Source organism: Comamonas sp. 23 (assembly GCF_049601575.1).
Classification (GTDB): domain Bacteria; phylum Pseudomonadota; class Gammaproteobacteria; order Burkholderiales; family Burkholderiaceae_C; genus Comamonas; species Comamonas squillarum.
Map to the genome: position 1 here is coordinate 4,777,991 of NZ_CP187127.1, position 113,469 is coordinate 4,891,459.

Annotated in this window: 103 protein-coding genes (2 of these 103 only partly in view); 35 read left to right on the forward strand and 68 right to left on the reverse strand. The window is 64.6% G+C overall.

Annotation, left to right across the window (positions count from 1 at the left end):
• The 7 genes from ACPEE1_RS21570 to ACPEE1_RS21600 form a co-directional block, all read right to left on the reverse strand.
• On the reverse strand, positions 1-1,632 hold the 5' portion of the coding sequence (locus ACPEE1_RS21570) for an AMP-binding protein (protein WP_260718717.1). Its footprint begins 57 nt before the window's first position; only the first 1,632 of its 1,689 coding nucleotides appear in the window; it begins with the start codon at positions 1,630-1,632; its stop codon lies off the left edge, out of view.
• Between the two features lie 188 nt (positions 1,633-1,820).
• Positions 1,821-2,693, reverse strand: coding sequence for a hypothetical protein (locus ACPEE1_RS21575; RefSeq protein WP_133248144.1), 873 nt, complete (start codon positions 2,691-2,693; stop codon positions 1,821-1,823).
• Between the two features lie 153 nt (positions 2,694-2,846).
• Positions 2,847-4,079, reverse strand: coding sequence for a M48 family metallopeptidase (locus ACPEE1_RS21580; RefSeq protein ID WP_116926113.1), 1,233 nt, complete (start codon positions 4,077-4,079; stop codon positions 2,847-2,849).
• Positions 4,080-4,197: 118 nt separating this feature from the next.
• Positions 4,198-5,583: a glutathione-disulfide reductase gene (gene gorA / locus ACPEE1_RS21585; RefSeq protein WP_116926112.1), complete on the reverse strand. Its 1,386-nt coding sequence runs from the start codon at positions 5,581-5,583 to the stop codon at positions 4,198-4,200.
• A gap of 172 nt (positions 5,584-5,755) precedes the next feature.
• Complete coding sequence (fba, locus tag ACPEE1_RS21590; RefSeq protein WP_116926111.1) at positions 5,756-6,820, reverse strand: class II fructose-bisphosphate aldolase; 1,065 nt, start codon at positions 6,818-6,820, stop codon at positions 5,756-5,758.
• 112 nt (positions 6,821-6,932) lie between these two features.
• Positions 6,933-8,282 (reverse strand): histidine kinase dimerization/phospho-acceptor domain-containing protein, encoded by a 1,350-nt coding sequence (locus ACPEE1_RS21595; RefSeq protein ID WP_423936484.1) that lies wholly within the window; start codon positions 8,280-8,282, stop codon positions 6,933-6,935.
• Positions 8,283-8,284: 2 nt separating this feature from the next.
• Entirely contained in the window at positions 8,285-8,986 is a 702-nt protein-coding gene (locus tag ACPEE1_RS21600; protein ID WP_182344707.1) for a response regulator transcription factor, read from the reverse strand.
• Positions 8,987-9,085: 99 nt separating this feature from the next.
• Between ACPEE1_RS21600 and ACPEE1_RS21605 the strand changes: the two genes are divergently transcribed.
• Complete coding sequence (locus tag ACPEE1_RS21605) at positions 9,086-9,793, forward strand: phosphatase PAP2 family protein (protein ID WP_182344705.1); 708 nt, start codon at positions 9,086-9,088, stop codon at positions 9,791-9,793.
• Positions 9,794-9,814: 21 nt separating this feature from the next.
• Here ACPEE1_RS21605 and ACPEE1_RS21610 read toward each other — a convergent pair whose 3' ends face one another.
• The 6 genes from ACPEE1_RS21610 to ACPEE1_RS21635 all read right to left on the reverse strand — a co-directional run bounded on the left by ACPEE1_RS21610 (position 9,815) and on the right by ACPEE1_RS21635 (position 18,447).
• Positions 9,815-11,035 (reverse strand): DUF1513 domain-containing protein, encoded by a 1,221-nt coding sequence (locus ACPEE1_RS21610; RefSeq protein ID WP_423934845.1) that lies wholly within the window; start codon positions 11,033-11,035, stop codon positions 9,815-9,817.
• 10 nt (positions 11,036-11,045) lie between these two features.
• Positions 11,046-12,131 carry an imelysin family protein gene (locus ACPEE1_RS21615; RefSeq protein WP_423934847.1) on the reverse strand — a complete coding sequence of 362 codons (1,086 nt, stop codon included), beginning with the start codon at positions 12,129-12,131 and terminating at the stop codon, positions 11,046-11,048.
• A gap of 80 nt (positions 12,132-12,211) precedes the next feature.
• Positions 12,212-13,771, reverse strand: coding sequence for a di-heme oxidoredictase family protein (locus ACPEE1_RS21620; RefSeq protein ID WP_423934849.1), 1,560 nt, complete (start codon positions 13,769-13,771; stop codon positions 12,212-12,214).
• 20 nt (positions 13,772-13,791) lie between these two features.
• Positions 13,792-14,994 (reverse strand): imelysin family protein, encoded by a 1,203-nt coding sequence (locus tag ACPEE1_RS21625; RefSeq protein WP_423934850.1) that lies wholly within the window; start codon positions 14,992-14,994, stop codon positions 13,792-13,794.
• Between the two features lie 353 nt (positions 14,995-15,347).
• Positions 15,348-16,793, reverse strand: coding sequence for a pyruvate kinase (gene pyk, locus ACPEE1_RS21630; protein WP_116926105.1), 1,446 nt, complete (start codon positions 16,791-16,793; stop codon positions 15,348-15,350).
• A gap of 211 nt (positions 16,794-17,004) precedes the next feature.
• Positions 17,005-18,447, reverse strand: coding sequence for an aminopeptidase P N-terminal domain-containing protein (locus ACPEE1_RS21635; RefSeq protein ID WP_116926104.1), 1,443 nt, complete (start codon positions 18,445-18,447; stop codon positions 17,005-17,007).
• 104 nt (positions 18,448-18,551) lie between these two features.
• Between ACPEE1_RS21635 and ACPEE1_RS21640 the strand changes: the two genes are divergently transcribed.
• From ACPEE1_RS21640 to mnmA, 3 genes are all read left to right on the forward strand, one after another.
• Positions 18,552-19,055 (forward strand): NUDIX hydrolase, encoded by a 504-nt coding sequence (locus tag ACPEE1_RS21640; protein ID WP_116926103.1) that lies wholly within the window; start codon positions 18,552-18,554, stop codon positions 19,053-19,055.
• A 151-nt stretch (positions 19,056-19,206) separates the two neighbouring features.
• Positions 19,207-21,675: a penicillin acylase family protein gene (locus ACPEE1_RS21645; protein ID WP_423934852.1), complete on the forward strand. Its 2,469-nt coding sequence runs from the start codon at positions 19,207-19,209 to the stop codon at positions 21,673-21,675.
• Between the two features lie 125 nt (positions 21,676-21,800).
• Positions 21,801-22,928 (forward strand): tRNA 2-thiouridine(34) synthase MnmA, encoded by a 1,128-nt coding sequence (mnmA, locus tag ACPEE1_RS21650; protein ID WP_021027022.1) that lies wholly within the window; start codon positions 21,801-21,803, stop codon positions 22,926-22,928.
• A gap of 4 nt (positions 22,929-22,932) precedes the next feature.
• Here mnmA and ACPEE1_RS21655 read toward each other — a convergent pair whose 3' ends face one another.
• The 4 genes from ACPEE1_RS21655 to ACPEE1_RS21670 all read right to left on the reverse strand — a co-directional run bounded on the left by ACPEE1_RS21655 (position 22,933) and on the right by ACPEE1_RS21670 (position 27,206).
• On the reverse strand, positions 22,933-24,219 hold the full coding sequence (locus tag ACPEE1_RS21655) for a hypothetical protein (protein ID WP_423934853.1): 1,287 nt from the start codon (positions 24,217-24,219) through the stop codon (positions 22,933-22,935).
• Positions 24,220-24,402: 183 nt separating this feature from the next.
• Complete coding sequence (locus ACPEE1_RS21660; RefSeq protein WP_423934854.1) at positions 24,403-25,917, reverse strand: rhomboid family intramembrane serine protease; 1,515 nt, start codon at positions 25,915-25,917, stop codon at positions 24,403-24,405.
• 48 nt (positions 25,918-25,965) lie between these two features.
• A complete protein-coding gene (locus ACPEE1_RS21665) occupies positions 25,966-26,445 on the reverse strand; it encodes a YbaK/prolyl-tRNA synthetase associated domain-containing protein (protein WP_182344692.1) in 480 nt (159 codons plus the stop codon).
• The gene (locus ACPEE1_RS21670) at positions 26,442-27,206 is read right to left on the reverse strand and encodes a transporter substrate-binding domain-containing protein (RefSeq protein WP_423934855.1); all 765 of its coding nucleotides are present in this window, start codon (positions 27,204-27,206) and stop codon (positions 26,442-26,444) included. The genes ACPEE1_RS21665 and ACPEE1_RS21670 overlap by 4 nt, the downstream gene beginning before the upstream one ends.
• Positions 27,207-27,535: 329 nt before the next feature.
• On the opposite strand from ACPEE1_RS21670, the gene ACPEE1_RS21675 reads away from it, so the two are divergent.
• Positions 27,536-28,096, forward strand: a complete 561-nt coding sequence (locus ACPEE1_RS21675) for a TetR/AcrR family transcriptional regulator (RefSeq protein ID WP_116926099.1) — start codon at positions 27,536-27,538, stop codon at positions 28,094-28,096.
• A 39-nt stretch (positions 28,097-28,135) separates the two neighbouring features.
• Positions 28,136-28,606 carry a DUF417 family protein gene (locus ACPEE1_RS21680; RefSeq protein WP_423934856.1) on the forward strand — a complete coding sequence of 157 codons (471 nt, stop codon included), beginning with the start codon at positions 28,136-28,138 and terminating at the stop codon, positions 28,604-28,606.
• A gap of 442 nt (positions 28,607-29,048) precedes the next feature.
• On the opposite strand, the gene ssb is transcribed toward ACPEE1_RS21680, so the two are convergent.
• On the reverse strand, positions 29,049-29,639 hold the full coding sequence (ssb, locus tag ACPEE1_RS21685) for a single-stranded DNA-binding protein (RefSeq protein ID WP_182344686.1): 591 nt from the start codon (positions 29,637-29,639) through the stop codon (positions 29,049-29,051).
• Positions 29,640-29,829: 190 nt separating this feature from the next.
• The gene (locus ACPEE1_RS21690) at positions 29,830-31,029 is read right to left on the reverse strand and encodes an MFS transporter (protein WP_423936486.1); all 1,200 of its coding nucleotides are present in this window, start codon (positions 31,027-31,029) and stop codon (positions 29,830-29,832) included.
• Between the two features lie 315 nt (positions 31,030-31,344).
• On the opposite strand from ACPEE1_RS21690, the gene uvrA reads away from it, so the two are divergent.
• Both uvrA and ACPEE1_RS21700 read left to right on the forward strand, forming a co-directional pair.
• Entirely contained in the window at positions 31,345-34,503 is a 3,159-nt protein-coding gene (gene uvrA, locus ACPEE1_RS21695) for an excinuclease ABC subunit UvrA (protein WP_423934857.1), read from the forward strand.
• Positions 34,504-34,548: 45 nt separating this feature from the next.
• Positions 34,549-35,010 carry an N-acetyltransferase family protein gene (locus ACPEE1_RS21700; RefSeq protein WP_423934858.1) on the forward strand — a complete coding sequence of 154 codons (462 nt, stop codon included), beginning with the start codon at positions 34,549-34,551 and terminating at the stop codon, positions 35,008-35,010.
• Here ACPEE1_RS21700 and ACPEE1_RS21705 read toward each other — a convergent pair.
• On the reverse strand, positions 35,007-36,164 hold the full coding sequence (locus ACPEE1_RS21705) for a PQQ-dependent sugar dehydrogenase (protein ID WP_423934859.1): 1,158 nt from the start codon (positions 36,162-36,164) through the stop codon (positions 35,007-35,009). The two genes, ACPEE1_RS21700 and ACPEE1_RS21705, sit on opposite strands and share 4 nt — an antisense overlap.
• A gap of 42 nt (positions 36,165-36,206) precedes the next feature.
• On the opposite strand from ACPEE1_RS21705, the gene ACPEE1_RS21710 reads away from it, so the two are divergent.
• Together ACPEE1_RS21710 and ACPEE1_RS21715 are read left to right on the forward strand one after the other, a co-directional pair.
• Positions 36,207-37,406 (forward strand): NAD(P)/FAD-dependent oxidoreductase, encoded by a 1,200-nt coding sequence (locus ACPEE1_RS21710; RefSeq protein WP_423934860.1) that lies wholly within the window; start codon positions 36,207-36,209, stop codon positions 37,404-37,406.
• 230 nt (positions 37,407-37,636) lie between these two features.
• A complete protein-coding gene (locus tag ACPEE1_RS21715; protein WP_116926092.1) occupies positions 37,637-38,578 on the forward strand; it encodes an EamA family transporter in 942 nt (313 codons plus the stop codon).
• Between the two features lie 22 nt (positions 38,579-38,600).
• Here ACPEE1_RS21715 and ACPEE1_RS21720 read toward each other — a convergent pair whose 3' ends face one another.
• Both ACPEE1_RS21720 and pyrF read right to left on the reverse strand, forming a co-directional pair.
• On the reverse strand, positions 38,601-39,596 hold the full coding sequence (locus ACPEE1_RS21720; protein WP_409935125.1) for a Bug family tripartite tricarboxylate transporter substrate binding protein: 996 nt from the start codon (positions 39,594-39,596) through the stop codon (positions 38,601-38,603).
• Positions 39,597-39,748: 152 nt separating this feature from the next.
• Entirely contained in the window at positions 39,749-40,570 is an 822-nt protein-coding gene (pyrF, locus tag ACPEE1_RS21725; protein ID WP_116926090.1) for an orotidine-5'-phosphate decarboxylase, read from the reverse strand.
• 84 nt (positions 40,571-40,654) lie between these two features.
• On the opposite strand from pyrF, the gene ACPEE1_RS21730 reads away from it, so the two are divergent.
• Positions 40,655-41,539: a DMT family transporter gene (locus ACPEE1_RS21730; RefSeq protein ID WP_116926089.1), complete on the forward strand. Its 885-nt coding sequence runs from the start codon at positions 40,655-40,657 to the stop codon at positions 41,537-41,539.
• Between the two features lie 30 nt (positions 41,540-41,569).
• Here ACPEE1_RS21730 and ACPEE1_RS21735 read toward each other — a convergent pair whose 3' ends face one another.
• The 9 genes from ACPEE1_RS21735 to def all read right to left on the reverse strand — a co-directional run bounded on the left by ACPEE1_RS21735 (position 41,570) and on the right by def (position 48,396).
• Complete coding sequence (locus ACPEE1_RS21735; RefSeq protein ID WP_423934861.1) at positions 41,570-42,088, reverse strand: DUF2165 family protein; 519 nt, start codon at positions 42,086-42,088, stop codon at positions 41,570-41,572.
• Positions 42,089-42,441: 353 nt separating this feature from the next.
• Entirely contained in the window at positions 42,442-43,020 is a 579-nt protein-coding gene (locus ACPEE1_RS21740) for a FlgO family outer membrane protein (RefSeq protein WP_243419331.1), read from the reverse strand.
• Positions 43,017-43,655 carry a hypothetical protein gene (locus ACPEE1_RS21745; RefSeq protein WP_133248143.1) on the reverse strand — a complete coding sequence of 213 codons (639 nt, stop codon included), beginning with the start codon at positions 43,653-43,655 and terminating at the stop codon, positions 43,017-43,019. Before ACPEE1_RS21745 ends, ACPEE1_RS21740 begins: the two co-directional genes overlap by 4 nt.
• A gap of 173 nt (positions 43,656-43,828) precedes the next feature.
• A complete protein-coding gene (locus ACPEE1_RS21750; RefSeq protein ID WP_260718698.1) occupies positions 43,829-45,022 on the reverse strand; it encodes a phosphoglycerate kinase in 1,194 nt (397 codons plus the stop codon).
• 129 nt (positions 45,023-45,151) lie between these two features.
• Positions 45,152-45,496 carry an AzlD domain-containing protein gene (locus tag ACPEE1_RS21755; RefSeq protein WP_021026998.1) on the reverse strand — a complete coding sequence of 115 codons (345 nt, stop codon included), beginning with the start codon at positions 45,494-45,496 and terminating at the stop codon, positions 45,152-45,154.
• Complete coding sequence (locus ACPEE1_RS21760) at positions 45,493-46,317, reverse strand: AzlC family ABC transporter permease (RefSeq protein WP_021026997.1); 825 nt, start codon at positions 46,315-46,317, stop codon at positions 45,493-45,495. The genes ACPEE1_RS21755 and ACPEE1_RS21760 overlap by 4 nt, the downstream gene beginning before the upstream one ends.
• Positions 46,314-47,297, reverse strand: coding sequence for a methionyl-tRNA formyltransferase (gene fmt, locus ACPEE1_RS21765; protein WP_423934862.1), 984 nt, complete (start codon positions 47,295-47,297; stop codon positions 46,314-46,316). The genes ACPEE1_RS21760 and fmt overlap by 4 nt, the downstream gene beginning before the upstream one ends.
• A gap of 51 nt (positions 47,298-47,348) precedes the next feature.
• Entirely contained in the window at positions 47,349-47,819 is a 471-nt protein-coding gene (locus tag ACPEE1_RS21770) for a hypothetical protein (protein ID WP_260718696.1), read from the reverse strand.
• 55 nt (positions 47,820-47,874) lie between these two features.
• Positions 47,875-48,396: a peptide deformylase gene (gene def / locus ACPEE1_RS21775; protein ID WP_116926081.1), complete on the reverse strand. Its 522-nt coding sequence runs from the start codon at positions 48,394-48,396 to the stop codon at positions 47,875-47,877.
• A 171-nt stretch (positions 48,397-48,567) separates the two neighbouring features.
• On the opposite strand from def, the gene ACPEE1_RS21780 reads away from it, so the two are divergent.
• Together ACPEE1_RS21780 and dprA are read left to right on the forward strand one after the other, a co-directional pair.
• Entirely contained in the window at positions 48,568-49,791 is a 1,224-nt protein-coding gene (locus ACPEE1_RS21780; RefSeq protein WP_423934863.1) for a LysM peptidoglycan-binding domain-containing protein, read from the forward strand.
• 30 nt (positions 49,792-49,821) lie between these two features.
• A complete protein-coding gene (dprA, locus tag ACPEE1_RS21785; protein ID WP_260718694.1) occupies positions 49,822-50,997 on the forward strand; it encodes a DNA-processing protein DprA in 1,176 nt (391 codons plus the stop codon).
• 11 nt (positions 50,998-51,008) lie between these two features.
• Here dprA and ACPEE1_RS21790 read toward each other — a convergent pair whose 3' ends face one another.
• From ACPEE1_RS21790 to ACPEE1_RS21820, 7 genes are all read right to left on the reverse strand, one after another.
• Positions 51,009-53,384: a DUF1631 domain-containing protein gene (locus ACPEE1_RS21790; RefSeq protein WP_260718693.1), complete on the reverse strand. Its 2,376-nt coding sequence runs from the start codon at positions 53,382-53,384 to the stop codon at positions 51,009-51,011.
• A 27-nt stretch (positions 53,385-53,411) separates the two neighbouring features.
• A complete protein-coding gene (gene secF, locus ACPEE1_RS21795; RefSeq protein WP_021026467.1) occupies positions 53,412-54,362 on the reverse strand; it encodes a protein translocase subunit SecF in 951 nt (316 codons plus the stop codon).
• 11 nt (positions 54,363-54,373) lie between these two features.
• Positions 54,374-56,266, reverse strand: a complete 1,893-nt coding sequence (secD, locus tag ACPEE1_RS21800; RefSeq protein ID WP_116926077.1) for a protein translocase subunit SecD — start codon at positions 56,264-56,266, stop codon at positions 54,374-54,376.
• A gap of 70 nt (positions 56,267-56,336) precedes the next feature.
• Positions 56,337-56,669 carry a preprotein translocase subunit YajC gene (gene yajC, locus ACPEE1_RS21805; protein ID WP_021026469.1) on the reverse strand — a complete coding sequence of 111 codons (333 nt, stop codon included), beginning with the start codon at positions 56,667-56,669 and terminating at the stop codon, positions 56,337-56,339.
• Between the two features lie 363 nt (positions 56,670-57,032).
• Positions 57,033-60,629 (reverse strand): indolepyruvate ferredoxin oxidoreductase family protein, encoded by a 3,597-nt coding sequence (locus ACPEE1_RS21810; RefSeq protein WP_182344663.1) that lies wholly within the window; start codon positions 60,627-60,629, stop codon positions 57,033-57,035.
• Positions 60,629-60,784, reverse strand: a complete 156-nt coding sequence (locus tag ACPEE1_RS21815) for a hypothetical protein (protein WP_165841186.1) — start codon at positions 60,782-60,784, stop codon at positions 60,629-60,631. Before ACPEE1_RS21815 ends, ACPEE1_RS21810 begins: the two co-directional genes overlap by 1 nt.
• Entirely contained in the window at positions 60,784-60,939 is a 156-nt protein-coding gene (locus tag ACPEE1_RS21820; protein WP_165841185.1) for a hypothetical protein, read from the reverse strand. The genes ACPEE1_RS21815 and ACPEE1_RS21820 overlap by 1 nt, the downstream gene beginning before the upstream one ends.
• Before the next feature lie 236 nt (positions 60,940-61,175).
• On the opposite strand from ACPEE1_RS21820, the gene ACPEE1_RS21825 reads away from it, so the two are divergent.
• Positions 61,176-61,673, forward strand: a complete 498-nt coding sequence (locus tag ACPEE1_RS21825) for an Lrp/AsnC family transcriptional regulator (protein WP_116926075.1) — start codon at positions 61,176-61,178, stop codon at positions 61,671-61,673.
• 75 nt (positions 61,674-61,748) lie between these two features.
• On the opposite strand, the gene ACPEE1_RS21830 is transcribed toward ACPEE1_RS21825, so the two are convergent.
• Positions 61,749-62,963, reverse strand: coding sequence for a murein transglycosylase A (locus ACPEE1_RS21830; RefSeq protein ID WP_116926201.1), 1,215 nt, complete (start codon positions 62,961-62,963; stop codon positions 61,749-61,751).
• On the opposite strand from ACPEE1_RS21830, the gene ACPEE1_RS21835 reads away from it, so the two are divergent.
• Together ACPEE1_RS21835 and ACPEE1_RS21840 are read left to right on the forward strand one after the other, a co-directional pair.
• Complete coding sequence (locus tag ACPEE1_RS21835) at positions 62,923-63,051, forward strand: hypothetical protein (RefSeq protein ID WP_021026473.1); 129 nt, start codon at positions 62,923-62,925, stop codon at positions 63,049-63,051. The genes ACPEE1_RS21830 and ACPEE1_RS21835 overlap by 41 nt on opposite strands.
• Positions 63,052-63,202: 151 nt before the next feature.
• Positions 63,203-63,853, forward strand: coding sequence for an OmpA family protein (locus ACPEE1_RS21840; RefSeq protein ID WP_021026474.1), 651 nt, complete (start codon positions 63,203-63,205; stop codon positions 63,851-63,853).
• 80 nt (positions 63,854-63,933) lie between these two features.
• Here ACPEE1_RS21840 and ACPEE1_RS21845 read toward each other — a convergent pair whose 3' ends face one another.
• The 4 genes from ACPEE1_RS21845 to ACPEE1_RS21860 form a co-directional block, all read right to left on the reverse strand.
• Positions 63,934-64,563, reverse strand: a complete 630-nt coding sequence (locus ACPEE1_RS21845) for a response regulator transcription factor (RefSeq protein WP_116926074.1) — start codon at positions 64,561-64,563, stop codon at positions 63,934-63,936.
• A gap of 10 nt (positions 64,564-64,573) precedes the next feature.
• Positions 64,574-66,604, reverse strand: a complete 2,031-nt coding sequence (locus tag ACPEE1_RS21850; protein ID WP_116926200.1) for a sensor histidine kinase — start codon at positions 66,602-66,604, stop codon at positions 64,574-64,576.
• Positions 66,604-67,419, reverse strand: a complete 816-nt coding sequence (locus ACPEE1_RS21855; protein ID WP_182344659.1) for a carbon-nitrogen hydrolase family protein — start codon at positions 67,417-67,419, stop codon at positions 66,604-66,606. The genes ACPEE1_RS21850 and ACPEE1_RS21855 overlap by 1 nt, the downstream gene beginning before the upstream one ends.
• Positions 67,420-67,520: 101 nt before the next feature.
• Positions 67,521-71,693, reverse strand: coding sequence for a YhdP family protein (locus ACPEE1_RS21860; RefSeq protein ID WP_423934864.1), 4,173 nt, complete (start codon positions 71,691-71,693; stop codon positions 67,521-67,523).
• Between the two features lie 121 nt (positions 71,694-71,814).
• Here ACPEE1_RS21860 and glnE point away from each other — a divergent pair, with 121 nt between their 5' ends.
• Positions 71,815-74,550 (forward strand): bifunctional [glutamate--ammonia ligase]-adenylyl-L-tyrosine phosphorylase/[glutamate--ammonia-ligase] adenylyltransferase, encoded by a 2,736-nt coding sequence (gene glnE, locus ACPEE1_RS21865; protein WP_423934865.1) that lies wholly within the window; start codon positions 71,815-71,817, stop codon positions 74,548-74,550.
• Between the two features lie 484 nt (positions 74,551-75,034).
• On the opposite strand, the gene ACPEE1_RS21870 is transcribed toward glnE, so the two are convergent.
• Positions 75,035-75,658, reverse strand: coding sequence for a glutathione S-transferase family protein (locus tag ACPEE1_RS21870; RefSeq protein ID WP_423934866.1), 624 nt, complete (start codon positions 75,656-75,658; stop codon positions 75,035-75,037).
• Between the two features lie 158 nt (positions 75,659-75,816).
• Between ACPEE1_RS21870 and purB the strand changes: the two genes are divergently transcribed.
• Positions 75,817-77,196 carry an adenylosuccinate lyase gene (purB, locus tag ACPEE1_RS21875; RefSeq protein ID WP_423934867.1) on the forward strand — a complete coding sequence of 460 codons (1,380 nt, stop codon included), beginning with the start codon at positions 75,817-75,819 and terminating at the stop codon, positions 77,194-77,196.
• A gap of 136 nt (positions 77,197-77,332) precedes the next feature.
• The gene (locus ACPEE1_RS21880; protein ID WP_021026607.1) at positions 77,333-77,893 is read left to right on the forward strand and encodes a YaeQ family protein; all 561 of its coding nucleotides are present in this window, start codon (positions 77,333-77,335) and stop codon (positions 77,891-77,893) included.
• Here the strand turns inward: ACPEE1_RS21880 and ACPEE1_RS21885 are convergent.
• Positions 77,877-78,305, reverse strand: coding sequence for a DUF3717 domain-containing protein (locus ACPEE1_RS21885; protein WP_423934868.1), 429 nt, complete (start codon positions 78,303-78,305; stop codon positions 77,877-77,879). The genes ACPEE1_RS21880 and ACPEE1_RS21885 overlap by 17 nt on opposite strands.
• A gap of 469 nt (positions 78,306-78,774) precedes the next feature.
• On the opposite strand from ACPEE1_RS21885, the gene ACPEE1_RS21890 reads away from it, so the two are divergent.
• The 3 genes from ACPEE1_RS21890 (at position 78,775) to ACPEE1_RS21900 (ending at position 80,513) form a co-directional block, all read left to right on the forward strand.
• On the forward strand, positions 78,775-79,518 hold the full coding sequence (locus ACPEE1_RS21890; RefSeq protein WP_021026609.1) for a TerC family protein: 744 nt from the start codon (positions 78,775-78,777) through the stop codon (positions 79,516-79,518).
• 67 nt (positions 79,519-79,585) lie between these two features.
• Positions 79,586-80,026, forward strand: a complete 441-nt coding sequence (locus ACPEE1_RS21895; protein WP_182344647.1) for a hypothetical protein — start codon at positions 79,586-79,588, stop codon at positions 80,024-80,026.
• Positions 80,027-80,156: 130 nt separating this feature from the next.
• Complete coding sequence (locus ACPEE1_RS21900; RefSeq protein ID WP_230779770.1) at positions 80,157-80,513, forward strand: phage holin family protein; 357 nt, start codon at positions 80,157-80,159, stop codon at positions 80,511-80,513.
• On the opposite strand, the gene ACPEE1_RS21905 is transcribed toward ACPEE1_RS21900, so the two are convergent.
• Positions 80,481-82,163: a M48 family metalloprotease gene (locus ACPEE1_RS21905; RefSeq protein ID WP_423934869.1), complete on the reverse strand. Its 1,683-nt coding sequence runs from the start codon at positions 82,161-82,163 to the stop codon at positions 80,481-80,483. The genes ACPEE1_RS21900 and ACPEE1_RS21905 overlap by 33 nt on opposite strands.
• A gap of 215 nt (positions 82,164-82,378) precedes the next feature.
• Between ACPEE1_RS21905 and moaC the strand changes: the two genes are divergently transcribed.
• A complete protein-coding gene (gene moaC / locus ACPEE1_RS21910) occupies positions 82,379-82,870 on the forward strand; it encodes a cyclic pyranopterin monophosphate synthase MoaC (RefSeq protein ID WP_423934870.1) in 492 nt (163 codons plus the stop codon).
• Between the two features lie 114 nt (positions 82,871-82,984).
• Here moaC and ACPEE1_RS21915 read toward each other — a convergent pair whose 3' ends face one another.
• The 7 genes from ACPEE1_RS21915 to sucC form a co-directional block, all read right to left on the reverse strand.
• Positions 82,985-83,758: a hypothetical protein gene (locus ACPEE1_RS21915; protein ID WP_423934871.1), complete on the reverse strand. Its 774-nt coding sequence runs from the start codon at positions 83,756-83,758 to the stop codon at positions 82,985-82,987.
• Between the two features lie 40 nt (positions 83,759-83,798).
• Complete coding sequence (locus tag ACPEE1_RS21920; protein ID WP_423934872.1) at positions 83,799-84,302, reverse strand: pilin; 504 nt, start codon at positions 84,300-84,302, stop codon at positions 83,799-83,801.
• A gap of 97 nt (positions 84,303-84,399) precedes the next feature.
• Positions 84,400-84,918: a pilin gene (locus ACPEE1_RS21925; RefSeq protein WP_182344641.1), complete on the reverse strand. Its 519-nt coding sequence runs from the start codon at positions 84,916-84,918 to the stop codon at positions 84,400-84,402.
• Positions 84,919-85,230: 312 nt separating this feature from the next.
• Entirely contained in the window at positions 85,231-85,911 is a 681-nt protein-coding gene (locus ACPEE1_RS21930; protein WP_182344639.1) for an FHA domain-containing protein, read from the reverse strand.
• A gap of 266 nt (positions 85,912-86,177) precedes the next feature.
• Complete coding sequence (locus tag ACPEE1_RS21935; RefSeq protein ID WP_116926062.1) at positions 86,178-86,861, reverse strand: TerC family protein; 684 nt, start codon at positions 86,859-86,861, stop codon at positions 86,178-86,180.
• Positions 86,862-86,973: 112 nt separating this feature from the next.
• On the reverse strand, positions 86,974-87,870 hold the full coding sequence (gene sucD / locus ACPEE1_RS21940; RefSeq protein ID WP_021026616.1) for a succinate--CoA ligase subunit alpha: 897 nt from the start codon (positions 87,868-87,870) through the stop codon (positions 86,974-86,976).
• A gap of 16 nt (positions 87,871-87,886) precedes the next feature.
• Entirely contained in the window at positions 87,887-89,047 is a 1,161-nt protein-coding gene (sucC, locus tag ACPEE1_RS21945; protein WP_021026617.1) for an ADP-forming succinate--CoA ligase subunit beta, read from the reverse strand.
• Between the two features lie 562 nt (positions 89,048-89,609).
• On the opposite strand from sucC, the gene argC reads away from it, so the two are divergent.
• From argC to ACPEE1_RS21960, 3 genes are all read left to right on the forward strand, one after another.
• Entirely contained in the window at positions 89,610-90,542 is a 933-nt protein-coding gene (gene argC / locus ACPEE1_RS21950) for an N-acetyl-gamma-glutamyl-phosphate reductase (RefSeq protein WP_182344637.1), read from the forward strand.
• 142 nt (positions 90,543-90,684) lie between these two features.
• Positions 90,685-91,353 (forward strand): c-type cytochrome, encoded by a 669-nt coding sequence (locus ACPEE1_RS21955; protein WP_232539498.1) that lies wholly within the window; start codon positions 90,685-90,687, stop codon positions 91,351-91,353.
• 12 nt (positions 91,354-91,365) lie between these two features.
• Positions 91,366-92,487, forward strand: coding sequence for a c-type cytochrome (locus tag ACPEE1_RS21960; protein WP_232539497.1), 1,122 nt, complete (start codon positions 91,366-91,368; stop codon positions 92,485-92,487).
• A gap of 100 nt (positions 92,488-92,587) precedes the next feature.
• Here ACPEE1_RS21960 and ACPEE1_RS21965 read toward each other — a convergent pair whose 3' ends face one another.
• From ACPEE1_RS21965 to ACPEE1_RS21995, 7 genes are read right to left on the reverse strand one after another with little or no spacing between them, the layout of a single operon-like run.
• Positions 92,588-93,649, reverse strand: a complete 1,062-nt coding sequence (locus tag ACPEE1_RS21965) for an ABC transporter substrate-binding protein (protein ID WP_027010839.1) — start codon at positions 93,647-93,649, stop codon at positions 92,588-92,590.
• 11 nt (positions 93,650-93,660) lie between these two features.
• The gene (locus tag ACPEE1_RS21970; RefSeq protein WP_182344633.1) at positions 93,661-94,785 is read right to left on the reverse strand and encodes an NAD(P)/FAD-dependent oxidoreductase; all 1,125 of its coding nucleotides are present in this window, start codon (positions 94,783-94,785) and stop codon (positions 93,661-93,663) included.
• On the reverse strand, positions 94,778-96,211 hold the full coding sequence (locus ACPEE1_RS21975; protein WP_116926058.1) for an NAD(P)/FAD-dependent oxidoreductase: 1,434 nt from the start codon (positions 96,209-96,211) through the stop codon (positions 94,778-94,780). The genes ACPEE1_RS21970 and ACPEE1_RS21975 overlap by 8 nt, the downstream gene beginning before the upstream one ends.
• Positions 96,208-96,570 carry a (2Fe-2S)-binding protein gene (locus ACPEE1_RS21980; RefSeq protein ID WP_423934873.1) on the reverse strand — a complete coding sequence of 121 codons (363 nt, stop codon included), beginning with the start codon at positions 96,568-96,570 and terminating at the stop codon, positions 96,208-96,210. The genes ACPEE1_RS21975 and ACPEE1_RS21980 overlap by 4 nt, the downstream gene beginning before the upstream one ends.
• Complete coding sequence (locus tag ACPEE1_RS21985) at positions 96,570-97,364, reverse strand: ABC transporter permease (RefSeq protein WP_116926056.1); 795 nt, start codon at positions 97,362-97,364, stop codon at positions 96,570-96,572. The genes ACPEE1_RS21980 and ACPEE1_RS21985 overlap by 1 nt, the downstream gene beginning before the upstream one ends.
• A 17-nt stretch (positions 97,365-97,381) precedes the next feature.
• Positions 97,382-98,239 carry an ABC transporter permease gene (locus ACPEE1_RS21990; RefSeq protein ID WP_423934874.1) on the reverse strand — a complete coding sequence of 286 codons (858 nt, stop codon included), beginning with the start codon at positions 98,237-98,239 and terminating at the stop codon, positions 97,382-97,384.
• A complete protein-coding gene (locus ACPEE1_RS21995; RefSeq protein ID WP_423934875.1) occupies positions 98,236-99,309 on the reverse strand; it encodes an ABC transporter ATP-binding protein in 1,074 nt (357 codons plus the stop codon). The genes ACPEE1_RS21990 and ACPEE1_RS21995 overlap by 4 nt, the downstream gene beginning before the upstream one ends.
• A 200-nt stretch (positions 99,310-99,509) precedes the next feature.
• On the opposite strand from ACPEE1_RS21995, the gene ACPEE1_RS22000 reads away from it, so the two are divergent.
• From ACPEE1_RS22000 to yddG (ACPEE1_RS22020), 5 genes are all read left to right on the forward strand, one after another.
• On the forward strand, positions 99,510-100,355 hold the full coding sequence (locus ACPEE1_RS22000) for an IclR family transcriptional regulator (RefSeq protein ID WP_021026627.1): 846 nt from the start codon (positions 99,510-99,512) through the stop codon (positions 100,353-100,355).
• A 65-nt stretch (positions 100,356-100,420) separates the two neighbouring features.
• Positions 100,421-101,377, forward strand: coding sequence for a 2-hydroxyacid dehydrogenase (locus ACPEE1_RS22005; protein ID WP_423934876.1), 957 nt, complete (start codon positions 100,421-100,423; stop codon positions 101,375-101,377).
• 166 nt (positions 101,378-101,543) lie between these two features.
• The gene (gene yddG / locus ACPEE1_RS22010; RefSeq protein ID WP_182344625.1) at positions 101,544-102,482 is read left to right on the forward strand and encodes an aromatic amino acid DMT transporter YddG; all 939 of its coding nucleotides are present in this window, start codon (positions 101,544-101,546) and stop codon (positions 102,480-102,482) included.
• A gap of 124 nt (positions 102,483-102,606) precedes the next feature.
• Positions 102,607-102,756, forward strand: coding sequence for a hypothetical protein (locus ACPEE1_RS22015; protein WP_182344623.1), 150 nt, complete (start codon positions 102,607-102,609; stop codon positions 102,754-102,756).
• Between the two features lie 161 nt (positions 102,757-102,917).
• Complete coding sequence (gene yddG / locus ACPEE1_RS22020) at positions 102,918-103,838, forward strand: aromatic amino acid DMT transporter YddG (protein ID WP_423934877.1); 921 nt, start codon at positions 102,918-102,920, stop codon at positions 103,836-103,838.
• Between the two features lie 19 nt (positions 103,839-103,857).
• Here the strand turns inward: yddG (ACPEE1_RS22020) and ACPEE1_RS22025 are convergent, their stop codons facing one another.
• The 4 genes from ACPEE1_RS22025 to recA form a co-directional block, all read right to left on the reverse strand.
• Positions 103,858-104,337 (reverse strand): VOC family protein, encoded by a 480-nt coding sequence (locus tag ACPEE1_RS22025; RefSeq protein ID WP_116926051.1) that lies wholly within the window; start codon positions 104,335-104,337, stop codon positions 103,858-103,860.
• A gap of 108 nt (positions 104,338-104,445) precedes the next feature.
• Positions 104,446-104,697: a VF530 family DNA-binding protein gene (locus ACPEE1_RS22030; RefSeq protein ID WP_116926050.1), complete on the reverse strand. Its 252-nt coding sequence runs from the start codon at positions 104,695-104,697 to the stop codon at positions 104,446-104,448.
• 84 nt (positions 104,698-104,781) lie between these two features.
• Entirely contained in the window at positions 104,782-105,231 is a 450-nt protein-coding gene (recX, locus tag ACPEE1_RS22035) for a recombination regulator RecX (RefSeq protein WP_182344619.1), read from the reverse strand.
• An 87-nt stretch (positions 105,232-105,318) separates the two neighbouring features.
• Complete coding sequence (gene recA, locus ACPEE1_RS22040) at positions 105,319-106,395, reverse strand: recombinase RecA (RefSeq protein ID WP_116926195.1); 1,077 nt, start codon at positions 106,393-106,395, stop codon at positions 105,319-105,321.
• Between the two features lie 189 nt (positions 106,396-106,584).
• On the opposite strand from recA, the gene ACPEE1_RS22045 reads away from it, so the two are divergent.
• Positions 106,585-107,073, forward strand: a complete 489-nt coding sequence (locus ACPEE1_RS22045) for a MarR family winged helix-turn-helix transcriptional regulator (protein WP_182344617.1) — start codon at positions 106,585-106,587, stop codon at positions 107,071-107,073.
• A 20-nt stretch (positions 107,074-107,093) separates the two neighbouring features.
• On the opposite strand, the gene ACPEE1_RS22050 is transcribed toward ACPEE1_RS22045, so the two are convergent.
• The gene (locus ACPEE1_RS22050; RefSeq protein WP_182344614.1) at positions 107,094-108,035 is read right to left on the reverse strand and encodes an SdiA-regulated domain-containing protein; all 942 of its coding nucleotides are present in this window, start codon (positions 108,033-108,035) and stop codon (positions 107,094-107,096) included.
• A 276-nt stretch (positions 108,036-108,311) separates the two neighbouring features.
• On the opposite strand from ACPEE1_RS22050, the gene ACPEE1_RS22055 reads away from it, so the two are divergent.
• Together ACPEE1_RS22055 and ACPEE1_RS22060 are read left to right on the forward strand one after the other, a co-directional pair.
• Complete coding sequence (locus ACPEE1_RS22055; RefSeq protein ID WP_021026639.1) at positions 108,312-108,998, forward strand: response regulator; 687 nt, start codon at positions 108,312-108,314, stop codon at positions 108,996-108,998.
• A gap of 63 nt (positions 108,999-109,061) precedes the next feature.
• Entirely contained in the window at positions 109,062-110,516 is a 1,455-nt protein-coding gene (locus ACPEE1_RS22060; protein WP_116926046.1) for a sensor histidine kinase, read from the forward strand.
• Between the two features lie 12 nt (positions 110,517-110,528).
• On the opposite strand, the gene ACPEE1_RS22065 is transcribed toward ACPEE1_RS22060, so the two are convergent.
• Genes ACPEE1_RS22065 through ACPEE1_RS22075 form a run of 3 tightly spaced genes read right to left on the reverse strand, consistent with a single transcriptional unit; the run spans position 110,529 to position 112,898 of the window.
• Positions 110,529-111,371, reverse strand: coding sequence for an SPOR domain-containing protein (locus tag ACPEE1_RS22065; protein WP_116926045.1), 843 nt, complete (start codon positions 111,369-111,371; stop codon positions 110,529-110,531).
• Between the two features lie 40 nt (positions 111,372-111,411).
• Positions 111,412-112,263, reverse strand: a complete 852-nt coding sequence (locus ACPEE1_RS22070; protein WP_116926044.1) for a biotin--[acetyl-CoA-carboxylase] ligase — start codon at positions 112,261-112,263, stop codon at positions 111,412-111,414.
• Positions 112,260-112,898: an SET domain-containing protein gene (locus ACPEE1_RS22075; RefSeq protein WP_423934878.1), complete on the reverse strand. Its 639-nt coding sequence runs from the start codon at positions 112,896-112,898 to the stop codon at positions 112,260-112,262. The genes ACPEE1_RS22070 and ACPEE1_RS22075 overlap by 4 nt, the downstream gene beginning before the upstream one ends.
• Positions 112,899-113,144: 246 nt before the next feature.
• Between ACPEE1_RS22075 and ACPEE1_RS22080 the strand changes: the two genes are divergently transcribed.
• Positions 113,145-113,469: the 5' portion of a DNA topoisomerase III gene (locus ACPEE1_RS22080; protein ID WP_423934879.1), read on the forward strand. Its footprint extends 2,612 nt past the window's final position; 325 of the gene's 2,937 nt are visible here — the first part of the coding sequence; the start codon lies at positions 113,145-113,147; the stop codon falls past the right edge of the window.

Consider the following 113,469-nt stretch of genomic DNA (forward strand, 5'->3'; position numbering starts at 1 on the left):
CTTGGGCAGGTTGTCGCGGAACTCGATGTACTTGGGCCGCTTGTAGCCGGTCAGGTGCTCGGCGCAATGGGCGCGCAGCTGCGCCTCGGTCACATCGGCCGACTTGCGCACGACCACCAGCTTGATCGCCTCGCCGGTCTTCTCATCGGGCACGCCCACCACCGCGCATTCGGCGACGCCGGGGAAGGATGCGGCCACGTCTTCGACCTCATTGGGGTAGACGTTGAAGCCGCTCACCAGCACCATGTCCTTCTTGCGGTCAACGATGCGGAACATGCCATCGGGCTCCATGATGCCGATGTCGCCGGAGCGGAAGAACTGGTCCTCGGTCATGGACTTGGCGGTCTCGTCCGGGCGCTGCCAGTAGCCGGCCATCACCTGCGGCCCGCGTATGCAGACCTCGCCGCGCTCGCCCTGCGCCACCGGCTCGCCGGCATCGTCGAGGATGGCCATATCGGTGCCCGGCATCGGGTAGCCGATCGAGCCCGAGGCCTTCTGGCCCGTGCCGACAAAGTTGCAGCTGGCCACCGGGCTGGTCTCGGACAGGCCATAGCCCTCGACGATGGGCTGGCCGGTGCGCTGCAGCCAGCGCTCAGCCACCGAGGACTGCACGGCCGCGCCGCCGCCCACCACCACGCGCAGGTTCTTCCAGTTCACCTTGTCGAAATCGGGGTGGCTCATCAGGCCGTTGAACAAGGTGTTGACCGCTGGCAAGGTGTGGAACTCGTACTTGCCCAGCTCGCCCAGCACCGCCTTCATGTCGCGCGGGTTGGGGATCAGCAGCACCTGGTGGCCCAGGCGCATGGACAGCAGAAAACAGACCGTGAACGCGAAGATATGGTAGAGCGGCAGCGCGCAGACGCACAGCGGCTGCTCGCCTTGTGGAATGGTCTTGAGCGCCGGCCCATACCAGGCCTGCACCTGCATCACATTGGCGCCCAGGTTGCGGTGTAGCAGCACGGCGCCCTTGGCCACGCCGGTGGTACCGCCGGTGTACTGCAGCGCGGCCATGTCGTCAGGCCCGATGTCCACCGGCGAGAACGTGTGGCGCTCGCCCTGGCTGATCGCATCGGGGTAGCGGATGCTGCGCTCCAGGGTGAACGGCGCGACCAGCTTCTTGCTGTGGCGCACCACATAGTTGACGATGCTGCCCTTGATCAGGCCCAGGCAATCGCCCATGCTGCAGACGATGATCTGGTCGAGCTGGCGGTGCGCTGCGCAGTTCTGCACGGTGGCACCAAAGTTCTCCAGCACGATCATCACCTTGGCGCCGCTGTCCTTGAGCTGGTGGTCCAGCTCGGAGGCGGTGTAGAGCGGGTTGACGTTGACCACGACCAGCCCGGCGCGCAGCACGGCTGCGACGGCCACCGCGTACTGCGGCACATTGGGCATCATCAGCGCCACGCGGTCGCCCTTGGCGAGCGGCAGGGTCTGCAGGTAGGCGGCCAGCGCCACGCTGTAGTCGTCGAGCTGGCGGTAGCTGAAGCGCGCGCCCATGAAGTGCAGCGCCGTGCGGTCGGCATACTGGATAAAGGCCTGGTTGAGCAGCTGCACCAAGGTCGGAATGCGCTCAGGGTCAATGTCCTCGGGGATCTCGGGTGGGTAAGCGGCCAGCCATGGGCGTTCGGTCATGCACAAGTCTCCTGTCGGTCATACAGCGGGGTGCCGGCGCCCTGTGCGCACGGCCCGCTGCTGAGCCATGTTGTTCGATCTCGCCCTATTGTGCAAATTCTGCGCTCATTCCAAGTCTGGATATACCCGTAAAAAAGCAAAAAAAAGCCATGACCGGGGTCATGGCGGTTGCTGAGCGAGCGAAGCGTTCAGCGCTTGGCGGGTGCGACCGCAGCAGGTGCTGCCCCTGCCGGCGCTACCACCGAAGCTGCTTTCTCTTCGGCGGCCTGGGGGTTGGGCTTTTCCTTGCCAAACAGCACATCGGAGTCGTCCTGCTTGGTCTCGTAGTAGGGCTGCTGGTCGATCTCGTAGGGGAACGGTGGCACGGTCAGCACGCCGTTGAAGTAGCCGGTGCTCTCACGCATGGAACGCGCCAGGTCCTGGGCCCAGTGGTCCAGCGAACGGCCGGCGGCCAGAAAGTCGACACTGCTGCGGATCGGCGGGCGCACCAGGCGCTGGTCCACCAGCACCTGCGCTTCGACATAGCCGCCATTGCTGGTGGTGAACTGGTAGGACACATAGGCCACCGGGCGCGCAAAGTAGACACCGGCCGCCTCCAGCCGGCCCGCCATGGCCGCATCGTTCTGGGCCAGCCAGTCGCTGCTGTTGGCGGTGCGCTTGATGCGCAGGCAGTCCACCCGGCCAATGTTCAGGCCCTGGGTGCGCTCGACCAGCACGCCCTTTTGCTTGGGGCAGTTCTGGGTCCAGACGGTGTTTTGGTTGTTCAGGTCATCGACGCTGGAGCGCAGCGACATCACGCCCACCAGCTCGCCCAGCTTGGTGCGCATCTGCCAGAGCCTGGCCTGTAGGGGCTTGTCCTTGGCCAGGTCTTCGGGCAGTACATCGAGCACCTCGCTGTCCGTGCCCCAGTACGTCCATCGCAGGTCGGTGTTTTGGTCCATGGACACCAAGGTGCGGCCCACCGGCTCCACACTCGACGGCAGCGGCGCGCAGGCGCTCAGCACCACGGCTGCGGCAGCGCACCCCAGCCAGGACAGAGAACGGGCAGCGGAAAAAGACATAGACGGATCCTGAAAACAGTAGCGGCGGCCAACAGACAGTGCGTGGCCTGTGCCACACCGCCAAGCCCTGCATCATAGCAAGGCCGTTGCGGATTCTGTCTGAGGCCGCCGGGCTGAATCAGGAGACTTTGGTAGTGAATGTATCCAAATGCATCACTTGCTCTGGCAACTGGCCGGCAGATACTGTTGCGCCGCACCATCGGCGCTGCAATGCCAGATCACCTTGCCGCCCTCTCCCTGCATGGGCTGCATCTGCAACTGGCCATGGAGGGTCAGCGCAGTCAGCGACATATCGTCGCTGTCATACATCAGCCGGCCTTCCTGCTGCGGCGGCACACCTGCATCGGCCAGCGAATCCGGCACTTCTTCATAGGTCTGGTAGTAGCGCGACAGCGCCTGGCGTACCGGCTCGGCCTGGCTCCATTCCTTCTCGAAGGCTTCCTTGCCCTTTTGCGACTGCATGCCTTGCATCAGCATCTGGCTGAAGGCACCGCCCCCGGCTCCACCCTTGAGCGCCGGGATCGCGACGGCGGCCGCGATACCGATGATCGCGATCACCATCAACAAGCCCACGGCCCCGCCGCCTGCCCGGCCGCCGTAGGGCACAAACAGCGCAAACAGGTAAGAGAAGGGATTGCGGCCCGGCATCTTGATGCCGGGGCTGATCATGCGCGCCACGCGCTTGGTCAGCCAGGGGTAGCCGCCCAGCAGCTCATGCAGATCGGGGAAGAAGCCCCGGTTCGTCATGGTCTGACGCGCATACTGCACCAGGTTGATGGTCTTCCACTTCTGCGCGCCAGCGGCCAGCACCGACAGCGCGCGGCCGGCCGATTCCGAGCCTTCGCAGCAGGCGCGGCCATGCAGGTCGCAGGTGTACTCCTGAGCGCGCGCATAGGCCGCACCAATCAGCGGCAGCCACAGCACCGGCATGCGCCAGAAATGGCCGGTCAAATGGCCTTGCTTGATATGGCCCAGCTCATGGCCAAAGTAGAAGTTGATGCCATCGGGCAGCGCGCGCATCGCATCCACCGTGTCGCTCAGCACAATGACAAAGTTGCGGCCCAGAAAGCGGGTGGCAAAGGCATTCATCAGGCCGTCGCCTTGCAGCAGATAGGCCTCGGGCGGGTCGACCAGCTCGAGCTTTTTGCAGCACTGCAGGTACTGCAGGTAGAGCTCGGGAAACTGCTCGTCCGACAGCCGCACGGCAGTGCCGCGCAGCCAGGCAATCAAGGCAGACTGGGCAAAGAGATAAAAAATGAAAGCGATGAGCAGGTAGATCAGTACCGTGCCCACGGTCATCAGCAAGATGGCCAACCATGCCAGCAAGCCCAAAACCAGCGTGATGGCGCCCAGGGTCCGCTCCCGCGGATACACCCACTCCTTCATATGTATCTCCTCTGTAAAGAGCGCGTATCATGCCCGAGACACGCGGCCTTTATAGAGAGAATTTATAAGATGTTGCAAAGCAGCAACTACCGCGTTCTGATGCTTACATGCGGCTTACTTAGCGCAAGGTGACCAGCTCTTCGGCCATCGTCGGATGGATGCCAATCGTCTGGTCAAACAGCGCCTTGGTGGCACCAGCTTTGATCGCCACCGCAAAGCCCTGGGTGATCTCGGCCGCATCGGCGCCCACGACATGCAGGCCCAGCACCTTGTCGCTGGCGTCATCCACGACCAGCTTGACCAGGCAGCGCTCGCTGCGGCCCGACAAGGTGTGGCGCAGCGGTTTGAAATCACTGCGGTAGATGCGCACCGCCCCATGGCGCTCACGGGCCTGGGCCTCGGTCAGGCCCACGGTGCCGATCTGTGGATGGGTGAACACCGCCGTGGGGATGTTGTCGTAGTCCATCACGCGCGCGGCCTTGCCGGCCTCGGGGCCCCAGAGGTGGTCTACCCAGGCCATCGCTTCGGCCAGGGCCACTGGCGTCAGCTCCATGCGCCCCACTACATCGCCCAGCGCATGCACGCTGGGCTGGGCAGTGGCCAGCTGCGCATCGACGACGATGGCGCCGCTTTTGTCCAGCGCAATGCCCAGCGCCTCCAGCCCCAGGCCGCTGACGTTGGCCTTGCGGCCCGTGGCATACAGCACCTGATCGGCCTTCAGCTCCGACCCATCGGCCAGGGTCAATGTGCGCTCGCCGCTGGCTGCATCGCAGGTGATCTCTTTCACTTCGGTCTTCAGGCGCAGGTCCACGCCGCTCTTGCGAAGCTCTTCGGCGACAAAGCTGCGCACCTCGTCGTCAAAGCCGCGCAGGATCTGGTCACCCCGGTGCAGCAGGCTCACCTGCACGCCCAGGCCATGGAAGATGCTGGCCATCTCGCAGCCGATATAGCCGCCGCCCACGACCACCAGCCGGCGCGGCAGCTCGGCCAGGTCAAACATCTCGTCCGAGACGATCACATGCGCGCTGCCCGGCAGATCGGGGCGCACCGGCGTGCCGCCGGTGGCGATCAGGATATGGGCCGCGGTCAAGGTGCGCACATCGGCGCCATCGGCAGAGACCACCACGGTGTGGGCATCGGCGAGCCGCCCCTGGCCGGCAATGCGCTCCACATTCGCGTTGCGCATCAGGCCCTCGTAGATGCCATTGAGCCGGGAGATCTCCTGCGCGCGCGCTGCTTTGAGCGCCTGCCAGTCCAGCGCAATCGCCTGGGGCATTTGCCAGCCGTAACCGCGCGCCTCTGCAAAGGCCTCGGCATAGCCAGCGGCATAGCTGTAGAGTTTTTTGGGGATGCAGCCGACGTTGACGCAAGTGCCACCCATGGCCTTGAACTCCACCACCGCCACCTTGGCGCCCCGTGCTGCCGCCATGCGGGCTGCCCGCACCCCCCCCGATCCGCCGCCAATCACCACCAGATCCAGATCCCAGGAATGGCTTGTCTGCATGCTTTGCGCTCCTTTGTTTGCTATGCAAAGCATTGTGCAAAAAACACCGGGCGCAGTGCGCGTGTGCGGTTATCGCCGCATCGCTTAGGCCAAAAGCAAAAGCCTGCAACGCGCAAGCGATTGCAGGCTTTGGGGCCATCCAGCGCCCAAGGCACTGGCAGGGCAGGCAGATTTACTTGACCAGTTGGGCCAGGTCGCCAGCGCTGTACTTCTTGGCCATTTGCTCCAGGCTGTAGCCCTTGATCTTGCCGCCCTGGCCTTCGCAGCCAAACTCGATGTAGCGGGCCTTGCACACTTGCTTGGCGGCTTCACGGGCGGGCTTGAGCCATTCGCGGGCGTCGAACTTGTCGGGGTTCTCGGCCAGGAACTTGCGCACCGCGCCGGTCATCGCCAGGCGGATGTCGGTGTCGATATTGATCTTGCGCACGCCGTACTTGATGGCTTCCTGGATCTCTTCGACGGGCACGCCGTAGGTTTCCTTCATCTTGCCGCCGTACTGGTTGATGATGGCCAGCAGTTCCTGGGGCACGGACGAGGAGCCATGCATCACCAGGTGGGTGTTGGGGATGCGGGCATGGATTTCCTTGACACGAGAGATCGCCAGGATGTCGCCCGTGGGCTTGCGGCTGAACTTGTAGGCGCCATGGCTGGTGCCGATGGCGATCGCCAGCGCGTCCAGTTGCGTGGCCTTGACGAACACGGCTGCTTCTTCGGGGTCGGTCAGCATCTGACTGTGGTCCAGCTTGCCTTCGGCGCCAATGCCGTCTTCTTCGCCAGCTTCACCGGTTTCCAGGTTGCCCAGGCAGCCCAGTTCGCCTTCGACGGTGGCACCGATCTGGTGGGCCATCGCAACGACCTTCTGGGTCACATCGACGTTGTAGTCAAAGGACGAGGGGGTCTTGCCGTCGCTCATCAGCGAGCCGTCCATCATCACCGAGCCAAAGCCCAGGTTCAGCGCGCCCTGGCAGATCTCGGGCGTGGTGCCGTGGTCCTGGTGCATCACCAGCGGGATGTGCGGGTACATCTCGGCGGCGGCCTGGATCAGGTGCTTGATGAAGGGCTCACCGGCGTACTTGCGCGCGCCGGCGCTGGCCTGCAGGATCACGGGCGCGCCGACTTCGTCTGCCGCCGACATCACGGCCTGGACTTGTTCCAGGTTGTTGACGTTAAAGGCAGGGATGCCGTAGCCATTTTCGGCAGCATGGTCGAGCATTTCGCGCATCGAGATCAAAGGCATGGTGGTCGGGTCCGTTCTAATGCAAAGAAAGAGTGCTGCAACCGCTGCTGCAACACCCTGGATTCATGTCTGCGGCATGGTAACCGCTTGGTAACTGCCTATTTTAGCAAGCTCAGGCCATCTGGGCGAGAGGCATACTGAGGCGGTAGCAAGTGGTATAGGGTGCCAGCGCCTCTAGCTGCTCGAAAGTGCCCCCGTGCAAAGCCATGATGCGCTGCACAATCTGGTGGCCCAGCTGCAGGCTGTCCACTGGCTCGGGCACGGCCTTCTCCTGCAGGCGGCCGCCATCATCACAGACCTGCAGCCAGCACTGCCCACCATCGCTGCCGCCCTGCACCTCGATCTGCGTGCCCTCGGGGGTGTGGCGCAGCGCGTTCTCGACCAAATTGCGCACGGCCACCTCCAGCAGCACGGCGTGGCCTTTCACCCACAGTTGCTCGGGCAGCTCCACCGCCACACTGCCCCCGCGCCGCCAGGCCGCCTGGGCGTATTCGGCCCCCACCGTGCGCGCCAGCTGCGCCAGGTCCACCGGCGCGGCCTGCTGGGTCAGCGCCACACGGCTGCTGCGGGCCAAGGCCAGAATCTGGTTGAGCACATGGCCAGCGCGCAGCGCGTCGGCATGCAGGCGCTGCACCGCCTGGGCCTGCTGGGCGGGGTCGAGCCCGCCTTGCAGCGACTGCGCATGCAAGCTGATCGAGGCCAGCGGCGTGCGCAGCTCATGCGCCACCTGGTTGGCCAAGGTGCGCTCGCGCTCCATCGCCTCATCATTGCGGTCCAGCAGGCGGTTGAACGCCAGGGTCACCGCCCGGAACTCCTGCCAGTTGTGGCCGGTAGACAGGCGCTGGCCCTGCTCGGGCTCGAGCTGCTCGACATCGCGCGAGAGCTGGGTCAGGGGTTTGAGGCCGGCGCGGATTGTCAGCCCCAGCACCAGGGTGACCACCGGCAAAAGCCACAGCCCGGGCAGAATCATCTGCCCGGCAATGTCATCGGCCAGGTCATCGCGCTCTTGCAGGTTGACCAGCACAGCGACCTTGCGCGTGTGCTCGGTGTTCCACTGCGTGAAGGTGCGCCAGACCTCGTGCTTGGGGCCTAGCTGTGCATCAAAAAAGCCACTGCGCCCATCGGCAAAATGCAGGCGCGGCGCGCTGCCGACATTGAGCACCAGATCGCCCTCGGCGCTCCAGACCTGCAGGCTCATCGACTGCTGGTAGTCATGCGCATGCAGCCCCGGCAGCGGCACGCGCTCGGTCGGCAGGCCCGGCGGGGTCTGCGCGTTGGAGGGGATATTGAGCACCAGCGCAGCAACGCCGGCCAGGTGCCCGTCGGTCAGCTCATCGGCCTCTTCAATACCGGTCTGGTAGGCCCAGTAGACAAAACTGGCCCAGACGACGACCAGCGCCGCCAGAATCCAGACCAGCAGCCGGGTACGCAGCTGGGGCAGGCGCTGGGGCTTGGCCGCCAGGTTCACGATGCCTGGTCCTGGGGCATGAAGTAGCCCACGCCGCGCATGGTCAGGATGTAGTCGGCGCCGAGCTTTTTGCGCAGGTGGTGGATATGCACCTCCACCGCATTGCTCTCGACCGAGGCATCAAAGCTGTAGAGCTTTTCCTCCAACTGCTGACGCGACAGCACCCGGCCATGGGCCTGCAGCAGGATCAGCAAGATGGTGTAGGCCCGGGGTGAGAGCTCGACCCCTTCGCCCCCCAGGCGCACCTGGTGCAAGGCCGGGTCCAGCACCAGGTCGCGGTAGTGGATCAGCGGATTGGCGCGGCCCGCCGCGCGGCGCAGCAGCGCACGCAGCCGGGCCTGCAGCTCTTCGGCATCAAAGGGCTTGGAGAGGTAGTCGTCGGCGCCCAGGTCCAGGTTTTCAATGCGGTCATGCACGCCGTCGCGGGCGGTCAGCACGATGACCGGCGTGGCCGGATCGGGCAGGGTCTTGCGCAGGCCGGTGGGGGGCGGGGCATTGCGCAGCTGCTGCAACAGGCGCGAGCCATCGCCATCGGGCAGGCCCAGGTCCAGCAGCACCACATCAAAGCCCTCGGCCGTCAGCGCGCGCCAGGCCTCGGCCAGGCTGGGGCACCAGTCCACCGCATGGCCGCGCTGCTGCAGATTGGCTTTGAGGCCCTCTGCAATGCCGGCATCGTCTTCCACCATCAGTATGCGCATGGCTGGCATTGTGCATGACTTGGGTCGTTGCGCCTATGGCCTGCGCCCTGCACCCGGGACATTAAGAAGCCCTTAAGCCAGCCGCCGCAGCATCGCCAGATGCCTTCCTGCCTCCCTGCCTCGTTAGCCGATACACGCGCCCCCTTGTACAACCGCCGCTGGCTGCTGGCCACGGTACTCAGTTTTGTGCTGATCGCCCTGTGGGATGCCGGAGGCCAGGACCTGGCGCTGGCCCACCTCTGGGGCACGGCCCAGGGCTTTGCGCTGCGCGACGACCATTTTCTGGTCACCTATATGCACCAGGGCATGCGCAACCTGGGCTGGGTGGTCGTGCTGGCCTTGAGCCTGGGCGTCTGGATGCCCTTTGGCCTGCTGCGCAAGCTGCCTACCGCCAGGCGGGTTCAGCTGCTCGTCAGCATTCTGGCGGCTCTTGCGGTAGTGGCCATCCTCAAGCGCAGCAGCGCCACCAGCTGCCCCTGGGACCTGTCGGTCTTTGGCGGCGTGGCCGAGTATGTGTCGCACTGGCGCTGGGGGGTGCATGATGGCGGCGCTGGTCGCTGCTTTCCGGCCGGCCATGCGGCGGCCGGTTTTTCCTTTGTCGGCGGCTATTTTGCGCTGGCGCGCGACACACCGCGCGCCGCGCGCTGGTGGCTGGCGGTGGCGCTGGTGATGGGCCTGCTGCTGGGCCTGGGCCAGCAGATGCGCGGCGCCCACTATATGAGCCACACCTTGTGGACCGCCTGGCTGTGCTGGACGGCCGGCCTGGCCATCGACATGGGCATGGCGCGCCGGCAGCGCAGCGCCTAAACCGCAGCTGGGCTCAGTCCCTTAGCCCACTAGGCGCCAGTGGTTGTCAAACATCAGTCCGGTCACCGTATCCAGCGCTGCTACCGCTTGCTCGCGGCTGCGGCTGCTGCGCTCGGTCACCCCATGGCCGCCGCCGGCCCATAGCCGCGCGCCATCGAGTGCCACAGGGCAGACATCGCCCTGAGGGCTGCTGCCCAGGTAGCGCGCCTGGGCATCAAACCAGGCCATGCAATCGGACTTGGGGCAGCTCACCACAAAGCCGCCTTGCGCCAGCGGCGCGCATTCCACGCTGCCGCCGTAGCCGGCCAGCGGCGGCTGGTCTTGCGCCAGCTGCAGGCGCTGGCCATCCCAGACGGCGAAGATGGGGGCGCTTTGGCGCCGTGCATCCTCATGCTCGGCCTGCAGCGCAATGCCCAGACGCTGGCGCGCGGCATCCCAGGCCAGGTGGCGGATCGACAGGCGCGGGTCGGGCAGCTTCCACTGGCCCAGCAGGCGACCGTCAAAGGGGTGCAGCGCGACCAGCGACGGGTCCATGCTGTCCAGCCATTTCTTGCTGCGGCCCGTCTCGCTTTGCGTGGGGATGCCGCCATTGGCAACGACCAGGGTCCCGGCCGGCAGCTTGCCCAGCGGGGCGGGCAGCACCAGCAGCTCATGCGGGTCCATGCCATGGCTGCGCCATTCGGCCAGCTTCTCCAGGCTCGTGGCATCGCGCAGGCCTATGCAGCCCTGGCTGTCTTCCAGATCGGTTTCGGTGGTGAACAGCATCCCGCTACCGCCTGCGCCCGCTTGGGCCTGCCAGGCCTGCGCCGTCGCGGGGCCCGCCAGTGCCACATGGCCGTTAAAGCAGCGGTCCTCCTGCATCCAGGCCCATTGCAGCGCTCCTGTTTTGGGCTGCCAGCGCAGCAGCCAATCCCCGGGCCGGCGGGCGGCAAAGACCAGCTGACCACCGGGCAGTGTTTGCACGCCATGGCCACGGGTGGGCAGCTCGGTGCGCGCAGCAATGCGCCAGGCATGGCCGCCGCCGCTTTGCGGCAGCACTTCGAGCACACCGGCCCAGTCCTGCGCCATCGCACTGGCGCCATCGCGCCAGACTGCCGCCAGCCGGGTGACGCCCGGCGTGCTGCCCGCGTCTTTGGCAAAAGACAGTTCGGCCAGGCCCAGCGCGCCCATCGCCGAGGCACCCAGCCCGCGCAGCAGCGCGCGCCGGGGCATGGGTGTGGACAACAGCGCAGCGTCGGTCATGGCGGGTCGCTCAGTCGCCATCGCTGTCGCTAAAGCCCAGCGGAATATCGAGCGCCGGCGCCACCTCGGCCTGGTAGAGCGCCGTGATGCCCTTGAGCTTGGTGGCGAGCGCGAGGATCTCGGTGTTGGCCTGTGGCCCTTCCTTGGCAGGCGCCTTGCCAGGGGCCGGCATGGCGGCATCGACCACGCCAATGGCCTCACGCCAGCGCTGGGCCAGGGCGATATGGCCCTTGCTGAGCAGCAGCGCTTCGATGGAGATCAGGTCCTTGCCGGGCACCGGGGGCTGCTGGCGCTGCGCGGGGGTGAGCAAGGCCTGGGCATGCAGCGCCTGCCACTGGGTCTGCCACTCGCGCCAGTTGTCGGCCATCGCGATGCGGGCAAAGGCGGGCGCCTTGTTGCTGCCCTCGACCACCTTGACCGGCTTTTCCATCTGCGCCCAGCGCAGGCGCTCCAGCCCGCCCAGCCACTGGTTGACCCATTCCTCGATCGCCGCGCCCGTCTCCTTGGCCCCGGGGCTGGCTGCATCGTCGGGCTCGCTCTCCGAGCCTTCGACGCTCCAGGTCTTGCTGCGCAGGGGCTCGAACGCGGCCTGCAGGCTTTGGGCCTCGGCGCTGATCGCTTTGGCCACCTGCAGCGCAAAGGCGCATTCCGGACTGGCTGGCTGCAGGCCCTGGCTCAGCAGCCAGTCCAGCGCACCAAAGCCCTTGGCGGGCGTGCCCACCAGCTCCATATCGGCAGCGCTTTGCGGGCCTTTTTTGACGGCGCGGGTGATCAGCGCCGTGCGGATCGGCGTGAAATCAATCTGCCGCAGCGAGCGGCGCTCCACCAAGGGCCCCACGCTGGGTGTGGACAGCTGCAGCCAGGCGGTATGGCTGCGCTGCCACTGGCTGCGCAACTCCGCCGGTGCGATTTTGGCAGCCGCCGCCGGCCCGGCGCAGAAGCTGGCCAGCGCCTGGTCCTGCGCATTGGCGGCCTGGGTAAACGCCGCCGCACGGGCAGGCAGGTGCTGGCCATACAGGCTTTGCAGCGCCTGGGCGGCCGTGTAGTACGGCATGGGGGTGTCGGCCGCCTGCGCCAACGGGGCAGAACTGCCCATGGCGGCCAGGGCAACCAGAGCGCAAGCCCTGCCCCAGGATTGCGCGGCCTGGACGGGCCCCGTTTTCAAACCAACTTGCGTCATAGCGACTCCACAAACTTGACCAGGGCTTCACGCTCGGCGGCATCCATGTTCAGCACCTGCTGCTTGGCCTGCTCGGCCTCGCCGCCATGCCAGAGGATCGCTTCGAGCACGCCGCGCGCACGGCCGTCGTGCAGCAGGCGCTGGTGGCCGTTCACATCCTGAATCAGGCCAATGCCCCACAGCGGCGGCGTGCGCCACTGCTGGCCACTGGCCAGAAAGTCCGGCCGGCCATCGGCCAGCGCCGGGCCCATGTCATGCAGCAGCAGATCGGTATAGGGCCAGATCTTCTGGCCGGCAATGTTCTTGGCCGTCAGGCGTGGGAAGGGGCTGGGGCCGGTCACATAGCTGGGCTTGTGGCAGACGGCGCACTGCGCCTGGGCAAACAGGCGCTGGCCCAGCTTGACGGCCGAGTCATTGATATTGCGGCGGGCCGCAGGCGCCAAGGTGGCCTGGTAGAAGATCACATCGTCGAGCGTCTTGTCATCGATCTCGGGCGCATCGGCGCGCGCCTGCGCCGCCGTGCGGCCGGCGGTGGACTTGTCCAGACCGCCGCCATGCGGCGCGGCCAGGCAGTCTTTTTGCGCCGGGGTGCAGTTCTCGTTCGGGAAAATGCGTGAGGTGATGCCCATGTCGCCCGAGAAGGCGTTGGCCGTCTGGTGCGCCACGCTGGGCGAGTTGGCCTTCCAGCCAAAGCGGCCAATCGCCTCGCGCTGGCCATAGGCATCCCAGACGCGGTTGGCCTGGCCCTTGATGGGGCCGGCCAGCGCCGCCTGCTCCCGCACATTGGCGAGGATGTCGGCCTCGGCAATCGCCTCAATCAGGCCCACACCCACCACCTGGGGCGCAATGCGCGGGCCGATCATCACATCCTTGGCCATGGGCCCATAGCCCAGGTCGGTCAGCTCGTAGCGGGGTTGGATCAATTCGTAGGGCGTGCCATCGGCAAAGCGGCCCTGGATGGGCGTGCCATGGATGCGCACGATGCCCTCGGGCTTGACGCCCTGCACCGCCGCATTGTTGAACTGGTCACCATAGGTCGGCTCGGGCACCACGCCGGCATGCGGATCGGCCTTGCCGGGCACCGACAGGCGGATCAGCAGCGCCACCGTGGGATCGGGATCGGGACCCAAGGTGCGGTGGAACTCTGGCGGCTCACCGCGCCCGTCCATGATGTGGCAACCGCCGCAGCTGCGTGCAATGAAATGCGGGCCCAGGCCATCGCGCAGCCGGGTCGAGGCCGGTGCCTCCACCCAGTTGCGCTTGAAAAAGGAATTGCCGATGACAAAGCGCGTGCGCTCTTCATCGGCGAGAGAGGCAAAAGGAAACGAGAACGCGTTCTTGCCGGTGGCAAACACCGTGGTGTCGCCGCCGGTCATCTCACTGGGGTCTTGCGCGGGCGCCGCTGCGGCGGGCTTTGCAGCCGCGCTGGTCTGCGCCGCGCTGGCCTCCGGCCGCAGGGCCACCGCCAAGGCGGTGGCCGCGCACAGACCCGCTGCTGCCCATGCCAGCCGCTGCACGCGGCCACCGGGCTTCTTGTCATTCATCTTCACAGACATAGTGCAGCAACGGTCCTTCGTCAGGGCTGGACCAGGGTCAGCTTGGTAATGCCGATGGCATTGGCCGCCTGCACCAGCAGCTTGGACTGCTCGGTGGCGCTGTCCACCGCCGCCTGGATGCGCTTGCGGCCAGGGGCGTCGGCGCCGCCAATGATTTCGCGGTCAAACGGTGCCTGGATGCCTTCGGTCGCCTTGACCGTGCTGGCAATCTGCGCACTGGTCTTGCCCGAGAGCTCAGCGTTCTTGGCCGCCACCAGCTCGGCCAGCGAGGCCACCTTCAAGGTCGTGCCATCGCGGCGCTTGTACTGGCCCAGCCAGACGTTCTGGATGCCAGTGGCATTGGCGACCATGTCGCGGTGGGTGTTGTCGGAGAAGCAGGAATGCTCGTCTTCCTGGTCCTGCGAGTTCAGCGGCACTTCCATGCGCTCGCCGGCCAGCTCGCCGCGCGAGAGCGAACCCAGGCCGACGATGATCTTGCGCACCGATTCCACACCACCCTTGTCGAACTGGGCGCGGTAGTTCTTCTGGCCCGGTGCCCAGGCCTTGGTGACGCCTGCCAGGTCGTCGATCAGCAGCTCGGTCACGACCTTCAGGTAGAGCCGGCGGCGGTCGGCGTTGGCGCGCTTGCCATCCACATAGTCTTCAAACGAGCGCTCGCCAGGGCCGGTGTCGGACAGGTCCTGGCCCCAGAGCAGGAACTCGATCGCATGCCAGCCAGTGGCAATGTTTTCCTCGCCACCGCGCTCGTTTTGCTTGGCCAGGTTGGCCTTGGTGATCTTGAACTTGGGGTCGTTGATAAAGCCGGAATTGGACTTGCCCTCGACATAGTCCACATAGGACTCGTCCATCGGCCAGGCATTGATCTGGCCTTCGGGGCCGTTCTCGTCGTCGATCGGGCCGCCATAGAAGCGGAAGGCTTCCGTCTGGCCGTAGAACTCACGCGCGTCGAGCCAGCTTTTGCGCGCGGCTTCCAGCGTCTCCTTGGAGGGGGCCGCGAGCAAGGCGGCGATGGCCTTTTGCATGTCGCGTGCCGATGCGAGGCTGTCGCTGTAGTTGGCGTAGACCAATTCGCTATAGCCCACCGCCACCGCACGGGCGTCCAGCTTGCTGGCCTTGGCGGCCGCCGTCTGTGCAAATGCCGGTGCAGCCACACCCGCGACTGCGCCCAAACCCAGGCCCAAGGCCATCCCCAACACCGAACGGCGTACTAGTCGTTGCGACATAGATTCCCTCTTCCAAAAAAACAGGCAGGCACAGCGGCGCTGTGCTGCTCAACAACAAGGGCTTGGCTGGGCTGCTCGGTGCGTGCGTGTTGTGAATTCTTATCGCAGCAGCTTGGCTAGGTGATCGAAGGCCAGGATTGTAAAGGCCGGTAAGCCCCTGTCTCGGGAGCAAAACCGCCTGGCTTCGAATGGATTCAGCGCAGTCCTTTGATCCGCACGGACGTGCAGGCAGGCTCGCTGAGCGCCATAGTATCGCTGCAGTCGAAAATCCGCACAAAATTGGACGGATCTACAGCTGCAAAAAAGGGGCGCTCACGAGCGCCCCTGGTGTGTCGGTGCAAGAGCGTTGTGCGTTACACCACGCGGCTGATCTTCATCATATTGGTGCCGCCGGGCGAGCCCATCGGCTCGCCGCAGGTGATCGCATAGATATCGCCGCTTTGCACAATGTCGCGCGCCTTCAGGTGCACCTCAGCCTGGGCCAGCGCGGTGTCGCGGTCGGCGCTGGTGTCCATCAGCAAGGGGCGCACATTGCGGTACAGCGCCATCTTGCGCTGCGTGGCCACCTTGGGCGTCAGCGCGTAGATGGGGATCTGGGTGCGGTGGCGGCTCATCCACAGCGCCGTCGAGCCGCTGTCCGTCATCGCCACCAGGGCCTTGGCGCCCAGGTGGGTGGCGGTGAACAGCGCGCCCAGCGCAATGCTCTGGTCGATGCGCTGGAAGGTCTTGCCGACAAAGTCGGTGTCCACATCCCAGTCGGCCGAAGCCTCGGCCTGCGCGCAGATGTCGACCATCTCCAGCACGGTCTCGAGCGGGAACTTGCCAGCGGCGGTCTCGGCGCTCAGCATCACCGCATCGGTGCCGTCGAGCACCGCATTGGCTACGTCGCTCACCTCGGCGCGGGTGGGCACCGGGTTGGTGATCATGCTCTCCATCATCTGCGTGGCAGTAATGACGACCTTGTCCATCTCGCGCGCCATGCGGATCATCTTCTTTTGCAGTGCCGGCACGGCCGCATGGCCCACTTCGACGGCCAGGTCACCGCGCGCGACCATGATGCCGTCAGACACGCGCAGGATGTCTTCGAGGTGCGGAATGGCTTCGGCGCGCTCGATCTTGGCAATCAGGCCGGGGCGGTGGCGGTACTCGGCCGCCGCCACCATGCACAGCTGGCGCGCCATTTCCATGTCGGTGGCGGTCTTGGGAAAGCTGACGGCCACATAGTCGGCCTGGAAGCTCATCGCGGTCTTGATGTCATCCATATCCTTGGCCGTCAGCGCCGGCGCGGTGAGGCCGCCGCCCTTTTTGTTGATGCCCTTGTTGTTGGACAGCTCGCCGCCCAGCTTGACGGTGGTGTGCACGGCATCGCCCCGAACCGCGTCCACCGTCAGCACGATCAGGCCGTCGTTGAGCAGCAGCACATCGCCGGGCTTCACATCGCGCGGCAGCTCCTTGTAGTCCAGGCCCACGCCCTGCAGGTCACCGGGCTCCTGGCGCGAGGCATCAAGCACAAACCGGGCACCGGGCTCGAGCATCACCTTGCCTTCGGCAAACTTGCCAACGCGGATCTTGGGGCCTTGCAGGTCGGCCATGATCGCCACCTCGCGGCCGGCGCGCTGCGCGGCCTCACGCACCATGCGGGCGCGGTCCACATGGTCCTGCGCCTTGCCGTGGCTGAAGTTCAGCCGCACCACGTTGACCCCCGCGCGGATCATCTCTTCGAGCAGGGCCGGCTCGCTGGAGGCTGGCCCCAGCGTGGCAACAATCTTGGTGGCGCGGCGGATCTTGGGCGAAATCATGGGCAGGTCCCCTGTGTCTTTGTCTCAAAAGTGGGGCCGGCTCCGTCACCAGATGCCGACCCGATGTAATTCAGTTCCATTCTGACATGAGAAACGTGCACAGGGAGTTACATCGCGGTTTCATTCGATGTGCGCTTGCACAATCGCGCGGCCCATAAAAAACACCTGCAAGGCGCTTGGCTGGGCAGGTGTTGGATGAGCACAGGTCGGATCAGGCCAGATCAGCGGGCCGGGGCGCGCCCTCGCGCATCAGCGCCTCGATCTCGTCGGCCTTCACCGGCACACCGCGCGTGAGCAGCTCGCAGCCTTCGTCGGTGATCAGCGCGTCGTCTTCGATGCGGATGCCGATGTTGTGGAAGGCTTCGGGAACGCCGTCGGCCGGGCGCACATAGATGCCCGGCTCGATCGTGGTCAGCATGCCGGGGCGCAGGATGCGGCTGGGGCGGTTGAGGATCAGCTCGCCCGAGAGCGGATCGCGCCGCTCACTGGTGTGGCCGAGCTCGCTGGGCTCGATGTAGCTGCCGCAGTCATGCACGTCCATGCCCATCCAGTGGCCGGTGCGGTGCATGTAGAACTGGAAGTAGCTGCGGTTGTCGATGACATCCTGCACGCTGCCGACCTTGTTCTTGTCGAGCAGGCCCAGATCGAGCATGCCCTGGGCCAGCACGGCGACGGTGGCGTCATGCATGTCGTTGAAGCGCTTGCCGGGCCGGGCCAGCGCAATGGCGGCATCCTGGCTGGCGAGCACCAGGTCGTACAGATCGCGCTGCGGACCGGTGAACTGGCCGTTGGCCGGGAAGGTGCGGGTGATGTCGCTGGCATAGCCATCGAGCTCGCAACCGGCATCGATCAGCACCAGCTCGCCGCTGCGGATGGGCGCGGCATCGGCGCGGTAGTGCAGCACACAGGCATTGGCGCCGGCGGCCACGATCGAGCCATAGGCCGGGCACTGCGAGCCGTATTCGCGGAAGGCCTGCAGCAGCTCGGCATCGAGGTGGTATTCGCGCACGTCCTGCCCGGCGCGAACCATGCGCGCTGAGCGCTGCATCGCCAGGATATGGGCGCGGGCGCTGATGTCTCCTGCGCGGCGCAGAATCGGCACCTCGTGCGCATCCTTGAACAAACGCATCTCATCGAGCACGGTGCACAGGTCGCGCTGCTGCTCGGGCACCAGCGCGCCATAGCGGGTGCGGGCGCGCACGCCGTTGAGCCATTGGGCCACCGTGCTCTCGAGCCCCTGGTGGATCGCAAACGGGTACCAGACCACGCTGCGGTTTTCCAGCATCTTGGGCATGCGGGCCGCCTGCTCGGCCACCGAATAGGCCTCGCTCACGCCCAGCGCCGCGACTGCGGCCTCGGGCCCCAGCCGGTAGCCGTCCCAGATCTCGCGCGCCAGGTCCTTGGGTGCGCAAAACAAGGTGGTCTTGCCATCAGCGGTGATCACCAGGCTGGCGTTGGGCTCGCTGAAACCGGTCAGGTAGTAGAAATAGCTGTCGTGGCGGTACAGAAAGTCACTGTCGCGGTTGCGCGCGCGCTCGGGCGCGGTGGGGATGATGGCGATCCCGCCCTCGCCCAGCTGGCGCGCGACCTGGGCGCGGCGCTCGGCATAGACGGACTGTGCGGGAATGGCTGGGGTGGGGGCGGGTGCTTGCATGCTGCTATCGTACTGCAGAGCTTTGCCTGTGGTGGTGATTGCAACAGCATGACAAGCCCTTGACGCTCTTTTTATGATTTCAGCGACTTGGCACATAATGCCGCATGCCCCACCGCTGGAAACCCAACGTCACCGTGGCCGCCGTCATTGAGCGCGATGGCCGATTTTTGCTGGTAGAGGAAGACACCTCGGACGGCATCCGCCTGAACAACCCGGCGGGCCATCTGGACCCTGGCGAATCCCCCATCCAGGCCTGTGTGCGCGAAGTGCTCGAAGAGACGGCCTTTGACTTCAAGCCCTCGGCCCTGCTGGGCATCTACATGAACCGCTTTGTGCGCAGCAAAAGCGGCGCGGACACCACCTATATGCGTTTTGCCTTTACCGGCACCGTCGGCGCGTTCTACGAAAACCAGCCGCTCGACGAAGGCATACGCCGCACCGTCTGGATGACCGCCGAAGAAATGCGCGCCGAGGCCCACCAGATGCGCAGCCCGCTGGTGCTGCAGTCGCTGGACGACTACCTGGCCGGCCAGCGCTTTGCGCTGAACCTGATCTACACCGATGTTTCCGTGCTGGTGCAGCCAGACGGTGTGAGACCGCTCGAATAGGCGCGCATCCACGACAAGCCCATGGCTCACCACCATGGGCTTTGTTTTTGGGCGGCGCGCAGTCTCCCTGTGCACCGCTTGGCGCTAACGCGATTGCGCGCAGCGGGCAAGCATGGCAATGTGCATCCACACCATAACGAGGAGACACACCATGCCACACCGCGACGCCTGTCGTTTTGCCAACCGTCTGGCCTTGCCGCTGGCCGCTACGCTGCTTGCAGCCGGCTGCAGCTCGCTGGGCACGCCGCCCACCCGCCAGCACAGCGCCAGGATTGCCGGGCTGGAAAAGCCCGCCGAGGTGCTGGTCGACCAGTGGGGCGTGCCGCATATCTACGCGGGCACCACCTATGACGCCTTTGTGGTGCAAGGCTATATGGCCGCACGCGACCGGCTCTGGCAGATGGACCTGTGGCGCAAGCGCGGCCTGGGCCAGATGGCCCAGGACTTTGGCCCGGCCTGGGTCGAGAGCGACAAGGCGGCGCGCGCGGTGCTGTTTCGTGGCGACATGTACCGCGAATGGCTGGCTTATGGCTCGGACTCCAAGCGCGTGGCCGAGGCCTTTGTGGCCGGGGTGAATGCCTTTGTCGCCCAGACGAAGGCCGACCCCGGCCTGCTGCCCGAAGAGTTCAAGCTGCTGGGCTACCAGCCCGCGCAGTGGGCCGCAGAAGACACGGTGCGCATCCGCCACCATGGCCTGACCCTGAACTTTACTGGCGAGGTGGACCGCGCCCAGGCCTTTTGCGAAGGCAAGCACAACGGCGCCCGCGTGGACTGGCTGCGCCGCGAGCTGGTGCCCGATGTGAAGCCGCAGGTCCCGCCAGGGCTGGAGGTCTGTGGCCTACCTGGCAAGGAGCTCAAGCGCGCCTATGCGCTGGCCACCGCCAGCCCACGCTTTACCAAGGAGAACGTCAAGGTGTCGGTGCAGGACATGGCACCCGAGCAGCTGCTGGCGCTGTCCGAATCGACACTGAACCAGCCCGATGCCAACACCTTGGCCAGCTACGGCAGCAACAACTGGACGATTGCGCCGGGCATGACCACCACCGGCCGGCCGATTCTGGCCAATGACCCGCACCGCGCCCATGGCGCGCCCAGCCTGCGCTATATCTCGCACATCTCGGCCCCTGGCATGGATGTGATCGGCGCCGGTGAGCCGTTTCTGCCCGGCATCTCCATCGGCCACAACGGCCGCATCGCCTTTGGCCTGACGCGCTTTTACATGGACCAGGAAGACCTGTATGTGTACGAAACCAACCCGCAAAACAGCAAGGAGTACAAGTACCAGGGCCGCTGGGAGCCGATGACCCGCGTCACGGAAAACATTGCCGTCAAGGGCGCGGCCCAGCCGGTCATCGTCGAGAACTGGTACACCCGCCACGGCCCGGTGCTGGCCGCCGAAGGCAACAAGGCCTATGCGCTGCGCGCCGCCTGGCTGGACCTGGGCATGGCGCCCTATTTCGGCTCGATGGACTACATGCGCGCGCAGGACTTTGACCAGTTCCGCGCAGCGATGAACCGCTGGGGTGCACCGGGCGAGAACCAGGTCTATGCCGACAGCAGCGGCAATATCGGCTGGATCCCGGGCGGGCTCACCCCCATTCGCCCCAACTGGGACGGGCTGATGCCGGTGCCCGGCGATGGCCGCTTTGAATGGACCGGCTACCGCAATGGCGACGAGCTGCCCTGGGAGTTCAACCCCCAGCGCGGCTATGTGGTGACCGCCAACGAAAACAATGTGCCACCCACGCACCCGCTCTACCAAAAAGGCATTGGCTACGAATGGTCCGACTCGGCCCGCGCGCAGCGCCTGCATGGCCTGTTTGAAAAGGCTGCCAAGGACGGCAAGAAGCTCAGCGTCGCCGACTCCGAAGCCTGGCAGACCGACATCGTGGCCGTACCGGCCCAGCGCCTGCTCAAGCTGCTGGCACCGCTGCAAAGCAACGATGCCCAGACCGCCCAGGGACTGGCACTGCTGCAGGGCTGGGACGGCACCATGGCCAAGGACAGCGCCGCCGCTGCGCTCTATGAGGTGTGGAGCAATGCCAGCTTGAAAAAAGCGCTGACCGACCAGGTGCTGGCCGCCAGCGAGCGCAGCTTTGCCAAGGAGACCAGTGCCACCCGCATGATCGCGGTGCTGGAGCAGCCCCAAGGCTGGATGAGCGAGACCGAGCGCGACCAGGTGCTGCTCTCGTCCATCGCCCCGGCGATGCAATGGCTGCAGGCCAAGCTGGGGGCCGATGCCAAGAGCTGGACCTGGGGCAGCCTGCACCAGGCGATCTTTGTGCACCCGCTCGCCGGTGTGGTGGACAGCGCGACCAAGCAAAAGCTGAATGTCGGCGTGGGCGGCATCGGCGGCTCCTGGGCCACGCCCATGGCCACCAGCTACAACGTGGACACCTACCAGCTGACCTCGGGCGCGTCCTTCCGCATGGTGGTCGATGTGGGCAACTGGGATGCCTCGCGCGTGGTCAACACGCCCGGCCAATCGGGCAACCCGGCCAGCCCCCACTACCGCGACCTGGCCAACACCTGGGCGGCAGGCCAGTACTTTCCGCTGACCTACTCGCGCAGCGCGGTGGAGAAAGCCACCCGCGAGCGCATTGCGCTGACGCCTCAATAAGCCCGGCGGGCAGCGCCTGCTGGGGACCTTGGGCGCTTATCGGCGCTGTTGGTCGCCGTTGGGCGACAAAACGCCACATAGCCCTAGCGAAGCAGGCGCCTGCCGCCAGGCGGATAATTGCGCCCATGGTTAAACAGCGCATCGTAGTGGGGCTGAGTGGCGGCGTGGATTCGGCCGTCACCGCGTATTTGCTCAAAAAACAGGGGCACGAGGTCGTCGGCATCTTCATGAAGAACTGGGAAGATGACGACGACAGCGAGTATTGCTCGTCGAACATCGACTTTGTCGATGCCGCAGCCGTGGCCGACGTGGTGGGCATCGAGATCGAACACGTCAACTTTGCCGCCGACTACAAGGACCGGGTGTTTGCCGAGTTTCTGCGCGAATACCAGGCCGGCCGCACGCCCAACCCCGATGTGCTGTGCAATGCCGAGATCAAGTTCAAGGCCTTTTTGGACCATGCCATGCGCCTGGGTGCCGAAAAGATCGCCACCGGCCACTACGCCCGCGTGCGCCAGAACCCCGATACCCAGCTGTTCGAGCTGCTCAAGGGCCTGGACCCGGCCAAGGACCAGAGCTATTTTCTGCACCGTCTGAACCAGGCGCAGCTGTCCAAGGCGCTGTTCCCGGTCGGTGAGCTGAAAAAGACCGAGGTGCGCCGCATTGCCGAAGAGATCGGCCTGCCCAATGCCAAGAAAAAGGACTCGACCGGTATCTGCTTTATCGGCGAGCGCCCTTTCCGCGATTTTCTCAACCGCTACATCAGCAAGGAACCGGGCCTGATCCTGGACGACCGCAACCGCAAGCTGGGCAAGCATGTGGGCCTGTCGTTCTACACCTTGGGCCAGCGCTCGGGCCTGGGCATTGGCGGCGTGAAGGAAAAAGGCGCAGCGCGTGGCGCGGGCGAGCATGCGCCGTGGTTTGTGGCGCGCAAGGAGCTGGACAAGAACATCCTGCGCGTGGTTCAAGGCCATGACCACCCCTGGCTGCTGTCGCAGGCGCTGGACGCCGACAACACGAGCTGGGTGGCTGGCCACCCGCCCGCTGCTGGCACCTATGGCTCCAAAACCCGCTACCGCCAGCCCGACTCGCCCGCGATCATCGGCGCCGATGCGACGCCCGCGCATTTCCACCTCGATTTTCCCGAGGCGCAATGGGCGGTGACGCCAGGCCAATCGGCCGTGCTGTATGACGGCGAGGTCTGCCTGGGCGGCGGCATCATCGCCAGCGTGGCGCCCTCGGCGGCCGCTTAAATAGTCAAGCAGGTGCGCCAGGCGCCTGCGCTGCCCCCGGCAACTCATCGCGCAAGATCCAGGCCGCCTCCTGCGTGCAGGCATGCGCGGGGTAGCGGATCTTCATGCGCATGAACACGCGCACCGCCTGGTCCGGCTTGTTGGCGCCTTGCTTGAGCACGCGCACCGTCAGCTCCAGCGCCTGGGGCACCAGATCGCTGCCGGCATAGGCTTTCTCAAAACCATGGAGCAGGGCCAGCGTATGGGGCAGCTGCATGCGCTTCCAGGCCGTCTGCGCCAGCGCCAGCGTGTGGCGGGCCTCCTTCAGCCGAAAGCCCTTGTCGCGCTTGTAGCAACTACCCCAGACCTCCAGCGCATCGCTGCTGCGCTGCTTTTGCAGCAGCAGTGCGATATAGCTTTGCGCATGGCGCGCCAGCTCACCCGCCTTGTCGCTGAGCTTGAGCACGCGGTGGTAGCGGCGCTGGTCGGCCAGGCTATCGGGCTCGCTGCGCTGCCACTCGCGCGCTTCGGCCAGGGCGGCGTTCATGTCGCCGTTCTGCACCAGCTGGGCCACCTGGGCATCGCGGCGCTGGGCCAGCGCGGTCTGCGGGTCCAGCACCGGCGCACCGGCTTCGGCCTGCGGCGCCTTGTCCGGCGTGATGCCCAGCGCCGCATGGTTCTGGTACATCACATAGCCGATCATCGCGGCGATCACGCCGTTGAAATAGATCACGACAAAGGCCAGCAAAGGCGCGAGCAGCGCCTGGGGCATCACCGTGACCAGGAGCGCAAAGGCCATCGGCACGCCCTGCATCAGCAAAAACAGAAACAGGCACAGCAGGCCATAGGGCAGACCGATGGCACCCGTGGTGCCCAGCAGCATGAAGGGGTTGATGGCAGCGCGCAGGCTGCCGCTGGTGATCAGCACCATCAAGGTGGCGGGGATCAGAAAGGACGAGAGCAGATCGCCCAGCGCCGCCAGTCCCGGGCTGACCCGGGCGAGCATGCCGATCAGAAAGCCATGCACCAGCAGCACGCCAAAGAACTTCCAGGGCAGCACCTTGAGGTCGGCATCGCAAGGGTAGTCATCGTAGTCATTGCTGTCGAGCACGCCGTGCGAGGCATAGGCCGCTATCTTGAACGCATGCCGGCTGATCGCCAGCAGCAGGCCCACCGCAACGACCAGACCGATCAATAGGCCCCACATCAGCATATAGGCGCACAGCGACAGCACCAGCGCATACAGCAGCGGCTTGCGCTGCAGCGGAAACAGGAAAAAGCTGTTGAGCTTGCGCCAGAAAGGCTCGATCACCCATTGGGCTCTGTCAACGTCGTCTTGCTGTGGTGAACGCAGTGGGCCCATGGCCAGCCTTTCTGTCTGCCGCCCTCACTGGCGCAGCTTGGCAGCGATCATAAGGCATGGCTTCACGAAAACTTTACATGGAGCTGACGCGCCAGGGTGTTGGCCACTGCCGCCCAGGCACTCGACCCGCGTTCAGGTGCTGGCCTGGCTCAGCCAGCGCGTGACCGGCTCTTGCGGTGCGGCGCGCTGCAGCGCCGGCAGCCAGCGCCGGGCCTCGTCCAGCCGGCCGGCCTTGGCCAGACCATTGGCCACCAGCGCCAAGGTGGCAGGCCAGTGCGGGTGGTCGGCAGCGCTTTCCAGCTGCTGGCAGATTTTTTGGGCGTCGTCCCATGCACCCAGCCGCACAAAGCTGCGCGCCAGTGCGTGCAGGCTGTTGTCGCTGATGCGCGGGGCGGGCCGGGCGCGGTCCATATAGGTTTGCCAGCTGTGGTGCTGCAGTTGGCGCAGCGCTTCTGTGTTGGCCGGCAGCTTGAAGATGGCGCGAGCGGCGCGGTGAAAATCCTCGCTCGCCGGCGCATGGCGGGCACTCTCGAACCAGGCGCGCAAGATGGCGGCATCGGTCGGTGCCAGCTTGGCGGCCTGGCGCCAAGCGGGTGCGGCCAGCTCAAAGGCCAGCGCATCGGTGTGCTTTTGCGCGCGCTGCACGGCGGCGGCCAGCGCGGCGCTCTGGGCCTGGGCCTGCTGCTTGTCACGGGCGGCCACCTCCACCACCGACTCCTTGCGCCGCAGCTGCAGGTACAGGGCCATCAGCAGGCCGCCGGCCAGCAAGCCGCCAAAGTGCGCCATATAGGCCACGCCCTGCTGCCCTAAAAAGTGCTGTGCCAGTTCAAAACCCATCCACACCGGCAGCACTACCAGCGCAGGCCAGGTGGCGTAGTTGAAGTAGAAGGCCAGCATGTAGAAAAAGCGGATGCGCCGCATGCGGTAGAGCACCACATACATGGCCATCAGCCCGGCAATCGCGCCCGACGCGCCCAGCCCATAGCTGCCCGAGCCCGCATAGAACAGGCCCGCAAACAGCGAGGCGCTGACACCGGCGACGAGATAAAAGCACAGGTAGAGCCCGGCGCCCAGCGCCATCTCCAGCGTGAACCCGAAGAGAAACAGGAACACCATATTGCCCAGCAGGTGGCCGGTGCTGCCGTGCAAGAAGGTGGAGGTCAGCGCCTGCAGCGGCTGCAGCCCGGCGCCGGCCTCATAGCTCATCGCCCAGCGCGACGTAAAAGGCTTGGGCTCCAGCGGCGCAAAGCGGGCGCGGGCGGCCTGCCAGTCGGCATACAGCGGATCGGCCGCCGTGATCACCTCACCGGCCAGCAGCTGGCGGCGAAAACGCCCCTCCTGCTGCATCAGCATATAGATTTGGCCGTAGTCCTGGTTTTTTTGCAGGCCCTGCACCATGCGCACCATCTGGGGCTGGATGCGGCTGTCCGGCTTGCGGCTTTGTGCGTCGAGGTACTTCACAAAGGCCGGCACCTCAATCGCCGGTAGTGCCGTATGCGCATAGGTTTTGGATGCGCGCTCTGCCGCCCGCTCCTCACCCCCTTGCCAGACCCAGAACACCAGGCAGTTGATCGCGATCAGCAGCACCGTCATCCACGGCGGTGACTGCCAGGAGGGCTTGTTTTCCAGAGGGATGGCGATAAACATGGCGACTATTGTGCAGTCGCCATGCCTGCGCGGTGTTGGATTTTTGCCTTAGCCAGCAGGGGCGCAGATGCGGTGCAGCGCCGGCTGTGCAATACGCACATAGTCCTGCGCGTTGAGCACCATCGAGCGGTCCAGCCGCCCGGCATTGAAGGCGATCTCGGCATGGCGCTCCACCAGGTCCGGATCCACCACCAAGGCCACCTGCGGGCCAGGGCTGAAGGGTGGAATGGCGCCAATCACGCAACCGGTCCGCTCCGTCGCCTCCTCCGCGCTGGCCATCGTCATCTTGGGCAGGCCGAGCGCGGTAGCCAGCAGGCGAAAGTCCAGCTTCTGATCACCCGGCAGCACGGCCAGCACCCAGTGCCCGGCATTGCGGGTCTTGCACAGCATGGCCTTGGCACCCTGGCCCGGCGTCGTGCCCCGGATGCGCGCCACCTCGTCGGATTTACCCTCGGCCGGGTGCTCCAGCACCCGAAAGCGGGCACCCTCGCCGTCCAGCAGCTGCTGCAGATGGTCAAACACGCTCATGGCTGCACTCCGGGCGCGACCACCGCGCCTGGCACCTGGTGCTGCGCCAGCGCCTGGGCGACAAAACCGCTGGCCTTGGCGTCTTCCACAAAGGCGGCCAGCCACTGGATAGCAGCATCGCCCCGGCTCTTGGGCAGGCCCATGGCCTGCTGGATCAGCATGAAATGCCCGGGCAGCAGCCGCAGACCGGCATGGCTGGCCACCGCCGCCTCCAGCTGCACCTTGACGCCTGCGGCCACGTCGCCGCTAGGCTGCAAAAAGACATCGACCACCGCCGGCGAGGTGGGCGCCCGCAGGATGCGGGCGTGTTTCAGCGCACGCGTGAGGTAGAGGTCATAAGCGCTGCCCTGGCCGACCACGACCTCGTGCGCGGCGACATCCACCTGCGTGTTGTCGCTCAGCGCCGAATCGCTGCGCACCATGTAGGCGCCTTCGATCAGCACATAGGGGGCGGAAAAACCGATGCCCGCGCCCCGCACCGGGTCCACGGCGAAAAAGCCGACATCGGCCTGGCCCTGGGTGACAGCATCGACCGAATGGGCGGCCGCCTCAAACAGCTGCAGGTCCAGCGGCAGACCCAGTTGGGCCGCCATGCGCGCTGCCAGATCGACGGAGACGCCTGCGGCCGAGCCATCGGCCCTTTTGTGCGCCAGCACCGGGTTGCCGACATTGATGGCGGCACGCAGGCGGCCGCTGGGCGCGATGAGGGATGCGATCTTGGTGCTATCCAAGGTATTGGCGGTATCGGTGCTCGGAGTCATGGCCGCATTCATGCAAGGTGGTACAAAGGGCATGCCGTCAGCTGCGCCCTTATCCAGGGCGGCACGGCCGCCATCACAGGTCTGCCGGGCCGGCATTGCGCGCGGCGCGTTCTGCGCCCATGCCGCATTCTCTACCGGCGGCAAAGCCGCAGTGGGCACTGGCCTTTTGCGCCAAAACGGCTGGCCCCGCCGATCCTGCAGCGCACCCGGCACGCATGCCGCGGGTCATGCCGGCTGCTGGATTTACGCTTTGAATCATATGGCAACTTGGCAACCTACCTTCTAGTAGGTATAGTCAAAAACCATCACTCAATACAGAATCATTGACGATGTCTACCCGCGAAAAAATCATCCTTCTCAGCAACCACTTGATCCAGCAGCGTGGCTTCCAGGGCTTCAGCTATGCCGATCTGGAGGCGGGTATTGGCATTCGCAAAGCCAGTATTCACCATCATTTCCCTAGCAAAACAGACCTGGGCATTGCCTACTGTGACTACAAGCGGGCCGATTTCAAAGCCCTGGAGGCAGCGCTGCAAAAGCTGCCCGCCGGTGTGCCGCAACTCCAGGCCTATCTGAATGCCTTTGCAGATTGCGCGGCGCAGGGGCAAATGTGCGGTGTCTACGCAATGCTGTCGGACAGCCACCTGTTTTCGCCCGCACTGCAAACGGCGGTCTACCAGCTGGCACAGACCGAGCAACAGCTGCTGCAAGACATTCTGGTCGCGGGCCAGCACCAGGCAGCCCTGCATTTTGCACAGCCCCCGGCAGAGCTGGCCATGGTGGTGAGCTCTGCGATCAAGGGCGCGCTACTGCTCAACCGCATCCCGCCCCATGGGGCCTATGACCGTGCCGCCAAAGCCATTGTCGACTGGCTGAGCACCGCCCCATGACATCCGCATCCCAGCCATTTTTTTAACCAGGAGACCCCCATGAAAAATACCATCCATCGCTTTATTCACTCCGATACCGATATCGCTGTGCTGCGCGTCTCGGTGATCTTTATTTTTGCGCTGTTCGGCACCTTCAAATGGTTTGATTTTGAGGTCGCCGAGTTGGAGCCCCTGATCTCGAGCACCTGGCTCAGCTTTCTCTACACGCTCTTCGGCGTGCACGGGGGCAGCTACTTTCTGGGTGTAGTGGAGACCTTGGCGTTTCTGGCACTGATGGTCGGCTTCAAAAAACCCGCTTTGGGTGTCGTGGGCGCCCTGATCGTCATCGTCACCGGCATCACCACCTTGAGCCTGCTGCCCCAGCTGTCCACGCTGGACGGTTTCATCGTCAAGGACGTGCTGCTGATTGGCGCCGGCGTTGTGCTGCTCAAGTTCGATCTGCGGCGCCAGCTGAACACGCCAGAAGCGAGCGCAAACGGCAGCGCTGCACCGATGGCGACGGTCCGCTGAGAACCTGTTCAATGTCTCCTCGCGCCGCGACAGTGTCTTTGCGGGATGGGACGCGAGGGGGGCGCCCAGCCGCGCAACACCGCAGCAATAGCCCATCTATTGCGAGGATTTGCAACAACGCAGACCGCCCCTGCCCGGGCGGCCCTAGCCGGGCGCCCCTTCCCGGGCAGCGCAAAGCCACTGTCCCGAAGGGTTGGAGTGAAATCGGGCGATTTCTGCGCGCTGGCCCTTGCTTGCACCCCGGTGCAAGCTGCGCTCCATCCCTTCGAACTCATCCCGATTGCACTCCAACGCGGCTGCGTAGAGACTTTGAACAGGTTCTAGGAACCGGTTCAAAGGCGGTGCGCCGCCAGCCGTGCCAGCCTTGCGCGGCCATTAAAAAAAGCCCCTGGCTCTCGGGAGCCAGGGGCTTTCGCAATACAAAAAATGCGTTGATGGCGAATTAGAACGGAATATCGTCGTCCATATCGTCAAAGCCCGAAGCGGCGCGTGGGGCTGGCGCAGGCATAGGTGCCGGTGCTGGACGGGGAGGCGGCGCCTGGCGGGGCGCAGCGGCCGGAGCCATGGCCGGTGCCGGTGCACGGCGCTGGTAGTTGCCAGCGGGGGCGCCGCCGCCACCGCCCTGGTCGCCGTAGCCGCTGTCGCCATAGCCGTAGTCATCGCCACCGCCTTGGCCGCCTGGGCTGCCCTGGCCTTGGCGGCTGCCCAGCATCTGCATCGAGTCAGCGCGGATTTCCGTCGCATAGCGCTCCTGGCCGGTGGCTTGGTCGGTCCACTTGCGGGTGCGCAGGCTGCCTTCCACATAGACTTGGCTGCCCTTGCGCAGGTACTGGCCGACGATTTCAGCCAGACGGCCATTGAACACCACACGGTGCCACTCGGTGGCTTCCTTGTTCTCACCGCTGTTCTTGTCGCGCCAGCGGTCGGTGGTGGCGATAGTGACGTTGGCCACCTGGTCGCCTGAGGGGAAGGTGCGGATTTCAGGGTCGCGGCCGAGGTTGCCGACGATGATGACTTTGTTGACGGATGCCATGGTAGAGGTAGTTCCTTTGAAAAATGGGCGCCTACTATGCGTTGGCAGTGTTGCAGGCATTGCAGCCTTCAAAGCGCCCATCACTGAGATTCAGGGGCGTATCCTACCCCAAAGCGGCCGGTCCTTCTCTGCGGGTGGCCGCAGATCCTGCAACAGGGCCTGCCAGGCCTGCCCCATTCCCAGCCAGTGCTTACTTTTGTGCAGCGCCAGCACCAGCCACGGCGCGGCCCAGCGGCTGCAGCGGCCAGGTCAGCACCAGCCACAGCAGCGCCAGCGCGCTGGTGGCGATGAACAGATCCGTCACGCTGCCCCAGCGGGTCATCGCCCCACCCAGCGCACCGCCGGCAAACAGGCCCAGTGATTGCAAGGTGTTGTAACTGCCCAGCGCCGCGCCGCGCAGCGATGCCGGCGCCATGCGCGAGACCAGGCTGGGCTGCGTGGCCTCCAGCGCATTGAAGCCGCAGAAAAACACGAACAGCAGCACGCCCATCAGCCACAGCGCAGGCGCATGGCCCGAGGTCGCCACCAGGCCCAGGGCCATCTGCACCAGGGCCACCAGCGCGATCGAGCCCAGCAAGGCGCCGCGCAGGTAACCGCGCCGCTCCAGCGCAAACAGCCCGCCCATCAGCACAAAGGACAGCAGCACGGCCGGCAGGTAGACCTGCCAGTGCTCGGCCTTGGGCAGGCCTGCGGCCACCAGCATCGCGGGCACGGCTACCCACATCGACATCTGCACCGTGTGCAGCACAAACACACCGGCGTTGAGGCGCACCAGGTCGGCATGGCGGAACACCTCGCGCAGTCCGCCGCGTGCGCCGCCCCGGTGCTCCAGCGGCTCAGGCGGCACGACCCACAGCACCACCGCAATACCGCCCAGCGCCAGGCCGCAGGTCATCAAAAACAGGCCGCTCAGGCCGATGTGCACCACCAGCAGCGGGCTGAGCACCAGCGCCAGCGCAAACATCAGGCCGATGCTGGCGCCCACCAGGGCCATGGCCTTGGTGCGCACTTCGTCGCGGGTCTGGTCGGCCAAGAGCGCCGTGACGGCGGCGGACACCGCGCCTGCGCCTTGCAGCGCCCGACCCAGCAGCAGGGTATGCAGGTTGCCCGCCATGCCGGCGATCAGGCTGCCGGCGGCAAACACCAAGAGGCCCAGCACAATGACCTTTTTGCGCCCGAAGCGGTCCGACGCCATGCCCAGCGGCAGCTGGCAGACGGCCTGTGTCAGGCCATAGACGCCCATGGCCAGCCCGACCAGCGCCGGGTCATCACCGCCGGGGTATTTGTGGGCTTCCAGCGCAAACACCGGCAGCACCAGAAACAGGCCCAGCATGCGCAATGCAAAGATCAGCGCCAGGCTGAAACTGGCGCGCCGCTCGGCCGGCAGCATGGCCGTGGAAGAAGAAACAGAAGTGAGAGACAAGGGCGATACGCAGGCAAACAAGGGACGGATGGCGACGATCGCCAGCGGCAAGTGTAGAGCGCAGCCGCAAGCCCTGCTGGCAGACGGAATCTCTGCGCCCAGCAGCGCATCAGAAACCATAGCTAGGCGCAAAGCTGCCGCAAGCCCTCACCTCGGTTTTGGCGCCAGACAGCGGGCCACGCCCCTGGGTTTATCCGCAACGCATGTGCAGCGATACCCGGCAGATTGCACAACAAACGGGCAGGCTGGCTATCATGAGGGGTTTTGGATCTTGAAGCCCACATGCCACCACGCACCCCCACCGACCCTTCCGCTGCCATCGACTTGCACCATGAACTCGGCCTGTCCGAGGCGCAGCAGGACGACAGCCGCTACCTGGGCGCGCGGCTGGCACACAGTCGCATCGCCATCCGTGGCGCGCGCACGCACAACCTCAAGAACATCGATCTGGACATTCCGCGCCACCAGCTGGTGGTGATCACCGGCTTGTCGGGCTCGGGCAAATCCAGCCTGGCCTTTGACACCTTGTATGCCGAAGGCCAGCGCCGCTATGTCGAGAGCCTCTCGGCCTATGCGCGCCAGTTTCTGGGCCGGCTGGACAAACCCGATGTCGACCTGATCGAGGGCCTGTCACCGGCCATCTCGATCGAGCAGAAGGCGACCAGCCACAACCCGCGCTCGACCGTGGGCACGGTCACCGAAATCCATGACTACCTGCGCCTGTTGTATGCCCGCGCAGGCACGCCGTTCTGCCCCGACCACAACCTGCCACTGGCGGCCCAGACCGTCAGCCAGATGGTCGACGCCGTGCTGGCCCTGCCCGAGGACACCAAGCTGATGATCCTGGCGCCGGTGGCGCGCGGCAAGAAGGGCGAGTTCGTCGAGCTGTTTGCGCAGATGCAGGCGCTGGGCTATGTGCGCTTTCGGGTCGATGGCCAGATGTACGAGCACGAGACCCTGCCCGCGCTGGCCAAGAACGAGAAGCACGATGTCGATGTGGTCATCGACCGGGTCAAGGTACGCGCCGGGCTGCAGCAGCGCCTGGCCGAAAGCATTGAGGCGGCACTGCGCGTGGGCGGCAACGAAGGCAATGGCCGCGTACTGGCGCTGGAGATGGACACCGGCGAAGAGCATCTGTTCAGCAGCAAGTTCTCCTGCCCGGTCTGCAGCTATGCGCTGGCCGAGCTGGAGCCGCGCCTGTTCTCCTTCAACTCGCCCCAGGGCGCCTGCCCATCCTGCGATGGCCTGGGCCTGCACGAGGTGTTCGACGTCGAGCGCGTGGTGGCTTTCCCCACGCTCAGCCTGGCCAGCGGCGCCATCAAGGGCTGGGACCGGCGCAATGGCTACTACTTTGCGATGCTCGAGAGCCTGGGCCGCCACTACAAGTTCGATATTGAGCAGCCTTATGAGAGCCTGCCCGAGGCGGTGCGCCAGGTGGTGCTGTATGGCTCGGGCGACGAAGAGATCGCCTTCAAGTACGAGCTGGCCAGCGGCGAGAACGCCGGCAAGATGGTCACCAAGAAGCACCCCTTCGAAGGCATCCTGCCGAACATGACGCGGCGCTACCGCGAGACCGATTCGAGCATCGTGCGCGATGAGCTGGCCCGCTACCAAAGCGTGCAGCCCTGCCCCGACTGCCACGGCGCGCGCCTGCGCCGCGAGGCGCGCTTTGTGCGCGTGGGCGATGGTGACCAGGCCCGTGCGATCCAGGACATCAGCCAGGTCACCCTGAGCGAGGCCCACGCCTGGTTCAGCACCGTGCAGCTGACGGGCGCCAAGGCCGATATTGCCGCGCGGGTGATCCAGGAAATCAGCACGCGGCTGCAGTTCCTCAACGATGTGGGCCTGACCTACCTGAGCCTGGCGCGCAGCGCCGAGACGCTCTCGGGCGGTGAGGCGCAGCGCATTCGCCTGGCCTCGCAGATCGGCTCGGGCCTGACGGGCGTGATGTATGTGCTCGACGAGCCCTCGATCGGGCTGCACCAGCGCGACAACGACCGCCTGATCGCCACCTTGCAGCACCTGCGTGACATCGGCAACAGCGTGATCGTCGTCGAGCATGACGAGGACATGATGCGCGCGGCCGACCAGATCATCGACATGGGCCCGGGCGCCGGTGTGCACGGCGGCCAGATCATGGCCCAGGGCCGCTACGCCGACATCTGCGCCCACCCGCAGTCGCTCACCGGCCAGTACCTGAGCGGCCAGAAATCGATTGCCGTGCCCGCGCGCCGCACGCCCTGGCTGCCGGTGCTGGCCAGCACCGTGGGCGCGCCGGTGGGCAAGGCCGCCGCGGACAAGAGCGGCTCGCAGTTCCCTACCGTGCGCACCTCGCTGGAGAAAAAGCCCAGCGGCAAAGCCAGCAGTACCAGCAGCACCAGCAGTACCAAGGGCCGCAGCGTGCAGGAAGCGGCCGCCTCCGCCGCAGTGGACCCGCATGCGGTGCAAAGCCTGCGTCTCATCGGCGCCAGCGGCCACAACCTGCGCGATGTGACGGTGGATTTCCCGGTCGGCCTGTTCACCTGCGTTACCGGCGTCTCGGGCTCGGGCAAATCGACCCTGGTCAACGACACCTTGTATGCGGCCGCGGCCCACAAGATCAACCGCGCCCAGGGCGATGTCGCGCCCTACCAGGAGATCGAAGGCCTGGACTATTTCGACAAGGTCATCAATGTGGACCAAAGCCCGATTGGCCGCACGCCGCGCAGCAACCCGGCCACCTACACCGGCCTGTTCACGCCCATTCGCGAGCTGATGGCCGAGACCAACACCGCCAAGGAGCGCGGCTATGGCCCGGGCCGTTTCAGCTTCAATGTGGCCGGCGGCCGCTGCGAAGCCTGCCAGGGCGATGGCATGGTCAAGGTGGAGATGCATTTTCTGCCCGACGTCTATGTACCCTGCGACATCTGCCAGGGCCAGCGCTACAACCGCGAAACCCTGCAGGTGCAGTGGAAGGGCCGCAATATTGCGCAGATCCTGGAGATGACGGTGGAAGACGCGCACGACTTCTTCCGCGATGTGCCCACCATTGCCCGCAAGCTGCAAACGCTGCTGGATGTGGGCCTGAGCTATATCCGCCTGGGCCAGAGCGCCACCACCCTATCGGGCGGCGAGGCCCAGCGGGTCAAGCTTGCGCAGGAGCTCTCCAAGCGCGACACGGGCCGCACGCTCTACATCCTCGATGAGCCGACCACTGGCCTGCACTTTGCCGATATCGACCTGCTGCTCAAGGTGCTGCACCAGCTGCGCGATGCGGGCAACACGATTGTCGTCATCGAGCACAACCTGGACGTCATCAAGACGGCCGACTGGGTCATCGACATGGGCCCCGAAGGCGGCGCCGGCGGCGGGCAGCTGGTGGCCCAGGGCACGCCCGAGCAGGTCGCGGCCAACCCGGCCAGCCATACCGGGCGCTACTTGGCGCCTTACCTCAAGCGCTGAGGCAGCTTGCCGCGCGTCAACGAACCAGTCCATCCCACTGCGCCTATGCCAGCAAACCTGATTTTCCGCACCGCAACCCTGGCCGACCTGCCCGCGATCATCGCGCTGCTCGCCGATGATGCGCTGGGCCGTGAGCGCGAGGTGCTGGCCGACCCGCCCGATGCGCGCTATATCGCGGCCTTTGACGCGATCTGCGCCGATGCCAACCAGCGCCTGGTGGTGGCCGAGCTGGACGGGCAGGTGGTGGGCACCCTGCAGCTGTCCTTTGTGCCCGGCCTGTCACACACGGGGGCCTGGCGCGGCCAGATCGAATCGGTGCGCATTGCAGCGCAGCTGCGCGGCGCCGGTGCAGGCCAGCAGATGCTGGAATGGGCGGTGGCGCAGTGCCGGGAGCGGGGCTGCACGGTGGTGCAGCTGACCACCGACAAAAGCCGGGCCGATGCCCACCGCTTTTACGAAAAGCTGGGCTTTGCGCCCAGTCACCTGGGTTTCAAGCGCAAGCTTTAACTGCCCGAGGGCACCAGGCGAATCAGCTTGCCATCGGGCCCATCGGTGAGCAGGTAGACCAGGCCATCGGCGCCTTGGCGCACGTCACGGATGCGCTCGCCCAGCGATTCATAGAGGCGCTTCTCGCCGGTCACCTTGCCGTCCTTGACCGCCAGCTGGGCAACGCTGCGCGACTTGAGGCCGCCCACCAACAGGCTGCCCTTCCAGGCCGGGCCATAGCGGTCGCTGGTGACAAAGGCCATGCCCGAAGGCGCAATGCTTGGCACCCAGTAGTGCAAGGGCTGCTCCATGCCGGCCTTTTGCGTGCCTTCGCCGATCTTGCCGCCGCCGTATTCCTCGCCATAGGTGATCACCGGCCAGCCATAGTTCTTGCCAGGCTGGGGCCGGTTGATCTCGTCGCCGCCCTGCGGGCCGTGCTCGTGCTGCCACAGGCTGCCATCGGCGGCGACGGCCAGGCCCTGGCTGTTGCGGTGGCCGTAGCTGTAGATCTCCGGCAGCGCATCCTGGCGGCCCGCATAAGGGTTGTCCTTGGGCACGCTGCCATCCTTGGCAATGCGCACCAGCTTGCCGTGGTGGTTGTTCAGGGTCTGCGCATCGTCGCGCTGCGAGTAGCGGTCACCCAGGCTGAGGAACAGGTTGCCATCGGGCGTCTCGGCGATGCGGCAGCCAAAGTGGGCATTGCTCCTGGCCTTGGGGCGCTGGCTGAACAGCAGCTTGACGTCTTCCAGCAGGCGCTCATTGGCCGCAATGCGCGCCGAAGCCAACGCCGTGCTGTTGGTGCCCGCCTGGGGGCCCGCTTCGCTGAAGCAAAAATAGATGCGCCGGTTGCTGGCGAACTGGCTGTCGGCCACGACATCGAGCAGGCCGCCCTGGCCGGCATCGACCACCTTGGGCACGCCTTGCAGCTCGGACTGTTTACGCCCATCGGCATCGAGCAGCCAGAGCTTGCCGCCGCGCTCGGTCAGCAAAAAGCGTTTGTCCGGCAAGGGCGCAATGGCCCAGGGGTTGAGGTAGCCGCTGCCCACAACCGTGGGCTTGGGCAGCGCGGGAGCCGCCGTCTGCGCTTGCACAGTGCTGGCGGCGCAGATGGCCAGCAGCCCGCTGGCGCCCAGTGCCCATGAATAAAAACCCTTGCGTGCTTGTTTCTGTCTCATGTTTGCCCTTTGCGAAGTGCCTCTGACCTTACCATGCTGACCATGGAAACCCCCAACAGTTCCCCTTCGGCCTCCCCTAGCGCATCCGCTTCTGCCACCGCCAGCCCGGCAGTCTGGGATTTTGTCGTCATCGGCGCCGGCATGGCCGGCAGCGCCACCGCCTGGCACCTGGCTACCAGCGCCCAGGTGCTGGTGCTGGAGCAGGAATCCCAGCCCGGCTACCACACCACCGGCCGCTCGGCCGCGCTGTTTGAAGAGCACTATGGCCCACCCCAGGTGCAAGCGCTCACCCGAGCCAGCCGCCAGTTTTACGAGCAGCCGCCGGCCGACTTTGCCGAGCATGCGCTGGTCAGCCCCCGCGGCGTGCTGTATGTGGCAACGCCCGCGCAGTTGCCCGCGCTGCAAGCCGCCTACGACGAGGCACGCCAGCATTCGCCCGGCGCGCGCTGGCTGGACAAGGCCGCGCTGAAAGCCTTTTTGCCGGCGCTCAACACCGAGGTGCTGGAAGCCGGCTTTAGCGACGATGGCGCCCGCGATATCGATGTGCATGCGCTGCACCAGGGCTTTTTGAAGGGCATGCGCCGGCGCGGCGGCCAGCTGTGGAACGATGCCCCGGTGCACAGCCTACACTGGGATGCCAGCGCCGGCCACTGGCAGATCACGCTGGCTGATGGCCGCCAGCTGCAGGCCCGCCATGTCGTCAACGCCGCCGGCGCCTGGGCCGATGAGCTGGGCCAGATGGCTGGAGCGGCTGCCATTGGCCTCACGCCCAAGCGCCGCAGCGCCTTCACCTTTGCGATGCCCGCCGGCATGGACGGCCAGCACTGGCCGGCCGTCATCGATATCGGCGAGCAGTGGTACTTCAAGCCCGATGCCGGCCAGCTGCTGGGCTCGCCCGCCAATGCCGATGCCACCCACCCGCATGATGTGCAGCCCGAGATGCTGGACATTGCCGAGGGCATTGACCGCATCATGCAGGCCAGCCATTTCGACATCCGCCGCCCCAGCCACAGCTGGGCAGGCCTGCGCTCCTTTGTCGCCGATGGCGAGATGGTGATTGGCTGGGATGGCCAGGTGCCGCAGTTTCTGTGGGTGGCCGCGCAGGGCGGCTATGGCATCCAGAGCGCCTATGGCTACGGCCTGCTGGCGCGCAACCTGGCCTTGCAGGAGCCTCTGGACCCGGCGCTGGTCAGCCAGGGTGTGCAGCCTGAGGCTCTGTCGCCCACGCGCCATTTGCGCTGAGAGCCACCAACACAACCCTTGATACGTCGTTACCTGGCCGGCCGCACCCTGCCTTGTCACACGTTGTACTGCCTGCGGCAGGGTGCCTCGTCTCAACCGCAAACCTGCGGTTTGCTGGGCCGTGCTAGCGGCGCTGAATAGCGCAGCGCCAGCACGCAGCTGCGCTTGCTGGCACACTGCTGGAAAACCTTGAATAACATCCGGCGCTGCGCACACCAGTGCCTCCAGCCATGTCCGCTTCCAGCTCCCCCGTCCCCTTTCGCCCTACGGACCTCGCCTTGGCGCTGGTCGTGGTGGTGGTCTGGGGCATCAACTTTGTCATCATGAAATGGGGCCTGCAGAGCCTGACCCCGTTCGAGCTGGGCGCCCTGCGCTACCTCTGCGCGGCCTTTCCGCTGGTGCTGTTCATCAAGCCGCCGCGCGTGCACTGGCGCTGGGTGGTGCTGTTTGGCCTGCTGCAGGGCGTGGGCCAGTTTGGCTTCTTGTTCACCGCGCTCAAGGTGGGCATGACGGCGTCGCTCGCCAGCGTGGTGCTGCAGACCCAGGTGTTTCTCACCGCCGTGTGGACCTGGGTGCTGCTGCGCGAGCGCCCCGGCCGCCCACTGGTGGCCGGCATGGGCATTGCCGCGCTCGGCCTGGCCTGCCTGCTGATCAATGAGCTGCGCAGCAATGGCGCTGGTGGCACCACCTTGGCAGGCCTGCTGCTGGTGCTGTGCGCGGCCACATCCTGGGCCTGCTCCAACGTGGTGGTGCGCCTGGCGCAAAAGGAAAACGCCCGCTACGACCCGGTGGGCTTTATCGCCTGGAGCAGCCTGATGCCGATTCTGCCCTTTATCGGGCTGAGCGCCGCACTGGACGAGGGCAGCGTGGGCAAGTGGCTGCAGGCAGAGACCTGGCAGCAGATTCCCGGGCTGGCCTGGATGTCGATCGCCTACCTGGGCTGGGTGGCCACCATCGTCGGCTACGGGCTGTGGACCAAGCTGATCCAGCGCTACTCGGCCAACCGGGTGGCGCCCTTCAGCCTCTGCGTGCCGGTCATTGGCCTGACCACCGGCATGCTGGTGCTGGGCGAGACGGTGACGGCCTGGCAATGGGCTGGCGCGGTGTTTGTCGTGCTGGCGCTGGTGGTCGTGGTCTGGGGCGGCCGCTGGCTGCAGGCGGCGCGGCGGTAAGCTGCGCCGAAGGAGACCGCGCTCAGCGGTCTTCGATCTTCGCGGTCTCGACGATCTGCTGGTACTTGGACACCTGGGCCTTCAAGAAGGCGCCCATGTCCTGGCCGGGCGCAGCCACCACATTGCCACTGGCTTCGAGCTTGGCGCGAAAGCTGGGGGACTGCAGCATGTCATCAATGGCCGCACGCAAGGCCTTTTGCACCTGCGGGGGCAACTTGGCCGGGCCCATCAGCGCAAACCAGCTGTTGATATCGACCCTCGCAAACGCCGAGGTCTCGGCCAAGGCCGGGATATCGGGTGTGACGCTGGAGCGCTTGGCCTCGGTCGTGCCCAGCGCCACCACCTTGCCGGCGCGGATATGCGGCAGGCCCGAGGACAGCACAAACACGCCAAAATCCAGGCTGCCGCCCAGCAGGTCATTGGTCAGCGGTGCCACGCCCTTGTAGGGCACATGGGTCATCGCCACATTGCCGGCCTGCTGCACCATCTCGCCAGCAATGTGCAGCGCCGTGCCCACGCCCGAGCTGCCATAGCTGTACTTGCCGGGGTTCTGGCGCAGCAGGCTGAGGAACTCCTGCGTGTTCTTGACGCCGCTGGACTGCGAGGCAACCAGCACCATGGGCTGGGTCGCCACCAGGCTGATCGGCGTGAAATCCTTGAACACCCGGTACTTGATGGCCTTGTTGATCAGCGGCGCAATCGCCATCTCGTTGTTGGCCGACAGCAGCAGGGTATAGCCATCGGCCGGCGCCCGGGCCACCTTTTGCGCACCGATGGCGCCACCGGCACCGCCCAGGTTCTCGATGACCACCGGCTGCTTGAGCCGCTGCGCCAGTTCGGTGCCGACCATGCGGCCCACCGCATCGGTGCTGCCGCCAGGCGGGTAGGCAATCACCAAGGTGATGGCCTTGGTGGGGTAGTGCGCAGCCGCCTGTGCGCCTGCCGCCATGCTGGCCGCCAGCGCCAGCAGACCCAGGCAGGCCTTTCGGCGCGGGCGAGAAAAAAGCATAGGGAGCATCGGAAGTCCTTGTGGCGGTGGAAAAGGCGTCAGAAGAAAAGCGGCAGGCGCATTGTGTCTTGGCCCAAGAAGCCTCCGCACTATTCCGGAAAAAGAAGCAGGGTCCGTGCCAGCGTGCAGCACGGACCCTGTCGTTCTGGCGCTGGAGCCGCTCAATCGACCGCGTTGAGCAGGTCGCGGGTCTGGATCGCAGCGGCGCGCGCCGCGCTGGCAAAGTCGTCGCCGCTGCTCGCATACAAAATGGCGCGCGAAGAGTTGATGATGATCGGGCCGCCGCCAATGCGGGCCGCCTTGACGGTGGCCACCGCATCACCACCCTGCGCACCGACGCCGGGAATCAGCAGCGGCAGGTGGGGGGCGACGGCGCGCACACGCTCGATCTCTTGCGGGCGGGTGGCACCGACGACCAGGCCGAGCTGGCCATTGGTGTTCCAGGGGCCCTGGGCCAGGCGCGCCACATGCTCGAACATCTGCGGCTGGCCGGGCACATCGGCCAGGGTCTGGGCCTGCAGGTCGTCCCCACCGGGGTTGGAGGTGCGGCACAGCAAGAAGGCGCCCTTGCCCTCGTACTTCAGGTAGGGCGTGATGGAGTCAAAGCCCATGAAGGGCGACAAGGTCACCGCGTCCGCCCCATAGCGCTCAAAGGCTTCCTTGGCGTACTGCTCGGCGGTCGAGCCGATGTCGCCGCGCTTGGCATCGAGAATCACCGGCACCTGGGGAGCCACGCGGCGCATATGGGCCATCAGCTTTTCCAGCTGGTCCTCGGCGCGGTGCGCTGCAAAGTAGGCGATCTGCGGCTTGAAGCTGTTGACCAGGTCATGGGTGGCATCGACGATGGCTGCGCAAAAATCATAGATCTTGCTGGCATCGCCGCGCATCGCGGCGGGAAAACGGCTGGGCTCCGGATCCAGGCCCACGCACAGCATGGAGTTGTTTTGGGTGGCTGCGGCGCGCAGCTGGTCGATAAAAGGCATGGGCGCTATTGTAAAAGCTGGCCGTGCCAGGGCCTTCGCAGAGCTGACTGCGTCGCACGGGGATTGCAGGCACAATCGCGCCCCATGCCTACCCTGTCGCGACAACAACTGGTGATCCTGTGCCTGCTGACCCTGGTCTGGGGGCTGAACTGGCCGGTGATGAAGACGGGGGTGCAGCACTTCCCGCCACTGAGCTTTCGCGCGCTGTCGATGCTGATCGGCCTGCCGCTGCTGGCGTTGGGCCTGCTGGTGCTCAAGGTGCCCTTCCGGCTGGAGCGGCGCTACTGGGGGCCGCTCGTGGTGCTGGGCTTTTTCAACATGGTGATGTGGCACACGCTGATCATTGTGGCGATTCCGCTGCTGCCCAGCGGCCGGGCGGCGATCCTGGGCTACACCATGCCTATTTTTTCAGCAGCGCTGGGCGCACTGTTCTTCAGTGACCGGCTGCCGCCGCGCGCCTGGCTGGGCGTAGCCGCTGCCGCCGGCGGCGTGTTTCTGCTGCTGTGGAACGAGATGGACAAGCTGGGCGGCAAGCCCACGGGCGTGGCGCTGATGCTGCTGGCAGCGGCCAGCTGGGCGTTGGGCACCCAGCTGCTGCGCCGCACCCACATCCCCGCGCCCACCTTGACCCTGGCCTTCTGGATGACCGTGATGACCACCGGCTGCCTGTGCCTGCTGGCCACGCTGCTGGAGCGCCCGCGCTGGCATGCGCCTGACCCCATCGCCTGGGGCACCATCCTGTTCAATGCGGTGCTGGTGATCGGCTTTGCCCAGGTGGCCTGGTTCTTTCTGGTGCGCACCCTGCCGCCGCTGGCGTCCACTTTGAGTGTGATGCTGATCCCCGTGCTGGGCGTCTTCAGCGGCGCCTGGTGGCTGGGCGAGATCCTGCACTGGCAGGACTGGACGGCGGTGGCCTTGATGGTGCTGGCCATCGCCTCGGTGCTCTGGCCCAGCCGGGCGCGCCGCTGAGCCAGCACAAAGCGATCCTACGTCGCTGAATCAGCGGCCTGCGGACTGCGCAGGCGGGGCCAGGCTGTCGTTGTCCATCGTCAGGTAGACCAGCACCAGCAGCAAGGTGATAAAGAAGCGGAAGGCATCGGGCACGCCATTCCACTCTTTGGACATCCACATGCCAAACCACTCACCGCCCACCGACATAAAGCCCACCTGCCAGGTGAGAAAGCCCAGGGTCAGCCCGGCAATCGCCCATTTTTTGGCAGCGCGAAAACCGGCCGCATCGGCATGGCGGGCGCGCAAGAGCTGGCTGCCGCCAACCCAGCACAGCAGCGCTGTCAGTGTCTCCAGCGCAATGATGCCGGCATAGCCCAGGTGGTGGATCCATTCCGCATCGATGGCGCGGTAGAGGATGCCGTTACCGGGGAAGGTGGTGTCCATCAGGAACACATGGTGCACAAAGGCAAAGTTGGTGGCGTAGTCGGTGATATTGCCAAAAGCCACCAAGGTGGCGAAGAAAGCCATGGCCAGCACCAGGGCGGACTTGGACAGACGAATCATCATTCGAAGCTCCAGACGTGAGAGTGTGAGAGAGGGATAGGAAAGGGCAGACGGATGCCGTGGCGCCGAACAGCAAGGCTCGGCACCTGATCCATCAAAAGTGTGCCAACGCGGAGTTGGCGGGGAGGTGTGCAAAAAGCACGCAGGCGCGCAGATCGGGACTGGAAAACCTGAAGCCGGCCGCGGGTCTGGGAAACACGCAGGCCAACCGGATCGAATGTCGCGCCAGGAGGGAGGCTGGATTCTGCCAGCCCGCTGTGGAGGCTGTCAACGCTGGCCGATCCGGCCATAAAAAAACGCACTGCCCCGAGGAGAGTGCGTTCTTTGTTCCAACCGGGCGGTGGCCCGGTGGTGGATCAGCGAGGCGCGTTCAGCAAACGGGTCACATCGCGGTCATTGGGCAAGGCATAGTCATAGCCCGACAGGATGCGGCTGTCTTCGGTACGCACCAGCTTGAGGCTGACGTAGGTGAAGTTGGCAGCGGGCGAGAAGGTGCCGACCAGCACCATCGAGGCGTTCTGGCTGCGGGCAATGTCGCGCATCTCGCGCGACAGCAGCAGCTCGCCGGTGCCTTCGCGCACATACAGATCGGTGCGCAGCTTGACTTCCTTGACGTGGAAGCCACGGGCGGCCATCTGGTTGGCGTAGATCTCGGACAAGGTGCGGCCCAGTGGCGACGAGGCGCCCATGTTGTTCACATTGACCACGGTGGCCACCAGCACGGGGCCGGTACCGGTCGACTGGGGCGCGACCGAGGCGGTCAGCTTGTTGATCGCATCCTGGCTGTTGGCCAGGAAGACGCTGGCGTCCGCAGCCTGGTAGGTCGGCTCGCTGCGCACCGTGCTCACGGGCTGGGCAGGATCGGTCCAGCTGGCGCAACCGGCCAGCACAGCGGCAGAGGCCACAGCGGCCAGGGTGGTCAGACGCCGCATCATTTGTTCACCACCTTCATGTTGACGGCGCGGTAGGCTTCGGTCTTGGCGAACTGGCCGACGGTGGCATTGTCAACATAGTAGACATTGGACTTGCGCGCGACATACTGGCCCTGGCGCAGCACCGTGGTGGTCAGCAGCACTTCGGAGTATGCCGGGGCGCCTGCGATGGTGGCGGCCTGGTAGTCGGTGCCGATGGTCGGGCTCACGCCAGCGACGACCTGGCCGTTGTCGCCTTCATAGGCCCAGTTGCCCGCTTGCTGCAGGTTGTGGTGCACGACCTTGGCGTCATAGCTCACTTCGAGCTGCTGGCCGGGGGTGGTGTAGACCGATGCGCCATGCTGCACCAGCTTGGTCACGACCAGGTCGTGGAACACGCTGTCAAAGGCGCTGGCGTTCTGCGGCAGGGCCACATACAAAGGCGTCTTGGCGTTCAGACCATTGCGCTCCAGCGTCGCCAGCGTGTCGGCCACCACTTCGCTGGCCATCAGGTCCCAGTGGCCCGCTGCGCGGACCTTCATCTGGGTTGGTTGCGCATAGTTGGCGCCGTATGGAACGGGCGCCTCTACCGCGCAACCCGTCAACGCAAGCACGGCGCTTGCCAGCGCCGCCGCTCCGATGGTCTTTTTCAAAGCCATGTTTCCCTCCTCGGAATTAGATAGCCGACGGGCCAACACCCGCCCAGGCTTGCATCCATTGTTGTAGATGTGGTGCTACCAAGACAAGTGAAACGATCCAAAGTGCGAGCAGAGCCACGCATTTTGTTGTTTTTGCTCACACTTTAGAAACGCCATTTGTCCACTGAATAAGCTCAGCCTGCCGCGCGTTTTTGCAGAATCTCGAAAGCTGGCAAGGTCTTGCCTTCCAATACTTCCAAAAAGGCACCGCCGCCAGTGGAGATATAACCAATCTTGTCCTCGATGCCGTACTTGGCAATGGCGGCCAAGGTATCACCGCCACCGGCAATGCTGAAGGCGGGCGACTGGGCAATGGCCTGGGCCAGGGTTTCGGTGCCATGCGCAAACGCATCGAACTCGAACACGCCCACCGGGCCGTTCCAGACGATGGTGCCGGCCTTCTTGAGCTGCTCGGCCAGGCGGGCGGCCGTCTCGGGGCCGATATCGAGGATCAGGTCGTCATCGGCCACGTCGGTGGCGCGCTTGATGGTCGCCTCTGCGTCGGCCGCAAAGGTCTTGGCCACCACCACATCGGTCGGAATCGGCACATCGGCGCCGCGTGCGGCCATGGCATCGATCACGGCCTTGGCGTCACCCACCAGGTCGGCCTCGGCCAGCGACTTGCCGATGTTCAGGCCTGCCGCCAGCATGAAGGTGTTGGCAATGCCGCCGCCGACGATCAGCTGGTCTACCTTGCTGGACAGCGCCTGCAGGATGGTCAGCTTGGTCGAGACCTTGGAGCCCGCGACGATGGCGACCAGCGGACGCGCCGGCGCGGCCAGTGCCTTGGTGATGGCATCGATCTCGGCCGACAGCAGCGGGCCGGCGCAGGCGATCTTGGCGTACTCGGCAATGCCGTAGGTCGTGCCTTCGGCGCGGTGGGCCGTGCCAAAGGCGTCGTTCACATAGATGTCGCACAGCTGGGCGAGCTTTTGCGCCAGCGCCGGCAGGTTCTTCTTCTCGCCGACATTGCTGCGGCAGTTCTCCAGCATCACGACCTGGCCGGGGGCCACGGTGACACCGTCAACCCAGTCCGCGATCAGCGGCACCTCGCGGCCCAGCAGCTGCGCCAGACGTTGCGCCACCGGGGCGAGCGAGTCCTCGGGCTTGAACGCGCCCTCGGTGGGGCGGCCCAGATGGCTGGTCACCATCACGGCGGCGCCAGCCTTGAGCGCCATCTCGATCGCAGGCACCGACGCACGCACGCGCGTGTCTTCGGTGATCTCGCCGGCATCGTTGAGCGGCACATTCAGATCGGAGCGGATAAAAACGCGTTGGCCTTGCACCTTGCCTTGGGCACACAGGTCGGAGAAACGAAGGATGTTCATGGGAATGGCTACCAAAGAGTCTAGAAACTGGGGCGCGCGCCATGCAAGGGCCTGCGCATGGCCGCCATTGTAGAGGCCTGCCCAGCCCGCCCCAAGCAGCGGGTCGCGCTCGCGTCTCTCCGCCCCGGCTTACCAGCCCAGGCCGATATGCAGCGGCAGGTAGACCGCCATGCCCACCACAATCGTGCCCAGGATGCCGCGCTTTTTGAAGTAATAGATGGTCGCGCAGATCACCGCCGGAATGCGGGCATCGAGCAAGGTGTCGGTCAGCTCGCCCTTGACCATCAACAGCTCGGGGGCAATGACGGCCATCAACGCGGCCAGCGGCGCGTATTTGAGGCCGCGCTTGAGCCAGTCGGGCAAGGGCAGTTCGTTCTTCGGGATCATGAAGAACGCGCGGGTGACCACGGTGATGACGGTCAGGCCCACGATGGCGGTGAGCTGGTAGAGCAGATCCCAGTCGTCCTGGCTCATCGCACATGCTCCTCACGCACGGGCACCGCCGTGGTGCCATCGTCGGGCTGCTCGGGCCCGGGCGATGGCAGCGGCTTGTTCTTCGCCACCACCACGATCTTGGGCTTGCGGCCGCGCTGGTCCACCGCCTCGACCAGGAGGCCGATCGTGACCGCGCAGGCAATCGCCACCAGGATATTGAGCTTGAGCGGAATGCCATAAGCCGCAATCGCCGCCGTGGCGGCCACCAGCGCCGCGACCTTGGTGGCGCGGTCGATCAGCATCGAATAGAGCACGCCCAGCAGCGCCAGCACGCCGGCAAAACCCAGGCCCCATTCCAGCGGCACCACGTTGGCCAGCAAGATGCCGGCAATCGAGAAGCCCTGCCAGGTCACAAAGTTCAGCGACGAGGCGCCCCAGAAGTAGTAGACCTGCTGGGGCTTGGCCACCGGCGCGGTGTAGCGGCGCATGAAGGCCACAAAGATCACATCACCGCTGAAGTAACCAATGCAGAGCCGGTGCCACAGCGGCAGGTGCGCAAAATAGCTGCGCCACATGCTCGACAGAATGACAAAGCGCAGGTTCACGCAGGCGGCGGTGAACCAGACCACCCACATCGGCGAGCCCATCGCCATCAGCGGCAGCACCGCCAGTTGGGCGCTGCCGGCATAGACCACCAGCGACATGAAGATGGCCATGGGGGCGGAGATTCCCGCCTTGACCATGGCCACACCGGTGACCAGCGCCCAGGCGGCAATGCCCACGGCCGTGCCCGACATGTCGACCACGCCGGCACGGAAACTGGGGTGGTCGATGGCGCGGCGCCGGTGGTGCAGGCTCATGGAGCCGCCACGGAGAGCCTGTCGTCACCCAGCACCTGGCCGGGCTGCAGCGCATGGCCGCGCAGAAAATCGGCCGCCTGCAGCCGCTTGCCACCGGGCCGCTGCAGCGCGCTGATGCGCAAGGCACCCTCGCCGCAGGCCACCACAATGCCCTGGCCGTCGGCCGCCAGCACCTGGCCGGGAACGGCACCGGCGGGCGAATGCCGCTCGGGCTGCGCTGCCCAAATCTTGACCACCTCCTCGCCCATGCGGGTCGAGGCGGCCGGGAAGGGATTGAAGGCGCGCACGCGCCGATCGATCTGCACAGCGCTCTGCGCCCAGTCGATGGTGCTTTCGGCCTTCTCGATCTTGTGCGCGTAGGTGATGCCTTCTGCCGGCTGCGGCGCGCGCTGCAAACGGCCCTCGGCGCTCAAGGCCAGCGCCTGCACCAGCATGCGCCCGCCCATCTCGGCCAGCTTGTCGTGCAGGCTGGCGGTGGTGTCATCGGCGGCAATGTCCAGCGCTTCGACCAGGCACATATCACCGGTATCGAGGCCCGCGTCCATCTGCATGATGGTCACGCCGGTCTGGGCATCGCCCGCCTCGATCGCGCGGTGGATGGGGGCGGCGCCGCGCCAGCGCGGCAGCAGGCTGGCGTGGATGTTGAGGCAGCCCTTGGCAGGCAAGTCCAGCACCCATTGCGGCAGGATCAGGCCGTAGGCGGCGACGACCATCACATCGGGCTGGGCCGCCAGCAGCGCCGCGCTTGCGGCAGCCGCTTCTTGCGGGTATTTGCCATCGAGCCGCAGGCTGAGCGGCTGGCTGACGGCAATGCCGTGCGCCAGCGCGCATTGCTTGACCGGGGAGGCCTGCAGCTTCATGCCCCGGCCGGCGGGCCGGTCCGGCTGGGTCAGCACCAGCGGCACTTCGTGACCGGCGGCCAGCAACTGCTCGAGAGCCACACGGGCAAATTCCGGCGTGCCGGCAAAAACTACTTTCATGTCTTTTTTTAGGTAAGAGGCCAGTTGCGATCGGGCCACGCAGACCGGCCGTCAATCGCGCTGGCGGGGCTCGGGCAAAGGCTCATCCATGAACATCAGCTTTTGCACCACACCTTGCGGATCGATGTGCACATGCGCGAATCGCTTGATGCCATTGTCCCAGAATCGGTAGGTCCAGACCTGTCCCTTGAAGCTCCAGACCCGGGTGATTTCCATCGGCGGGCCAAAATCCTGCATCAGCTGCTGCTCGCTGAACTGGCCCAGCGGGATGGCGCCGAAGTTCTCGGCCGTCAGCACCTGGGTAGTGGTCTGCAATTGGCCATCGGCGCCAAAGCGCAGCTGGTAGGCCTCGCGCCCCATCGGCTGGGTGGTGTAGAGCCAGCGCTCCGCTCCGCCCTCGAGCTTTGTGACGGTCGTAGCAGGGCCGAGCTTGCTCAGCACTTCCTGCTGCGGGGTGCCGGGCTTGAACTGGGTGGGGTAGGCGCAGCCCGCCAGGGCGGCGCACAGGATGAGCAGCACCATCGCGCCCCACGCGCTGCCAGGCAGCCAGCTCCGTGAAGATCGCGCCGTGCCCATGTCAGCCCTTGGCGTCGGCCAGCTCGCGCTTTTGCTGCTTGACCAGCTTGGACTTGATGCGGTTGCGCTTGAGGGGCGAGAGGTACTCGACAAACACCTTGCCCAGCAGGTGGTCCATCTCATGCTGGATGCAGATGGCCAGCAGGCCTTCGGCGTCGATCTCGCGGCTGTTGCCATTCTCGTCGAGTGCCCGGATCTTGACCGCCACCGAGCGCTCGACACCGTCGTAAATGCCGGGCACAGACAGGCAGCCTTCGTCACCCACCTGCTTTTCATCGCTGGCCCAAAGGATTTCCGGGTTGATGATGGCCATGGGCTCGTTGCGCTCTTCAGAGACGTCGATCACCACCACGCGCTCGTGCACGTCGATCTGCGTGGCTGCCAGGCCGATACCGCTGGCGTCGTACATGGTGGCCAGCATGTCCTGGACCAAGGTACGGATGCGGTCATCGACCACGGCCACGGGCTTGGCGACCTTGTGCAGACGGGGATCGGGGTAGCAGAGAATCGGGAGGATTGACATAGTTTTCGCTCTTGAATGTCGTTATTTTCGCCACTTTTGCGCTTCAATGCCCAGATGGCTTGCAATAATCATTGATCGATCAAGGGCTTGGCCCGAGAATCAGAGGCAATTACAAACATTGACAGCAGGCCCACTGTGGCCTGCCAGCGACTGAGAGGGAGTCACCCGGCCATGCGAGCATCCACCACGCCCCTGTTCCACCAGCTGCGCAGCAGCGCCGTTGCAGTCGCCTGCATGGCCTGCGCCGGCATGAGTGCCTGGGCCGCCACCCCGGCCGCGCAGTTGCCGGTGACCGCGCAGCAACGCAGCACCGCCCAGCAAGTGGCGGCGCAGGGCATCCCCGAGGCCGACCTGGTCGCCAATGCACCCGAGAGCTACGTGGTCAAGCGGGGCGATACGCTCTGGGATATTTCGCGCATCTACCTGCAGCAGCCCTGGCGCTGGCCGGCGCTGTGGGGCATGAACCTGCAGTCCATCGCCAACCCGCACCTGATCTACCCCGGCCAGACCCTGTACCTGGAGCGCCGCAATGGCATAGCGCGCCTGGTCACCTCGCGCTCGGGTGAGGACGAGGTCATCCGCATCTCGCCGCGCGTGCGCAGCGAGAGCCTCTCGGGCACCGCGCTGCCCGCCGTCAACCAGCGCCTCATCGAGGCTTTCCTGGTCGAGCCCGAAGTGCTGGCCGCTGGCGAGAGCGAAAAAGCCCCGCGCCTGGTCGGTGCCGCGCAAGAGCGCGCCCTGCTGTCGCCCGGCGACCGCGTCTATGGCCGCTCGGCCGACCAGTCGCTGGAAACGGGCCAGGAGCGCCAGTACTACCGTGTGTTCCGCAATGCCGTGCCGATGGTCGACCCTGAAACCAACGCCGTGCTGGGCTACGAAGCCCAGTACCTGGGCAAGGTGCAGGTGATGGCCGGTGAGCGCAAGGAGACGACGCTCGATGCCAAGGGCCATGCCCACACCGATCCGGTGCCCGCATCGCTGGACATCACGTCGGTGAAGGAAGAAATCCGCATCGGCGACAAGCTGCTGCCGATGCCGCGCGCCACCGTCACCAGCTATGTGCCGCATGCGCCCGATGAGCACCTGCAAGGCAGCGTCGTGTCCATCTACGGCAGCAACAGCGTGGCCTATGCATCGCGCAACAACGTGATCGCCATCAACCGGGGCCAGGCCGACGGTGTCGAGCTCGGCCATGTCTTCCGCCTGATGACGCGCGGCGCGCGCATCAAGGACAAGACCGACAGCGACCAGACCGTCATCAAGCTGCCCAACGAGGCCAATGGCCTGGCCATGGTGTTCCGCACGTTCGATAAGGTGTCCTACGCGCTGATTCTGGAAGCCAAGGAAGGCGTGAAGGTAGGCGACTCGCTGATCTCGCCCGACTACCGCCCCTGATACGGGTAACGGGGAAAGTGGCTCTTGCCCATGACCGAACAAGAGCTGCATGACTGGTTGCGCTTGAGCGCCACGCCCGGCCTGGGCAATACCACCATCCGGCGGCTGCTGGCGCGCTTTGGGCTGCCCGCTGACGTGCTGGCCCAGACCAGCGCCGCGTTGGAGAGTTGCATCACGCCCGCGCAAGCCCGGGCGCTGCACCACCCCAGCCCCGAGCTGCAAGCGCTGCAGGCGGCCACCTGGGCCTGGCTGACCAGCGCGCCCACCCCTTTGCAGCGCCATGTGCTGACCCTGGGCGACGCCGATTACCCGGCGTCCTTGCTCGAAACCGCAGACCCGCCAGTGCTGCTCTACATCACCGGCCATGCCCGCTGGTTTGGCGCCCAAGGCCTGGCCTGGCCGCACCGGGCGCTGGCCGTGGTCGGCAGCCGCAATCCCACGCCCCAGGGTGCGCTCCATGCCCGCGCTTTTGCGCAGACCCTCGCGCGCCAGGGCGTGACCGTCGTCTCCGGCCTGGCGCTGGGCATCGATGCCGCCGCCCATGCCGGCGCGCTGGAGGCCGCAACAGATACGCAGCCCGCCACCATCGCCGTGATCGGCACCGGCATCGACCGGGTCTACCCCCGGGCCAACCACCCGCTGGCCGCGCAGATTTCCGAGCAGGGCTGGATCGTCAGCGAATACCACCTGGGCACGCCCCCGCTGGCGCAGAACTTTCCCAAACGCAACCGGCTGATCGCCGGCCTGGCCAGTGGCACCTTGGTGGTCGAGGCGGCGACCGCCTCCGGCTCCCTGGTCACCGCCCGGCTGGCCAGCGAGCAGGGGCGCGAGGTCTTCGCCATCCCCGGCTCCATCCATGCGCCGCAAAGCAAAGGCTGCCATGCGCTGATCCGCCAGGGCGCCAAGCTGGTGGAATCGGTGGAAGATATACTGGAAGAGCTGCCGGCGCTGGGCGGTGCAGCCGCGCGGGCGCCAGCTGCAGAGCCCGCTCCAGCGGCTGCGCCTGGCGCAGCGGCCAGCAACGATCAGCATGAAGACCAGGGTTTGCTGCAGGCGCTGGGCTTTGACCCGGTCGATCTGGACAGTCTGTGCAGCCGCACCGGCATCGATATCGCCAGCCTGCAGATCCAGCTGCTGGAGCTCGAACTCCAAGGCCAGGTGGCGCGCCTGCCCGGCGGCTTGTTCCAGCGCCTGGCGGCAGGCTAGATCCAGCAGCCTTACTGCAGCAGCCGCTCGGGGTTGGCCTCAATCTTGGCCAGCGCATCGCGCGCGGCGCGCGCCGTGATGCCTTCGGCATCGCGCGGCAGCAGCAGGCCCGCCTGCAGGTAGTGGCCCATGCGCCGCATCTGAAAGAGAAAGCACGAGCCACTCAGCGCCGCAAATAGATGCAGCTGCTTGTGCTGGCTATGCCAAACATACTGCACCTGCAGCGGGCTGGCATTGTGGTCCAGCAGGAACCAGTTGCCCAGCGACAGGTTCTTCGCCCACTCCAGCACCTCGGGCTGCACCAGCGCACCATCATCGGCAATCACCTGGATGCTGCTGGTGTCGATGCCCAGCATCAGCTCGATGCTCTCGGCGCTGAGCGGGTACTCCTCGGTCACCACCTCGTCGAGGGCATCTTCCAGATGCGCCAGGCGCTCTGCCAGCGCAATGATGCGCTCCTGCGGGATCTCATTGGTCTTGGCCAGAAAGGCCTCGGCCACGATGTCCATCAGGCTCTTGATCATCTCGTCCTGGCGCTCGCCAACGATATTGGACAGCGTCAAACCCTGGCGCAGCACGGTTTGCAACAGCGGCAGCTGGCGGATCACCTTGGCACGCTCTTCCTTGCTGGGCTTGGCCGACGCCGACCAGACCAGGTCCAGCGCGGCCTTCTTGAATTTTTGCGTGTTCTCGTGCTCGGCGCCGAAGCGGATGGCCGACATGGCCAGCACATCGGACCACTGCTTGAACAGGAACTCGCGCACATCGCTGTCCACCGGCATCTCCAGCAGCATGTCGCGCAGCTGGATCGTGTACTGGATGGCCAGCGTTTCCTTTTGCTCGATCTGCTGGGCCAGGCTCACCAGCTCGCGCGCGGTGGCGGTCTGGCCGGTCAGGTTCTTTTCGAGGAATTTCTGGAATTCCTTGAGCACCAGCTGGAACACGCGGCTGCCGGTGTCGGGGTACTGCTCAATGACCTGCACCACCCGCTTGACCTCGGCTTCCAAGCTGGTGCCATTGAGCGCAGCGGCCTCAAAGCCCAGCACGCAGGCCCCCATGCGGTCGATCAGCTGGCGCGCGGGGTGCTCGGTGTCATTGAAGAAGGCCGGCTCGGCCAGCGCCACGCGCAGCACCGGCACCTGCAGCCGCGCAAACCAGATGCGGATACCGGCCGGAATGCGGTCTTCGTTCAGGATGCTCTGGAACATCAAGGCGATGATCTCGATGATCGCCTTTTCCTCGTCGGACGAGGCCACGCTCTTGAGCGCCGAGGATTGCTGGCGCACCGCCAGTGCCACCGGCGCCACCACCTGTCCGGGGTCAAAATCGTCATCAGCAGGCGCGGTATGGAACCAAGCCGACTGGATCGCCGTGGGCGGCGAGACCAGCGCATGCTGCAGCGCCGGCGAGATCACATAGCCGCCCGCGTCTCCCAGCGAGGCGCGCACCGAGGTCGGCCCGCCATTGGAGCGGCCACCGGCGACGTTGTGCAAAAAGCCCCGCAGCTGCGCCAGCACACCCTGGCTCTTCTGGCGGGCTGCGCCCATCGCCACCCATCCGGGGGCAGCGGCGCCGCCAGCAGGCATCAGGCCCGAAGGCATGCTGGCCGCGCCTGCGGTCCCTTGCGCTGCGGCCATGCCGCCCGCCTGGTGGGTGGCAGCAGCCACAGCAGCGGCTGCTGCAGAGGCGGTGGCGGCCGGCGCATGGCGCTCGCTTTCAGTGCGTTTGATGCGGTAGCTGCGCAGTTCATCTTCGGTGGCCGCGCCTTGCTCGTCAAAAAAGCGCCGCACGGCCGTGTAGCCGCTGATGCCCAGCGGCGCCAGCGCTTCGAGCATCGGCGTCCAGAGCAGGTCCAGCGTCTTGCGGCTGAGGCCAGCCGCTTCCCAGGCTTCGATCAGCCGCAGGCACCAGGTCTCGGGGCGCAGCGCATCGGCCGGGCCCAGCTCCTGGTCTTCCAGAAACTGGGTCACGCGGCGCACGCTGTCCAGCTCCATTGCGACCAGCTCCAGCAGCTGGGCTGCCAGGCGCGATGCGATGATGCGGCCTTCGATGGCCTCGTTGCTGACCAGCTCGAAGCTGGTGATGGTGGGAGGCGCTGCCACCGGCTCGGGGGCCGGCTCGCCCGCCAGCAGGCTTTGGCGCAGCAGCTTGTTGGCGCTGTCCAGCCAGGCTTGCTGGCGGCTGTCAAACTCGGTAATGGCGGCCGACAGCGCGACATGCGAGCGGGCGGGATCGGTACTGGGCCGCGCCATGATCTGGAGCAGCTCGGCGCGCAGGCGCGCTGCCACCCCGGGCAGACCCGCGCACAAGCCCCCGACAAATCTCAGCCGCGCTTCACGGGCGAGCTTTTTTTGCCAGGTGCGATGGTGCGAAGGTGCAACAGCCACAGAAATCCCATCCCTTATCGGTCTGCTTTATACCGTAGCCCCGGCATTGGGGTCGTTCGGGTCCAGGTCCTTTTGGCTGACCTTGACCAGGTCTTCGCGCTTGACGCCCAGCCACATGGCGATGGCCGCAGCAACGAACACCGACGAGTAGATACCAAAAAGAATACCAATGGTCAGCGCCAACGCAAAGTAATGCAAGCTGGCACCGCCAAAAAGAAACATCGACAGCACCATCGCTTCGGTGGAAGCGTGGGTGATGATGGTCCTGCTCATCGTCGAGGTGATGGCGTGGTCGATCACTTCGGGCGTGCTGAGCTTGCGGAACTTGCGGAATGCCTCGCGGATCCGGTCAAAGATCACCACCGACTCATTGACCGAGTAGCCCAGCACCGCCAGCACACCGGCGAGCACGGCCAGCGAGAACTCCCACTGGAAGAAGGCGAAAAAGCCCAGGATGATCACCACGTCATGCAAGTTGGCGATGGCTGCGGCCACACCGAACTTCCACTCAAAGCGCATCGCCAGGTAGATCACGATGCCCAGCACCACGGCGCCCAGCGCCATCAGGCCGCCGTGCACCAGCTCCTCACCGACCGAGGGGCCGACGAACTCGCTGCGCAGCAAGGTCACCCCTGGGTCTGCGGCCTTGAGCGCGCCCATGACCTTCTCGCCTTGCTGGGCAGTGGTCACGCCTTTCTCGATCGGCAGGCGGATCATCACGCGGTCGGCGCTGCCCACGTTCTGCACCAGGATATCCTGGTAGCCGAGCGAGGCGACCTGTTCGCGGATCTTGCCCACGTCGGCAGGCTGCTCGTAGGCCACCTGCATGACAGTACCGCCGGTGAACTCCACCGACAGGTGCAGGCCACGGGTGGTCAGGAAGAACACCGCCAGCACAAAGGTGATCACCGAAATCGCGTTGAGCACCAACGCGTATTTCATGAAAGGGATGTCTTTTTTGATACGGAAGAATTCCATGGTCTTCCTCCTTAACGTTTAGCAGATGCCACGGAGCGGTGGTCTTCGCCCTCGGGCTTCCAGACCTGACCGATCGACACGCTCTTGAGTTTCTTGCGGCGGCCATACCAGAGGTTGACCAGGCCACGCGAGAAGAACACGGCCGAGAACATGCTGGTCAGAATGCCGATGCAGTGCACCACGGCAAAACCGCGCACCGGGCCCGAGCCAAAGGCCAGCAGCGCCAGGCCCACGATCAAGGTGGTGACGTTGGAGTCCAAGATGGTGTGCCAGGCATGTTCATAACCGGCATGGATCGCCGCCTGCGGCGACGCACCGGCGCGCAATTCCTCGCGCACCCGCTCATTGATCAGCACGTTCGAGTCAATGGCCACACCAATGGCCAGCGCCATGGCGGCAATGCCCGGCAGGGTCAGGGTGGCCTGCAGCATCGACAGGATGGCCAGCAGCAGCAAGACGTTCACGCCCAGCGCAATGGTCGAGACCACGCCAAAGATCATGTAGTAGATGCACATGAAAACGGCGATCGCGATGAAGCCGCCCACAATGCTCTTGATACCGGCTTCCACGTTCTCTTTGCCCATGCTAGGGCCGATCGTGTATTCCTCGATGATTTCCATCGGCGCGGCCAGCGAGCCGGCGCGCAGCAGCAGCGAGGTATCGCTGGCTTCCTTGGTGCTCATGCTGCCCGAGATCTGCACGCGGCCGCCACCGATTTCGGAGCGGATCACAGGGGCAGTCACCACTTGGCCCTTGCCCTTTTCAAACAGCAGGATGGCCATGCGCTTGCCAATGTTCTCTCGCGTGACGTCCTTGAAGATGTTCGCGCCCTTGCCGTCCAGCGTCAGGTTCACGGTCGCTTCATGCGTCTGGCTGTCAAAGCCGGGTTGGGCGTCGTTCAGGTTCTCGCCGGTCAGGATGACCTGCTTTTTCACGACAATCGACTGGCCATGCGGGTCGCTGTACTTTTCAGAGCCAAAAGGCACGGGGCCGGTGCCCATTTCGGCAGCGCGTGCGTCCGAGCTGTCGTCGACCATGCGCACTTCCAGGGTCGCAGTACGGCCCAGGATGTCCTTGGCCTGTGCGGGATCCTGCACACCAGGCAGCTGCACGACGATGCGGTCGGAGCCTTGCTGCTGGATCACCGGCTCGGCCACGCCCAGCTCATTGATCCGGTTGTGCAAGGTCGTGATGTTCTGCTTGAGCGCTTGCTCTTGCACGCTGCGCAGCGATTCAGGCTTGATGTTGGCGCGCACCACATAGGCGCCGCCCGTGCTGACCACGTTGGCCTGCAGGTCGGGCATGGTGTCCACAATCAGGTTGCGCACCGTCGTGGCGGTGGCCTCGTCTTGCAGGCGCACTTCGAGCGACTGGCCTTCGCGGTTCACACCGCCGTGGCGAATCTTCTTGTCGCGCAGCGCCAGACGCACATCGCTGGTCAGCGCTTCGGTGCGCTTGGTCAGCGCTGCCTGCATGTCCACCTGCAAGGTGAAGTGCACACCACCGCGCAAGTCCAGACCCAGGTACATGGGCTTGGCATGCAAGGCGGTGAGCCAGGCGGGCGAGCGGGAGATCAGATTCAGCGCCACCACATAGGAGGGGTCGCTGGTGTCGGGGATCAGCACGCGCTCGAGCACGCCCTTGGCCTTGAGCTGCTCGTCTTCCTTGTCGAAGCGGGCACGGATCGAGCCGTTTTCCAGCGCGATGCTCAGCGGCTTGACGTCGGCATCGGCCAGCGCCGTCTCCACGCGCTGCTGCAATGCAGAATCGACCGTGACAGTCGCCTTGACCGAGGCGACCTGGACAGCAGGCGCCTCACCAAAAAAGTTGGGCAGGGTGTAAACAACCCCTACCAGAAGCGCGATCACAATGATCGCGTACTTCCAGACCGGATAACGGTTCATGATCGCGCTCTTACCTTACGCAAAATAGAAGGCGCAGCCATGCTGCGCCAATTGCTGTTTCAACAGTGGATTACTTCAGCGTACCCTTGGGCAGCACCTGCACCACAGCACCACGCTGCAGTTGCACGACGACGCCCTGGGCCAACTCTACTTGCAGGAACTGTTCGTCCAGGCCCACCACGCGGCCCACCAGGCCACCGTTGGTCGCCACTTCGTCGCCCTTGACCAGCGCGTCGATCATCGCACGGGCTTCCTTTTGGCGCTTCATCTGAGGACGGATCATCAGGAAATACAGCACCACAAACATCAGCACCAAAGGCAGCATGCTGGTGAGGGTGGAGGTCATGCCGCCGGAGGCAGCAGCAGCCGGTGCGGTCTGGGCAAAAGCAGAAGAGATAAACAAATGAAGCTCCCAACGTGGATGCAGGCCTTGCCTGGATGACCAAAACCAAGGCCCAAAGAGAAGCATTGTATGCGTGCCCCTCTGCGAACACCCAGGCAATACCTTGGATGCCTCTGGTTTTTCCGGTTGTTTTCATGGAATTAAGCAGCTTTCATGCCAGCGCATTGGTAGAAGTCACTATGGTTAACACAGCAGATCCGATGGTATTTAAGCGCCCAAATGCCTGGCCCACCCTGTGGGAGCTCCGCCCGATATGACAAATTTGTCACGCTACCCATCCCGGCAGGCTGACAAAAAAGCCGCCAGGCACGGAGTCCTGGCGGCTTGGTCGGCATGGCATGCAGAGGCTGATGGCCAATAGCTTTACACCCGAGCCGGTTCTGGCTTGGCGGCCACCGGCGCATTGCCAGCATCCGCTGGGGCACGCCAGCGCGCCATCAGCTGCTGCCATTTGGCACGGGCCGCAGCCAGGTGGCGTTCCTTGACATGGCCATAACCACGGATGTCTTCAGGAATGCTGGCGATCTCGACGGCCAGCGCCAGGCGCTCGGCGCTCAGTCCCTGCAGCAGCTCCTCGATGCAGGCACGGTACTCCTGGATCAGCGCGCGCTCGGTGCGGCGCTCTTCGGTGCGGCCAAAGATGTCGAGTGCGCCACCGCGCAGGCCCTTGAGCCCTGCCAGCACGCCAAAAGCCTTGCGCATCCAGCCGCCATAGGCCTTCTTGACCAGCTCGCCCTTGTCGTTGCGCTTGGCCGTGGTGGGCGGCGCCAGGTGGTGCACGATCTTGTAATCACCCTCGAACATGCTGGCAATCTTCTCGCTGAACTCAGCCGTGGTGTGCAGACGCGCCACCTCGTACTCGTCCTTGTAGGCCATCAGTTTGAACAGATAGCGCGCCACCGCCTGCGACAGGCGCGTGCTGCTGCCCAATGTCGCCTCGGCCGCATGCACCTGGTTCACAAAGGCCTGGTAGTCGGCCGCGTAGGCGCTGTCCTGGTAGTCGGTGAGGAAGGCCACGCGCTTGGCCACCAGCTCTTGCAAGGAGGGCTTTTTCACCAGCTGGATGACCTGCTGGGCGGCAAACATGGCCTGCACCTGGGTCAGGTTGGCGGCGCATTGGCGGCCCCACTCAAACGCGGCCTTGTTGTTGTCCACCTGCACACCGTTCAGTTCCATCGCCCGCATCAGTGCCGCATGGGACAGCGGCACCCGGCCCTTTTGCCAGGCGTAACCCAGGATCAGTGGGTTGGTGTAGATGCTGTCGCCCAGCGCCTGGGTGGCAATGTGCTCGGCATCGAACATGCCCACACCCTCTTGGCCGACTGCGGCCAGGATCGCCGATTCGCAACCGGCCTCGGGGAACTGCCAGTTGGGGTTGTGCACAAAGGCTGCCGTGGGCGCGCCATGGGTGTTGAGCGCCACAAAGGTGCGGCCCTGCTGCATAGCCGCCAAGGTGGTCTTGTTGGCCGCGACAATGGGGTCGCAGCCAATGATGAGGTCGGCCTTGGCCGTGTCCACCTTGGTGGTGTAGATGGCATCGGGTGAATTGGCGATCTGGATATGGCTCCAGGTCGAGCCGCCCTTTTGCGCCAGACCTGCCGCATCCTGCGTGACCACGCCCTTGCCTTCCAGGTGCGCAGCCATGCCCAGCAGCGAGCCGATCGTGATCACGCCGGTGCCGCCGACACCGGCCACCACAATGCCCCAGGCCTGCGTGGCCACAGGCAGCACCGGATCGGGCAAGGCGGGCAGCTTGGCCATATCGCCCTTTTTCTCCTTCTTGGCTTTTTTGAGCTGGCCGCCTTCGATGGTGACAAAGCTCGGGCAAAAGCCTTTGACGCAGGAGAAATCCTTGTTGCAGGTGCTTTGGTTAATCTTGCGCTTGCGGCCAAAATCGGTCTCGACCGGTTCGACCGACAGGCAGTTGGACTGCACCGAGCAGTCACCGCAGCCCTCACACACCGCCTCGTTGATGATGACGGTCTTGGCCGGCGTGGCCAGCGTGCCGCGTTTGCGGCGGCGGCGCTTTTCGGTTGCGCAGGTCTGGTCATAGATGATGGCCGTCGTGCCCTTGAGCTCGCGGAACTCGCGCTGGATGCGGTCGAGCTCGTCGCGGTGGTGCACGGTCACGCCAGCACCCAGCTGCACGCCTTGGTATTTTTCCGGCTCGTCGGTCACGATGACCAGCTTCTTGACCCCTTCGGACAACAGGCTGGTCATGATCTGCAGCACCGAGTGGCCCTCGGGCCGTTCGCCCACGCGCTGGCCACCGGTCATCGCCACGGCATCGTTGTAGAGCACCTTGTAGGTGATGTTCACACCCGAGGCAATGCTCTGGCGGATGGCCAGCAGTCCGCTGTGGAAGTAGGTGCCGTCACCCAGGTTCGAGAAGATATGCTGGTCGGTGGTGAACGGCGCCTGGCCGACCCAGGTCACACCTTCGCCGCCCATCTGCGTGAAGGTGCTGGTGTTGCGGTCGGGCATCCAGTTGACCATGTAATGGCAGCCAATGCCGGCTACGGCGCGGCTGCCTTCGGGCACGCGGGTGCTGGTGTTGTGCGGGCAGCCGCTGCAAAACCAGGGCAGGCGGTCGACCGACTCTTGCCCGCTGTCCTTCAGGCCCTGCTCGCGCGCGGCAATCACCTGCAGCCGCGCATCCATGCGGCGCACGATGTCATCGGGCACGCCCAGCTTTTTCAGGCGCTTGGCCAGCGCCTGCGCAATCAGCGCCGGGGTCAGGTCGGCCTTGGGGCGCAGCAGCCAGTGCTCGCTGGGGTTGGGCACCGACCACTCGCCGCCCGAGTGGTCGCCATCGGTCTCATCAAACTTGCCCAGCACGTGGGGGCGCACATCCGAGCGCCAGTTGTACAGCTCTTCCTTGAGCTGGTACTCGATCATCTGGCGCTTTTCCTCGACCACCAAAATCTCCTGCAGGCCCATCGCAAAGTCGCGTGTGATCGAGGCCTCGAGCGGCCAGACCACGTTGACCTTGTGCAGGCGGATGCCCAGCTGGCGGCAGGTGTCGTCGTCGAGACCCAGGTCGATCAGCGCCTGGCGCGTGTCATTGAAGGCCTTGCCGCTGGCGATGATGCCAAAGCGATCGTTGGGGGTGGAGATGACGTTGTAGTTGAGCTTGTTGGCGCGGATATAGGCCAGCGCCGCATACCACTTGTAGTCCATCAGGCGCGCTTCCTGCTCCAGCGGCGCATCGGGCCAGCGGATGTGCAGGCCGCCGGGCGGCATCACAAAGTCATCGGGGGTGATGATGTTGACGCGGTCCGGGTCCACCGAGACGCTGGCCGACGACTCCACGATCTCCTGGATCGTCTTCATGCCCGACCAGACGCCGGAGAAACGGCTCAGCGCAAACGCGTGCAGGCCCATGTCCAGGATGTCCTGCACGCTGGAGGGAAAGAACACCGGCGAGCCCACCGCCTTGAAGATGTGGTCGCTCTGGTGCGCCGCCGTCGAGGATTTGCTGATGTGGTCATCGCCCGCCAGCGCAATCACGCCGCCGTGCTTGGCCGTGCCCGCCATGTTGGCGTGCTTGAACACGTCCACGCTGCGGTCCACGCCCGGGCCCTTGCCGTACCAGATGCCAAAGACACCGTCGAACTTCTTGCTCTGCGGGTACAGGTCGAGTTGCTGCGTGCCCCAGACGGCCGTGGCACCCAGCTCTTCGTTGACGCCGGGCTGGAACTCGATGTGGTTTTCCTTGAGGTGCTTTTTGGCCGCCCACAGCGCCTGGTCGTAGCCGCCCAGGGGCGAACCCCGGTAGCCGCTGATAAAGCCTGCGGTATTGAGGCCCTGCAAGGCATCGCGCTGGCGCTGCAGCATCGGCAGGCGAACGAGGGCTTGCACCCCGCTCATGAAGGCACGGCCATGGGCCAATGCGTATTTGTCGTCGAGCGTGACGGTTTCCAGCGCCTTGCGAACGGACTCGGGCAGTGAAGCGTTCATCACACACCTCCTTGGCAAACAGGCTCGACGCCAAATACGCCACGTGCGGCTGCGCCGCCCGCTGCGTTTTTGTGTTGCAACCCGCGTTGCAGGTTGTCATCGAGCGTGACGGTTTCCAGCGCTTTGCGAACAGACTCGGGCAGTGAAGCGTTCATCACACACCTCCTTGGCAAACAGGCTCGACGCCAAATTCGCCACGTGCGGCTGCGCCGCCCGCTGCATATTTGTGTTGCAACCTGCGCTGCAGGTTGTCATCAAGCGTGACCGTCTCCAGCGCTTTGCGGACGGACTCGGGGAGTGAGGCATTCATCGTCTTGTCTCCTGGGGAGAGCACCCGGTGGCCGCTTGTGGCAGGTCCGGGATTGTGGGGCGTTATAAGAATCTGGCACCCGCAGATACCAGCAATGCATCCGGGGGCCAGCGGGCACGGCAAAACACCAGGCCCTTCATCGCTGCAGTGTATGACGGGCAGCAAGAATAAAGTATTCTTTTCCTTGCCGGGGTTTACCTAGTATTTGAAAGAATCTTGCTCAATAATGGTGATAAATGAACCAAATTGACAAATTCGACTGGGCCATCCTCTACGAGCTGCAAAAAAACGCCCGTTTGACGAATGCCGAACTGGCCCAGCGCGTGGGCCTGTCGGCCGCGCCCTGCTGGCGCCGGGTACGGGCGCTTGAGGAGGCCGGCTACATCACCGGCTACCACGCGACCTTGGACCGCCACAAGCTCGGCCTGGGCGTGCTGGCCTTTGTGCGCGTCGATGCCGCGCAGAACACCGCCGATATCACCTTGCGCATGGAGGAATCGATCCGCCTGCTGCCCGAGGTCACGTCGTGCCACTACATCAGTGGCGCGGGTACGTTTGAGCTGCAGGTGGTCGCCAAGGACCTGGAGAGTTTTTCCAGCTTTATCCGCAATGTGCTGCTGCACCTGCCCAATGTGAAAGATGTGCACACCACCTTTTCGCTCGGCGAGGTCAAATCCAGCAGCGCCTTGCCGCTGCCGATGACGGCCAACCCCAAGGGCGCGCCTTCGCGTTGACCGCAGCGGGCACCGCAACAGCGCCATGCAAAAGGCCAGCCTCGCAGCTGGCCTTGGTGGCTCCAACCCTGCGCCTCAGCGCTTGGCCACGCCCCGGGGCCACAGCACCCACAGGCGCAGCGGCTGCTTGACCCGGCCGGCGAAATCACCCGCCTCATGGCCCCAGCCGGCAAAGTAGTCGGCGCGCACGGCGCCCAGGATGGCACTGCCCGTGTCCTGCGCCATCACCAGGCGGTTGAGCTGCACGGTAGGGCCGGTGGACGACAGCCACACGGGGGTGCCGTAGGGAATGCTGCCCCGGTCCACCGCAATCGAGCGGCCAGGGGTCAGCGGCACACCCTGGGCGCCATTGGGGCCAAACTCGGCATCGAGCGGCGACAGCGGCTCTTCCTTGAAGAACACATAGCGCGGGTTGCTCCAGAGCAGCTCGTTGACGCGGGTCGGGTTCGCGGCAATCCAGGCCTTGATGCCCGGCCAGGTCGCATCGCGCACCAGGCCCTGGTCGAGCAGCCATTTGCCAATGCTCTTGTAGGGATGGTCATTGGTGGCGGCATAGGCCACACGGATCAGGCGCACCGAGCCATCGGCCTCCTGGATGCGCACCCGGCCCGAGCCCTGGATGTGCAGCACCATCGCATCGACCGGGTCGTTGACCCAGGCAATCACCTTGTCCTGCAGCTCGGCCTGCACCTGCGGCAGGGTCTCGATCTGCTGGCGGCTGAACCAGGGCTTGCGCGTACCCAGCGTGGCTGGCGACCGGTACAGCGGGATCGAATAGCCATTGCCCGGTTGGCGCGTGCCATCGAGCATGGGCTCGAAATAGCTGGTCAGCATGCCATCGGGGTTGCCGTCGAGCGATTCGACGCGGTAGGGCTGAAAGCGCGACACCATCCAGGCGCGCTGCTCTTCGGTCGAGGCCAGGCTCATGCGCCGCACCTCGGAGCAGAACTGCGCAAACGGCGCGGGCGGGCGGCTGCAGCTTTTGATCCAGGCGTTCCAGGCATCGGCCAGGTTGTCCTGCTCCAAGCCGGGCACCGACGACCAGTGCACCGGCACCCAGCGGCTCTTGGCCTGCTGGATTGCCGGGGGCAGCGGCTCATTGGCATCGGGTGGCAGCACCTCGATGCTGCCCGATACCGGCGGGCGGGTGGTCGGCGAAGACGGCTGGTCCAAAGGGACTTGGCTGGAGCAGGCGGCCAGAATTCCTACAATCGCAGCCATCGACAGCGTACGTAAGGAGCGGGTACCGATGGGACTGATATTGCTGGAAGCGCTATTGGCGTTGGTCATACTGGTGGCGATCGTCTGGTGGACGATGTTTGCCGGTCGCAAAAAAGGGGAAATCGTAAGCAAAGATGAGCAGCCTCCTCGCGACTAGCTTGCGCAAATCGTAGGACATGGCCGCTCATTGCCGTCATTTTTACCATTTTTGAACTTTGTCTCTGGCATTTGGCAGTTCTACTGCCCACAATTTGCATCCACGGCATGCTCCATTTCCGGAGCGGCCCTTGCATCAGAGGAGTTCAAGCATGCGTAAACAAATTCTAGTCTCTGCCGTTGCCAGTCTGGCCATCCTGAGCGGTTGCGCCAACATGTCTGACACCCAACGCCAAACCGCCACCGGCGCCGGCGTGGGCGCACTGGGCGGCGCTGCCGTGGGTGCGATCGCTGGCGGCCATGCAGGCTCGGGCGCGGTGATCGGCGCGGGCATTGGCGCGCTGGGCACCTACATCTGGTCGCAACACATGCAAAAGCAAAAGCAGGAGATGGAGCAGGCCACCCAGGGCACCGGTGTGGTGGTGACGCAGACGCCGGACAACCAGCTCAAGCTCGATATCCCCAGCGACATCTCGTTCCAGACCAACCGCTCGGACATCCAGGGCAACTTCGCCCCCATCCTGGACCGCTTTGCCGAAGGCCTGCGCAACAACCCCAATGCCCAGGTGCGCATCATCGGCCACACCGACAGCACCGGCAACGACGGCATCAACGACCCGCTGTCGCTCGCCCGCGCCGAGAGCGCCCGCAACTACCTGACGCAGCGCGGCGTGAACGGCGCGCGCATCCAGGTGCAGGGCATGGGCTCGCGCCAGCCCGTGGCCAGCAATGACACCCCGGCTGGCCGCGCGCACAACCGCCGCGTCGAGATTTATGTCGGTGAAGTGCAGCCAGGCCGTTAACACCTGCCTGTGCGGAATACACAAAGGGCATCAGTTCAAGGACTGGCGCCCTTTTTTGTGGGCCCGCGCTAACGGCAGACTCAGGAAAGATCGCGCAGCAGGTTGGCCAGCTCCACCGCTGATTTGACCTGCATCTTGTCAAACACCCGGGCCCGGTGCACTTCGACCGTGCGCACGCTGATGGTCAGCTCATCGGCAATCAGCTTGTTGGGCAGGCCATCGATCACCAGGCGCATGACGGCCTGCTCGCGGTCCGTCAGCTCGGCCACGCGCTCGCGCACGCCTTGCTGCGAGCGCAGCGTCTCCAGATAGTCGCTCGATGCCTGCAGCGCATGCTCGATACGGTCGACCAGCACGTTGTCGGAAAACGGCTTTTCGCAAAAATCAAAGGCACCGCGCTTGACGGTGGCCACCGCCGTGGGTACATCGGCGTGGCCGGTCAAAAAAATCACTGGCAAGGCGGCAATCACATCCATCTCGACCAAGCGGTCAAACAGCGCCAGGCCACTCATGCCGGGCATGCGCACATCCAGGAGCGCACAGGCCGGGTCCACCTGGGGCGGGCGGCTGCGCAGCATGGCCTCAAAGGCCTCGGCCGAGGCAAAACTCTCGCTGAGCAAGCGGCGCGAGCGCAGCATCCAGGCCAGGGCATCGCGCACCTCGGCATCATCATCGACGATATACACGGTCGCATTCACAAGCGGCTGCATCTCTGAACTTTCAATCGTTGCGCCAGGTTGGCAGGGTAAAACTGAAGATGGTCCCGCGGGGCTGGTTGGGCAGATAGCGCAAGTGGCTGCCATGCTGCTCGACCACAGTGCGGCACAGGCTCAGGCCCAGGCCCATGCCTTCCTCCTTGGTGGTGAAGAAGGGGGTGTAGAGGCGTGCGGCCACCTCCTCGGTGATGCCCTCGCCCACATCGGCCACGACAAACTCCACCCAGGACCGGCCATCGTCGCTGGGCGCCAGCCGCACCAGCATCTGCAGCACCCGGGGGTGCGTGCCGCCATAGTCCATGGCCTGCATGCCATTGCGGCTGAGGTTGAGCAGCACCTGCTCGACCATGGTCCGGTCACAGAAAACGGCGGGCAAGCCCGGCGCGACCTCGGTGGCCACATCGACATAGAGTTTACGCGCCTGCAGCCGCACCAGCGGCAATACCGCGTCCATCAGCTCGGAGGCCTGCAAAAACTCGCGCGACTGGTCGCGCCGGCGCACAAAGCCATGCACGCTCTTGATGACCTTGCCCGCCCGCTCGGCCTGGAAGGCCATGCGCTGCACGGCCATGCGCACATCGGGCAGGTGCTCCTGCACCTCATCGGGCGAGGCGCCATCGGGCAGCAGGTTCATGATGCCCGTCGCATAGCTGGAGATCGCGGCCAGCGGCTGGTTGAGTTCGTGGCTCAGCAGCGAGGCCATCTCGCCCACCGTCGCCAGGCGCGCGGTGGCCTGCAGGCGCTCCTGCGAGGCGCGCGAGAGCTCCTCGACCCGGCGCTGCTCGCTCATGTCGACAAAGGCGCTCATCCATCCGGTATGCAGCCCGGCGGCATTGATCAGCGGGGCCTCGAAAATCAGCACCGGAAAGCGCCGGCCTTCTTTGTGCATGAAGGTCGATTCATAGCCCTCGCGCGGCGGCGGCAAATGGCCTGACAGGCGGATCTGCTGGCGGCGCGCGTATTCGGGCGCCATCTCCGGCGGCCAGTAAGGCGTGGCCTTGCTCGGGTCCAGAATCTCCTCGGCCGAAAAGCCCACCATCTCGCAAAACGCCGGGTTCACATAGGTGACCTTGCCATGCAGGTCGCGCGCGCGCAGCCCTGTCACCAGCGAGTCTTCCATCGCCTTGCGAAAGGCCAGCGCATCACCCAGATCGCGCTCGGCTTTCAGGCGGCGGCGGTTGTCGCGCACCAGCACCACCAGCACGGTGATCAGCGCGATCGACATGCCGGTGACCAGGGCGGTGAGCACATTGGGAAAGACATTGGGCGCCGCATGCCAGCTGTCCACCCGCAGCATCAGCGCCACGCCGGGCAGATCGAGCAGCTGGTTGGAGGTGAACACGCGCGTGCCGCGCCGGGGCGTGCTGACAATCGCCAGCCGCGTGCCATCGGTCTCGGTGAAGGACAGCTCATGGTTGCGGCGCAGGCTCTCGTTGACCAGGTCCGACAGCACGTTCTGCAGGATGTAGGTGGCCACCGCAAAGCCGTGCAGCTGGTCACCAGTAATCACCGGCACGCACAGTTCGAGCAGCTCCAGCCCGGTGCCATTGCCCTGCGACAGGAAATAGCTGCCCGCGTACGAGGCTGCTCCCGTGTTGCGGGCACGCAGGCAGGCGGTATGGCTCTCGGTGTTCATGCCGGTGCGGTCAATGGCCGACCACTGCAGGTTCAAATAAGGCGACTCCTCGCTGGCCTCGATCTGCAGCTGCGGGTTGCGCCACTCGATATGCGCCAGGTCACGCTGGTTGCGCAAGATGGTGGCCGCGGCCGACTGCCAGGCCATCACATCGCTGTCATAGCGCGGCATGCTGCGCAGGCGGTTGACGTTGTCGTTGAACCGGCTGCGGATATCGCTGACGGCATCTTGGGCCTCACGGTCCAGGCGCTGCTGCACTTCAGAGATCTCATAGCGCCCGGCCAGCCAGACCTGGGTAACCAAGGTGCCCGCCACCAGCAGCACCAGCGCCGACCACAGCGACCAACGCCGCCAGCTCTGGTGCCAGCGCTGCGCCAGCGACTGCGCCCAATGCGCCATCAGCATACGCGGTGCTGCAAGGCAGGCAGCTGCTGGCGCCAGCGCTGCAGTTGCGCCCAGTCCAGGTCGGCCAGCACCATGCCGGGCTCGCTCGCCTGCAGCGCCATCACCTCGCCCCAGGGGTTGATGGCCATGCTGTGGCCCCAGGTGCGGCGGCCGTTTTCATGCTGGCCGCCTTGGGCTGCGGCCAGCACATAGGCCAGGTTCTCGACGGCACGCGCGCGCAGCAGCAGCTCCCAGTGCGCCTGGCCTGTGGTGTAGGTAAAGGCGCTGGGCACCAGCATCAGCTGGGCGCCCGCCTGCGCATGCAGGCGGTAGAGCTCGGGAAAGCGCAGGTCGTAGCAGATGCTCAGGCCGATGCGCCAGCGGTGGCCATCGTGGCTGGGCAGGTCAAAGTGCACCGGCGCATGGCCAGGCGCGATGACGCGGTGTTCGTCATAGGACTCGCGCTCGTTGGCATAGCAAAACAAATGCATCTTGTCGTAGCGCACCACGCAGTCGCCCTGCGGGTTGTAGACGCAGCTGCTGTTGTAGACATGCGCGGCGTCCGGCCCCTGCAGCGGCACGGTGCCGCCAACGATCCACAGCCCCAGGCTGCGGGCGCTGTCGGCCAGGAACCGCTGCATGGGGCCTTCGCCAAACGGCTCGGCCAGCGCCAGCTTGTCGGTATCGCGCTCGCCCATCAGGCAGAAGTACTCGGGCAGCACCGCCAGCTCCGCACCAGCGGCTGCCGCCTGCTGCAACAGCTGCCAGGCCTGCGCGCGGTTGTGCTCCCAGTCTGTGCTGGTCACCATTTGGAGTGCGGTTACTTTCATCGATGCATCCTGCAAGAGAAACTGGCAGCTATTATCCGTAACCGCTGACCGGGCGCGGTGCCTGCGGATATCGAAGGTGACTCAGCGCAGCGGCCGGGCGCTCAATGCGGGGTGCCCACCGCGTTGCTGTCCGCTTCCTGCCTGCGGCCCACGCGCTTGACCTCGGGCTCCGACCAGGAGCCGCTGACCTCGAACTCCTGGGTCACCGCCTGCGTCAGCGGCCCCTTGAACAAGGCCTGGGCCAGGAAGGTGCCAATGCCGATGACCGGGTTGATGGCGGTGGTCACCAGCGCCATCGTCGTGGTGTTCAGCTCGGGGATGACAACCACATGCAGGTCCTGCGTTTCATCGCGCAGGTTGGCGCTGCCTTCGAGCAGCACGGCAGCGGTCACGCCCTTCATCTGCATGTTCGTGGTCGAGGCCACGCCATCGCTCACCAGCACATCGCCACGCACAAAGTCAAAGCCAAAGCCTGCGCTGAACACGTCCTTGAAATCCAGGGTCAGCCGGCGCGGCAAGGCCTGCAGGTTGAGCACGCCCAGCAGCTTGGCCGCACCGGGCTCCACCTTCAGAAACTGGCCCTGGCCGACATCGATATGCAGCTTGCCGTCCATGCTGGTGTAGTCCGGGCTCACGGGGCTGCCCGTCCAGCCGATGCGCCCCTGCACCGAGCCCTTGCCCTGGCGCACCACACCGGCCATGCCCAGGCGGCCCAGCAGCGCGCCGGTGTCCTTCAGGTCCAGGCGCATTTCCAGCTCGGTACGGCGCCCGCCGCTGCTGCTGCGCTGGGCACCCCAGTCGCCACTGGCCTGCAGGCTGGCGGCATCGTTCGAGAGCACCATGTTTTTCAGCTGCCACCAGGATTTGTCCGCTTGGCGCTGGTTGACGGCCTGAACCTCCAGCCGGCCCACCGAATGCTGGCGCCAGCGCAGGTCCTCCACCACCACATCGAGCGCCGGCAGCTGCCCGGGCTCCTGGCCCAGCGCGTCATCTTGGCTGGCGGCGGCCTTGCTGTCGGCGCCCTCCTGGCCCACACGCAGCTGGCTCAGCCGCGCGCGGATGGTGCCCGGGCCCTTGGCCTCCTGCTCGTACTCCAGCTGGCCGTCGAGCAGGCTGGAGCTGACCTGGCTGCGCCAGCGCGGCCCCGTGCGCGAGCCGCTCAGGTGCAGGTTGTGGATATCCATGCCGCGCACCTGCACGGTATCGAGGCGGATATCCCAGTGGTCGGGCAAAAAGGCGGCATAGGCGTCGCCATCGGCGGGCGACGGAGGGGGGGCCGCCCCTGCGGCCGCTGCGCCCTCTGCCACAGTCGTCTTCTGTGCCGGCGCCATGGCCTTGAGGCGCTGGGCCAGCGCCTGCCACTCCTGCACATCGACCTGCGGCAGCTGCACCTCGGCAATCACGCCCTTGGCCGGCAAGGTCAGCGCGCCGGCGCCCAGGCGCAGCACGCCACTGACCACCTTGTCGGGCACCTTGTCATCGCTGCTGATATCGCGCACATAGCGCAGCTGCAGGCGCCCACCCACATCGAGCTGCATGTTCTGCCGCACCAGCGCTGAGGGCGCCGCCTCCGGCACGGTGCTGGCAAAGTGCGTTGGCCAGACCTCGTCGGCCGCCTTTTTCAGCGGCACCGGCAGCGCCAGGGCCATACCGGCCAGATCGCTGCGCACCCCCACCAGCGGCACGCCCTGGACCATGCTGATGTCCAACTGGTAGGCGGCCTGGCCTTGGGCCAGTTGCGCCAGCTGCACCACCGGGCCCAGCTCCTTGGCGCGCAGCAGGCCGTCGGCCGTGGCCACGCCATTGGCGCGCACCTTGAGGCGGGGGCCATGGTCCGCGCCAGCGGGCAGGCCGCTGACATCCATGCCACCGGAGAACTTGACCGCACCGCCCAGCGCCTGGCCCTGCAGCTCCTGCAGCGCAAAACCATGCTCGGAGAACTGCACCGCGCCGGTAACCTTGTCGACCACCGGTGAGTCATCATGGAACTGGATACGGTTGCCCGGCAGCAGCACCTTGCCATCGACCTTGGCCTGGGCCATGTCATGCACCGGCAGGTCGAGCTTGAGTTGCAGTTGGGCATCACCATCGGCCTGGGTCTGCGCCAGTGCCTGCTGGGTCAGCGCATCGATCGCGCTGCCGCGCACGGTGGCCAGCATATCGGCCAAGGGCCCATTGGCCTGTGCATTGACAAGCACGCGCGTGGCATGGAAGTCGGGAATCTGGGCACTGGTCTGGTCGACCACGATGCGCTGGTTGCCGTCCAGAATGCCCTTGGCCTTGTTGACCTGCATGCCATTGCCCTCAAACACCAGCTCGCCCGAGAGGCGGTTGAGCTCCGGCCAGGGCTTTTCGCCAGGGTGCAGGTGCGAGTTGGGCACATAGGCATAGCGCACATCGCGCACGGGTGCCACGATGCGGAACAGGCCGTGGCGCGAATCGGGGAAAGGCACTTCCCACAGATCGCCGTTGATCTCGAACTGCACATTGCTGGCCTGGCCGGCCAGAACGGCATCGCGCACATAGTGGCGTGCATCGGGTGGAATGTGCAGCGGCAAATAGCGGTGCACCTGGGTGCCATCGGCCCGCTCGAGCACGCCCTTGAGCTGCAGGATGCCAGGAAAGCGCGAGTGGGACCCCGTCTTCTGCGGGTCGGCCGTCTGCCAGGACCAGCGCGCATGGCCGGCTGCATGCGCATTGGCAAACTCCAGCCGCTCGGACTGCATCTGGATATGCTCTCCCTGCACCGTCCACTGCAGCTGGGTGCTGGCCGAGGTGATGGGGACCTGCGGGTCTTCAAACACCGAAGGCAGGTAGAGCGCGCCATCGGCAAAGGCCATCTTGGCCTGGCCGCCACCAGCCCGCGCATCAATCGTCAGATCCAGCCCGCGCAGGCCCACATGCGGCTGCCCGCCTGCCAGCACCAGGCCGCCATGGCTGTCGCGCGCCGCATTGGCGCGTGGCGCGGCAGACGGCATGCCAAAGGCCAGCTGGCCCACATCGGCCTTGACCTGCCATTCCTGCAAGGTATCCATGTCGCCACGCCAATGGGCCGATGCGCTGCGGATCAGGCCCGCGGGCCGGTTGCTCTGCAACCACTGGCGGGCGTTGTCGGGGATGGGCAGCAGCCGCGCCAGCTGAGCCAGCGAGGCAATATCGAGCGACTGGGCACTGGCTTCGGTCTCGCTGGGCTGCTTGCCCTGGGCATAGACATGGTTGATGCGGGCGCTGCCACCGGGCCATTGCTCGCCGTTGGCCGACTCCACCGCCAGGTTCTCCGTCAGCACGCGAAAGCCGCTGTCATCGGCGGCGCCGCCGATGCGTCCCTGCACCGAGCGCAGCAGCAGCACCGTGCCCTGCGCCGCTTTGTCATCGCTGGCCGCCGCAGCTTGGCGGCGCACGCCCACATCGCGCAAGGCCACATCGGCCGTGCCGTTGCTGAGCTTGCCGCGCGTCACATCGAGCCAGAGGCGCGCCGAGCCCTGGCCTTGCTGCAGGCCCATCGCCGGCGGCAGGTAGGGCGCCATCGCTGCGGCATTGAGCTGGAGCGCCTCTAGGTAGAGCTGGCCACTCCAGTGCTTCCAGCGGCCATCGTGCAGCGCCCAGATGGGCTGGTGCATGCGGCCGCGCAGCTCCAGCGCGTCGCCCCAGTCCTCGGGCGGGCGCACGCGCAGCTGCCATTCATGGCGCAGACCGGGGTTGCGCAGCAGCAGATGCACGTCGCTGAAGGTGACAGGCGGCAGACCGCGCAGCTGGTCATCCCAGGTGATGCTGCCGCCCTGGACCAGGACTTCGCGCTGGCGAAACAGCCAATCGGCAGCGCTGCCGCTGTCCTGGCTCTGCGAGGTCTCCACCAACACGCCGGCCACGCGCACACTGCCATCGGCGGCGCGCTGCACCGTCAGCTGCGGCGCGTTGATGACGATCTGCTCGGCCCGCAGTCGCAACAGCGACGGCACCGACAAGGCCACCTGGATCGTATCCAGGGTAAACCCGGCAGAGCCATCGGGCTGCGCGATTCGCAGGCCCTGCACCGCAATGGCGGGCACCAGGCTGTTGTTGCCATCGGCCTGCAGCCGGTCGATGCGCACCGGCACCCCCAGCGCCTGCGATAGCCTAGATTCCACTTGCGGGCGAAAGTCATTGATACGGGGCACAATCCACCAATGCAGCGCCGCCACCGCCAAGGCCAGCAGCAGCACCAAGCCCAGCAATAAGCCCAGCGACCATTGCACCAGCTTGGCAGCGAGCTTGAGCAATCGGGGCGCGCGCACAGTCAATCGAGTCCAATCAGTAAGGGGAAAGCGAAATTATGACCCGCGGCAAGTCCCTCGCTCGCGTTGCATATGTGAGCATTTGAACAGGTCTGCCGCAGGACATTGTCGATAAAGCGCTATGGCACACACGGATATCACGCCCCCGCAGGCCAGCCTGCCTCTGTCTGAGCATTCGCGCTTCGTCCAGCGCCTGCACCGCCGCTACGAGGGTTTGCTCGATCTGCTGCCCAGCGGCCCCCCTACGCATGCCACGATGGCACCGACCCTGGCTGCGCTGCAGGCCCAGGGCTATGCACTGGGCGCTGCGCTGCGCATTCTTCGCCAGCTGGTGATGGAGCGCCTGGTGCACCTGGACTGCGACGAGCAGGCCGATCTGCAGACCATCACCCGGGGCGTGACCGAGCTGGCCGAGTTGGCGCTCGATGCCGCCTGCACCGCTGCGCGGGCCGAGCTCGACAGCCGCCATGGCGCCCCGCGCGACGCCGATGGCAACCCGGTGCAGCTGTGGGTGATCGGCATGGGCAAGCTGGGCGCGCGCGAGCTCAATGTCTCCAGCGACATCGACCTGATCTATATCTACGAGCAAGAGGGCGAGACCCAGGGCCAGCCCGATGGCCGAGGCAAGCTCAGCAACCATGAGTACTTCATCCGCGCGATCAAGCTGATCTACCAGCTGATTGGCGAGACCACCGAGCACGGCTTTGTGTTCCGCGTGGACCTGATGCTGCGGCCCAATGGCAACTCCGGCCCAGCCGCCATCTCGGTTGCGGCGCTGGAAGACTACCTGCAGACCCATGGCCGCGAGTGGGAGCGCTTTGCCTGGCTCAAGAGCCGCATCGTGGCGCCACTGGCCGATATCCGCAGCCCCAATGTGCAGGCGCTGCGCGGCGCGGTGCTGCCTTTTGTGTTCCGCCGCTACCTCGACTACGCGGTCTTCGATTCGCTGCGCAGCCTGCACCGCCAGATCCGCGAGCATGCGGCCAAGCGCAGCGCGGGCCACCCCGAGCGCGCCAATGACGTCAAGCTCTCGCGCGGCGGCATCCGCGAGATCGAGTTCATCGTGCAGCTGCTGCAGGTGGTGCGAGGCGGCCAGTTCCCCGAGCTGCGCTGCCGCGCCACCTTGGAGGCCCTGCCCCGCCTGGAGCGCGCCAACCTGATGGCGCCCGAAACCGCACAGGCCCTGGCCGACGCCTACACTTTTCTGCGCAAGGTGGAGCACCGCATCCAGTACCTGGACGACCAGCAGACCCATGTGCTGCCCACGCGCGATGACGACCTGCGGTGGATGGCCCAGACGCTGGGCTATGACGACGAGTGCCGCTTCTTGCACCAGCTCGATGCGCACCGCGAGCTGGTCGCACAGGAGTTTGACAAACTGCTGGGCGGCAACGAAGCCTGCAAGAGCGGCCAATGCGGCGGCGCCAAGGGGGCCGCTGCCAGCCCGCCCGAACTGGAGACCGTGCTGCCCAAGCTGCCCGAGGCGGTGCGCGAGCGCGTGCTGCAGTGGCAGCGCAATCCCCGCTACAGCTACCTGAGCGATGCGGGCCTGGGGCGCCTGGTTTTGCTGCTGCAGCGCACGGCCCAGTGGCTCAGCCAGGGCCAGGTCAGCGAGATCGCCGCGGTGCGCCTGGCCGACTGGATGGAATCGCTGCTGCGCCGCGAAAGCTACCTGGCCATGCTGCAGGAGCGCCCGGCCGTGCATGAAAAACTGATGCACATGCTGGGCGCGGCCAAATGGCCGGCCCGCTACATGCTGCAGCACCCCGGCGTCATCGACGAGCTGGCCAGCGATGCACTGATGCATGAGCGCTTCAACCCGCAGGAGTTTGAGGCGGATCTGGAGCGGCGCCGTGCCGCCTTGCAATCCACCGCAGAAGACGACGATGAAAACCTGCTGAACCTGCTGCGCCGCGCCCACCATGCCGAGACCTTCCGCACCTTGGCACGCGACATCGAGCAGCAGATCACGGTCGAGCAGGTGGCCGATGACCTCTCGGCGCTGGCGGATGCCGTGCTGCGCGTGACCACGCGCTGGTGCTGGGGCCGGCTCAAGAGCGCGCACCGCGCCGAGCCGCAGTTCGGCATCATCGGCTACGGCAAGCTCGGCGGCAAGGAGCTGGGCTACGGCAGCGACCTGGACATTGTCTTTGTCTTTGGCGACGACGACGAGCGCGCACCCGAGGTCTATTCGGCCTTTGTGCGCAAGCTCATCAGCTGGCTCACCGTCAAGACCGGCGAAGGCGACCTGTTCGAGATCGACACGGCGCTGCGCCCCAACGGCAACTCCGGCCTGCTGGTCACCAGCTTTGACTCCTACGCCAACTACCAGCAGCAGCGCGGCAGCAACACCGCCTGGACCTGGGAGCACCAGGCGATGACGCGCGCCCGCTTTGTGCTGGGGAGCCCTGCGCTGGCTGCCCGCTTTGATGCGGTGCGCGAAGCGGTGATCACCGCCCCGCGCGATGCGCCAGCGCTGCGCAGCGAGATCGCCACCATGCGCGAGCGCGTGCGCAGCGCCCATGCGGTGCCCGCTGGCTTGTTCGATGTCAAGCACAGCGTGGGCGGCATGATGGATGTGGAGTTTGCCGTGCAGTACCTGGTTTTGCTGCATTCGGCTTGCAATCCCCAATTGCGTCCCAACCTGGGCAACATCACCTTGCTGCGGCGTGCCGAAAGTGCCGGTTTGCTGCCCGAAGGCATGGGTGAGGCGAGTGCGAATGCCTACCGCGCATTGCGCCGTGTGCAACATTTGGCCAGGCTGAACGAGGCGCCCACCCAGGTGCCTGAGACGGCTTTGCTCGAAGAGCAGCAGACGGTGCGAACGCTGTGGGCAACGGTGTTACAGACCGCATAAAACCTGCAGAAAGACCGATGGAACTCGGGAATTCATAAGGGTTTATACTGCGTCATCACCCGTCGCTAGCATTCACTTACGCGCAACGGCATTCAAAACGATGTACTATCGCCTAACGCTCACTGATTAATTCGACGAATGATAACGTAATGAAACAAATTATTTATTTGTTTACAATACATTTATGGTGGCAGGCGGAAACTTAAAACCGACCTTCCACTCTGTGAACCATGTAAAGGCTACAGAAGCAGTTTTTACCGACCCTTTTTAATGTTGCGAAGTCTTTCAGGCCCAATCCGGCATGACTGCAAACCTGAAGTGCTTCTCCTCCCTCCCTCTCTATCATTCACTTCGGGACGCTTCGCAACTTTTTTTATACCCAGGCCCAGTCCAGACGACTGGGCCTTTTTTTGCCCGCGCGCAGCCTGCCCGTGGCTGTAGGCTCGGGAGCCTCTCAGCCCTGAGCCAGCAGGTCGGGAGCGCCTCAGCCTTCAGGCTGTGTCGCTGCAAAGCTGGGCCGGGCTTCCAGGCGCTCCAGCAGCCGCGCCAGATTGGGGTGGCGCGACGCCCAATCCAGCTCGGGAAAGCGAAAGCGCAGCCAGGCCAGCGCGCAGCCCACGGCGATATCGGCCAGGCTGATGTGCACACCCGCGCCGGCAAAATAGGTTTTCTGGCCCAGGCCGTTGCCCATGGCCTCCAGCCCTGCCCAGACCTTGCCCAACTGGCGCTCCACCCAGGCGGGGCTGCGCTGCTCGGCCGAGCGGCCGGCAAAGGCATACTCCATGCGCGCCAGCACGGCGGCATCGAGCACGCCATCGGCCATCGCCTCCCAGCTGCGCACTTCGGCGCGCTCGCGGCCCAGGCTGGGGATCAACCGGCCCACCGGCGACAAGGTGTCCAGGTACTCGACGATCACCCGCGAGTCCACCAGCACCGAGCCGTCGTCCAGCACCAGGCAGGGCACCTTGCCCAGCGGGTTGACCGAGGCAATCGTGGCCCTGTCGCCCCAGACATCCAGGGTCTCCATGCGGTAATCGAGTTTTTTCTCGGCCAGCACCACGCGCACCTTGCGCACATAGGGACTGGTCAGGCTTCCTAGCAATTTCATAGCTTCAGGCTCAGGCAGGTGGCGTCGATCCGGTCCGCAGGGACCTCCAAGCTGCCATGGGCATGGGGGTCCGTACGGGACATTTGCACCTCTCGATTGTAATTAGGCAAATCCAGACTGCAGCCGCGGCAAACGGCCCGCTTCTACAATAGCGGCCCATGAGCCTGTCTTCCCTTACCGCCCTTTCTCCGCTGGATGGCCGTTACGCCTCCAAACTGTCCACCCTGCGCCCGATCATGAGCGAATTTGGCTATATGCATCGCCGTGTCCAGGTGGAGATCACCTGGTTCATCGCGCTGTCCGATGCCGGTTTTGCCGAGTTCTCGCCGCTGTCCGAGGGTGCACGCAGCTACCTGCACGGCCTGGTGAATAACTTCAGCGAAGCCGACGCCCAGGCGATCAAGGACATCGAGAAGACCACCAACCACGACGTGAAGGCGGTGGAGTACTGGATCAAGAGCAAGTTCGAGGCACGCCCAGAGCTGCTCAAGGCGGCCGAGTTTGTGCACTTTGCCTGCACCAGCGAAGACATCAACAACACCAGCCATGCGCTGCAAATCCGCGCCGGCCGCGACCAGGTGATCCTGCCGGGCCTGGACCGCGTGGTGCTCAAGCTGCGCGAGATTGCGCACCAGTATGCGGCTGTGCCCATGCTCAGCCGCACGCACGGCCAGACCGCCAGCCCCACGACCGTGGGCAAGGAACTGGCCAACGTGGTGGTGCGCCTGCAAGCGGCGATGGACCGCATTGCCAATGTCAAGCTGCTGGCCAAGATGAACGGCGCCGTGGGCAACTACAACGCCCACCTGTCGGCCTGGCCCGAGTTCGACTGGGAAAGCTTCAGCAAGAACGTCGTGGAAAAGCACGAGCCCCAGGGCCTGGGCCTCACTTTCCAGCCCTACTCGATCCAGATCGAGCCGCATGACTACATGGCTGAACTGTTCGACGGCATCGCCCGCGCCAACACCATCCTGATCGACCTCTCGCGTGACATCTGGGGCTATGTCTCGGTGGGCTACTTCAAGCAGCGCCTCAAGGCCGGCGAGATCGGCTCGTCGACGATGCCGCACAAGGTCAACCCGATTGACTTCGAAAACGCCGAAGGCAACTTGGGCCTGGCCAATGCACTGCTGCGCCACCTGTCGGAGAAGCTGCCGATCAGCCGCTGGCAGCGTGACCTGACCGACTCCACCGTGCTGCGCAACATCGGCGTGGCCACCGGCTATGCTGCACTGGCCTACACCTCGCTGATGACCGGCCTGAACAAGCTGGAGCTGAACGAAGAGCGCCTGGCCGAAGACCTGGACAATGCCTGGGAAGTGCTGGCCGAGCCGATCCAGACCGTCATGCGCCGCTATGGCGTGCAAGGCGCCTATGAAAAGCTCAAGGAAGTCACCCGTGGCAAGACGGTGCGCGCCGAAGACCTGCACCAGCTGATCCGCAGCCTGGAGATCCCGCAGGCCGACAAGGAGCGCCTGCTGGCCATGACCCCGGCCAGCTACATCGGCAAGGCCACCGAGCTGGCCCAGCGCGTTTAAGTACGCTCCCCCCAAGAGGCCAGGCGCTCCCTGGCCTCTTGCCTTTTTTCTCTCACCGCCCGGCCAAGCGCAACGCGCCAGCCGGGCGCGCCGGATTCACCCCCGAAGCCCAGGCTTCGTCACCAGACCCTGCCCCATGGCTATCAAATCCACGATCTACAAGGCGAATCTGTCGATTGCCGATATCGACCACAACTACTACGCCGACCACAACCTGACCCTGGCGCGCCACCCCAGCGAAACCGACGAGCGCATGATGGTGCGCCTGGTGGCGCTGGCCCTGAACGCCCACCAGCTGCAGGACCTGTGCAATGGCGACGGCACGCTGGGCTTTGGCGCCGGCCTGTCCGACCCGGACAACCCTGATGTGCACCTGACCGACTTCACCGGCGCCAAGCGCATCTGGATCGAAGTGGGCCAGCCCGAAGAAAAGCCGATCACCAAGGCCTGCAACAAGTCGGACCACATGCTGGTCTACTGCTTCAACCATGCAGCCGAGATCTGGTGGAAGGGCCTGGAAGGCAAGCTCGCGCGCCAGGAAAAGCTCGAGGTGTTCCGCCTGCCGACCGAGGTGTCGCAATCGCTGGCCGATCTGGCCGAGCGCAGCATGCAGCTGCAGGCCACCATCCAGGAAGGCCAGCTGACCCTGTCCAGCGACAAGGGCACCGTCTTTGTAGAACCTATTCGCTGGAAGTGATGCCGCCTGCGGAACGCGCACGTTCCGCATGGCGGTTGAAGCGCCAGGCCGTGCCCTGCAAGGTGATGCGCCGCCACACCGCCCGCTTTTGCACGGGGCTGTAGGCCAGCCAGTGCTGCACCTCGTCAAAGCTGCGGCCGCAGCCCTTGCAGACCGCATCGCCCTGGCTGGTCGAGCAGATGGCGATGCAGGGCGTATCCGGTGTGGTCTCCCACCAGGCCAGCCAGGCCTGCATGGCGGCTTGCCCCATCTCGCGCGCGTCCACCCCATCGCGGCGCTGGTAGACCAGCCGCGCGTAGACTGCGGCCAGCGCAGCCACCTGCGGCGCCAAGGATGCGCCAGGGCCACTGGGCGCACGCTGGCGCCAGTGGTTGATGGCTGCTTCCAGATCGGTGAGGTGGATGAGTTCCATAGCTGCCATCGATGATAGCCCTGTGGCGGCGGAACCGCCAAGCGGCGATGCACCCCCCACTTGTTCACAGCTTGTTATCCACAGGTGTGGGCAAACACAAACATGCGGGAATACTCTGTGCAGTGGCCCGGTCTTTGTCACCCCAAAGCGCTTGGTTTGTGTTCCAATACGCGCTGACGAAGGGGAGTAGCTCCCGTTGATGCCTTGCCAGCGGCAAGCGCAGAGACATGTAATGCGTCGTCAGTACGAAGCCTCACGGCTTCCGGCGCGTTAGGTTCATGGCCCACATGATCTGAGCAAGACCTTTGAAAACCATGGTGCCGCACCACAGGTCTTCGAAGCTACTGCCCGGCGGTTGGCCATCACGGCGCCAACGCTGAACCGCGTCGCCTCCCTGACTTGTAACGACACCCCACTGGCTGGTCTGTGCATGGTGCATGGGCCGCTTTTTCAAAAATTAGGTGCTTACATGGACTTGGATTTTCTGACGCACGCGCCCTTCTGGATTGCACTGGGCCAAATCATCATCATCGACATCCTGCTGGGCGGCGACAACGCGGTGGTGATTGCCCTGGCATGCCGCAAGCTGCCCCCTGACCTGCGCCGCAAAGGCATCATCTTCGGTACCGCTGGCGCGATCATCTTGCGCGTCATCCTGATCGCGTTCGCGATGTTCCTGCTGGCGCTGCCGTTCCTGAAGTTTGTCGGCGCCATCTTGCTGTTCTGGATCGGCGTCAAGCTGCTGGTGCCTGAAGACGAAGACCATGGCAACATCCAAGGCAGCGACCGTCTGTTTGCCGCCATCAAGACCATCATCGTTGCCGACCTGGTGATGAGCGTGGACAACGTGATCGCCATTGCTGGCGCCGCGCAGAACGCCGGCGACGAGCACCACATGCTGCTGATCGTTCTGGGCCTGCTGATCTCGATCCCGATCATCGTCTGGGGCAGCCAGTTGGTCATCAAGCTGATGGAGCGCTTCCCGATGGTCATCACCGCTGGCGGCATGCTGCTGGGCTGGATTGCGGGCGGCATGCTGGTCTCTGACCCCGTGTTTGCCAACCCCGACAAGTGGACCTGGATGTTCAAGATCGACCAGAGCAAGACCCTGCACTATGCAGCTGCTGCGGCTGGCGCACTGGTCGTGCTGGTGCTGGGCAAATGGCTGGCCAGCAAAAAAGCCAAGGAACTCCCGGCGGCCAACGTACACTAAGCCTATAACCGCCCTCTACCACCACCGCTGGCAGCCCCACGCTGCCAGCCCCACTTAGGCCACTTGGATGAACGTAAAAATAGTCTTTGTAGATGATGCCGCCTTTGCCCTGCAGCGCTTGAACGAGTGCGCAACCATCAACGACGAGCACTGGGTGCTGGTGGCTTGCGCCCCCAAGATCACCCGCAGGGCCAGCCGCTGGGGCAATCGCAGCACCCTCGAAAAGTGGCGCAACAAGTGGGCCAAAAACCTGTTTGAGGGCCTGATCCCGCAAAGCACCCAGCTGCAGCGCGCCCGAGTCTCGACCCATATCTCGGAAGTGAGCGTGCAGCAAATGACCGCCCAGCTCCACGCCGAGTACCCCGAGGCCGAAGTGCTGGACTGGCGCCGCCCCAAGGCCATCTCCGAGCCACCATCGGCCGACTTTGTGCCACGTCCTGCCAAGCTGGCAGGCTCGCTGCTGGGGATTCTGGGTATCTGCTTCAGCTTGGTGCTGGACGGCGTGTAAGCCATCAGCCTCATCACCCAACACAAAGCGCCTTCGGGCGCTTTTTTCATGGCTGGGCTCGGTAAACAAACCTTCCATCATTGGATGCCGGCCTATACACAGCACGCCCGCCATCCGCTATGCTGGCGCCATGAAACTCATCCTCAAATGGCTGCTCTCCGCAGTCGCCCTGCTCTGTGTCGCCTACCTTTACAGTGGCGTGGAAGTGCGCAGCTTTGGCGCGGCGTTGATTGCAGCGCTGCTGATAGGGCTGTGCAATGCCATCGTGCGCCCTGTGCTGATCGTGCTGACCCTGCCCGTCACCATCCTCACCTTGGGCCTGTTCATCTTTGTCATCAACGCGCTGATGTTCTGGGCCGCGTCCGGCATTGCAGGCAGCGGCTTTGTGGTGCATGGCTTTTGGGCTGCGCTGATCGGCTCGGTGCTCTACTCCATCATCAGCCTGGTCATCGAATCACTTACGGGCCGCCTGCTCCTTGGCAAGTGATTGCATCTCGCGCAAGCGGGTGTCGATGATCGAAGCCTCATAGTAGTCGTTGCGGTTTGGGCTGTTGCGCGCCATGTCCTGCCCGGCGCGCAGGCGGTCTACCGCTGCCGCGTAGTCATACTGCGCGGCCCGGCTCTCGGCCTCCGCGCGAATGGAGCGCAGCGGCTGGTTCTGCTGGCGCAGCACCCACGACAGCGCAAGCCAGGCCCCCGCATCCTTGGGCCACTGCACGACCAGGGTCTGCAGGCGGCTGCTGGTCTGGCGCAATACCCCGTCATAGGCCGTCAAACCCGTGGCGGGCAGCTGCGCCAGGGCTTGCGCAGCCAGCACCAGCTCGGGCCGGTCACTGCCCTGGCCGGCATCGTCCCCCACCACCGCCTTGACCTCCGGCAGCAGCACATCGCGGCTGCTGTCCTGGATGCTCAGCGATTTGTCAGAGCCCTGTGTGATCACCGCTTCGTTGACCAGGCCGGTCATTGCATTGCTGACCGTGACCGAAGTGCTGCCGGCCTTGCTGGCTGGGGGCTTGAGTGGCTGGATCTTGGCCAGCGCCGCCAACGCATCTTGCGGCTGGCGGTTGCGCAATGCCAGATCAGCACGCAGCAGCTGCGCCTGGCGCATCGCATCGGGATGGGCCTGCACGGAGGCATCCAGCTGGTCCAACGCCGCCAGGGCCTCCGCCTGGCGCCCCAATTGGTTGTGCGACATGGCAGCCAGATACCAGACACCCGCCCGCTGCTCCAAAGAGCGGTTGGCAAAATCGGCCGCCGTGGTCAGCTGCACCCATTGGTGCAGCACCTGGGGCTCAGGCTTGGACAGCATGCGCGCCCGGGCCGACATCATCTGCGCCACCATGCCCGTGTCCTGCGGTTTGCGTGCAGCGCCGGCGGGCAAGCGCGACTGCATGTCGGCAATGCGCTCCGTCGTCAGCGGGTGGGTACGCAAATACGGCCAGCTGCCGTTGTCATTCATGCGGTTGGCTTGTTGCAACTTCTCAAACATGCTGACAAACCCCGCTTGCGAGTAGCCGGCAGGCGGCATCAGACTCATGCCGGTGCGGTCCGCCTCGCGCTCCATATCGCGTGAGAAGTTCAGCTGCGACTGGATGGCAGCGGCCGAACTGCCCACCATCAGCGCCTGGGCCGCAGCCGGGTTCTTGCTGGCAGCCAACGCGCCCAAAATCATGCCGGCAATCATCACCGGCGTCATGCGCGACTGGCGCGCCAGCATGCGCGCAATATGGCGCTGGGTGATATGGCTCATCTCGTGGGCCAGAACCGAGGCCAGCTCATCGCGGCTGCCGACCACGCCGACCAGGCCGGTCTGCACGCCCATAAAGCCGCCGGGCAGCGCAAAGGCATTCACGGTGGCATCCTGGATCAGCATCACCTGCCAGGCAAAGCGCTCCTGCAGTTCAGACGTCATGGTGCCGCGCTGGCGTGCCGCCAGCATCAGCTCCTGCCAAATGCCGTTGACGTACTCATACAGAATCGCGTCATCCAGAAACTGTGGATCGCGGTAGATCTCGCGTGCAATGTCATCGCCCAGGCGCCGCTCCTCGCTGGTGGTCATCTCGGCGCCCTCACCCATCGCAGGCAAGCTGGTGTCGGCCCGCGCCTGCAGGGGGGCCAGGGCGGCCACTGCAGCCATATGGGCCGCGAGCAGGGCACAAGCTGTGCGTTTAAAAAACCATGTATTCATTCAAAATTCCGTGCGGCAGCAGATGCTGAATCTGAATCAAGCCAGAGGGTGGCAAGAGCGGGCTCCTTGCCATCAAGCCTTCAGCCCAACACGTATGATGAAGCACCACTGCACAAGTTGCATGCTGTATTGCCGCTTGTGACGTATTGAACACGGAAAGCACCATGACTGAACTCACCCATTTCGACGCCCAGGGCCAAGCCCATATGGTCGATGTAGGCGCCAAGCCTAACACCCACCGCATCGCGATCGCGGAGGGTTTTATCACCATGCAGCCGGCCACCTTGGACATCATTGCCGCTGGCACCGCCAAAAAAGGGGATGTGCTGGGGATTGCGCGCATCGCCGGCATCATGGCGGCGAAGAAGACCAGTGAGCTGGTACCGCTGTGCCACCCGATTGCGCTGACCAAAGTGGCGGTGGAGTTTGAATTGTTACCTGAAAAGAATGCTGTGCGCTGCGAAGTGCGAACTGAAACCGTTGGGCCTACTGGTGTGGAGATGGAGGCCTTGACCGCTGTGCAGGTCGCACTGCTGACTGTTTATGACATGTGCAAGGCGGTGGACAAGCGGATGGTGATGGAGCGGATTAGTTTACTGGAGAAGCATGGCGGAAAATCCGGATGTTTTATTGCCAACGGCGAGAGAACAACTTAATAGTTCGTGTTCAAAAATGAAAAAACTGATCTATTTCATTAACTGCAAGTTCGACCGAGAAACCATGAAACTGCTACACAAAGATTAAAAATCCAAAAGCCTTGATTATTTGCGTCAATTAAAACCATCCACTGGTGCATACCCAACAAATCTCAGGCTTATATCGAACAATACAACCCAATCTTTTTGTTTACTAGATGTCAATGGAAGATAGAATAATTGATTCACGGCCAACCCAGAGGTTTTTACTACGTTCAGCAACAATTCGACTTGCTCCGGCCGTCTACTGATTAACTCACTCAGAGGTTTCGCACGCGCGAGAATTTCCGTCATCTGCTGATCCCATGCGACCCACCAACTCGGACGCATTGCGGGAGAGATACCCGCGATTTCATTATTCAAACTTGCAAAGAGTTCATCGGAGTCCTTAGGACTTCTCGTTCCACCCTTCATTACCCCCCAAAGTGGCAGCTTATTCATCTTTGCCGGTGCCACAGCTAATTCCGCTGTATCAATTTCATTTGCCGTAACAACTACAAGCCTGTCAACCTCAAAGATCAGCGCAACGGGACGTGCCATCCACAAACTACTCATGCCATAGCATAAGGCTGCTATCTGAATCAGGCCGACAAGGCCAAAGTCTAGCCAACGCTCACGTGGTGTCTTTGCTGGACTTACCAGAATTAAAGTTAGGAGTGGGCCACAAGCCACATCGACAAGAAGAATAATAAAAAATATGGACTCTACGCCAAGCATTGATCTATATGGCGCAGGATAAATTAACCAAAATACAAAAAAAGCAAAAACAAACCCGACAACAACCGAAATACCTAAATGGCGCAATGCATAGCGCATAGCAAAACGAATACGTTCCGAAAACGAAATCACACAATCACTTTGCCAAAGCATAAATTACAGAATACGAAAATCAACGGCAGCTTGCAGGCCGAAACTGTGCCGCCAATGTCCCAGCAGAACATCTCCAAGAAAAAACGGAACCGAATACCCAAGCCTGAAGGTCAATGACATTGGGAGGACTGCTATTGTCTACTGGCTCTATTAGAATAATATTCACACCAGCAGGAACAACACTTGGCTTATAAGCCACTGTAATAACACCCGGTGCATTGCTGACAATATCGATCACATTCGCATTTCCAGCCAATGCTACTGATGTGAGGTTCATGGGAGTAGCCCCCAATGCCTCACAAGTGGCAGCATTGATACAAGTCATATCACGCGGCCCTGTTGTTGCATATGCTTCAGTAAGGGCCGTTTTAAGTGATTGCGCAAGCACCAGACCGTCAGACACTTTGGCACGAACCGTGTAATTTTGATAAGCTGGTAGTGCAACCGCAGCTAATATGCCGATGATTGCAACAACAATCATCAGTTCTACCAAGGTGAAGCCACTATTTATGATTTTTATCACAATTAAACTCCAGAAAAAAGGGGAGCCTATCGACTCCCCTTTTTTGGAACTAATCCAACCAGGCAAACTAGCTAAATTTTCCCATATGGCATTCGCATTAACGGCAAGATGCAGGACGATACTTAGCGAGCAGTGTGCCGCCATCAGCACCGGTGCCGTTCAAACCGCACTTCCAATTAATTTGCGTTCCTGCCGTAGCTGCGGTTTGCAAGTCAACAGCAGTGGTACCTGCAGCATTTACTGGCGTGATCAACAAAGTATTTTGGGCAGCAGGAACCACTGCAGGCTTGTAAGCAATCGTAATGATGCCAGTCTCATCGCTTGTAACAGAAGTTACATTTGCATTACCAGCCAAAGCCGTAGCATCCATCACGGATGCGCCAATAGCATCGCAGGTAGCTGCATTAGTACAGCTCATATCAGAAGGACCTTTGCTTTGGTGCGTCTCCGAAATAGCAGTCTTCAGTGCACCAGACAATGTCAAACCTTCTGCGACCTTGGCACGAATCGTATAGTCCTGATAAGCAGGCAGTGCCACCGCAGCCAAAATACCGATAATCGCCACAACGATCATCAGTTCGATCAGGGTGAAACCCTTTTGCATAGTACGCAGCATGTTGAATCCTCTCTATGTAACCAGTGATTAGGTAGCCTCGTCGAACGACTTGGCGTGCATCACTTATTGCAATTGCTGTGCCAACTTTTAGCGTCTACTTATCTCGCGGCTTCGACTGACAAAAATGCGGCGCTTTGTTAACTTATTGTGCAAGACTTTCATAAATGTCAGCGGCCCAAGATTTCTGCCATTTTTGTCACCTACTGAACGACTGTGCAAGCTATGCGCATGGGCAGCAGAAACAGAAACGGCACCCGAAGGTGCCGCTGCGTCTGTTGAGGCCCTGGCTATACAAGCCCAAGGTTCAGAGTCTTAGGCCCAAAACTCATAAGCCATCCCCGCCAGCTCAATCCGATCCCCCTTGTGCATCGACAGCCCCACGCCATTGAGCGCCTGGCCATTGAGCACCACATCGGCCGAGCCATCGACCTTGGTGGCGATATAGCCCTTGCCACGTTTGGTCAGCGCAGCGACGGCAATCCCAGGGCGGCCCACCGTTGTGACAACCTTGGACAGGATGATGTCTTCGCTGGCGCCGCTGACGGCGCGCAGGTAGGGGCTGGGGGTGTAGGGCTGCTCTTCGGCAGGGGGGAAATCGGCGGGGACCGTGGGGCTGTCTTCGCCATGGTCGGCATGGGCGGGCTTGGCGGTCAGGCTGCCGGCTTCGCTGGCATGCAGGTAGTGGCTTTCGGGCACGAGCGAGTTCATCAAAAAGCGGATACGGCATTTGCCGATGTCCAGCAGGTCGCCGCTTTGCAGCACCTGGCGGCGTACCTTCAAGCCGTTGACCTTGGTGCCGTTGGTGCTGCCCAGGTCTTCGACGACGACGATGCCAATCTTCTTCTCATAGGTGAACGCCACATGCTCGCCGCTGACCGCCATGTCGGTCAGCACGATGTCGTTGGTAGAACGGCGCCCCAGGGTGGCCCTGGACTCCGTCAGCATGTAGTCCTGGATCACCACCCCATCTAATGAAACTATGAGTCTTGGCATATTGATAAACCTCGTCACGATTATATGCACATAAGCTATACAAATGACTTTTTCGATACGCGGTTGACAAAGGATCACGATGTGTTGGGTGCTACCGGATTTTGGTTACGGGTTTACCCTTGATTCCTCTCAGAAGCTGATGCTGATCAATGCGTTGGCTGCTGCAGGCGCTCTTTCCCCTTGACGATGCACAATCGCTGCAGCCCGGCGTAGAAATGCAAAAAGCGCCCGAAGGCGCTTTGTGTTGGGGTGAGGGGATCAGCCGCTCAGTGTGCGGGCGCGGTATTGCGCTTTTGCAGCCACAGACCCAGGCCCACCACCAGCGCGGCGCCAGCGGCAGCTGCCAGGTAGTGCAGCGCAGGGTTAGCCTCGACAAAGCCGTGCAGCAGCTTGTCGTTCATGATGGTCTCACCACCGACCCAGCCGATCAGGCCGGCGCCCAGAATCACGATGACCGGGAAGCGCTCCATCAGCTTGATCATCAAGGTGGAGCCGAAGATCACCAGCGGGATCGAAATCGCTAAGCCCAGGATCAGCAGCAGCATATTTCCGCCGGCAGCTGCCGCCACGGCAATCACGTTGTCCAGGCTCATCACCAGGTCGGCGATCAGGATGGTGCGAATGGCCGCCATCATTGTGCCGGTGCCCTTGCCCGCGCCCTCTTCTTCGTCGTGGCTGGTCAGCAGTTGCAGGCCAATCCACAGCAGCAGGCAGCCGCCAACGATCTGCAGGAAGGACAGCTCCAGCAGCTTGGCCGCAACTACGGTCAGCAGAATACGCAGCACCACGGCGGCGCCGGAGCCAAACATGATGGCTTTTCTTTGTTGTTCAGGGGGCAGGGAGCGCGCTGCGAGCGCGATGACAACGGCGTTGTCGCCCGAGAGAATGATGTTGATCCAGATGATCTTGACCAGCCCGATCCAGAAGTCGGGATGATTGACGTAATCCATGTTGCGCTCCGTAGTTATGAATAAAGACGCCAGACCTGAACGATCTGGCGTCTTCTTTTTATGGAGTACGCAGTTTAGCGGGGCACGCAGCCCCTGGCATGCGTAATTTTGCTTACTTCAGCAGGCCTTGCAGCAGGCGGCCCATTTCGGATGGGTTGCGGGTGATGGTGAAACCGCACTCTTCCATGATGGCCAGCTTGGCATCTGCCGTGTCGGCGCCGCCGGAGATCAGCGCGCCAGCGTGGCCCATGCGCTTGCCGGGAGGGGCGGTCACACCAGCGATGAAGCCCACCACAGGCTTCTTCATGTTGGCCTTGCACCAGAGAGCGGCTTCCGCTTCGTCTGGACCGCCGATTTCGCCGATCATAATCACAGCGTCGGTGTTCGGGTCGTCGTTGAACGCCTTCATCACGTCGATGTGCTTGAGACCATTGATGGGGTCACCACCGATACCGACAGCCGAAGACTGGCCAATGCCCAGCTCGGTCAGCTGTGCCACGGCTTCATAGGTCAGCGTGCCCGAACGGCTCACCACGCCGATGCGGCCTGGCTTGTGGATGTGACCGGGCATGATGCCGATCTTGATTTCACCGGGGGTGATCAGGCCTGGGCAGTTAGGGCCCAGCAGCAAGGTCTTCTTGCCGCCAGCCGCTTCCTTGGCCTTCATCTTGTTGCGCACTTCCAGCATGTCGCGCACGGGGATGCCTTCGGTGATGCAGATGGCCAGGTCCAGGTCGGCTTCCACCGCTTCCCAGATGGCAGCAGCAGCGCCAGCGGGTGGCACATAGATCACGGACACGGTAGCACCGGTGTCCTTGGCAGCGTCCTTGACCGAACCGTAGATAGGGATGTCGAAAATCTTTTCGCCAGCCTTCTTGGGGTTCACGCCAGCGACGAAGCAGTTCTTGCCGTTCGCGTATTCCTGGCACTTTTCAGTGTGGAACTGGCCGGTCTTGCCCGTGATGCCTTGGGTAATGACTTTGGTGTCTTTATTGATATAGATAGACATGTGTGTTCTCCAGGGCTTACTTCACTGCGGCAACGATCTTGGTGGCGGCTTCGGCCATGGTGTCGGCCGAGATGATGGGCAGGCCCGATTCGGCCAGCATCTTCTTGCCCAGCTCTTCGTTGGTACCCTTCATGCGCACCACCAGTGGCACGCTCAGGTTCACCGCCTTGCAAGCGGTGATCACGCCGGTCGCGATGGTGTCGCACTTCATGATGCCGCCGAAGATGTTGACCAGAATACCCTTGACCTTGGGGTTCTTGAGCATGATCTTGAAGGCTTCGGTGACCTTCTCGGGGGTGGCACCGCCGCCCACGTCCAGGAAGTTGGCAGGCTCGCCGCCAAACAGCTTGATGGTGTCCATCGTGGCCATGGCCAGGCCAGCGCCGTTCACCAGGCAGCCGATGTTGCCGTCCAGGCTGATGTAGGCCAGGTCGAACTTCGAAGCTTCCACTTCAGCAGGATCCTCTTCGTCCAGATCGCGCAGGGCCACCAGTTCTGGGTGACGGAACAGCGCGTTGGGGTCGAAGTTGAACTTGGAGTCCAGTGCAATCACGTTGCCCTTGGAGTCACGGTTGAGCGGGTTGATTTCAACCAGCGATGCGTCCGTGTCCATGTAGCACTTGTACAGCTTTTGGCAGATGTCGATGAACTGGGCCACCGAATCAGCAGGCATGCCGATGCCCTTGGCCAGCTCTTCACCATTGGCTTGCGTGAAGCCGGCAATGGGGTCGACCAGCACGGTGATGATCTTCTCAGGAGTGCTGTGCGCCACTTCCTCGATGTCCATGCCGCCTTCGCTCGAAGCGATGAAGGCCACCTTCTGCGTGCCACGGTCGGTCACGGCAGACAGGTAGTATTCCTGCTGGATGTCGGCACCGTCTTCGATGTACAGGCGACGCACCTTCTGGCCTTCAGGGCCGGTCTGGTGGGTCACCAGCTGCATGCCGAGGATTTGCTCGGACAGCGCCTTCACGTCGTCGATGGTCTTGGCAACCTTCACGCCACCGCCCTTACCGCGGCCACCTGCGTGAATCTGGGCCTTCACCACCCACACGGGGCCGCCCAGCTTCTGTGCTGCTTCCACTGCTTCTTGCACAGTGAAGGCGGGGATACCGCGCGGAACGGGCACGCCGAACTGACGCAAGATTTCCTTGCCTTGGTATTCATGAATTTTCATGATGTCTCTCAGTAAAACAAAATGGGAAAAAACCCGGCGGCCGAGCGCGCAGAACAAAGAATTCGCAAACAAGGCAGAAGGCCTGGCAGTCCGCGAATTTACCATGCTGCACTGCGCCATGGGGGGCAGCGCCTGCAGGAGCCCCAATGCGCTTCCGGGGTTTGTCGGCCGCCGGAATGCATATAGCTATTATTTGTATAGCTAACCAGCCATGTTGGGCAGTCGTCTCCGTGCACCAGGTCTGTCAGCCAAGGCAGTCAATGCCTGTCGGAGGCCTGCGCAAAAGTTGTCGATAAATACCCGAGCGGTGCAGGATTTTTGGCACAGCCGCCCGGGGCTGACACAATTTTGCGCTAGTGCGCACTGCGCTTTGGGCCAGCACCGGGCCATCACAGGCACCAAAACAGCATGTCCGGCGCATCGCACAAGCCCTGGTCAGACCGGACTGCAAATTTGCCGTCCTCCTGCACGCGTTGCGCCGCTTTGTATGACAATAAGCACTTTCCCGAACCCCAAGCGCCCGCAGCCTCGCAGGCGCCAACCCGCAGCAGGAGTGATGGCAATGGCAAAAGTGTTTATCGACGGCGAAGCTGGCACCACCGGTTTGCAGATTCGCGAACGCCTGGTGGATATGCCCGGCGTGGAGTTGGTAAGCATTGCGCCCGAGCTGCGCAAGGACCCAGAGGCCAAACGCGCGCTGATCGCTGGCGTGGACCTGGTCATCCTCTGCCTGCACGACGATGCCGCCAAGGACACCACGGCCATGGTCGATGCCATCGAGCAGGAAACCGGCCGCAGCATCCGCATCATCGATGCCTCCACCGCCCACCGCGTCAACGACCAGTGGGTCTATGGCTTCCCCGAGCTGAGCGCGGGCCAGAAAAGCGCCGTGCAAGCGGCCAAGCGCGTCTCCAACCCCGGCTGCTATGCCACTGGCGCCATCGCCATCCTGCGCCCGCTGATCGATGCTGGCCTGGTCCCTGCCGATGCCGCGCTGGCACTGCCCTCGGTCTCCGGCTACTCGGGCGGCGGCCGCCAGATGATGGAAGCCTATGAGGCCGGCGGTGCCGCACCGTATGAGGCCTACGCGCTGGGCCTGACGCACAAGCACATCCCCGAAATCCTGAAATACACCGGCCTGACCCGCCGCCCGGTGTTCATCCCTGCGGTCGGCAACTTTGCCCAGGGCATGCTGGTGCAGCTGCCGCTGCACCTCGATGAGTTGCCCGGCAAGCCGCTCTTGAGCGATCTGCATGGCGCCCTGGCCGCCCACTACGCCAAGACCAACCAAGACGAACAATGGGTGCAGGTGCTGCCGCCCACCAACGACAACAAGCTGGCCGCCGATACCTTGGCAGGCACCAACAAGCTGGAGATCCGCGTGTTCGGCAACGAGCAGCTGCGCCAGGCCGTGGTCATCGCCCGCCTGGACAACCTGGGCAAGGGCGCCAGCGGCGCTGCGGTGCAAAACCTCAAGCTGATGCTGAACCTGTAAATTCAGCCCTCACCCTCCGCCAGAAAAGCCGCTCGCCAGCGGCTTTTTTCATGCGCGCGGGGTGTGCAACACCATCGACATTGGCCGACACCGCCCCAGGCATTCTCTGCCTAACATGGGTCCAAACTACAGCCATAACACGATGAGACAACGCCCCACACGCCCGCTGCGCCAGCTTGGCGCTGTCTGGCCTTGGGCGCTGCTGCTTTGTGCAGCCGCCCAGGCCCAAAACGCCAACCCCCAACAAGGCGAGCAGATCGCCAACAACGGCCTGCCGCCCAGCGTGGCCTCCTGCGCCAGCTGCCATGGGTCCAAAGGCCAGGGCATGGCTGCCTTCCCGCCACTGGCCGGCCAGGGCGCCAGCTATCTGCGCTCGCAGTTGGATGCCTTTGCCGATGGCGCGCGTGGCAACCCCATCATGGCGCCCATCGCCAAGGGTTTGACGCCGCAACAGCGCGCCGATGTTGCCGCTTACTTTGCCAGTCTGCCATCGGGCATTGCCGCCACGCCGGGCCAGGCCGATGCCAAAGACAAGGGCGCCTGGCTGGTAGAGCGTGGCCGCATGCAAGATGGCATACCTGCCTGCAGCAGCTGCCATGGGCCTGGTGGCGCTGGCGTGGGTGCGCATTTCCCCGCCATTGCCAAGCTCAGCGCCAGCTATATGCAAGAGCAGATTGATGCCTGGAAAAAAGGCAGCCGCCCGCCCGGGCCGCTGGGCCTGATGGAAGGCATTGCCAAAAAGCTCAGCAGCGATGATGTCAACGCCATCGCCCAGTACTACGCCGGCGCCTCGGGCGCCGCCAAGCCTTGAGCGGAGAATCCCATGGATTACCAGCGCCCCAACCATGTGGAAACGCCTGAGGAGCAGGCCCGCGTCCAGCACAGCGAGTGGCAGTACCTCAAGATCTTTGTGGTGGTTGTCGTCGCCATCGTGCTCGTGGCCGCCATCAGCTTTGGCGTGCAGGTGAGCCAGAGCATGGGCGAGCTGGCCCATGAGCGGCCCGCCGCAGCGCCCGCCCAGACCGCGCAAAAAACAGCAGCACCCGCCACCCCCAGCCCCGCACCCGCTACCGCCGCATCGGATGCAGCCCAACCAGCCCCAGCAGCTGCCACCGCCAGCGCAGCCAAAGCGCCAGCTGCTGCCAGCACTACCGCCTTTGCCCCGCCCGCCGCCGATGCGATTCCCGAAGGCCCGATGGGCGATGTGGTCCGCCGGGGCGAGCAGATATTTCTGCACACCAGCACACAGGCCAAGGCCTTTGTCGGCAATACGCTCAACTGCGTCAACTGCCACCTGGATGCAGGGCGCGCCGCCCACTCCGCGCCGCTGTGGGGCGCCTACACGCAATACCCGGCCTACCGCAGCAAGACCAAGAGCGTGGACACCTTCTCCGAACGCCTGCGCGGCTGCTTCATGTACAGCATGAACGGCAAGGCCCCGCCCCATGGCGATGAGGTGTTGGTAGCACTGGAGGCCTATGCCTACTGGATGTCCAAGGGCGCGCCAGTGGGGGAGAAGCTGCCCGGCGCCGGCTACCCCAAGGTGGCCAAACCCGCCCAGGTGCCCGACTATGCGCGCGGCCAGAAGGTGTTCAACGCCCAGTGCGCGCTGTGCCATGGCGATGACGGCCAGGGCCAGCGCAGCGGCGATGTGCAGGTCTTCCCTCCCCTCTGGGGCAAGCATTCGTACAACTGGGGCGCCGGCATGCATGAGGTGGACAAGGCCACCGGCTTTATCAAAGCCAATATGCCGCTGGGCAAAGGCAATACGCTCAGCGACCAGGACGCCTGGGATGTGGCGACCTACATCAACAGCCACGAGCGCCCGCAGGACCCGCGCTTTACCGGCAATATTGCAGATACGCGAAAGCGCTTCCACGACAGCGAGTTCTCGCTCTACGGCCAGACCGTCAACAGCCAGCAACTGGGCCGGGGCACCCCATAAAAAAACTGCCAATGCCGCCCCTGTAGAGGGCATGCGTTGGCAGCTTTGCTATCGGTCCAATCAGGTGCCGGGAGCTATGCCACCAGGCACCTGCCGGTGATCAACGCTCCACCGTGCGGTTCCAGCGCTTGTTCCACTCGGGGCGGTCGGCGTTGACCACATCCCAGTCCACGGCCACGGCGTTCTTCAAGATGGCGTTCATCTTGTTCTGCTCTTCGGCTGGCTTGCCTTGCAGCTTGGTCTTGGGGTTCACGGGGTTGTAGCTGCCGTTTTCCATCGCCAGCGCCTGGGCTTCCGGGCTCACCAGGTACTCCACCAGCTTTTGCGCCAGCTCGGACTCGGGGTTGTTGTTAAGCACGCACATGGCGGTCATCAGCACGACCGCGCCTTCCTTGGGCGCCACATATTCCATCGGGATGCCCTTGGACTTCATCAGCTCGGCCTGCGTCAGGGTGTAGGGGAAGATGGCGGCATCACCGGCCTGCATCATCTCCACCACCTTGGACGAGTTGGGGATGTACTCCACCACATTCGGGCCAATGGTCGTCGGCCAGGCCTTGAAGGCCGGGTCCACGTTCTTTTCGTTGCCGCCCTTGAGGCGGTTGAACATCAGGAAGGCATGCAGGCCAAACGACGATGCCGGCATCGACTGCACCACCACCTTGCCCTTGAGCTTGGGGTCGGCCAGGTCGTTCCAGGAAGTGGGTGCTGCCCAACCCTTTTCGGCAAACATCTTGGTGTTGTAGGCCAGGCCGGTCAGGCCCATCGACAGGCCGATCGCGCTGTCCTTGATCTTGGCGATGTCCGGGATCTCGCTGTAGCCGGCAGCGGGCTTGAGCTTTTCGCACAGGCCCATGCTGATGGCGCGGTACATCACGCCGTCATCCAGGGTCATGACCTGCATCTGGGCCTTGTCCTTGGAGGCCTGGGCCTTGGCCAGGATATCGGTCGAGGTGCCCGGCACCACCACCACCTTGACGTTGTTGGCCTTCTCGAACGCGGGGAACACGAACTGCGAGTAGGTGCGCTCCATGTTGCCGCCATTCATGCCGATGTAGATGGTTTTGGTCTGTGCCTGCACCGCGCTGGCCGCAGCCACCACAGAGGCCATCAGGGCGATGGCGCGCACAGGAGTTTTGAGGGTCGTCGTCCAAGAAGACATGTGGGTTCCTTTCAGGTTGAACATGCGGGGTCGGTAAATCGGTCTATACGGAAAGCATCGATCGGCGTGCTGCTGCGGCCCTGGGCAATCAGCTCGGCCATCACATCGCCCACGCCCGGTCCGAGCTGGAAGCCCCCGCCGGCAAAGCCAAAGGCATGGTAGAGACCGGCCTGGCGGCTGCTGGCGCTGATGATGGGCTCGTGGTCGGGCAAGGCGCCTTCGTTGCCGCTCCAGGTGCGGATCAGCTGGGCATTCTTCAACTGGGGCAGCAGCTCCACCAGCTGCGGCAGCTGCGCCCAGACGGTGGTGTGGCGGTTGCGCGCGCGGGTGTCGTCCAGCACCAGGCCGGGCCCGCCGCCAAACACCACATTGCCCCGGCGCACCTGGCGGCAGTAGATGCTGCCGCCCTCCACGCCCAGGCTCCAGTGCAAAAAGAAGGGCAAGGGCTCGGTCACGCCCATGGCCGGCGGCCGGATGCGCATGGGCACCGGCTCGCCGCATTGCTCGGCAAACTGCCCGGCCCAGGCGCCTGCGGCGTTGACCACCACATTCGCGCGGATCTCCATCTCGGGCGTACGCACCACAAAGCGCTGGCCATTGTGCGCCACATCCAGCACCGGGCTGTGCTCGAACACCTGGGCCCCGGCCCGCGCGGCCGCCGTGGCAAAGGCCGGCGACAGCAGGCGCGGATTGGCCTGGCCATCATCGGGGCAGAACGAGCCGCCCACGACCTTGGCGCCGCCGACCGGAAAGCGCTTGTGCAGCTCCGCGCCATCGAGCAGCTGCAGGTCCAGCCCACAGTCGCGCGTCTTCTCGGCATAGCGCACTAACGATTCCATATCCGCCTGCGAGCGGGCAATCTTGAAGTGGCCCGAGCGCTCGTACTCAGCCTCGGTGCCAATCAACTCGGTCAGGCGCCCCCAGTGCTGATGAGAGCGTTGCGACAGCGGCAGCATCGCCAGCGACCGCCCCTGGCGGCGCACGCCGCCAAAGTTGACGCCGCTCGAGCGCGAGCCGCACAGATCGCGCTCGACCACCACCACCTGGATGCCGCGTTTGCGCAAGAACAGCGCCGTGCTCGCGCCCATGATGCCGCCACCAATCACTACCACCTCGGTGGCCAGTTGCTTAACCATGGCTGGCCTCCTGGTCCGTGCTGACCACGGTCATGTCCAGCGGCAGGGGCTTGATCGGCGCCTGGCCCCGGATGCGGCCTATCTGCGCCACCGGCACCTTCAAGGTGTCGGCCAGGATCTCGGTCGCGGCCACACCGCACATGCGGCCCTGGCAGCGGCCCATGCCAACCCGGCACAGCGCCTTGATGCGGTTGATATCGCCCTGCGGCTGGGTGGCAGCGGTAGCGCGCAGCTCAGCCGCCGTGATGTTTTCGCAGCGGCAGACCACCAGCGCATCGGGCGCACGCGCCGCCCAGTCGTCGGGAAAGGGAAACGCCACCTCCAGCGCTTGGCGGAACTGCTGCGTCTTGTCCAGCTGCTGGCGCAGCTTGGCCTGGCGCGCTGCATCGGTTGCAATGCCCCGGTCCTGCAGCAAAGCCAGTGCGGCCAGCTCGCCCGACATCTCGGCCGCGTCAGCCCCCATGATGCCGGCGCCATCGCCCGCCAAATAGACGCCGGGCACGCTGCTGCGCCGGTCGGCATCGATCTGCGGCACATAACAGCGGTGCAAGGGGGCAAAGGCGAACTCGCAGCCCAGCAGATCGGCCAGCTGCGTCTCGGGCCGCAGCGCATAGCCCAGGCCGATGGCGCTGCAGGCGGTGTGCTGTTCGGCGCCCTGTGCATCCTTCCACACGAGGGCCTGCACGCGGTCTGCGCCTTCGGCGCGCAGCAGCTGCACGCCATGGTGCACCGGCACATCGTGGAACATCAGCCAGCTCAAAAAATACACGCCCTTGGCCGCCACCGCCGGCTGGGCCAGCATGGCGGGTGCCGCCTTGTAGCGCTGCACCGCCGGGGCCGTATCCAGCACTGCCAGCACCCGGCCACCGGCCTTGGCGTACTGGTAGGCCACCAGATACAGCAAGGGGCCGGTGCCGGCAAACACCACCGCGTCACCAATCGCACAGCCCTGGTACTTCAAGGCCACCTGGGCGCCTCCCAAGGTGTAGACACCCGGCAGGGTCCAGCCGGGCAAAGGCAGCACCCGGTCGGTGGCGCCGGTGGCGACGATCAGATCGCGCCAGCGCAGGGTATTGGCTGTGCGCTGCGCCGTGTGCAGCAGGTCCAGGCTGTGGCCCTGGGCGTTCCAGACGAGCGTATCGGGCCGGTAGTCCAGCTGCGGGCGCAGGCGGTCAAAGGTCTGGTGCAGGTCGCTGGCGCGGCCAGCCTCAAAGCCATACAGATCCTTGGGCGTGCGGCCAAAGCCATCGGGCTGGCGGCGGTAGATCTGGCCTCCGGCCTGGGGTGCCTCGTCAATGACCACCGGGCGCAGGCCATGGGCCAGCAGGGTTTGCGCGGCGCGGATGCCGGCGGGCCCGGCACCCACGATGACGGGCGGGCCGTCGGCGGGCCGGGGGTCATCCAGGTAGAAATCGCTGCCGATCATGGCTGCACCTGGCTGGCATTGGTGGCGGTAGCCTGGGCCACGGCCTCTGTCGTGGTACAGATCTGCATGCCCGCCTGCAGCAAGGTGGAGCAGGCGCGCAGCTTGCGGCCGGCCTGCTCACCACCCAGCGTGACCCAGCAGTCCTGGCAGGCGCCCATCATGCAAAAGCCGGCGCGCGGGGTGTGGGCAAACTCATGGCTGCGCAGCTGGGCCGACTGGGTCAGCACGGCAGTCAGCACCGTGTCGCCCTGCAGCGCCTGGGCCGGCTGGCCGTTGAGCACGAAGTGCAGCGGCGCGCGGCCCTGCTCCTTGAGGCGCACCAGCTGGCCGGCCGGCAAAAGGGGAGTAGCGTGTGCCATCAGTGCTTGCCGATCAGGATGCGGTCCAGGCCATAGACCTTGTCGAGCAAGAGCATCAGCCCCAGCGTGATGAACACGATCAGCGCCGACACCGCTGCCATCATCGGGTCCAGCGACTCGGTGGCATACATGTACATGCGCACCGGCAAGGTCACCGTGCTGGGCGAGACCACAAAGATCGACATGGTCAGCTCGTCAAAGCTGTTGATGAAGGCCAGCAGCCAGCCGCCGGTGATGCCGGGCAGGATCATCGGCAAGGTGATGCGCTGGAACACCTTGGCATTGCTCGCACCCAGCGAGTAGGCGGCCTGCTCGGCGCTGCGGTCAAAGCCGATCAGCGCGGCCATCACCAGGCGCATGGTGTAGGGCATCACCACCAGCGCATGGGCAAAGATCAGCCAGCCAAAGCTGCCCTGGCCACCCACCAGCGAGAACATGCGCAGCATCGCCACACCCAGCACCAGGTGAGGAATGATCAGCGGCGACAGGAACAGCGCCTGCAGCGCGCCACGGCCGGGGATCTCATAGCGCACCAGCGCAATGGCAGCGGGCACAGCCAGCGCCGTCGAGATGGAGGCGGCAGCCACCGCCAGGCCCAGGCTGTTCCAGAACGACTGGACAAAGTCGGCATGGTGCAGCACCTGCTCAAACCAGCGCAGCGAGAAGCTGGTGGTGGGCAGGGTCAGAGTCTCGGCCGGGGTGAAGGCCACCAGGCAGACGATCACCAGCGGCGCCAGCATGAAGATGATGACCAGCGCGTTGAAGATCAGGGCAATGGGTCCGTTTTTTTGCATGTCAGTTACCTCGCCTCTCAGCCCAGGGTCTTCTTGTAGCGGCCTTCAACCATGCGGTTCCAGCCCAGCATGATCACCAGGTTGGCGGCCAGCAGCACAAAGGCGATGGCCGCGCCCAGCGGCCAGTTCAGCTCGTGCAGGTACTCGTCATAGATCAGGGTGGCGACCATCTTGACCCGGCGCCCGCCCAGCAGGCCGGGAATCGCAAACGAGCTGGCAGCCAGGCCAAACACGATCAGGCTGCCCGAGAGAATGCCGGGCAGCACCTGCGGAAACACCACGCGGCGCAAGGTGGTGAAGTGCGAGGCACCCAGTGATAGCGAGGCGCTCTCGACCGAAGGATCGAGCTTTTGCAGCGAGGTCCAGACGGGGATCACCATGAAGGGCAGCATCACATGCACCAGTGCAATGACGATGGCCGTCTCGTTGTAGAGCAGCTTGACCGGGCCGATGCCCACCAGGCGGAAGATGTCATTGATCAGCCCTTCTGGGCCCAGCAGCATGCTCCAGCCAAAGGCCCGCACCACCACCGAAATCAGCAGCGGCGCCAGGATGATCAGCAAGAAGATGGAGCGCCAGGGCGCGCGCATCTTGCTCAGGATGTAGGCCTCGGGCGCGCCGATGGCGATGCAGATCAGGGTGACCAGGCCCGAGATCCACAAGGTACGCCAGAAGATCTCGTAGTAGTAGCTGTCGGTGACGATGTGCACATAGTGCTCAAACGTGAAGCTGCCCGCGACCGGGCCGGTGTCCACGTGGTAGGCATTGAAGGACAGGATGGTGGTCAGCAGCAGCGGCACGGCCAGCATCACCGCAAACAGCAGCAGCGCCGGAGCGCTCATGGCCCAGGGGCCCCAGGTGCGGCGCTCGCTCATGCGGCCACCCCGTCACCGGCGATCAGGCGCACATTGCGGTCGGACCAGTCGATGCCCACCTGGCTGCCCACCTGGTGGGGCGCGTCGCCATCGTTGGCTGTCGTCACGGTGATGCTGCCCAGCGGGCATTCCACGGTGTAGAGCCACAGGTTGCCCAGGAAGAAGCGCTCGCGCACGGTGCCCTGGGTGCGGCCGGCCGAGCTGGCCGACAGCTGGATTTTCTCGGGGCGCAGGCCCAGCAACAAACGCGTGCCGTGGCTGGCCGCAGCAGCCGGCACATCCTGCACCGCCATCTGCACATCGCCCACATGCGCCAGCCACTGGCCGCCCTGGGCATGCACGGTGGCCTGCAGCAGGTTGGCCTTGCCGACGAAGGTGGAGATAAAAGCGTTGTGCGGGTGTTCGTACACCGTGTGCGGCGTGTCCACCTGGGTGATACGGCCGGCCTCCATCACCACGACGCGGTCGCTGATCGACATCGCCTCGCTCTGGTCGTGCGTGACCATGATGGTGGTCGTGCCCACCTTGCGCTGGATCTCGCGCAGCTCGAACTGCATCTCCTCGCGCAGCTTGGCATCCAGGTTGGACAGCGGTTCATCGAGCAGCAGCACCGGTGGCTTGATAACCAGCGCCCGGGCCAGGGCCACGCGCTGGCGCTGGCCGCCCGAGAGTTCACGCGGGTAGCGGTCGGCATAGGGCCCCAGGTGCACCAGGGCCAGCGCTTCGCTGGCGCGCTCGCTGCGCTCGGGCTGCGCCACCTTGCGCATCTCCAGGCCAAACTCGACGTTCTCACGCACGGTCATGTGCGGGAACAGCGCATAGGTCTGGAACACGATGCCCAGGCCGCGCTCATTGGCCTTGGCGCGCGTGATGTCCTTGCCGTCGAGCTCAATACGGCCTTCGGTCACATCCACAAAGCCGGCAATCATCTGCAAGCTTGTGGTCTTGCCGCAGCCCGAGGGGCCGAGCAACGAGACGAACTCGCCCTTTTGCACATCCAGGTTGAACTGGCTGACCACCCGGTTGGGGCCGTACTGTTTGGAGACGTTGTGGAGACGCAGAAAACTCATGGAAATCACCTCGGTGGCACAGGGTTGCGGGGCCCGTCGGCCATGTCGCACGAATGAACGACATTTGCAACTATTTATCTATTTTCGGAATGTGGTTTGAATCCATACACGGTGTAAACACTGATAATGGAAGATAAATTTGATTTATTCCGATAAATGGAATAAAAATCAGATCCACCGAATTTTTATTCCGGAAAACCATGAGCACCGACACCTCTGAGGACAACAGCCACCAGCGCGGCACCCTGCACCGCAGCTTTTTGGTGATGCGCGCGCTGGCCGCGCACCAGACCGAAGGCGTGCGCGTGACCCATCTGGCCAAGGAAATCGGCCTGACCCAGGCCACCACGCACCGGCTGCTGCAGGGCCTGATCCAGGAGGGCATGGTGGAGCAGGACCAGGTGCACAAGCTCTACCGGCTGAGCCTGGATTTGTTCTCGCTGGCCGCCCAGGCCGGCGCGGTGAGCGACCTGCGCAGCCTCGCGCGCCCGGTGCTGCTGCGCCTGTGCGCCAGCCTCAATGACACGGTGATCCTGATGGTGCGCTCGGGCTTTGACGCGGTCTGCCTGGACCGCATCGAAGGCCAGTTCCCGATCCGCACCTTCACCGGCGATATCGGCGGGCGCGTGGCGCTGGGTGTGGGCCAGGGCTCGCTGGTCATCCTGGCCAACCTGCCCGAGGCCGAGCGCGAGGAGGTGCTGCGCTTCAACCTGCCGCGCATGCAGCACTACAACGTCTATGACGAGGTCTACATGCGCACCGAGATCGACAAGGCGCACCGCCAGGGCTATACCGCCAAGAACTCCGGCCTGCTCGAAGGCATGGCCGGCCTGGCCGTGCCGGTGTTTGACCGGGGTGGCCAGGTGGTCGCCGCCCTGTCGATCGGCACCCACACCGCGCGCCTGAGCGACGAGCGCCTGCCCATCGTGCGCGACATGCTGCTGCGCGAAGCCAAAACGCTGAGCGCCCAGATCAACCCCTTTGACCCGACCTTGCGCCACCCGATGCATGCGATCTCCACCGGGGACCGCACCCGCTCGATGTAAGCGGCGCCAGCCTCTACCCCCTTTTCTCCCGCCCTCTCACCCTTTCAGCGCTACTGACCCCCGCCATGGCCTCCAGCACCCCTTTGCACCTCATCATCAAAAGCGGCGGCAGCGCTGCGATCCCGGAATGGACGGCCCTGTTTGCCGAATTTGCACCCCATGTGGTCGTGCATGACTGGAACAGGCCGCCGGCTGACCGCAGCCTGGTGGATTTTGCGATGGTCTGGGAGCCAGAGACCGGCGCGCTGGCCCGCTATCCGCAGCTCAAGGCCATCTTCAGCTCGGCCGCTGGCGTGGACCATATCCTGGCCGATAGCGAACTGCCGCCAGCGCTGCCCATCGTGCGCATGGTCACGGGCGAGTCGCAGCAGCGCATGGCCGAGTTCTGCCTGATGGCCACCTTGATGCTGCAAAAAAACATGCCGCGCGCGCTGGCCCAGCACCGCCAGCAGCAGTGGATCGAATTCAACCCGCCGCATGTGGCCAGCGAGCTGCGCGTGGGCATTCTGGGCCTGGGCACCCTGGGGGCTGCTGCCGCGCAGATGCTGCGCGCCGTGGGCTACCCGGTGCAGGGCTGGTCGCAAACGCGCAAGCAGATCGAGGGCGTGACCAGCTACTGCGGCCAGGAAGAGCAGGCCGCCTTTTTGCGCAGCAGCCAGGTGCTCATCTGCCTGCTGCCCGATACGCCTGCGACCCGGGGCATTCTCAATGCCCAGCTGTTTGCCCAGCTGCCCGCTGGCGCCCAGCTGGTCAATGCCGGCCGGGGCACGCAGCTCCACAGCGCCGACCTGGTGGCTGCGCTCGACAGCGGCCAGTTGGGCGGTGCGCTGCTGGATGTCACCGAGCCCGAGCCCTTGCCGGCCGACTCGCCGCTGTGGACACACCCGCGCGTCATCCTCACGCCCCACATCGCCGCCAGCGCCAGCCGCCGCGCCAAGGCGCGCCAGGTGGCCTTGTCGATGGCGCAGTGGCAGGCCGGGCAGGCGCTGGACAACTGCTTTGACCGGGTGCGCGGCTACTGATCAACCCGGGTACATGGGGCCGGCCAGGCAGCTGAAAGCCGGGCTGCTGCCAGGCCGCTACTGGCGCCATATCCGAGTGTTTTGCGATGCCAAGCCCTTGGCACCATCAGGGCCGCCCAATAGCCGCTAGGATGCGAGCCGCCCTCGTCTGCATCCCCTCCTCTCCATGTCCACCCCTTCCCCTGTGCCCAGCCAGCGCGCGACGCTGATTGGGCTTTCTGCCGTGCTCTGCTGGTCTGCACTGGTGAGCCTGTTCCGCAGCGTTGCCGAACACCTGGGGGCGATAGGCGGGGCCGCCTGCGTGTTCTCGCTCAGCGCCTTCTTGGTGACCTGGCGCTTTGGCCTGCCGCGCGCCGCGCAGCTCAAGGCCATGCACCCGGCCTATGTGCTGGGCTGCGGCCTGCTGTTTGTGCTCAATGAAATTGCCTTCTCGCTGTCCCTGGGCTGGGCCAGCCACCGGGGCCAGACGCTGGAGCTGGGCATGATCAACTACCTCTGGCCCAGCCTGACCTTGGTGATGGCCACGGTGCTGGGGCTGCAGCGCTTTCGCGCCGGCCTGGTGCCGGGGGTGCTGCTGTCGATGGCCGGCATTGTGCTGGTGGTCAAGGGCGACAACGCGCTGTCGCTGGCCAGCCTCTGGGCCAATGTGCAAAGCAACCCGCTGGCCTATGCGTTGGCGCTGTGCGCGGCCTGCCTCTGGCCCTGCTATTCGGTGGTGTCCAAGCGCTACACCCAGGGCGCCAATGCGCTGCCGGCCTTTCTCTGGGCCGTGGCCGCCGTGCTGTGGATCAAGTACGCACTCAGCCCCGAACCACCGCTGCGCTTTACCCTGCCCGCGCTGCTGCAGCTGGGCCTGCTCAGCGGCTTGACCGCCCTGGGCTACAGCTGCTGGGACCATGGCCTGCGCGCGGGCAACCTCACGGTGATGGCCGTGGGCTCTTACTTCACCCCCGTGCTGTCGGCCCTGGTCGGTACCGTCTGGCTGCAGGTGCAGCCGTCCTGGAGCTTTTGGCAAGGGGTGCTGCTGGTGACGCTGGGATCGTTGGTCTGCTGGTGGTACACCCGCAGCCCCACCTTGGCCGATGGAAAAAAGCTGGCCGGATAAAGGGGTGGCTGCCGCATGCATGCCGGTTTGGTATACACATACAAACACCTAGTCGTCGCCCGCTGGCCAAACGCGCCCGGCGCACTATAGTGGGCGGGTTGACCGCGTTTTTTCCGAGCTGCCCATGGACTACTCCCGCCCCAACCATATCCCCACTGCCGCCGAGCAAGAGGCCGACAAGCGCCTGGAGCTGCGTGGCCTGATCGCATTTGCCGTGCTCACCGTGGTGGCCACCATTGCTGCCGCACTGGTCTTTGGCAGCCATATCGCCTAAGCGCTAATCGCCCCAAGCCACACTGCGCCAACCTGCCGGGCGCCACTGAATGGCAGCCAGGTAGCAGCTCGATGCTGGCTACCAGGCCTGCAGAGCTGTGCTTTTCCGGCTAGGATGCAAGGCTGCTTTTCACAGCTGTCCCTGCATCCAGCCGCGCTCCCATGTCTTCCTCCCCGACGCCCTCTTCCCAGGCCGCTTCGCAACGCGCCACCTTGATTGGCCTGTCGGCCGTGCTGTGCTGGTCCACGTCGGTGGGCCTGTTTCGCAGCGTGGCCGAGCACCTGGGGCCCATTGGCGGGGCGGCGGCGGTGTTTACCTTGGGGGCCCTGCTGGTCACGCTGCGTTTTGGCCGCCCGCGCCCGGCGCAGCTGCGCGCCATGCACCCGGTCTACCTCTGGGGCTGCGGCCTGCTGTTTGTGCTCTACGAGATCGCGCTGTCGCTGTCGCTGGGCTTTGCCAGCAACCGGGGCCAGACGCTGGAGCTGGGCATGATCAACTACCTGTGGCCGAGCCTGACCATTGTGCTGGCCACCGTTTTTGGGCTGCAGCGCTTTCGTGCGGGCTTGGTGCCCGGGGTCTTGCTGGCCATGGCCGGCATCGTGCTGGTGCTCAAGGGCGACAGCGCGCTGTCCATCGCCAGCCTCTGGGCCAATGTGCAAAGCAACCCGCTCGCCTATGGCCTGGCGTTCTCGGCCGCCTGGCTCTGGCCCTGCTACTCGGTCATCGCCAAGCGCTATGCGCATGGCGCCAATGCGCTGCCCACCTTTCTCTGGGGCGTGGGCGCGGTGCTCTGGGTCAAGTACGCGCTCAGCGATGAGCCGGCGCTGCACCTGTCGCTGCCGGCCATCATGCAGCTGTGCATGCTCAGCGGCCTCACCGCGCTGGGCTACAGCTGCTGGGACCATGGCCTGCGCGCGGGCAACCTCACGGTGATGGCCGTGGGCTCGTACTTCACGCCCGTGCTGTCGGCGCTGGTAGGCACCGTCTGGCTGCAGGTGCAGCCGTCGTGGAGCTTTTGGCAGGGGGTGATGCTGGTGACCGCCGGCTCGCTGATCTGCTGGTGGTGTACCCGCAGCACATAAGCAGCACAGGGCTGACTGCTCAGCCTTTGCGCGCCGCTTCCAGCGCGGCAATGTCAATCTTGGTCATGCCCATCATCGCCTCGAACACGCGCTTGGCCGCAGCGCGGTCGGGGTCGGACATGGCCGCAGTCAGCATGCGGGGCGTGATTTGCCAGGAGATGCCCCAGTGGTCCTTGCACCAGCCACAGGCACTTTCCTGCCCGCCATGGCCAACGATGGCGTTCCACAGGCGGTCGGTCTCGGCCTGGTCGTCCGTGGCGATCTGGAAGGAAAAGGACTCATTGTGCTGAAAATGCGGCCCGCCGTTGAGCCCAATGCAGGCAATGCCCGCCACGTTGAACTCCACCACCAGTACATCGCCCTGCCGGCCATCGGGGTAGTCCCCCGGCGCGCGGTGCACGGCGCCCACAGAGCTGTCCGGAAAAGTCCGGGCATAGAACTGCGCGGCATCGAGCGCATCCCCCTGGTACCAGAGGCATACGGTATTTTTTGCGGTCATCGTCGGTCTCCTGTTTGCACAGACGACTAGCCTAGCGGCTCGCAGCCCGCCTGCAAGTAGGACAGCGCTGCACAGCAAGGACGCCGCCGCACTGCGGGCGACGAGGCCTCAGGCGCCGCTGCGCCTTTTCTCGCGCAGCATGAACAGGTACAGACCCTCGACTTTCTCGCGCGCCCAGGGCGTCTTGCGCAAAAAGCGCAGGCTGGAGTTGATGCTCGGGTCCAGGCAAAAACAACGCACCGGGATGCGCTCACCCAGCTCTTCCCAGCCAAAGTACGCGACCAGCTCGTTCAGGATGTGCTCCAGGGTCAGGCCATGGAGGGGGTTGTTGGGCTGTTCGGCGGTGCTCATGGCCGCCATTGTCGCCCAGCCGGGGCACGGGCCGCGTGGCTGGGGCTTTGCGGGCCGCACATCTGCGCAGCCCGGCGGGGCACTCTTCAGCCGCTAATCGTCATCTCCGCCGCGCAGCACCTGGCGCACCACATCCCCACCAAACCCCCGGCTGGCCAGAAAGCGCATCTGCTTGGCCCGCTCCTGCGGGCTCTCGGGCGGCGCGCCAAAACGGCGTTGCCAGACCTCGCGGGCGCGCTGCAGCTCGGTGCTGCGCAGGCGCTCGCGGGCATCGGCGATCAGCAGGGCATCCACGCCTTTGTGGCGCAGCTCCTGCAGCACGCGGCTGGCGCCATAGCGGGCGGCCTTGGTGTGGATCACGCTGTCGACCACGCGCTGGGCGCTGATGAAGCCCTTGGCTTCGAGCTCGTCGAGGATGGCTGCCAGGTCCTCGCCCTCTTGCACATGGGGGCCGAGCTTGGCCAGCAGCTCGGCACGCGAATGCTCGCGCTGCGCCAGATAGCGCAGCGCCCGGCCCTTGAGGGAGAGTTTGCTGAAAGACATCGGTTCAAATTGCTATAAAACAAATAGCTGCTTGCGCACAGGTTCTGTGCACAAGCAGCTATTCTCAGCGCTGTGGCTAGGCGGCTATCAGCCTTCGGTGCCGGTCGCTACCGGGCCGTCCACCACGCCGTCTTCGGCGGGGCGCAGGCTGATGTTCAGGCTCTCGCGCACCTTGTTCTCGATCTCGATGGCGAGGTCGGAGTTCTCACGCAAGAACTCGCGCGAGTTGTCACGGCCCTGGCCGATCTTCTCGCCGTTGTAGGCGTACCAGGCACCGCTTTTCTCGATAATGCGGGCATTGACGCCCATGTCCAGAATTTCGCCTTCGCGCGAGATGCCTTCGCCAAACAGAATGTCGAACTCGGCCGTCTTGAACGGGGGCGATACCTTGTTCTTGACCACCTTGACCTTGGTTTCGTTGCCGATGGCCTCGTCACCACGCTTGATGGTGCCGGTGCGGCGGATATCGAGGCGCACCGAGGCGTAGAACTTCAGTGCATTACCGCCGGTGGTGGTCTCGGGGCTGCCGAACATCACGCCGATCTTCATGCGGATCTGGTTGATGAAGATGACCATGCAGTTGGTCTTCTTGATCGTGGCGGTGAGCTTGCGCAGTGCCTGGCTCATCAGGCGGGCCTGCAGACCGGGCAGCTGGTCACCCATTTCGCCTTCGATTTCCGCCTTGGGGGTCAGGGCCGCGACCGAGTCGACAACGATCAGGTCCACCGCGCCGGAGCGCACCAGGCTGTCCACAATCTCCAGCGCCTGCTCACCGGTGTCGGGCTGGCTGATCAGGATATCGCCCAGGTTCACGCCCAGCTTTTGGGCATAGCTGGTGTCCAGCGCATGCTCGGCATCGATGAAGGCGCAGGTGCCGCCCAGCTTTTGCATCTCGGCAATCACCTGCAGGGTCAAGGTGGTCTTGCCCGAGGATTCAGGGCCGTAGATCTCGATGACCCGGCCGCGTGGCAGGCCGCCAACGCCCAGCGCAATGTCCAGACCCAGCGAGCCGGTCGACACCACCTGGATGTCCGACACCGCTTCGCCTTCGCCCAGCTTCATGATGGTGCCCTTGCCGAACTGCTTTTCGATCTGGGCCAGGGCGGCGGCCAGGGCCTTGGCTTTTTCGCTGTTGGCTTCGGGTTTGGTGGCGGGTGCGTTCATGGATTTCTCCTTGCGTTTGATGGTCATGTCGTCGATCTGGAGATCCAGCTGTTTGCATATACAGCCTGGATGCTTGAACAGTAGTTTATGGGATGGGTATATTTTATAGAAGCATTTTTTTAGTCAGTTTAGTTGACTATATGCACAATAGCGACTTCGCCCTTTTTCAGCCTTTTTAGGCTGCTCGCCATGCCCATTCTTCTGCCCCATTTGCCCGATGACAGCTGGCGCCTGACCCATATGGGCCGCCTGCTGGGCCACGCGATGCGCCGTTTTGATGCCCGTGTGCTGCAGTTGATGGCCCAGGACGAGGCCGTGCCGCTGGCGCTGTCGCACCTGGCCGAACGCGACCAGGTGAGCGCCGCCCATGTCCACATCACCCGCCACCTGTCGCTGGCCGGCGACCGCCTGGTGGACCTGGCGGCGCGCGCGGGCATGAGCAAGCAGGCCATGGCCCAGCTGGTGGACCAGTGCGAAGCCTGGAACCTGGTGACCCGCGAGCGCGACCCGCGCGATGCCCGCGCCCGCATCGTGCGTTTTACCGAGACCGGCCTGCTGTGGCTGCAGGCGTTTGAGCGGGCCGTCACCCAGGCGGAGGCGGAGTTCCGCGCCGAGGTCGGCGAGCAGGTCGCCACCGTGGTACAGCTGGGGCTGGAGGTCTATGGGGCCGACAGCTGAGCGGTTGCGCTTTGCCGCGTTCAGCGGCGCTTGCGCTCGAATTTGTAGAACAGGTTGGGCTCGGAGACGATGTAGATGTTGCCGCTGTGGTCCATCGCCAGGCCTTCGGGCTGCGGCACCCGCTCGGCCAGCCCCGCCATATCGGCCCACAGCGGCATCACGCTGAGCAGGTCACCGGCTCGGCTGTATTCGTACAGCACCGACGATTCCTCCCCCAGCAGCAGCAGGTTGCCGCTGCGCGGATCGACCTCGATGGCGGCCAGATCGGTGCTGGGCATGTCGTCCACCGCCGGCACCTCCCAGGTCGAGACTTTCATATCGACCAGGCCCGGCTTGAGCTTGGACAGCGGCGCATCCATCACCAGCACCTGCATCGGCCATTTCTCGGTCACGGCCAGCAGCTGCTGGCGCTTGGCATCCCAGCCCAGGCCTTCAAGCGCAAAATTCTTGATGGCGATGTCATTGAGCTGCACATAGGGACTGTGGTCGAGCGATACCTCGGTCACCCCCTTGCCAAACTGCACCCAGTAGATGCGGTTGCTGCGCTCGTCGGCAATCGCAAACCAGTCGCCCTGGATATGGGCGATGCCTTCGGTATCTCTGGCGCCATGCAGCGGCGCCAGCCGCAGCAAGCGGCCATCGGTGCTCAGCTCGGCAATCTGGGGCGGGCGGTTGGTCACCGCAAACAAGGTCTGGGTCTCGGGGTTGAAGGCCAGGCCTGAGAGGTTGTCGGCAATGCCGCTGACCACCTTGGCATCGATGCTGGCCCGGTAGTGCGGCAGGTTGGCAGGCGGTGCCGAGCGCGGTGCAGACTGCAGCGCATCGGTCTGCCCCGGCATGGCAATGACGTGGTGCCACTGCAGGTACAGGGCGGTCAGCACCAGCAGGGCCGTCACCGCGACCAAGCGGCGCTGCCGCTGCGACGCCTGCCATCTGACCTGTACCTTGGACCCTGGTTTCATCACCACCTGCTGCAATCTCCCCCCACCAGCCACAGGCCGGGTGCCCGCGTGTTCTGGTCAAGACGAGGCGCTATCCTACGTGAGGCCTGCCCCGGTTTGATGACGGCCCGGCCGGATTTACGTCTTTGCAACAAAAAAGCAGGAGGCCAGCGCGGCGCACCACGGCCTCGCGGCTCACCCGCTTTGATCTATGCTTAGGTAGCCAGCCAGGCCATGGACTCGCCTAGAATCATTGGCACCATCCACATCACGACGACAACACCGATAGGAGACTGCATGCGAATACTGATTGCCGAAGACGACCAGGTGCTGGCCGATGGCCTGCTGCGCAGTCTCCGCAACTCCGGCGCCGTGGTCGACCATGTCTCCAATGGCACCGAGGCTGATGCCGCCCTGATGGCCAACAATGCTTTTGATCTGCTGATTCTGGACCTGGGCCTGCCGCGCATGCATGGGCTCGAAGTGCTCAAAAAGCTGCGCGCCCGGGGCTCGGCCATTCCGGTGCTGATTCTCACCGCCGCCGAGAGCGTGGACGACCGGGTCCAAGGCCTTGACCTGGGCGCCGATGACTACATGGCCAAACCCTTTGCGCTGTCCGAGCTCGAAGCCCGTGTGCGGGCGCTCACGCGCCGGGGCGTGGGCATGAGCACCAGCCTGATCCAGCATGGGCCGCTGGCCTACGACCAGGCCGGGCGTGTGGCCACGTTCGACGGCCGCATGCTCGAGCTCTCGGCCCGAGAGCTGGGCCTGCTGGAGGTGCTGCTGCAGCGCTCGGGGCGGCTGGTCAGCAAGGACCAGCTGGTCGAGCGCCTGTGCGAATGGGGCGAGGAGGTCAGCACCAATGCGATCGAGGTCTATATCCACCGCCTGCGCAAGAAGATAGAAAAGGGCCCCATCCGCATTGCCACCGTGCGTGGCCTGGGTTATTGCCTGGAGAAGATCCAGCCACCGGCCCCGCACTGACCTCCACCCTCCGGCCACAGCGGGGCGATGGCCGCCCCCGGCCCCATTCACGCAAGGACAGCCTTGGCCCTGTTTCGCAGCGAGCAGCGATCTTTGTTCGGAGAGATCCTTGACTGGATGCTCACGCCGCTGCTGCTTTTGTGGCCCGTATCGCTGGCATTGACCTGGCTGGTGGCCCAGGACCTGGCCAACAAGCCCTTTGACCGCGCGCTCGAATACAACGCCCATGCGCTGGCGCAGCTGGTGGGGGTGCAAGGCGGCAAAACCTATTTCAACCTGCCGCTGCCGGCCAGCGAGATCCTGCGCGCCGACGATGCCGACAAGGTGTACTACCAGGTGACCACCCCGTCGGGCATGTTTCTCGCGGGCGAATCGGCCCTGCCCATGCCCGCCAAGGACCTGGAGCGCAGCGTCGGCATGGTCCAGCTGCGCGATGGCGAGCTGCGCGGCGTGGATGTGCGCATCGCCTGGATCTGGGTGCAGCTGTCGCTGCCCGAGCCCAACCTGGCGCTGATCCAGGTTGCCGAGACGCGCGAGAAGCGCAGCGTGCTGGCCACCGAAATCATCAAGGGCGTCATGCTGCCGCAGTTCGTCATCCTGCCGCTGGCGGTGCTGCTGGTCTGGTTGGCGCTGGCGCGCGGCATCAAGCCCCTGCACCTGCTCGAAGAGCGCATCCGCGCGCGCAAGTCCGAAGACCTCTCGCCGATCCAGCACAAGGATGTGCCGCTCGAAGTGGTGCCACTGGTCGACTCGGTCAATGGCTTGCTAGAGCGCCTCAACGATTCACTGGCCACGCAGAAGCGCTTCCTCGCCGATGCTGCGCACCAGCTCAAAACCCCGCTGGCGGGCCTGCGCATGCAGGCCGAGATGGCCCAGCGCGCCGATGCCAAGGAAGACGACCTCAAGCTGTCCTTGCAGCAGATCGGGCGCTCGAGCATTCGCGCCACGCACACCGTCAACCAGTTGCTGTCGCTGGCGCGCGCCGAAGGGCCCAGCGCGCTGCTGCAGCGCACGCCCTGCAACCTGGCCGAGATTGTGCTCGACGCCATGCATGACGGCATTGACCGGGCCCTGGCCAAGCATATCGACATGGGCTATGACGGCATGCAGGTCGAGGACCGCGAAGTCTGGGTCAACGGCAATGCCACCTTGCTGGGCGAGCTGGTGCGCAACCTGCTGGACAACGCGATCAACTACACACCCTCCAGCGCCAGCGCGCCGGGCGTCATCAATGTTCGCCTGATGGCCGACCCCTTTGGCCATGTGATCGTGCTGCAGGTGGAGAACTCGGGCCCCGGCATTCCCGAAGAAGAGCGCGAGCGTATTTTTCAGCCCTTCTACCGCGTGCTGGGCAGCGAGGTCGATGGCTCGGGTCTGGGCCTGCCCATCGTGCAGGAAATCGCCCGCCAGCATGGCGCCACCGTGGGCCTGGAAGACGCGCACCCGCGCCAGGCCCAGCGCGGCGTGGTGTTCAGCGTGTGCTTTCCAACCACGCTGGCGCCGCAGCTGTCCAGCTGAACGGCCCTGCCATCAGGAGCAGCTGCGCAGCTCCTTGCCGTCCATCACATGCCAGCTCTGCACGCGCTTCTTGGTGGCCGCATCCATCTTGGGCCAGCGCACGGTGTAGCTCACGGCCTCGGGGCGCTCGACCACCACCTTGGCGCCGCTCACGCCTTTTTTGCCCATGGACGCCAGATGGCGCTCGGCCGCCTCTTCGCTGGAGAAGCGCCCCAGCGAGATGCCCGGCTCCAGGCTGGCGATGCGGGCGCGGTCGGTGCTGATGTCGAGCGCGCGCAGCTCGTCGCGGCGCGTGTCCAGCGCCTCCTGGCTGCTGAACTTGCCGACATAGACCATCCAGCGGCCGGCGCTGGTGCTGCTGTCCAGGCGCCAGCTGCCTTCTGGCAGCTTGGCCAGCTGCAGGCGCAGCGCGTCGACCTGCTTGGCGTCAAAGTTGCCGGCCACCAGGCATTCTTTTTTCTCGGGCTTCTCCGGTTTCTCTGCCGGCTTGTCGGCGGGCTTGTCCGTTGTCTTGGCTGCGAGCTTGTCGGCTTCTGCAGCCGTTTTGTCTGCGGTGTCGGTGGCCGGCTCAGCCACCGCAACGGCAGCGGGCTCGGATGCGGAAGCAGGTGCGGGTGCGGCCACCGGGGCTGGCGCCGGGGCGGTCTCTGCCGGCGCCGTGCGGGGCTGCTCCTGGGCCTGCTTGGCTTCCTGCGGCGTCAGAATGCGCAGCGCTTCGGGCTTGACCTGCTGCTGCACCCGCTCGGGCTCGGAGGGGTCTTCCGGGCCCCAGCCCAGGCTGCGCAGCATGCCTTGCGAGAAGGCGTAGTAGCCGGCATTGGCCAGTAGCAGCAGCACGATGGCAAAACGAATCATCTCCGCTCCTGTCTGATAGTTCTCTGATCCTGCGGCGCGCTCAGGCCGCGCCCGCCTGGGGCCGCACGCTGACTTCCGAGCTGGTCACATCGACGACGCCGGCGGCGGTCTGCACGCGCAAGGCGCCATCGGCGGCCACGCCCAGCGCCAGGCCAGCGGTGCCATCGCTCAGACCGACCTCGCGGCCGGCGAGCGCATCGCGCGCCGCATAGGCCGCCTGCAGCGGCGCAAAGCCCTGCTGCGCAAAGGCCTGGATGGCGGCCACCAGCGGCGGCACCACGGCCTGCAGCGCCTGGGGTGCATCCCAGCGGCCGTCCAGCATCTGCAGGCTGCCGGGAATCGTCGACAGGCCCTCGGCCAGCGGGGCCCGCACATTGATGCCGATGCCGATCACCACATAGCGCTCGGTCTGCTGCTGGCCATCACCCGCATGCGTGCGGGCCGAGACAAAGCTGGCGGTCTCGACCAGAATGCCGGCGAGCTTGTGGTCGCCGGTCAGCCACAGGTCATTGGGCCATTTGAGGCCAATGGTGGGGGTGCTGGAGCCGGCCTCGGGCAGCTGGGGCTGCAGGCTTTGCGCCACCGACACGCCGACGGCCAGCGACAGGCCCGACCAGTCGGCTGGCGCCAGCGGCAGGCCCAGCGACATCAGCAGCGAATCACCGGCCTCGCTGCGCCAGGGCTTGCCCATGCGCCCGCGCCCTGCCGTCTGCTGCTCGGCCACCAGCAAGATGGGTTCCTGCCGGCCCGCGCGGGCGCGGCGCATCAGCTCGGTATTGGTCGAGTCAATGCTGGGCAGCACCTCGATCGTGAAGCCCGGCAACTGCGGCTCCACCGCCTCCCAGATCGCTTCAGCGGGCCAGCGAATCGGCGTGTTCTGCGCCTCGCTCATGCGCCCGCCTTGGCGGCCTTGGCGCCCTGGGTCTTCTTGTCGGCTCTGGCCTTCTTATCGCTCTTTTTCTTGTCCTTGGCCTTGTCCTTTTCCTTGCTCAGGGCCTTGTCTGCGGCCTTGGCCTTGTGCTTTTCCACTTTGGCAGGCTTGGCGGGCTTCGCCGCATCGGCATATGCTGCCTTGGCCTTGCGCTTCTTGGGCAGCACCGGCTCGGGCAAATCCGAGGCGGGCACCTTGGGCTTCCAGCCGCGCTTGGGCGCCAGCATCGTGCCCCGGCATTCGGCCGCGCCACAGTGGCAGGCATAGTCGGCCTTGAGCTTGGCGGTGTAGCGCTCTTCGATGATCAGGCCGTAGTCATAACCCAGCTCCTCGCCAGCGCTGATGTTGCGCAGCGCGCTGATGAAGATGCGGTCATCGGCCTCTTCGGCAAAGCAGTTGGGCTCGCAGCTGTGGTTGATCCAGCGGGCCGAGTTGCCGCCATCGCCTCCGTCGATGACGCGGTCGCCATCGATCTGGAAAAAGAAGGTGTGGTTGGGGTGGTCGGGGTCATGCGGGTGGCGGCGCTGGCTTTCTTCGTAGCTGATGACCTTGCCCGCATATTCGACAATGACTTCGCCTTCTGCGATATCCTGCAACGCAAAAACTCCCCTGCCGTGCACGCCCGAACGCCGTACCTGGATACGACGACCTGTTGAAAAATGGGGAACATGGTTCGGCATGGGATTTTTTCTGCTACTTTAAAAATAAGCACATGCGCATGTGCGCACACGTACACATGCAGGCGCCCGCGCACATGCGCGTAAAGCGTGCATTGTAAGAGCGTGCTCAGAGAGCCAGCAACCCACAGTGTTGGCAGACCCCAGTTTGATGAGAGTGAACCCATGTCCAAGACCCTGGTCATTGCAGAAAAGCCGTCCGTTGCACAAGACATTGTTCGTGCACTGACGCCGGTGGCAGGCCAATTTGCCAAACACGACGACTACTTTGAAGCCGAGACCTTCATCGTGACGAGCGCGGTGGGTCACCTTGTGGAGATCCAGGCCCCCGAAGAATTCGATGTCAAACGCGGTAAGTGGAGCTTTGCCCATCTGCCGGTGATCCCGCCCTACTTTGAATTGAAGCCGGTCGACAAGACCAAGACGCGCCTGAACGCCGTCGTCAAGCTGGCCAAGCGCAAGGATGTCACCGCGCTGATCAACGCCTGTG

Bases quoted from the DNA above. Each gene is read 5' to 3' on its own strand.
- ACPEE1_RS21890 (WP_021026609.1), top strand. From the start codon at position 78,775: ATGGACTTGGATTTTCTGACGCACGCGCCCTTCTGGATTGCACTGGGC.
- ACPEE1_RS21615 (WP_423934847.1), bottom strand. From the start codon at position 12,131: ATGGGCAGTTCTGCCCCGTTGGCGCAGGCGGCCGACACCCCCATGCCG.
- purB (WP_423934867.1), top strand. From the start codon at position 75,817: ATGAGCCTGTCTTCCCTTACCGCCCTTTCTCCGCTGGATGGCCGTTAC.
- ACPEE1_RS21960 (WP_232539497.1), top strand. From the start codon at position 91,366: ATGGATTACCAGCGCCCCAACCATGTGGAAACGCCTGAGGAGCAGGCC.
- moaC (WP_423934870.1), top strand. From the start codon at position 82,379: ATGACTGAACTCACCCATTTCGACGCCCAGGGCCAAGCCCATATGGTC.
- fmt (WP_423934862.1), bottom strand. From the start codon at position 47,297: ATGAAAGTAGTTTTTGCCGGCACGCCGGAATTTGCCCGTGTGGCTCTC.
- ACPEE1_RS22045 (WP_182344617.1), top strand. From the start codon at position 106,585: ATGCCCATTCTTCTGCCCCATTTGCCCGATGACAGCTGGCGCCTGACC.
- ACPEE1_RS21715 (WP_116926092.1), top strand. From the start codon at position 37,637: ATGTCCGCTTCCAGCTCCCCCGTCCCCTTTCGCCCTACGGACCTCGCC.
- ACPEE1_RS21575 (WP_133248144.1), bottom strand. From the start codon at position 2,693: ATGTCTTTTTCCGCTGCCCGTTCTCTGTCCTGGCTGGGGTGCGCTGCC.
- ACPEE1_RS21670 (WP_423934855.1), bottom strand. From the start codon at position 27,206: ATGACTCCGAGCACCGATACCGCCAATACCTTGGATAGCACCAAGATC.
- ACPEE1_RS21720 (WP_409935125.1), bottom strand. From the start codon at position 39,596: ATGCTCCCTATGCTTTTTTCTCGCCCGCGCCGAAAGGCCTGCCTGGGT.
- ACPEE1_RS21600 (WP_182344707.1), bottom strand. From the start codon at position 8,986: ATGCGCATACTGATGGTGGAAGACGATGCCGGCATTGCAGAGGGCCTC.
- ACPEE1_RS22005 (WP_423934876.1), top strand. From the start codon at position 100,421: ATGGCCTCCAGCACCCCTTTGCACCTCATCATCAAAAGCGGCGGCAGC.
- ACPEE1_RS21990 (WP_423934874.1), bottom strand. From the start codon at position 98,239: ATGAGCGAGCGCCGCACCTGGGGCCCCTGGGCCATGAGCGCTCCGGCG.
- ACPEE1_RS21665 (WP_182344692.1), bottom strand. From the start codon at position 26,445: ATGAGCGTGTTTGACCATCTGCAGCAGCTGCTGGACGGCGAGGGTGCC.
- ACPEE1_RS21675 (WP_116926099.1), top strand. From the start codon at position 27,536: ATGTCTACCCGCGAAAAAATCATCCTTCTCAGCAACCACTTGATCCAG.
- ACPEE1_RS21635 (WP_116926104.1), bottom strand. From the start codon at position 18,447: ATGCAAGCACCCGCCCCCACCCCAGCCATTCCCGCACAGTCCGTCTAT.
- argC (WP_182344637.1), top strand. From the start codon at position 89,610: ATGGCAAAAGTGTTTATCGACGGCGAAGCTGGCACCACCGGTTTGCAG.
- ACPEE1_RS21700 (WP_423934858.1), top strand. From the start codon at position 34,549: ATGCCAGCAAACCTGATTTTCCGCACCGCAACCCTGGCCGACCTGCCC.
- sucD (WP_021026616.1), bottom strand. From the start codon at position 87,870: ATGTCTATCTATATCAATAAAGACACCAAAGTCATTACCCAAGGCATC.
- ACPEE1_RS22065 (WP_116926045.1), bottom strand. From the start codon at position 111,371: ATGATTCGTTTTGCCATCGTGCTGCTGCTACTGGCCAATGCCGGCTAC.
- fba (WP_116926111.1), bottom strand. From the start codon at position 6,820: ATGCCTTTGATCTCGATGCGCGAAATGCTCGACCATGCTGCCGAAAAT.
- ACPEE1_RS21605 (WP_182344705.1), top strand. From the start codon at position 9,086: ATGCCTTCCTGCCTCCCTGCCTCGTTAGCCGATACACGCGCCCCCTTG.
- ACPEE1_RS21970 (WP_182344633.1), bottom strand. From the start codon at position 94,785: ATGGTTAAGCAACTGGCCACCGAGGTGGTAGTGATTGGTGGCGGCATC.
- ssb (WP_182344686.1), bottom strand. From the start codon at position 29,639: ATGGCATCCGTCAACAAAGTCATCATCGTCGGCAACCTCGGCCGCGAC.
- pyk (WP_116926105.1), bottom strand. From the start codon at position 16,793: ATGATTTCGCCCAAGATCCGCCGCGCCACCAAGATTGTTGCCACGCTG.
- recX (WP_182344619.1), bottom strand. From the start codon at position 105,231: ATGTCTTTCAGCAAACTCTCCCTCAAGGGCCGGGCGCTGCGCTATCTG.
- ACPEE1_RS21955 (WP_232539498.1), top strand. From the start codon at position 90,685: ATGAGACAACGCCCCACACGCCCGCTGCGCCAGCTTGGCGCTGTCTGG.
- ACPEE1_RS21880 (WP_021026607.1), top strand. From the start codon at position 77,333: ATGGCTATCAAATCCACGATCTACAAGGCGAATCTGTCGATTGCCGAT.
- ACPEE1_RS22015 (WP_182344623.1), top strand. From the start codon at position 102,607: ATGGACTACTCCCGCCCCAACCATATCCCCACTGCCGCCGAGCAAGAG.
- ACPEE1_RS21850 (WP_116926200.1), bottom strand. From the start codon at position 66,604: ATGGCGCATTGGGCGCAGTCGCTGGCGCAGCGCTGGCACCAGAGCTGG.
- ACPEE1_RS22050 (WP_182344614.1), bottom strand. From the start codon at position 108,035: ATGAAACCAGGGTCCAAGGTACAGGTCAGATGGCAGGCGTCGCAGCGG.
- uvrA (WP_423934857.1), top strand. From the start codon at position 31,345: ATGCCACCACGCACCCCCACCGACCCTTCCGCTGCCATCGACTTGCAC.
- ACPEE1_RS21965 (WP_027010839.1), bottom strand. From the start codon at position 93,649: ATGTCTTCTTGGACGACGACCCTCAAAACTCCTGTGCGCGCCATCGCC.
- ACPEE1_RS21710 (WP_423934860.1), top strand. From the start codon at position 36,207: ATGGAAACCCCCAACAGTTCCCCTTCGGCCTCCCCTAGCGCATCCGCT.
- ACPEE1_RS21770 (WP_260718696.1), bottom strand. From the start codon at position 47,819: ATGGTGCTGCTCATCCTGTGCGCCGCCCTGGCGGGCTGCGCCTACCCC.
- ACPEE1_RS21580 (WP_116926113.1), bottom strand. From the start codon at position 4,079: ATGAAGGAGTGGGTGTATCCGCGGGAGCGGACCCTGGGCGCCATCACG.
- ACPEE1_RS21900 (WP_230779770.1), top strand. From the start codon at position 80,157: ATGAAACTCATCCTCAAATGGCTGCTCTCCGCAGTCGCCCTGCTCTGT.
- ACPEE1_RS22070 (WP_116926044.1), bottom strand. From the start codon at position 112,263: ATGAGCGAGGCGCAGAACACGCCGATTCGCTGGCCCGCTGAAGCGATC.
- ACPEE1_RS21840 (WP_021026474.1), top strand. From the start codon at position 63,203: ATGCGTAAACAAATTCTAGTCTCTGCCGTTGCCAGTCTGGCCATCCTG.
- ACPEE1_RS21645 (WP_423934852.1), top strand. From the start codon at position 19,207: ATGCCACACCGCGACGCCTGTCGTTTTGCCAACCGTCTGGCCTTGCCG.
- ACPEE1_RS21625 (WP_423934850.1), bottom strand. From the start codon at position 14,994: ATGTCGCAACGACTAGTACGCCGTTCGGTGTTGGGGATGGCCTTGGGC.
- ACPEE1_RS21660 (WP_423934854.1), bottom strand. From the start codon at position 25,917: ATGTTTATCGCCATCCCTCTGGAAAACAAGCCCTCCTGGCAGTCACCG.
- ACPEE1_RS21980 (WP_423934873.1), bottom strand. From the start codon at position 96,570: ATGGCACACGCTACTCCCCTTTTGCCGGCCGGCCAGCTGGTGCGCCTC.
- ACPEE1_RS21935 (WP_116926062.1), bottom strand. From the start codon at position 86,861: ATGGATTACGTCAATCATCCCGACTTCTGGATCGGGCTGGTCAAGATC.
- ACPEE1_RS22025 (WP_116926051.1), bottom strand. From the start codon at position 104,337: ATGACCGCAAAAAATACCGTATGCCTCTGGTACCAGGGGGATGCGCTC.
- ACPEE1_RS21780 (WP_423934863.1), top strand. From the start codon at position 48,568: ATGCGAGCATCCACCACGCCCCTGTTCCACCAGCTGCGCAGCAGCGCC.
- sucC (WP_021026617.1), bottom strand. From the start codon at position 89,047: ATGAAAATTCATGAATACCAAGGCAAGGAAATCTTGCGTCAGTTCGGC.
- mnmA (WP_021027022.1), top strand. From the start codon at position 21,801: ATGGTTAAACAGCGCATCGTAGTGGGGCTGAGTGGCGGCGTGGATTCG.
- ACPEE1_RS22000 (WP_021026627.1), top strand. From the start codon at position 99,510: ATGAGCACCGACACCTCTGAGGACAACAGCCACCAGCGCGGCACCCTG.
- ACPEE1_RS21680 (WP_423934856.1), top strand. From the start codon at position 28,136: ATGAAAAATACCATCCATCGCTTTATTCACTCCGATACCGATATCGCT.
- ACPEE1_RS21870 (WP_423934866.1), bottom strand. From the start codon at position 75,658: ATGAAATTGCTAGGAAGCCTGACCAGTCCCTATGTGCGCAAGGTGCGC.
- ACPEE1_RS21855 (WP_182344659.1), bottom strand. From the start codon at position 67,419: ATGAAAGTAACCGCACTCCAAATGGTGACCAGCACAGACTGGGAGCAC.
- glnE (WP_423934865.1), top strand. From the start codon at position 71,815: ATGGCACACACGGATATCACGCCCCCGCAGGCCAGCCTGCCTCTGTCT.
- ACPEE1_RS21830 (WP_116926201.1), bottom strand. From the start codon at position 62,963: ATGACCAACGCCAATAGCGCTTCCAGCAATATCAGTCCCATCGGTACC.
- gorA (WP_116926112.1), bottom strand. From the start codon at position 5,583: ATGCAGACAAGCCATTCCTGGGATCTGGATCTGGTGGTGATTGGCGGC.
- ACPEE1_RS21640 (WP_116926103.1), top strand. From the start codon at position 18,552: ATGCCCCACCGCTGGAAACCCAACGTCACCGTGGCCGCCGTCATTGAG.
- ACPEE1_RS22030 (WP_116926050.1), bottom strand. From the start codon at position 104,697: ATGGCGGCCATGAGCACCGCCGAACAGCCCAACAACCCCCTCCATGGC.
- ACPEE1_RS21885 (WP_423934868.1), bottom strand. From the start codon at position 78,305: ATGGAACTCATCCACCTCACCGATCTGGAAGCAGCCATCAACCACTGG.
- ACPEE1_RS21985 (WP_116926056.1), bottom strand. From the start codon at position 97,364: ATGCAAAAAAACGGACCCATTGCCCTGATCTTCAACGCGCTGGTCATC.
- ACPEE1_RS21925 (WP_182344641.1), bottom strand. From the start codon at position 84,918: ATGCTGCGTACTATGCAAAAGGGTTTCACCCTGATCGAACTGATGATC.
- dprA (WP_260718694.1), top strand. From the start codon at position 49,822: ATGACCGAACAAGAGCTGCATGACTGGTTGCGCTTGAGCGCCACGCCC.
- ACPEE1_RS21845 (WP_116926074.1), bottom strand. From the start codon at position 64,563: ATGCAGCCGCTTGTGAATGCGACCGTGTATATCGTCGATGATGATGCC.
- ACPEE1_RS21825 (WP_116926075.1), top strand. From the start codon at position 61,176: ATGAACCAAATTGACAAATTCGACTGGGCCATCCTCTACGAGCTGCAA.
- recA (WP_116926195.1), bottom strand. From the start codon at position 106,395: ATGAACGCACCCGCCACCAAACCCGAAGCCAACAGCGAAAAAGCCAAG.
- ACPEE1_RS21975 (WP_116926058.1), bottom strand. From the start codon at position 96,211: ATGATCGGCAGCGATTTCTACCTGGATGACCCCCGGCCCGCCGACGGC.
- ACPEE1_RS21760 (WP_021026997.1), bottom strand. From the start codon at position 46,317: ATGAGCCTGCACCACCGGCGCCGCGCCATCGACCACCCCAGTTTCCGT.
- ACPEE1_RS21895 (WP_182344647.1), top strand. From the start codon at position 79,586: ATGAACGTAAAAATAGTCTTTGTAGATGATGCCGCCTTTGCCCTGCAG.
- ACPEE1_RS21995 (WP_423934875.1), bottom strand. From the start codon at position 99,309: ATGAGTTTTCTGCGTCTCCACAACGTCTCCAAACAGTACGGCCCCAAC.
- yddG (WP_182344625.1), top strand. From the start codon at position 101,544: ATGTCCACCCCTTCCCCTGTGCCCAGCCAGCGCGCGACGCTGATTGGG.
- ACPEE1_RS21705 (WP_423934859.1), bottom strand. From the start codon at position 36,164: ATGAGACAGAAACAAGCACGCAAGGGTTTTTATTCATGGGCACTGGGC.
- secF (WP_021026467.1), bottom strand. From the start codon at position 54,362: ATGGAATTCTTCCGTATCAAAAAAGACATCCCTTTCATGAAATACGCG.
- ACPEE1_RS21610 (WP_423934845.1), bottom strand. From the start codon at position 11,035: ATGACCGACGCTGCGCTGTTGTCCACACCCATGCCCCGGCGCGCGCTG.
- ACPEE1_RS21730 (WP_116926089.1), top strand. From the start codon at position 40,655: ATGCCTACCCTGTCGCGACAACAACTGGTGATCCTGTGCCTGCTGACC.
- secD (WP_116926077.1), bottom strand. From the start codon at position 56,266: ATGAACCGTTATCCGGTCTGGAAGTACGCGATCATTGTGATCGCGCTT.
- ACPEE1_RS21820 (WP_165841185.1), bottom strand. From the start codon at position 60,939: ATGAATGCCTCACTCCCCGAGTCCGTCCGCAAAGCGCTGGAGACGGTC.
- ACPEE1_RS21620 (WP_423934849.1), bottom strand. From the start codon at position 13,771: ATGTCTGTGAAGATGAATGACAAGAAGCCCGGTGGCCGCGTGCAGCGG.
- ACPEE1_RS21835 (WP_021026473.1), top strand. From the start codon at position 62,923: ATGGGACTGATATTGCTGGAAGCGCTATTGGCGTTGGTCATACTGGTG.
- ACPEE1_RS21740 (WP_243419331.1), bottom strand. From the start codon at position 43,020: ATGATGCGGCGTCTGACCACCCTGGCCGCTGTGGCCTCTGCCGCTGTG.
- yddG (WP_423934877.1), top strand. From the start codon at position 102,918: ATGTCTTCCTCCCCGACGCCCTCTTCCCAGGCCGCTTCGCAACGCGCC.
- ACPEE1_RS21735 (WP_423934861.1), bottom strand. From the start codon at position 42,088: ATGATGATTCGTCTGTCCAAGTCCGCCCTGGTGCTGGCCATGGCTTTC.
- ACPEE1_RS21745 (WP_133248143.1), bottom strand. From the start codon at position 43,655: ATGGCTTTGAAAAAGACCATCGGAGCGGCGGCGCTGGCAAGCGCCGTG.
- ACPEE1_RS21905 (WP_423934869.1), bottom strand. From the start codon at position 82,163: ATGGCTGCAGTGGCCGCCCTGGCCCCCCTGCAGGCGCGGGCCGACACC.
- ACPEE1_RS21755 (WP_021026998.1), bottom strand. From the start codon at position 45,496: ATGAGCCAGGACGACTGGGATCTGCTCTACCAGCTCACCGCCATCGTG.
- ACPEE1_RS21815 (WP_165841186.1), bottom strand. From the start codon at position 60,784: ATGAACGCTTCACTGCCCGAGTCTGTTCGCAAAGCGCTGGAAACCGTC.
- def (WP_116926081.1), bottom strand. From the start codon at position 48,396: ATGTCAATCCTCCCGATTCTCTGCTACCCCGATCCCCGTCTGCACAAG.
- ACPEE1_RS21930 (WP_182344639.1), bottom strand. From the start codon at position 85,911: ATGCCAAGACTCATAGTTTCATTAGATGGGGTGGTGATCCAGGACTAC.
- ACPEE1_RS22055 (WP_021026639.1), top strand. From the start codon at position 108,312: ATGCGAATACTGATTGCCGAAGACGACCAGGTGCTGGCCGATGGCCTG.
- ACPEE1_RS21690 (WP_423936486.1), bottom strand. From the start codon at position 31,029: ATGCTGCCGGCCGAGCGGCGCGCCAGTTTCAGCCTGGCGCTGATCTTT.
- ACPEE1_RS21750 (WP_260718698.1), bottom strand. From the start codon at position 45,022: ATGAACATCCTTCGTTTCTCCGACCTGTGTGCCCAAGGCAAGGTGCAA.
- pyrF (WP_116926090.1), bottom strand. From the start codon at position 40,570: ATGCCTTTTATCGACCAGCTGCGCGCCGCAGCCACCCAAAACAACTCC.
- ACPEE1_RS21810 (WP_182344663.1), bottom strand. From the start codon at position 60,629: ATGAACGCTTCACTGCCCGAGTCCGTTCGCAAGGCGCTGGAAACCGTC.